This window comes from Pelagibius marinus (assembly GCF_014925385.1).
Taxonomy (GTDB): Bacteria; Pseudomonadota; Alphaproteobacteria; order Kiloniellales; family Kiloniellaceae; genus Pelagibius; species Pelagibius marinus.
On the sequence record NZ_JACSDK010000010.1, the window covers coordinates 336119 to 436608 of the forward strand.

A 100490-nucleotide genomic window follows, 5' to 3' on the forward strand; every position below is an offset into this window, starting at 1 on the left:
CCGCAGCCAGCCGGTCTGCACCTTTTCCCAGCCGTTGGCCCAGTCGTGCGACTTCAGCCAAAGGCCGCGGTCGAAGGTGTCCAGGGGATCGCGGAAGGCCGCCGGCGCCGCCGCGCCGCCGCTGCCCGCCAAGAACAGCGCGCAGGTGAAGAGAAGGGCGCGGCGCAGGCGGAGGGTAGAGATCATCTCGTAGGGCTCTCCGGGGCGGCTGTTGCAGTTGAGCGGCGAGTCTATCGCGGGCCCTGTGGGGAGCCTGTGTCATGCGTGTAGCGCTCTGCGCCGCGACCTTCCGGCGCCCCGAGGGGTTGGACCGCCTGCTGGACGCCATCGCCGGGCTGCAGGCGCCGCGCGACGAGTCAGGTCCGCTCGCCATAGAGATCGTCATCGTCGACAACAGCCCGGAGGCGGCGGCCCGGCAACAGGTCTGCGCCGCCGCTGCAGCGATGCCCTGGCCGCTCCACTATCTCTGCGAGCCGCAGCGCGGCATCACCTATGCCCGCAATGCCGCCTTGAACAAGGCTTTGGCGCTGAAGTGCGACTTCGTGGCCTTCATCGACGACGACGAGGTGCCGGCACCGCGCTGGCTGGCGGCCCTGCTGGCGGCCCAGCAGCGCAGCGGAGCCACGGCGGTTCTGGGCCCGGTGCAGCCGCTGCTGCCGCAGCAGACGCCCTCCTGGCTGGTCGCCGGCCGCTTTTTCGAGAGTCCGCCCTTTGCCGACGGCGCCGAGCTGCAGGACGCGCACACCGCCAACGTGCTCATTGACCTGAAGCGTCTGCGGTCGCTCGGGCTCGCCTTCGATCACCGCTTCGCGCTGACCGGCGGCGAAGACACCATGCTGTTTCGCGACCTGCTGGACGCCGGCGGGCGCATTGTCTTTGCCGCCGACGCGGTGGTCTACGAGACCGTGCCGCCCAGCCGCGCCCGCCTCGGTTGGCTGCTGCGGCGCTGGTATCGAACCGGCAACGTCGAGGCGGCGTTGTTCCTGCGCGGAAGGCGCCGGGGCGTCTGGCGGCGGCCGGTGAACGTGCTGCGCGGCCTGGCGCGGGTGGCGGTCGGCGGCGCATTGTTCGCGTGCAATCTTCTGGTGCTGGGCTTCGGGCGCAAGGACCGCATCGTCAGGCCGCTTTACACGCTGTGCCGCGGCTGCGGCATCCTCTCCAGCAGCTTCGGCCGGGACTACGTCGAGTATCGCGAGGTGCACGGCACATGAAGCAGGACCGGCTTTGTGACTTTTCGCAAGCATCTGCGGGCCGGTCGGCTCGACCCGGGATGTCTTTGCTAGGTTCGAAGAAATCCACCGAGCGCGACGGCCAAACAACCCGGGAGCGACCCCTTTGGAGCCTTCCTCTCCAATGACCATGCGACGACAAGCGGCGCCCGAGGCGCGCGGCGAAGCAGGATTGATGAGCCTGTCGCTGCTGCAGGTCCTGGGCGTGGTGTGGCGACGCAAGGCGATCATCCTCGCCTGTCTCGTCGTGGCGCTTTCGGCGGCGATCATTGCCAACGGCGTGATCGCGCCGCGCTATACGGCGACCGCCTCGATTATCGTCGAACCGCGCCAGCAGAAGGTGATCGAGATCGAGTCCGTGATCTCAAACCTGCCGATGAGCCTGGAGACCATGCAGAGCGAGGTGCAGGTCATCAAATCGCCGACGGTCGCGCGGCGGGTCGTCGACAAACTCGGCCTGGCGGCCCTGGCGGAGTTCAATCCCTCGCTCGCGGCGAATGATCCGAGCCTGCTGGACGAAGTGAAGGCGGCGGTCAAGGGCGCTTTCAAGCCGGTGATCGCCTGGCTCAAGGGCGAGAGCGGCAGCGCGCAGGCGCTGTCCCTGGCGCAGGCGCCGGGCGCAACCTGGGACCTGCCGCCGGAGGAGACGCGCCGCAACTGGGGCGAGACGCGCATCGTCGGACGCTTCCTCGCCAACCTCGACGTCGCCGTGCAGGGCGCTTCGCGGGTCATCAAGCTGTCCTACACCAGCAGCGACCCCTTGTTGTCGCAGCAGATCGCCAACGCGGTCGCCCGCGCCTACATTGACGACCAGGTCCAGTTGAAGGCCGAGGCCCTGGCCGGTGCCAACAGCTTTCTCGGCGGGCGTATCGACGAACTGCGCGCCGATGTCGAAGCGGCGGAGCGGGCGGTGGAGGAGTTCCGCGAGACCACGCCGATCATTTCCGAGAACGACAGCGAGCTGCTGGCCGAACAGATCTTCGCGGTCAACCGCAAGAAGATCGAGGCACAGCTCGAACTGGACACAGTGAACGAGCGGCTCTCGCGCCTGCGCGCAGCCATGAATGCGCGCGGTGATACCGCGGCCTTCGAGGGCGTTGCCTCGACCGTGATCGACGAACTGCGTCTCGAGGAGATGCGCCTGCGCCAGGAAGAGTCGGAGCTGCTGAGCACCCTGGGGCCGAAGCACCCCAAGGTCGTGACCCTGCGCTCCGAACTGGACAAGCGCCAGCAACAGATGCTGGAAGAGGCGCAGCGCCTGCTTTCCAGCCTGCAGAACGAAAAGGACATAGCCCAGCAGCGCCTCGCCTCGATCCGCGCGTCGCAGGCCGGCCTGCAGCAGGATTCCGACGCCCTCAATGCCGCACAGATCAGGCTGCGCGCCCTGCAGCGCGAGGCCGAAGCGACGCGGGAGGTCTTCCAGAGCTTCCTCAACCGCTACAAGGAGACCTCGCAGCTGACCTATGACCAGGCCCAGTCGCGAATCCTCTCGCTGGCCAGCATTCCGACCGCACCCTCCTTTCCCAAGACCAAGCTGAATTACGCAGTCGCCGTGGTGCTGGGCGGTGGTATCGGCGGCCTGATCGTGCTGCTGCTGGAGCTGGCGGTGCCGGGTTTCCGCAGCCCGGAGGAGCTGCAGCTCGCCGCCGGCCTGCCGGTCCTGGCGGTGATCCCCGGCGTGTCTCGGGCCAAGGTCCGGGGGCCTGCTCTGGAGCGCTTCCTGCGGGCGGAGCCGAATTCCGCCTTCGCCGAGGCGCACAAGGGCGTCTACGCAGCCCTGCGGGTCGACCGCCGCGCCTATGGCCTGGGCAACGTGCTGCTGGTGACTTCTTCGGCGCCCAACGAGGGGAAGTCGGTCTTCTCGGAAAGCCTCTGCACCTCACTGGCCGGTGGCGGCCTCAACGTGCTGCGTATCGACTGCGACCTGCGCGCCTCGAAGGCGCGCGAAGGATTGGGGCTGTCCGACTACATCCTTTCCGACTGTCCTCTGGAGCAGGTGGTGCAGAGCGATGACGATACTCCGCTCTCGGTAATCCGCCCGGGGACCAAGGTCGGCGATCCCCACATGGTGCTGGGGTCGCCCAAGCTGGCGAAGTTCATCGCCGCGGCGGCGCGGCAGTACGACCTGGTTTGCCTCGACGCGCCGCCGGTGCTGGCGGTCTCCGACGCCGCGACCCTGGCGGAGCTGGCCGACCAGACCGTAGTGGTGGTGCGCTGGCGGCGCACCCCGCGCCGCTTCGTGGCAACGACCCTGGAGCGACTGCGCCGCGGGCGCGCGCATCTCTCCGGCGTGGTCATGACCCAGGCAAAGCTGACCCGCAGCGCCAAATCGAACCCCTACATGGTGGGCTATGCAGACCGCAGCTTCCGCAAATACTACTGAGGGCGAGGGGGAGCGCCCTCGCGTCTCCGTCCTGCTGCCGGCCTACAACGCCGCCGGAACGCTGGGCGACGCCCTGGGCTCGGTCCTCAATCAGACGCTCAGCGAGGTGGAGGTCATCGTCGCCGACGATGCCTCGCGCGACGCCACCGGCGAACTTGCGCGGCGGGCGGCCGTCGCCGATCCGCGGGTGCGCGTGCTCAACATGGAAAAGAACGGAGGCGCCGCCGCGGCGCGCAACCGCGCCCTGGCTGCCGCGCGGGGCGACTGGGTGGCGCTGCTCGACGCCGACGACCGTTTTGCGCCGGACCGTCTGGACCGGCTGGTGGCGCTGGGCGAGCGGCGCCAGGCCGACATCGTTGCCGATAATCTGCGCCTGGTGAGCGCCGAGGGGCGGGACAAGGGCAGGGCGCTGGCGGCGGAAGACAAGCTCTTCGCCACGCCGCTGACGGCGGCGACCTTCGTGCAGCGCAACCACTTTCTCACGCCAGGATTCAAGCTCGGCTACCTGAAACCGCTCTTCCGGCGTGACTTCGTGGTGCGGCATGGGCTGCGCCAGAACGAAGACCTGCGCATCGCCGAGGATTTCCACTTCCTGCTCGACGCCCTGATGGCGGGTGGGCGCTTCGCCGCCGACCGGCAAGCGGGCTACGACTATCGGCTGACGCCAGGATCTCTGTCGCGCGGCCTCTCGCTGCTGGACCTGCAGCGTCTCAGCGCCGCCAACGGGGCGGTGCGTGCTCGCGCGGGCGCCGACGCGGCGTTGGACCGCGCGCTGGAGCGGCGCCAGCGTTCCGTCGATCTCCACATCCAATTCGCCCGCTTCGTCGACGCGGTGAAGGGGCGCCGGGCGCGCGATGCCGGCGCGATCTTCGCGCGTCATCCCGACCTGACGCCTTTTCTGGCCTTCTATGGCCTGCAGAGCCTGCGCAAGCGCCTGCCGGGAGGCCGCCACCTTGTCTGAACCAGTTTCGTCTGCTTTGGGGAGCAAGACTGCATGAAGATACTCTTCGCCACCGGCCACGGTTATCTGCCCCAGCGGGTCGGGGGATCGGAGTCGAGCAGCCACGAGCTGATTCTGGCGCTGCGCGAGCAGGGACACGACTGCGCGGTGCTGGCGCAGCTGCAGGGCAACGGCTGGCTGGCTCTGCGCAACCGGGTGCTGATGAAGCTGCGCCGCGAGCCGCTGCTGGGCGACCAGTTGCCCGGATATCCGGTGCAACGCGCCTGGTTTCCCGACCACCACGCGGAGGCGGCGCTGGCGCGAGAGCAGCCCGACGTGGTGCTGGTCCAGGCCGGTGAGCCGCTGCGCATGGCCAAGGCCTTCAGGACCTCCGGCGTGCCGACTGTGGTCTATCTGCGCGACGTGGAGTTCCACGAGCTGGGCGGTGATCCGGCGGACTTTCCGGATCTTACCTATATCGCCAACTCGCAGTTCGTGGCCGAACGCTTCCGCGCTGCCTTCGGCCCGACGCCGCGGGTTATCCGGCCATTGTTCCGTGCCGAGCGCTATGCCACGCCACGGGCGCCCAAATACGTCACCTTCGTCAATCCCCATCCGGTCAAGGGCGTCGACCTGGCCTTCGAGATCGCCGCGCTCTGCCCGGAGATCCCCTTCTGCTTCGTCGAGGGCTGGCCGATGGACCGGGAGGAGGCGCTCGCCCTGGAAAAGCGGGTGGCCGCGCAGGTCAACGTTCACCTGGAACCGCGCACCCACGACATGCGGCAGATCTATCAGGCCACCCACACCCTGCTGGTGCCGAGCCAGTGGGAGGAGGCCTGGGGGCGGGTGGTGACCGAGGCGCAGTTCAGCGGCATTCCGGTGCTGGCCAGCGACCGTGGCGGCCTCGCGGAGGCGGTGGGCCCCGGAGGCCGGGTGCTGGCGCACGATGCGCCGGCGTCGGCCTGGGCGGCGGTTCTGCGGGAATACTGGCGCGACCGTGCGGTCTACGGCGCGGCCTCGGCGGCGGCACAGGCCCACGCCGGCCGTGCCGAGATCGATCCACGGCGACAACTCGCCGAACTGGTGGCGATCCTCAGTGACAGCCTGCGCGGCGCCCCGCAGGACCCGATCAAGATGGCCGGCTGATGATGGAGAAGGCAGGAGGCACTCAAACCATGGCCGGCGCGCCCATCAAGCTCATCTTCGGGGTCGACGGCAGCTACAGCCAGCACCTGGCGGTGACCCTGGTGTCGTTGCTGGAGAACAACCCCGCCAACCGCTTCGACATCCTGGTGGTGACGATCAACATGGCCGAGGCCGACCGCTGGAAGATCGAGGCCCTGGCGGGGCGCTTCGACAACGTCACCCTGGCCTTCCAGCCTTTCGACATCACCCGCTACAGCCACTTCCGCACCGACAACCACATCTCTCACGCGTCCTATCTGCGCATCTTCATTCCGGAGATCCTGCCGGAGAGCGTCGAGAAGGTGCTCTACCTGGACTGCGATCTGGTGGTGCGTCACGACATCGCGGCGCTGTGGCAGTCGGAGCTCGGCAACACTGTGCTGGGTGCGGTGCGTAACCCCTTCTTCGTGCGCCATGGCGATCTGGAGATGCCGGCCGGCGCCGACTACTTCAACGCCGGCGTCCTGCTGATGAACCTGAAGCGCTGGCGGGAGCTGGACGGGACGGCGCGCCTGATCCGCTTCATCGAAGCGCACCACGACCATCTCTGGGCCCACGATCAGGACGCCCTCAACGCGGTTTTCTGTGGAGAGGTCCGGGAACTGGCGCCGTTCTGGAACTTTCAGACCTCCATGCTGTGGACCGAGCCCGACCAGTTGTCCCTCAGCTATCCCCAGTTCCGGGGCCTGTTGGAGGATCCGGGGATCGTGCACTACACGACCCCTTCGAAGCCCTGGCATTTCAGCAATTCCCACCCCTATAAAAATGCATATTTTCAGTATCTTGCGCGGACTCCTTACAGCGATTTCCAACCCAAAGACGTCTCTTTGGGCAGCCTGTTGACGCGCGCCCTACGGTGGCCGCAATCGGCCTTCCGCGACCGCCTGCCCGATGCCTATTACCCGACGCGGCGGCTGCTCCGGCAATTGAAGGCCATCAGCCTGGGGAGCAAAGCGTGAATTCTCTGAAAAGCCCGCAGCCGCTCGTCAGCGTCGTCATCCCCAACTACAACCGCGAGGCCGAACTGCGCCGCGCGGTGGATAGCGTGCTGGCCCAGGACTACCCGGCCGTGGAAATCGTCGTGGTCGACGATGCCTCGACCCGCCCGGTCTCGCTCGACCTGCCGCCGGCGGGGCGCGAGGTGCTGCGCTGGGTCGCCCTGGAGACCAACGGCGGCGGCGCCACGGCCCGCAACGCCGGCATCGACGCGGCCTCTGGCGAGGTCGTCGCTTTCCTTGATTCTGACGACGTCTGGACCTCCGACAAGCTGGCACGACAGATGGAGAGCTACGTCGCCGAGGGACGGCCACAGGATGCCGTCTACTACAGTCAGGTGGTGCTGGACCGCGGCTACGAGCATATGACCCTGCCGGAGCGCCCGCTGGGCGAGGGGGAGGCCGTCGGCGACTATCTCTTTCCCTGGCGGGGCAACCTCATCCACACCTCCACGCTGCTGATGAGCCGGGCGCTGGCGGCCAAGGTGCGTTTCACCGACGGCCTGCGTATCCACCAGGACGTGGACTTCTGCCTGCGCCTGCAACAGGCGGGGGCGCGCTTCCGCTTCCATCCGGAGCCGCTCAGCCGCTGGCACGCTGACGATCGCGCCGACCGCATGAGCCACCGGCCGAAGTTCCTGCTGTCTCTCGACTGGCTGGAGACGGTCGGCGACATCCTGCCCTGGGCGACGCGGCGCAAGTTCGCCGCCCAGCTTGCCTCCAAGGCGCCGCCCTACGTCTGGCACAGCCCCGGCGTGGTGCTGCGCACGCTGTGGCGCTGTTGGACCAGGGGCTACATCTCCACCGCCTATGCGCTGCGCCTCGTTACCCAGTTCGTCGTGCCCCGGCGCTGGAGCGACGGCGCGGTGCGGCTGCTGAAGCCGCGTGGCCTGCAGCCCGTCGGGAGCCGCGAATGACCTCCTCCCAAAAAATCACCGTGGTCATGGCCACCCACAACGGCGCGCCGACCCTGCCGCTGACCCTGGAGGCCCTGACGCGCGTAAAGGTGCCGGCGGCGGGCATGGAGATCATCGCCGTCGACAACGCCAGCAACGACGGTACGCGCGATCTGCTGGCGCGTGCCGCCACCGAACTGCCGCTGACCCTGCTGACCGAGCCGCGCCGGGGTAAGAGTTCCGCCCTCAACAAGGCACTGAACGCCGTCTCCGGCGACCTCGTCGTCTTCATTGATGACGATGTGCTGCCCGATGAGGGCTGGCTGCTGGCCTATGCCGAGGGCGCCACGCGGCAGCCGGAGGCCGATCTCTTCGCCGGGCAGGTGCGCCATTTCTGGCAGAAGCCGCCGCCGGCCTGGCTCGAACGCCTGGCGGCGGAAGGACGTTCTTATGCGGGAACGCCCAGCGGCCAGCCGGAGGGGCCGGTGCCGGCGATCTTCTTCAAGGGGCTGAACTTCATGGTCCGGCGCCGGGTCATCGAGGCAGTGCGGTTCTCGGAGCGCGCCGGCGTCAACTTCTCCGGCACGGTCTCTTCCGGGGGCGGAGAGGATACGGCCTTCGTGCGGGCAGCCTTGGCGAGAGGACACAAGGCCCACTACCTGCCGGCGGCGCGCCTGCGCCACATCGTGCGGCCGCAGCAGGTCGGCCTGCGCCCGGTCTTTCAACGCTACTACCGCATCGGCCGCTCTATGACACTCAACGATCCGGCGCAGTTCGATGCGGCGGGAGCGCGGCTCTTCGGCTATCCGCGTTATCTCTTCCGCACCCTCCCGCGTGACGGGCTGCGGGCGCTCGGTCACTGGGTGAGGGGCGACAGCTATGCGGCGGCCGACGAGATGATCGGCATCGCCATGACCTGCGGGCGGGCGCGGGAGTGGCGGGAAATGATGGCCGGCGCGCCGAAGGCGGCCGACGAACCCTACAGCGGGGCGGGGTGAAGGCCATGGCGATTCACTACTGGAAGCGCTTCTCCGAGCAGCTCGGCACCCGCAACTTCGGCGACGACGTGAACCCCTTCCTGCTGGAGAAGCTCTTCTCCCGGCGGATCATCGACAGTCCGCATGTCTGCATCATGGGCATCGGAAGCATCCTCAACGACCGCAACATCGCCGCCCTGGAGCGCTACGAGCGCAAGGTCATCTTCTCCTCCGGCGCCGGCTACGAAAAGCTGGAGAACCGCCTCGACGCCTCCTGGCGCGTGGCCTGCGTGCGCGGACCCAAGACGGCGGCCCTGATGGGAATCGACGCGGAGAAGGGGGTTTGCGACGGCGCGATCCTGCTGTCGGATTTCCACGATGCGGTGCCGGCCAGGCAGCGCCGGGGCGCCGCCTTCGTGCCGCACGTCCACACCGCCCGCGCCATCGGCCGCGGGCTGAGCGAGATTTGCGGCAACCTGGGGCTCGACTACGTGAGCCCGGATCTGCCGCACGATGACTTCGTCGGCGCGATCAGCCGCGCCCGCTACGTCCTGACCGAGGCCATGCACGGCGCGATCCTGGCCGACACCATGCGGACCCCCTGGCTGTGCTGTCACATCATGCACCACAACCGCTTCAAGTGGCAGGACTGGTGCGGCTCGGTCGGCGTGCCCTACGAACCGGTCTACCTGGGTGCGCGCTTTTCCGATGCCGGCCTGACCTCCGCGGCGCGCCTGCCGCGGGTCCTGGTCAGCGCCCTGCGGCGGCGGCGCATCGAGGGGCGCCTGAAGAAGCTGATGCGCGAGGGCGAGCCGCTGCTGAGCGAGGAAGAGGTGCTCGCCGGTCGGAAGCGGCAGCTCAGAGTCCTTGCCGAAGAGATCAACCAGGAGTTCGCCGCCTGAGGGTGGTGGCGCCGAGAAGGAAGGAACCCCTGCGCTGAATATCCGCCGATCGATAGCCTGGACTTTCAGCGAGCAGACGCTGCAGTACGGCCTGCAGTTCGTCGCCTCGATCTTCATCGCGCGCCTGTTGACGCCGGACGAGATGGGCGTCTTCGTGCTCTCCATGTCGGCGGCGGCGGTGCTGATCTCGTTGCGCACTTTCGGCATCGGCAACTACCTGATCCGCGAGCCCGAGCTAAACCTGGACAAGATCCGCTCCTCCTTCGGGGTCATGCTGCTGATCTCCTGGTCGCTCGGCCTGGGCCTCTATTTCGGGCGGCACCTGGTGGCCGACTTCTACGACCGCGCGAGTATCGCCGACGTCATGGCAGTGCTGGCGCTGAGCTTCATCGTCTCCCCCATCGGCGCGCCTGCCTTTTCCCTCATGTCCCGGGAGATGCGCTTCAAGGCCCTGCACAACATCGGTTTCGCGTCCTCCTTCGTGAATTCCGGCCTGGGCGTGTTGCTGGCCTACCTGGGCTACAGCTCCATGGCGCTCGCCTGGGGGCTGCTGGCCTCGACCACCCTGCACAGCCTGCTGTGCCTGCTGGCGGTGCGGGACCGCCGCTGGCTGCGCCCCTCGCTGACGTACTGGCGCCAGATCGTCTGCTTCGGCGGAACGCTGTCGTTGAGCACCCTGATCGCCACGGCCAACGCCGATGGCATCAAGTTCCTGCTCGGCGCCTTCATGAGTCCCGCGGGCGTAGCGCAATTCGGCCGAGCGACCCAGGTGCCGCGGATCTTCCGCCAGGGGATCTTCGCGCCGGTCTCCCGGGTGCTGACCCCGGCCTGGTCGGAGGATATCCGTAAGGGCCGTCCTATTGCCGCGGCGGCGGAGAAGCTGGTGGCGGCCAACACCGTGCTGGTCTGGCCTGCTTTCCTGGCCATGGGCCTGATTGCGGAACCCTTTATCATTCTGGTCTACGGCGAGAACTGGCGGCCGGCCGGCCAGATCTTTCCCTGGATTCTGCTGTCCCACGCGTTGCTGACCCTGCTGCCGCAGCCCGAACAGGTGCTGATCCCCTACGGCAGGGCCGGGGCGATCCTGCGCCTGCGCAGCCTGGCGGCCGCCTTCTCGCTCAGCACCGGCGCCTACGGCGCCAGCCTGGGGCTGGAGGCCTTCGCCATCTCTCGTGTCGCCGCCGCCTGTTTCCTGATGGTGCTGGTGTTCATCACCGTCAGGCCGCTGCTGGGCGTCGGGCTGCGCCGCTTCGCCGCTTGCTATCTGCGCGCCGGCTTCGTCGCTCTGCTGGCGGCGGTGCCGGCCCTGGCGTTCCACCTTAGCGGGCGCGGCAGCCTGACCTTGCCGGAGCTGCTGACCATTGTCGCCGCCAGCGCGGCGCTGTGGCTCCTGGGCATCGTGATCACGCGCCACTTCGTCTGGGGCGAGCTGCGGCTGGTTGCCCGTCGCGCCTTCGGACACTGACGCACGGCACGAGGAAAGAACTGCGTCATGCCGCTCGTCTCCGTCGTCATTCCCGCTTTCAAGGCCAAGGCCTATCTGGCCGGGACCGTCGCCTCGGCGCAAAGCCAGAGCCTTCGGGACATCGAGATCATCATCATCGACGACGCCTCGGGCGACGGCACCCTGGAGCTGGCGCAGGGCCTCGCCGCGGCCGATTCCCGGGTGACAGTGATCGCGGCATCGCGCAATGGCGGGCCGGCGGCGGCGCGGAACCTGGGCCTGGCGGCGGCGCGGGGCGACTGGATCGCGCTGCTGGACGCGGATGACGCCTTCGAGCCCGGACGCCTGGCCCGGCTTGTCGGCGCGGCGCGCGACCATGGCGCCGACCTGCTGGCCGATAACCTGCTGCTCGACGACGCCAGGGGCGCGCCGCAACCTATGCTGCCGCCCGGCGAGGGCGCCGACTGCGCGATGCTTTCCGCCGCCCAGTTCCTGCGCGGCAACCTTCCCGACCCGGCCCGGCCGCGCAAGAGCTACGGCTTTCTAAAGCCGCTGATCCGCCGCGCCTTCCTGGAGGAGAGGGGCCTGTGCTACGACGAGGAACTGCGCTTCGCCGAGGACTTCGCATTCTACCTCGACTGCCTTTCCGCCGGTGCGCGCTTCTATCTGCTGCAGGAACCGCTCTACCGCTACCGTCTGCGCGACGACTCTCTGACTGCGCGCCATTCGACCGAAGACCTGCGCCGCCTGCAGCAGGTCGATCAGCGCCTGCTGGAGAATTCGGAGGGGGCTTCGCCGACCTTCCGCGCGGCCCTGAAGGCGCACAAGCAGAGCATCGACCAGCGCCTGCAGTGGCGAGTGGTTATCGACGCGGTAAAGCGCGGGGCCTGGTTGGGCGCCTTGGGGGCCAGTCTGCGGGGCTGGCACGTCTTCAGCTATGTCTCCGGCCAGTTGGCGGGCGAGGCTTGGCGCCGCCTGGGATCCGGCAGGGCCAAGACGGCCGAGACGTAGAAGGCGCCGAGCAGGATCTGGATCAGCGCGTGCTGGCGGAAGAGGGCGTACTCGCTCAGCGAATAGACGGTGACGAAGGCCAGGTAGAAGGCCGGCAGGGCGGCGATGGCGCTGGACGACCGGTGTAGCAGCGCCAATGCCCGCCAGGCGAAGAAAAGCAGGAACAGCAAGGTAATCGCCAGGCCCAGGGCACCGAGCTGGACGGCGATATCCAAGTAGCTGTTGTGGAAGTTCATGATCTCCTGCTGCACGACATGCTGCAGGTAGCTGCCGGCGGAAAAAACGCCGCCGTGCCAGAAGGCGTCATAGCCTCCGCCCAGCAGAGGGCGCTCCTCGATCAGTTCGGCGGCGAAGGCCCAGAGCTCCGAGCGACCGGTCAGGGTCGGTTCCTTGCCCAGCGCCTGCAGCGCCAGGGCGACGGGGTCCAGGTCAAAAGCCAGAAAGACCCAGGCAAGGCACGCGAAGCTAAGGAGCGCGACCAGATAGGCGATGAGCCGCAGCGGTGCCGCCGCGTGGCGGGTCAGCAGCAATGGCGCCAGGGCGCAGAGGCCAAGCGCCATGACGATGGCGGTGCCGGACTGGCTTAAGGCGATGAGGAACGTCCCCAGGGCCGCCGCCAGGATCATGGTCAGGCGGCGCCAGCCCTCGGCGAAGAGCATCAGGCAGCACAGCAGCAGCAGGACCATGCGTCCGCCGAGCACGTTCTTGTGCGGAAAGATGCCGCGGGGGATGCCGTTGTGGTCGTAGGCGAAGCCGCTCTTGGCCAGGATCGCCGCGAGGGAGAGGAGGCCCGTCACCGCCAGTACGATGAAGAGCGCGCGGGCAAGGTCGGCAAGGCTGAAGCGGGCGCCGAGATAGAAGCTGATCAGCACGGTCATGGTCAGCTGCACGGCCGAGCGCAGGCTTTGCCCCGGCGCGTCCGACCAGGTGTAGGAGAGGCCCGCGGCCAGCGGCCAGATCAACAGCGGAACCGCGATCCAGGCACTTTCGAGGAAGGCGCCGTAGCGCAGCAGGAAGAGAGCGAGCGCGACCAGGTAGGCCAGGTACCAGGCAAGCGTCTGAACCTGCGGCTGCAGGGAAAGGGCGTAGGACGCGATGGTCAGCACGAAGATGAGGAAGAGCCGCTCCGCAGCGCGCGGCCAGTCGGCGCCGCGCTCGAGCGTGGTGCCGGCGTCGTCCTGAGCCAGGCGGGCAGGCGCCTGCGGCTCACGTTTGAGGCTGCCTGTAACGCCGTGAGCCGTCATTGGCAACGCGACCTTTGAATGCGCGGAGAGTGCAATTCAGCGAAGCTCGATAAAGCCTGATGAGGCAGAGGTATCACGTTATCCTTCGCACAAGCACAAATCCAGCTAGCTACCTACGACACCGCGCGATATCCGCAAAAAGCCACAACTTAGACTACGTGAAATCACAATCCGGCACCGCCAAGAGTGTTAGTTTTTTGCGGTGCAGTATTGAGGGGATGTCTCGGTCGCACAGGTGATCGAGGCGTTCGTTGGCGAATGAGCCGCGGATGAGAACGGCCGGCGCGCAGCGGAAATGACCTGAGGATCGCAGTGCCACTGACCTGAAGAGCCAGGCCCGTCGTCAGGCGGGCCGCGACCATGGACTGGACAGAGGAAGATTGCGATGGGAGCTGCGCTCGCGGCACTTGGCCTGAGAAGAAGCAGGCGTGACGTAAGGCCGATTTCGCGGGTCGTTCTGGAACTCACGTTCAGAATTTGCGACCTGATGATCCTGGGCCTGGCTGGCTTGATCGCTTTTTTCCTGCGCCAGACCGAGGGCCCCAGCTTGCAGTCCGGTCAATACCTCGGGGCCATTGTTCTGGCGATGCTGTTCGCCACCCTGATGCTGCATCGCTTCGAGGTCTACCGCGATGACTTCCTCTACACCCGGCGCATCCCCTTCGCCGGGCTGTGCACCGCCTGGACAGTGACCTTCTGTGTCCTGCTCGCCGCCGCTTTTCTCGTCAAGGTCTCCGACACCTACTCGCGTGTCTGGGCCCTGTCGTGGTTCGCAGGCGGCGGCGTGGGGCTGGTGGCCGGGAGGATCGTGCTGAGGCAGTGGGTGCGCGGCCTCTCGGTCGCCGACCGCTTCGCCAACCGCACGGTCATCGTCGGCGCCGGCGACCAGGGACGGCGTCTGGCGGGCTATCTGCAGCGCCATGGCGACGTCACCACCAAGGTCATCGGCTTCGCCGATGACCGCCTGACCCGGGTGCCGCGGGAAAGCGAGGGGCTGCCTGTCTTCGGCAGTGTCGATCACCTGGTGGATCTGATCCGCCGCGATCTCGTCGACCAGGTCATCGTCGCCTTGCCCTGGACGGCGGACACGCGGCTGCGCGAAGTGGTGAACAAACTGGAGCAGACGCCGGTGCCGATCCGCCTGGCGCCGGACCTGGCCGCCTTCAGCTTTCCCGACCGCCGCTTCACAACGGTGGGCCGGCTGCCGATGATGCAGCTCTTCGAACGGCCGATTTCCGGCTGGTCCTTCGTGGCCAAGAGCATGGAGGACCGAATCCTGGCCGGCGGCCTGCTGCTGTTCTTCGCGCCGCTGCTGGCGCTGGTGGCGCTGGCCATCAAGATTGATTCACCGGGCCCGGTGTTTTTCCGGCAGAAGCGCTACGGCTTCAACAACGACCTCTTCGAATGCTGGAAGTTCCGCACCATGCGCCAGGACCGGACCGACGTGAACGCCGAGGTGCTGACCCGGCGTGACGACGACCGGGTGACGCGGGTGGGGCGCTTCCTGCGAAAGACCAGCCTGGACGAGTTGCCCCAGCTCATCAACGTGTTGAAGGGCGACATGTCGCTGGTCGGGCCGCGCCCCCACGCCACCTCGGCCAAGGCCGCCGGGCGGCTCTACGAGGAAGCCGTTGATGTCTACGCAGCGCGCCACCGCGTAAAGCCGGGGATTACCGGCTGGGCCCAGGTGAACGGCTGGCGCGGGGAAACCGACACCCTGGAGAAGATCGAGCGTCGCGTCGAGTACGATCTCTTTTACATCGAGAACTGGTCGCTTGCCCTGGACCTCAAGATTCTGCTGCGCACCGCCCTGGTGATGCTGGGCGACCAGGAGGCCTATTGATGAGCACCGTCCTGCCGTCGGCGGCCGCGGCGCCCATGCCCCGCAAAGCAGTTATCGTTCTTGGTTTCGGAACGTCGCCGGGCCAGGCGAACCCGGTCACCTCCTTGCCCTACGGTGCCCTTGCCGAGCGGTTGCCCGCCGTTGAACGCCAGGGCATCCAGCAGGCAGTTGAGGAGGCGCTCTCCGCGGGGCTGATGGAACTGGTCTTTCTCACCCGTGACGGCGCCGCCCTGGCGCCGGTGGGCGGACTGCCGCAGCAGGTGGTGCTATCGCGCAGCCCCGGCGGCAACGGCCTGGGGGCGGCGCTCCGCGCGGCCCGGACGCTGATCGGGACCGAGCCCTTTGTGGTGCTGGCGCCGGAAAGCCTGGCCACCGCCGGGCGCGGCGCGGTGGCGCGTCTGCTCGCCGCCTACCGCCGCCATGGCGGCAATCTGGCGGTCATCGACAACGAGGAAACTTTGCTGCGGGAAGGTACCTTCACCGCCATCGCCCGCGCCGCCGCGGGGCTCTACCTGTTGCAGCCCGCGGTCCTTGACGCTCTGGATGGGGTGGCGGACCTCGGCGAAGCGTTGCTGCGGCTGGCGGAAGCCTGGCCCGTCACGGCTCTGCCGGCCGGCGCGGGGCCCGCTGCGCCGCCGCGCCAAGAGCTCGCGGGCGCCGCCGACTGACTGGGAGGAACTTCATGACAATTGCTGCCAATGCATCGCGCCTTGGCGCGCTCTTTGGGCTGGTTCTGCTGCTGGCCGGCTGCACCGGCGTCTCGTCCCTGCCGCCGCTGCCGGCGGCCGAGGAGGGGCCCTACCGCCTCGGCGCGGGGGACCGGGTACGCCTTCAGGTCTTCGGGCAGGAAGAACTGAGCCAGGAGTACCTTATCAGCGATTCCGGCACCATTACGATGCCCCTGGTCGGTTCCGTCGAAGCCGAGGGCCGGAGTCTGCCGGCCCTGGAAGGAGATATCGCCGCCCGGCTGAGTGACGGTATTCTGGTGTCGCCCAACGTCACCGCGGAGATTGTGAACTACCGGCCGTTCTACATTCTGGGGGAGACGAAGGCGCCGGGTCAGTATCCCTATGTGCCGCGGATGACCGTGTTGACCGCGGTTTCCATGAGTGGCGGTTATACTTTCCGCGCCGACCAGGACCAGGTCTCCATCACGCGCATGGTCGACGGCAGGATGTCGGAATTCCGCGCCGATCCGCTGGCCTATGTCGAACCCGGCGACGTCATCAACGTCTACGAGCGTTACTTTTAGGCGGCCGAGATCGTCACCTGGGGGACATATGGCGGGCCGCGCCCTGCGCCCGTTCTTGCCCTGGCCGTGCTGGCCGGGGCCTGCTTGGCGTCGGCCGCAGTGGCGCAGGAGGGCGAAGGGCCGGTGGCCGTCTTCGACCGGACGCGCCCGGGCTACGACGCCAAAGGTCTCGACCTAGGTGGCTTCCGCCTTTTCCCCCGGGCCGGGGTGTCGGAGACCTATGACGACAACATCTTTGCCGACGACAGCGACGAGGAGGCGGACCTCATCACCTCCATCGCCGCGGCGCTGACCGCGCGCAGCGAATGGTCGCGCCACGAGCTCTCTATCGAGGGACAGCTGCGCCATCAGAGCTTCCTCGACAACGACGAGCAGGACCGCACCGAGTTTCTGGTGAAGCCCGAGTTGCGCCTCGACCTGGCTGAACGCAGCACGGCGACCCTGACCTCCGAATACAGCCGCCGGGTGATCGGGCGTGATGATCCGGAAGACGCCGGCGACGAGGAGCCGACGGAGTTCGACCGCTATGCGACCCGCGCCGAGCTGATCGGCCGGGCCAACCGGGCTTTCTTTGGGGTGAACGGCGCGGTCAGGCGTGACGACTACATCTCCTCCGGCGACGACGACCGGGACCGCACCGAATTCCGCTTCGGGCTGCCGCTGGGCTACGAGGTTTCGGCCAAGACCGACGTGGTGTTGGAGCCTTTCCTGCGCTGGCGCGATTTCGATGAGCTCGATTCGACCGGCGCCGACCGCGATGCCTTCGCTGCCGGATCGACCATCGGCCTGAAGACCGAAGTGACCAGCCTCTTCCATCTGAACTTCAACGTTGGTTTCGTCGCCAACGACTACGACGATCCGCGCTTCGACGACGCCGTAGATCTGATCTTCGGCGGCGAAGCGGTGTGGTACGTGACGCCCATGACCACGGTGAAGGCGCGGGCGGCGCGGCGCGACATCGCCACCGGTGAACCCGGCGCGTCCTCGAAGACCCAGAGCAGCGCGGGTCTGGAATTGCAGCACGAGCTGCAGCGCAACGTGTTGCTGGGTGCGGAGGCGAGCTATATCAACGATGACTTTCGCGATCTCGACCGCAACGATGACCGCGCCATCTTCGCCGTCGGCGCCGAATACCTGCTGAACCCCTATGTATCTCTGTCGGCGGACTACCGCTACGAACAGAGGTGGTCCGATGTGGCGGAGGAGGATTTCAGCCGCAACCTCGTGACCCTGGGCCTGAAGACAAGATTCTAGCAGCCATCCTTATTTGGGCCAGCGCGGCGGGTGGCTGCCCAGCGGCATCGAGGGACGCTTCCAGCGGGCGGGAGTCTCCGAGAGCTGGGCGGCATGGCGGATGGCGCGCAGCCGCCCGAAGCCGGACTCGCTCTCTTCGAAAAGATCATCGCTTGGCGCTGGATCGCGGCAGTCGAGGCCGCCGGCGACGCGGCCCAGGCTCTGCAGCCAGCGGCCGCTGCGGGCCAGGGAGACGCGCACATGCCAGCTGCCGCCTTCCTCGGCGCGGCGCTTCAGGCCGGCGATGGCGCCCAGGGCCATGAGGTAGCCGGAAGCGTGGTCGAGAGCCTGGCAGGGCAGTTCCTTCGGGCCTTCGCTGCCGGCGGCCTCGGCTTCGGCGTGGTTGATGCCGCTGGCGGTCTGAACCAGGGAGTCGAAGCCGCGCCGCGCGGCCCAGGGACCTGCATGGCCGTAGGCGCAGAGCGAGACGTAGACGATGCCGGGACGCAGGGCCGCCAGGGCCTCCGGCGAGAAGCCGCGCGCGGCGATGGCGCCGGGACGATAAGCCTGGACGAAGACGTCGGCCTCTTTGGCCAGAGCAGTGAGGTCGGCGCGGCCGTCCTCCGTCTCCAGGTCGGCGTAGGCTGAGAGCTTGCCGCGACCATAGTCCTTCACCGCAGCCGAGATGAACGGCAGCTTCGGCGAGGCGATGCGCATGACCTCCGCGCCATGCGCTGCCAGGGCCTTGCAGCCGACCGGCCCCGCGACGATGCGCGTCAGGTCCAGCACCTTGAGGTCGCCCAGGGGCCGTTCTACCTGCCCGAGGGGCTGCGGAGGCGCGTCGCCGATGCGCTCCAGGCTGATCAACGGCTGATTTTCCAGGGCCGCGCCCTGCGGTGTCGCCAGCCATTCCTCCGGGCTGCGCATCATGGTGGCGACCAGCCCGCGGGTCGCCGCGGCGTCCTCGAAGGCCGCGGCCTCCCAGCGCTCCAGCGCGGCCTGCACGGACTCGCGGGCGTTGTCGCAGCCGAGCAGCTCCAGCACGCCGTCGCGGTGGTGCGGGAAGTTGGTGTGGATGCGCACCCAGCGGCCGTCGCTGCAGCGGTAGGTGCCGGCGATGGCGTCCCAGACGCGCCCCGGCGGGTTGCCGTCGGTGGTGAAATAGCGCTCACTGCGGTATTCCAGCGCGGCGTGCCGCATGTTCACGGCGATGTCCTGGCGCCGGCCGCCACGCAACAGCCAGAGGTCGGCGGCTGCCGCAGCAACGGCGGCGATGCTGACCTGGGCCACGGTGCCGACGGCGAAGCTGGAGGGCAGCACCGGCTCGCTGCCCGTCAGGTCGACGTCATCAGCCAGCTCCGCCGGCAGGCCGACGCCGGCCAGCAGGTCGCGCAGGACCTGCGCCGGGGCGGGTGGCGCCGTCTCGGGAAAGGGACCGCTCATGCGCCCGGCTTGGAACGGGCCAGGGCGATGGCTTCGTTCAGGACCACGGCGTCGCCGATATGGTTGGCCAGCAGCAGGATCAGCTTGGCGTTGACCTTGGCGCTCTCGGGATCATCCAGGTCGCGGTGCAGCTCGGTCAGCGCGGCGTAGAACTCGTCCGGCGCGTCGATGTTCGGATCTGTGACGAGGTGCGACGTCATGAAACGGGGCACTCCTACGACAAGGCCTCGGCGCGGCTGCGTGCCACGGCTTCGCAGTCTAGCACGGACCAGCTTTGCACCACATGCTGGTCGGGGCGAACCAGGGTGAAGCTGCCGGGGGTGGCGCCGTAGCGGGCCTCGAAGAGACCGTCGCAGTCCTGCCACAGCCCCGGGGTCCGGCAGCCCTGCCGGGCGATGACGAGGCTTTGCAGGTCCGGGTGGTCGCCAGTCAGGCGGGCGAGCTTGCCCCTCTCTTCCTCGGTCAGCGGCTGATTCGTGAAGTAGATGCCGAAGAAGCCGCCCTGCAGCTGCTGCAGCAGCCAGGAGCGCTGGTTGCCGCGCTGCAGGGGCGCGTCGGGGCAGGGGCTGCCCGGTACGAGGGAATTGGGGCCTAGTGGTCCCGGGCCGTCGTGCGGCGGACAGTAGGCCCGCGACAGGCGCCCGCTGTTTACCAGGGCGCGGGCAAAGGGTAGCTCGGCGGCCAGCTCCAGGGTCGCATCCCGGAAGGCGCGGCTGATTGCGTTCTTCGGGGTGATGAAGTCGGTGCTGCGCGTCGAATGCAGGATGTTCTCTTCGGTGGCGGGAATGCGCTCGACCTCGTAGCTGTCGAGCAGGCTTTCCCTGGCGCGGCCGTCCAGCACCGCGGCCAGCTTCCAGCAGAGATTGTCGGCGTCCTGCACGCCGGCGTTGCCGCCGCGCGCGCCGAAGGGCGACACCTGGTGCGCGGAATCGCCGATGAAGAAGACGCGGCCGTGGCGGAAGCGCTCGAGGCGGCGGCACTGGAAGGTGTAGACCGAGACCCATTCCAGCTCGAAGTCGACCTCCTCGCCCAGCATGGCCTTCAAGCGCGGGATGACGTTCTCCGGCTTCTTCTCCTCCTCCGGGTCGGTGTCCCAGCCGAGCTGCAGGTCGATGCGCCAGACGCCGTCGGGCTGCTTGTGCAGCAGGGCCGACTGGCCGGGGTGAAAGGGCGGGTCGAACCAGAACCAGCGCTCGGTCGGGAAATCGGCCTTCATCACCACGTCGGCGATGAGGAAGTGATCCTGGAAGACCTGGCCGTCGAAGGCGAGGCCGAAGCAGCGCCGCACCTGGCTGCGCGCGCCGTCGGCGGCCAGCAGGTAGTCGCAGGTGAGCTGGTAGGGGCCGTCCGGTGTCTCGACGCTGAGCGTTGCGGTGTCGCCGTCCTGGGAGACCCCGGTGACCCTGTTCTTCCAGCGCAGGTCGACCAGGCCGCTCTCCTCGGCGCGCTCGACCAGCCATTGCTCGGGGTAGTACTGCTGCAGATTGATGAAGGCGGGCCAGCGGTGGCCGCCTTCGGGCTGCAGGTCGAAGCTGTAGATCAGGCGGTCCTTGAAGAAGACCTTGCCGCGGTTCCAGGTGACGCCCTTGGCCTGCAGCCTGTCGCCCAGGCCGAGGCGGTCGTAGATCTCCAGCGTGCGCTGGGAAAAGCAGAGGGCGCGCGAGCCGAAGCTGACCGTATCGTCGTCGTCCAGGACCACCGTGGGCACCCCGCGTGTCGCCAGGTCGACGGCGGCGGTGAGGCCCACCAGCCCGGCGCCCACAATGATCACCGGGTGGTGGGCTCCCGCGCTGTCCTGATCGGCGGAGCGCCGGTAGGGATAGCGCGGGTTCTGGTAGGTCTTCGGCATGACGCCCCGCTTCAGTCCTGCTCGAGGGCCCGCCACATCTCCTGATCGCGCTCGGCCGTCCAGATGCGCGGGTCCTTGATGCCCGAGGCCTCGTCATAGGCGCGGGTGACGTCGAAGGGCATGCAGTGCTCGAAGATCACCCACTTGCCGAAGTCGGGCTCCAGCTTGGCGAAGGTCTCGCGGTAGATGTCCTTCAGTTCCTGGCCGTCGGCCACGCCTTGCGCCACAGACTGGTACATCTGGGTCAGGAAAGCCTGGGTGCCGGCGATGCCGTCTTCGCATTCCTTCGCGGTCTTCAGCGCCGCGCCGCGCCCGGGCACCAGTTTCTCCGGGCCGAGGGCGCGCAGATTGGCCAGGGTCTGCGGCCAGTCCTGCAGGTAGGCGTCACCGGTGTAGGGGGTGGCGCCGTATTCGACCAGGTCGCCGGCGAACATCACCTTTTCCTTGGGCAGCCACACCACGGTGTCGCCCTTGGTGTGGCCGCGGCCGAGCTGCAGGATCTGCACCTCGCGCTTGCCCATGAAGAGGGTGAGGGATTTTTCGAAGACCAGGGTCGGCCAAGTCAGGCCGGGCACCGTCTCCACCGACTGGAAGAGGCGGGGGAAACGCCCGACCTCGGAATCGTAGTCCTGCTGGCCGCGCTCGACGATCAGGTCGTAGGTGTCGCGGCTGGCGATGATGTGCTCGGCGCCGTAGGCCGACGCGCCGAGCACGCGCACGGCATGGTAATGGCTGAGCACCACGTACTTGATCGGCTTGTCGGTCACCTCGCGGATGCGGTCGATGACGCCCTGGGCCATGACCGGGGTGGCCTGGGTGTCGATCACCATGACGCCGTCGTCGCCGACGATGATGCCGGTATTGGGGTCGCCTTCGGCCGTGTAGGCGTAGAGGCCCTCGCCCAGTTCGTCGAAGGTGACCTGTTTTTCCTCGAGGTCCGCCTGGGAGGCGAAAGCCTTGCCGCTCATGTCTCTTCCTTTCCTTGGCCGCCTGCGGCGCCCGGGCCTCCAGGCCGGAGGCGGCGCCGCGCAGGGTATTGTTGCACTTTGCGCCATAAGGGGGCCGCGCGGATGTAACCGTCAAGGGATGCGGGGGCCTTTCGTCCTCCCGGCTGGCCTCCGCGCGCGCCGCGCTTTACCTTTTCATCCTTAGAATCGGGAGCCGATGGCCGTCAAGGAAGGGGAGTCCCAGAGTGAACGAGAACGTCGAGCAGTGGCAGGTCCGCAAGGCCGCCGTCACCTCGCAAGAAGGCGCCGTGGCGTCCCAGCACTGGCTGGCGGCCCGCGCCGGGGCCGCCCTGCTGGCCGAGGGCGGCAACGCGGTCGACGCCGCCGTGGCCTGCGCCATGGCTCTCAACGTGGTGGAGCCCTGGATGTGCGGCCTGGGCGGCAGCGGCTTCATGGTCATCTGGCAGGCGAAGGAGAAGCGGGCGCGGGTGGTCAATTTCCAGGGCGTGCTGGCCCAGGGCATCGACAGCGCCGACTACCCCCTGGACCCCGCCGAACCCCTTTCGCTGATGCTCTACCCCGGGGTGAAGGGCCGCGCCAACGAGCGCGGCTACGGCTCCATCACCGTCCCCGGCGCCGTCGCCGGGCTGGGGCTCGCGGTCGGGCACTACGGAAAGCTGCCCTGGGAACGGATCCTGGCGCCGGCCGTCCGCCTGGCCGAACGCGGCCTGCCCATCGACTGGCACGGCACTCTGCAGATCGGCCTCGCCATGGACCTGCTGCGCCGCGACCCGGCGGGCGCCGAGCTCTACCTGCCCGGCGCCGTGGCGGCTCCGCCGGGGAGCCTGCGCCCCCCGCCGGCTCTGGCGGCGACGCTTCGGACCCTGGCGGCGGAGGGGCCGCGCGCCTTCTACGAAGGTCCCCTGGCCGCGGCTATCGCCGGCGACCTGCAGGCCGGCGGCTCGAAGATCACCGTCGACGACCTGGCGGCCTACGAAGCCGAAGAACTGGAACCGCTGAGCGGCAGCCACCGGGGGGCCGAAGTGCACACGGCGGGGGAGGTTTCCGGCGGCCCGCGCCTGCTCGACATGCTGGGCTACGTCAAGGCCAACCTGAACCCCGGCGCGGCGGTCGGGCCGGAGACCTGGATCGCCTACGCGCGCGGCCTGGATGCGGCCTTCGAGACCCACAAGAAGAAAGTCGGCCTGGACCAGCCCGGCGGCGTGCAGGTGGGCGGCTGCACCTCGCACATGAGCGCGGTGGACGCCGAGGGCAACATGGTGGCGCTGACCTACACCCTGCTGAACCGCTTCGGCAGCGGCGTGGTGCTGCCGTCAACGGGCATGCTGATGAACAACGCCGTCGCCTACTTCGACCCGCGCCCCGGCAACCCGGTGTCGCTGGCCGGCGGCAAGCGCATCAACTCCTCCAACATGTGCCCGACGATTGCGACACGGGACGGCGAGGCGATCTTCGCCGTCGGCGCTTCCGGGGCCAACCACATCGTGCCCTGCACGGCGCAGCTCACGGCCCTGCTGCTCGATTACGGCATGAGCCTGGAAGACGCCTTCCACACACCGCGCATCGACGCCTCGGCGCGCGGCTCGGTGCGCGCCGACCCGGCCATGGGGGAGGCGGCGCTCGCCGAGTTGAAGAAGCACTTCGCCGTGGAGGTGGCCCAGCAGCTGGTCTTCCCCAAGCTCTATTCCTGCCCCTCCGGTGTCGCCCGCGACCCGGCGACGGGCCGCTGCTGGGGCATGGCCGACAAATCCCAGCCGGTCGCCGGCGCAGCGACGCCGGCGCCGTTCAATCTGGAGGAAGAGGGCGTGAAGGCCGAGACGCCGCGGGCGTGAGGGTGGTCAGTGCGCCTCCATCTGCAGGGTCTTCAGGTCGTTCAGCAGCAGGCGCGGGTCGAGGAAGTCGGCACTGTAAATGTTGCGGATGTAGCCCTCTCCGTCGACCAGGAAGGCGCGCAGCAGGTGCGCCAAGGGGCCGCTGGGGTCATCGGGATCGGCCTTGCGGCCCACAGGCTGGTTGTAGGCCTTCAGCACCGGCGCGATGGCAGCCTGGCTCTCCGCAGTGAGAAACAGCCAGTCCGGCGCGGCGGGGTCGGGCAGGCGCATGGCCCGGCCGTGCTCGGCCATGCGCGCCGGCGTGTCGTGGGCGGGATCGAAGCTGAGGGAGATGAGCTGCAGCTGCCTGGCCAGGGCCGGGTCCTCCGCCGCCAGCAGCTGCAGGTCGGCCATGCGCGTCGCCGCGATGGGGCAGACGTCGCCGCAGCGCAGGTACATGAAGGTGAGCAGGGTGAGGCGTCCCTTGAAGAGGTCGCCCAACTCGACCGTCTCGCCGTCTTCGTCCAGCAGCCTGGCATCGGCCGCCTTGCCGATGCGCGGCAGGTCGTAGCTGCCCGGCGGCGCCAGCTCGTAGACGTAGGCGTCTGCCGGGCCTTCGATCTTCAGGCTGGACTCGTGAGCCGCCGCCGCGAGAGGCGTCGCCATGGCCAGCAGCGCCGCGCCCAGGAAGCACAGGGTTCTCATTTGCATCTCGTGATGGTGTGGGAGGAGAGGCTCGAGACCTCTCCTCCCGGAGTCATCAGTAGGTATAGAGCGCCGAGGAACCGAAGCGCATCAGATGCGGCCGCCCGAGGCCCGCTGCCAGGAAGTCGATCTCGAAGCGCGGCGTCAGTTCCTTGCCGTCCCAGGTGTAGGCCTTGAGGAACTGCTCGTTGTCCTCGCCGCCCTTGTCCCAGTTGGCCAGCAGGGAGGAGGTGTAGTAGAGCCGCTTGCCGTCCCAGCTCTGGGAGACCATGTTTACCTGGCTGCCGATCTTCTTCTCGTAGATCAGCTTCGGGCTGTGCGGGTCGGTGACGTCGTAGACGCGCGTCATGCCGTCCATGAAGCTGTCGACGAAGAGCGTCGAGTCATCAGCCGAGAGGCTGATATCGACCGGCAGCGGCAGCTTCGCCGGATCGCCGATCTTGCCGACCGACTTGGCATGCCACTTTTGGTTCTCGTCCTCGTAGACCAGCCAGATCTCCGACGTCAGCGCCGTGGAGGTGAAGGCGTAGTTATGATCCACGCCCCAGGCCCAGCGCACTTCCAGCGGCACGCCCGGCACTTCGAAGACCTGGCGCGGCTTGCGGGCGTGGAAGTCCCAGAGAACCATGCTGCCGCCGAACTTCTTCATCGCTTCCGGGTCGTTCACCACTTCGCCCAACGGGCGCATGTAGTTTTCCCAGCCAGTGAAGGAGGAGGACAGCATGACGTTGCGCCGCGGCAGCACGCGCGCGTCGTAGCCGTAGCCGTCGGCCTTCTCGCCGTTGATGGCGCCCATCGGGTTATCGGCGGTCGGCATCCAGTGGGTGGCGATGTAGTCGCCGTCATTGGTGTATTCGACCAGTGCGGTCTGCCCGGTCTTCTTGGAGTTCGACAGGCCGGAAATCAGCATGCGGCCGGGCAGGGCGTAGGCGCCGTGCGGCCCGACCACGCCGCCGCTCTTGGCCTCGAAGTCGTTGATCGTCTTGACCAGCTTCGGGTTCGCCGGGTCGCTGGCGATGTCGAAGAGGAAGATCATGTTGCTGTCCAGGCCGGAGACCCAGTAGTGGCGGCGATCGTCGGTGAGGCCGCCGTGGTGCGCCTCGTGGCGGCCGCCGACGGAGTCCACATCGACCACCTTGCCGAAGGTCGGCGAACCGGAGCGCACGTCGACCGTGACGATCTTGTCGGAGCCGTCGCCGACACCCTCCATGCCCAGGGTCCAGACATAGACGTACTCTTCCTCGCCGGTGATCTTCGCCATGTAGGGCGACTGGCATGTCTCGTCCGCCAAGGCGGGCGCGGCGCTGAACAGAAGTCCTGCGCAGAGGATGACTGCCGCTCCGGCGGTATGAAGCGGGGTTTGATATCGGGAATGGGGGTCGTTCGCTTTCATGCAGTGCCTCCATCTGAAGCCCTCGGGCGTCAGGGGGCGCTTGATCATCAAGCGAGCCGGAATCGCCTCGAGGCACTTACGCGGCAACACCATTTAAACAAAGGCAAATGACGGGAGCCACCGCCGAATGCATGTAGACCAATGATTTCTTGATGATTTCCACTCTCGCGTGCGCGCCGGCTGAGCGAAGGACCGCCTCGCGTGAGTGAGCGCCGACGCAAAGATCACGTCGGGACGAACGGCGGCAGTGCCCTCCCGGAAAGGTGGTTGCCGGGCGGCCGCTCAAGACGGTTCGGCCGAGCTAGTCCGGCAGGGTCAGGTCGTTGGTTTCCAGGAAGGACTTCATCTTCATGTCGCCGCGCACCACGTCGTCGACCAGGAAGGTCATCATCTCCTCGCAGCATTCCTCGAAGGCTTCCTGGGATTCGATCTTGCCGCAGGCGCGGCGCACTTCCTTGGCCCGGTCGAGCAGGCGCTGGTGATAGGTCACGTGCATCTTCGCATCGGGATAGCCCCAGCGCAGCAGCAGGGTTTCCTCGCGCATGAAATGGTTCTGGGTCAGGGCGAAGAGGCGGTCCATGAAATGCTCGACCCTTTCCCGGTTGCCCGCCGCGGCGGCCGCGCGGATGGCTTTCATCAGGTCCAGCATGGCGCGGTGGTCGCCATCGATTTCGGGAACGCGCAGTTCGAAACTCTCAAGCCAGTCAAAACGTTTCACAGGAAATCCGGGGGGCAGTTGGAGTAGAATTGGTGAAAAACCATATAAACCATATGGAGATTGTCACAGGGCCCGAAATCACTTCAACAGGAATCCCCAATTTCTGTGTGAGAATGCGGAAATTGGGGTCCCTCAGGTAGTAACGTCTCACTCTGTGGGACTCGGCGGTGGTGGTAGCGGTCAGATTATCCTGCCCGGTGGCGGGGTGCCGGATTCTTCGGCGGCCATTGGGTGACGGGATGCGAAGAGGGGATGAAGCCATGGGGACGTACAGAGCTTTTGTCGTTGGGGTGTTCCTGCTCGCGCTGACCGCCGGCCTGTCCGGCGATGTCCGGGCGCAGGGGGGACAGAGTTGCCGCGCCGAAGCCTTGCCGATGGCGCGCGTCGAGCTCTTCTTCGGGCTGCAGCGCCAGGACGGCACGCTGATCGGGGAGGCCGAGTGGGCCGCCTTTCTGGATCAGGAAGTGACGCCGCGCTTTCCCGACGGCCTGTCGGTTTTCACCGCCCGCGGCCAGTGGCGCCACGACACCGGCCGCATCGCGCGCGAGACTTCGAAGATGCTGGTGATCCTCTATCAGCCCTCCGCCGAGAGCGAAGCGGCCATTGAGGAGATCCGCGCCGCCTATAAGGAAGGCTTCGACCAGGAAAGCGTCATGCGCCTGGACAGTTCTTCCTGTGTGTCGTTCTGAGGAAGCGCAAGAGCAATGGTACTGGTCTCCGTGGGGCTCTGGCTCTTTGTCGCGGTGCCGATAATGTATTTTCGGCTACTCCACATTGATTTCGGTTTCATGAGTATCGTGGCGTGGGTCGGTCTCCTCAGCCTGATTGGCGGTCTGGTCATGGGACTGCGCAGCAAACGCAAGGAACTGCTGTGGTTTTTCGTCCCGTTCTTCTTGGGGCACTTCTATTTGGTGTTCTATCTTGGGGCGGCATTCTTGCTTCAGGCGGTGTCGCCTTCGAAGTGGGTCGACTACGTCAGCCTGGTTTTCATTGTGTTTGAAATCTCAATCCTGTTGGCACTTCTCATCCGGCTCAAGGGCGCTCGGATCCCTGCCGCGGCGCTGTCCGTGTTTAACGGGGCCTATACCTTGGTCGCCGTCGGCATGGCGTACATGTAGCTCTAAGTGACTTGGGGAGAGCAGGCGCCTGGACGCGCCTCCTGCGTGTCGTTCTGAACCCCCAAGGGCGTCAGCCCCTGCCGCGATAGGGGGCCACGCCCTGGTCGGGCAGCCAGAGGTCCTTCGGCGGCGCGCCGGTCTGCCAGAAGACGTCGATCGGCATGCCGCCGCGCGGATACCAGTAGCCGCCGATGCGCAGCCAGCGCGGGGCCAGTTCCGTCACCAGGCGCCGCGCGATGGCGACGGTGCAGTCCTCGTGGAAGGCGCCGTGGTTGCGGAAGGAACCGAGGTAGAGTTTCAGCGACTTGGACTCCACCAGCCAGGCCTCGGGGACGTAATCGATCACCAGGTGGGCGAAGTCGGGCTGGCCGGTCATGGGGCAGAGCGAGGTGAACTCCGGCGCCGTGAAGCGCACCAGGTAATCGATGTCCTGCTGCGAATTCGGCACCCGCTCCAGCACCGCCTTGTCCGGGCTCTCGGGCAGGGTGGTGGCCTGGCCGAGTTGGGTCAGGCCGCTTGTGTCGGTCATGATCGCTCCTCCGTGATCTGCCTGATCACCTTGGCAGGATTGCCCGCCGCAACGCAATCGGCGGGAACGTCCTTCGTCACCACGCTGCCGGCGCCGATCACCGCGTTCTCGCCGAGGGTCACCCCGGGCAGCAGGATGGCGCCGCCGCCGATCCAGACGTTGCGCCCCAGGATCACCGGCCTGGCGGTTTCCGTGCCCGCGGCCCGCGCGGTGGGATCGAGCGGGTGCTCGGCGGTATAGATCTGCACCGCCGGGCCGATCAGCGTCTTGTCGCCGATCTCCACCCGCGCGCAGTCGAGGATCACGCAGCCCGCGTTGAGGAAGGTCTCCTCGCCCAGGTAGGTGTTCACGCCATAGGCACAGCGGAAGGGCGCTTCGACGAAGGCCCCGGCGCCGAAGCCGCCGAGCAGGCCCTTCAGGATTTCGCTCGGCGGGTCGGCCTCCATGGGCTCCGAACGGTTGTAGGCGTAAACCGCGCGCCTTGCCCTTTCGCGCAGCTCGATGAGTTCCGGGTCCATGATGTTGTAGGGCAGGCCGGCGAGCATCTTCTCGCGCGCGGTGGCCGGGGCGTCCGGGCGGTTCATGCTAGCGCCAGAGAGCTTGCGGGTTGTTCAGCAGCTTGGGCGGCACGGCGAGGCAGTAGACGCCGAGCTCCTGCAGGCGCCGGCAGGCGGAGCCGGCCTCCTGCCGGTCCAGGTCGACCAGCAGGGCGCTGTAGCGGTGGGTGGCTATACTGGTACGCGCGATGACCGCGCTCTGGCCGCCGCTGACCACGTCCTTGATCGCGGCCCGGTTCTCCGCGATGCGGGTGTCGGCTTCGTCCTTGCTGACGAAGGAGCCGAAGACCAGGCCCCAGCCGGGCAGCTCGCCGTCCATCAGGTCGGCGGTCTTGGCGTTCTGGGAGACCGGGCAGCGCGGACCCGGCAGCACATAGGGCGCGCTGCCTATGGCGCGGCGCGGCAGGTCGTCCAGGCTCGGCGCGGGACCGACCACCTTGCGCGCGAAGCCGTCGTTCATCAGCCGGGTCATGCGCGCGTTGCGCTGTCCGCCGGTGGCGCCGCCCAGGACCACGCCGATGAGGCGCCGGCCGCCGCGCGTCGCCGAGGCCAGCAGGTTGTAGCCGGAGCCGCAGGTGAAGCCGGTCTTGATGCCCTCGGCGCCGGGATATCCGCTCTTCCAGCCGTTGGTCGAGCCGCCGCCCAGGCCGCCGACCGAGACGAAGGACTTGCTGAACAGGCCGAAGTGTTGGGGATGGTCGCGGATCAGGGCGCGCGCCAGGATCACCAGGTCGCGCGCCGTGGTCACCTGCGCCGGGTCGGGCAGGCCGGTGGGGTTGGCGAAGACGGTCTGGCTCATGCCCAGGGCCTGGGCCCTGCGGGTCATGGCGGCGGCGAAAGCGGCCTCGCTGCCGCTGATCGCCTCGGCCAGGGCCACCGCCGCGTCGTTGGCCGAGCGCACGATCGTGGCCTGCAGCAGCTGGCGCACCGCCAGCTTCTGGCCGCGGCGCAGGCCCAGCCTGGTCGGCGGCTGCGCGGCCGCGTGCCCGGAGACGGTGATCTTCTGGTCCAGCGTCAGGCGGCCCTCGGCCAGGGCCTCGAAGACCATGTAGGCGGTCATCGCCTTGGTGACGGAGGCGGGATACCAGGGCCGGGTGGCCTGCTGCTGGGCCAGCACCGCGCCGGTCTCGGCGTCGACCAGCAGGTAGGCGGGTTCCGGGCGGCGATCATCGGCCGCCGCAGGGCCGATCCACAGCAGAAGCGCGGCGGTCAGGACCGCGATGCCGCAAGCCTTTCGCATGCTGTTCCCTGTTCCTTCCCCCGGACGAGAGCCCCCCGGACGACAGCAAAGCGCGCAGGATAGGCCGCGGCGGGCGGGATGAGAAGCCTCGGCGCCGGAAATAGCTCCAATGACCCGGCGGCTAATCCCCTTGCTTCAGGAAGACGGTGCCGGCCAGCCGAGGCAGAGGTAGAGGTAGAGCAGCGGGACGAAGGCGCTTCCAGGCACAGCACCTCTGCGGCGCCGGCCTCGATATAGATCCCGACTCAGTTCACCGCCAGAGGGTATGCGGATTGTTCAGCAGTTTGGGCGGTATGGCGAGGCAGTAGACGCCGAGCTCTTGCAGGTGACGGCAGGCTTGGCCTGCGTCGGCCTCTTGAAGGCCGACAAGGAGGGCGCTATAGCTCGGCGGCACATCGCGTCGTTTGGCAATGATTGCCGGACGGCCTTGGCTGATGACTTCCTTCAAAGCAGCTTGGTTGCCCTCGATGGTCGCCCGGGCCACTTCCCGGTCGGTGAAGGAGCCGAAGACCAGGCCCCAACCCGGCAAGGTTCCCTGCGCCAGGACTTCGCTGCCGGGGCTGGGTGCCACGGGGCAGCGGCCGTCGGCGAGCACGTAGGGAACGTCGCTGCGGGCCTGCCCGCGCAGTGCGGAGAGCCGAAAGGCGCCCGAAGCCTGCTCCGCCGACATGGCGAAACCCGAGTCCATGAGCTGCGTTGCCATTGCATTGCGCTCGCCGCCGGTCCGGCCGCCGAGCACGATAGCGATGAGGCGGCGACCGTTGCGCGTCGCCGCCGCCAGCAGGTTGTATCCGGAGCCGCAGGTGAAACCGGTCTTGATGCCCTCGGCACCAGGATAGGCCCTCATCCAGCCGTTGGTCGAACCACCGCCGAGGCCGCTGATGGAGACGTGCGACTTGCTGAACAGGTGAAAGTGTGCGGGGTAGTCGCGGATCAGGGCACGGGCCAGGATGGCCAGATCGCGGGCCGTGGTCACCTGACCCGCATGCGGCAGACCGGAGGCGTTCCGGAAAAAGCTCTGGGACATGCCGAGCTTGCGAGCCTGGCGGGTCATGGAGATCGCGAAGTGCTCTTCGCTGCCGCTGACTGCCTCGGCCAGGGTGACCGCTGCGTCATTAGCCGAGCGCACGATCATTGCCTCGAGCAGCAGGGCGACGCGGACTTCCTGGCCGGTGCGCAGGCCCAGCTTGGTCGGCGGCTGGGTCGCCGCCTTTGCCGAGACGGTCACTTTTTCGTCGAGTGTGAGCCAGCCCTTCTCAATGGCCAGAAAAACCATATAGGCCGTCATCACCTTGGTGAGGGAGGCGGGATACCAGGGGTGGGTGGCGTTTTCGGCCTCAAGTACCGTGCCACTCTCGGCGTCGACCAGCAGGTAGGCCGGTTCCGGGGGCTGGGCGTCGGCCGCCGTGGTGCTCATCCACAGCGCTGCGGCGGTCAAGATCGTGATGCCCCAACCTCTTGGCATGCCGTTCCCCTTCCCCGGGTCAGCAGCAAAGGGACACGATAGAGTGCCCGGACCCGATTGAGAAGTCCCAGCAGCTATTCCGCCTGGGTTGGCCAGCCGAGGCAGAGGTAGAGCAGCGGGGCGAAGGGCGCTTCCAGGCCCAGCACCTCTGCGGTGGCCTGGTCGTCGAAGCCGGCCACCAGCACCCCGCCCAGGCCGTCGGCCGCCACCTGCAGCAGCGCGTTTTGCGCCGCAGCACCGGCTTCGATGTAGACGTAGCGCGAACCGCGTTCGCCAAGCGGCGGCTGCTCCGCGAAGTGCTGTCTTACGGCCTCCATGTCGGCGCAGATGGCCAGGATCGCCGCCGCGCCGCCGACCCAGGGCTGCTCCTCCAGGGCCGCTTCCTGCAGGGCAGGGCGCAGGTCCCCGGCCTTCAGGAGCCTGGGCGCCTGTTCTGCCTCTACCTCGTAGAGCCCCGCTTCCAGCCCTTCGACCTCGCCCGCCACCAGCCGCAGACCGAGCGGGTAGAGGGCGTGGGCCGAGGGCGCCGTGCGCTGGCCCTCCGCGCCGGTCACGCCCTGCGCCGCCCCGACCAGCCGCTGCAGGCTTTCCAGCGGCACGGCCCGTCCCGTGAAATCGCGGTTGCTGCGGCGCGCGGCGAGGGCCTCCTGCAGCGACAGATCGCTTGTCATGCGGCTTAGTACCCCTGCTTCAGGTCGACCATGTCGGGGACCGGCTTGCCGGCCATGAAGAGCTTCAGGTTCTCGGCGATGACCTTGGCGCCGCTTTCCGGGTCGATGAGGCTGGCGATGTGCGGCGTCAGCAGGATCTTCGGGTGGATCCAGAAGGGATGGTCCTCCGCCGGCGGCTCGACGTGCAGCACGTCCAGGGTCGCGCCGCCCAGCTGCCCGGAATCCAGCGCCGGGATCAAGTCCTTTTCCACCAGATGCCGGCCGCGCCCCACGTTGATGATGCAGGCGCCCTTGGGCAGCTTGGCGAAGAGGCGGCGGTTCAGGATGCCCTCGGTGGCCGGGGTCAGCGGCAGCAGGCAGATGAGGATCTCGCTGCGCGCCAGGAAGTCGTCGAGCTGCTCTTCGCCGTGGAAGCACTTGATGCCGTGCAGGCGCTTGGGTCGCCGCGACCAGCCGCGCACCGTGAAGCCCAGATCGACCAGGGTGCGGGCCGCGTCGGCGCCCATGTTGCCGAGGCCCATGACGCCGACGGAACGCTGCGGGGCCGGCGGGGTGATGATCTGATCCCAGGCCTTGCGGCGCTGCGCCGCCTCGATGTCGGGAAGGCGCCGGTGGAAGCGCAGCACGTGCAGGGCCAGGTATTCGCGCATGCGCTGGCGCAGGTCGGAGCCCACGGTGCGGATCACCGGCAGGTGCAGGGGCAGCTCCGGGTCGGCCAGCAGGTGGTCGATGCCCGCGCCCATGGAGACGATGCACTTCAGGTTGGGAAAGGCCTTCAGGCCGCCGGCCGGCGGCTTCCAGACCACGGCGTATTCGACCTCGGCATTGTCGCCGGGATCGTCCCAGAGGCGCACCTCGACCTCCGGCAGCAGGTCCTGCAGGGCGTCGCGCCACCATTCGGCGCGCGCGGTCCCCAGGCGCACTACCACGGACATCTTGGGCGCGCTCCTCAGGCGGTGGGGGTGAAGGGGTGCTCGTCGACGACGATGCGCTTGCGGTCCTTCACGTGGGCCATGGAATCGGCCGCCACCGCCTTGCCGTGCTCTGTGCCGTAGGCGGCCAGCATGGCTTCCTCGCTGTCGAACCACAGCTCGCTGACGCCGTCGTAGTCGCTGCCGTCCTCGCGGGCGATGTTCACCTGGTAGCGCTTCAGGCCGTCGAGTTTCAGCGCCAGGGGCACGTGCTCCTTCAGCATCCAGTCGGAGAAGTCCTGAAGGGTCATGTCGTCCCTGCGCTTCAGCAGGATTACCGCCTTGATCATTTTTCGCTCTCTCTGTTCTCAGGACCCGATGCCGGGCTGGTAGGGCAGGCCACAGCCGCGCAGCACCAGGCGCACCACGGTCTCGGCCGCTTCGTCGTAGTCCTTGGCGGCGAGTTGGCGCCGGCCGACCAGGGCGCCGACCTGCACCTCGAAGTCGGCGTAGTGCTGGGTCGCCGCCCAGATGACGGAGAAGAGGTGGATGGGCTCGACCGGCTCGATCCTGCCGGCCTTGGCCCAAGCCTCCAGCACCTTGGCCTTTTCCTTCACCAGGTTGCGCAGCTCGTTCTTCAGGAAGTCGCGGGTGTGGCGCGCGCCGCGGATCATCTCGTTGGCGTAGACCTTGGAGGCGAGGGGGCGTTCGCGCGAGTGGCGGACCTTGGCGCGGATGTAGGCGGCCAGCGCCGTGGCCGGTTCGCTGTCCTCGGTGATGCGGTCCAGCTCGCCCAGCCAGAGGCCGAGGATGTCTTCCAGCACCGCATGGTAGAGCGCCTCCTTGGTGCCGAAGTAGTAATGCACGTTGGCCTTGGGCAGGCCGGCCTTCTGGGCGATGGCCGCGGTGGTGGCCCCGCGGTAGCCCTGGGTCGCGAAAACCTCCTCGGCGGCGGTCAGGATGAGGGCGCGATTCTTGATGCGGATGTGGCCCGGCGAGGAGTCGTCCTTGCCGCCGCTATCCTTGGCGCCGTTTTCCTTCGCGTCGGCGCCTTTGGCCACCGTCTCGGACATCTCCACTCCCGCTCTTGCGCCGGGCCGGCGGCCCTTGTTCGACTGCGTTCGACCCTTGAACTGCGCCGATTATTGCCCCTGCCCGCAAGTGAATCAAAACCTGACCACTTGGTCAAATTTAATTGACCGCTTGGTCAGGACAACGCTACAGTCAAGACCGACAAGGACGCAAGACGCCGCAAGAGCGTTTGCCGTCAAATGATCAGGGAGTTCTAGATGGGGAACCAACCGGACATCCGGGCTGGGCGTTTGCCGGAGTCCGCCTATGCGGAGAATTTCAGCGACGTTCATCCGCCGCTCGACCGCAAGGCGGCGCTGATCGAATCCAGCCGTTGCTACTTCTGCTACGACGCGCCCTGCGTCGAGGCCTGCCCGACGGGCATCGACATTCCGAGCTTCATCCGCAAGATCTCGACCGACAACGTCCGCGGCGCGGCGCAGGACATTCTGGACGAGAATATCCTGGGCGGCGCCTGCGCGCGGGTTTGCCCGACCGAGGTGCTGTGCCAGCAGGCCTGCGTGCGCAACGCGCAGGAGGCCAAGCCGGTGCAGATCGGGCTGCTGCAGCGCTACGCCACCGACGCCGTGATGGACGCCGGGGTGCATCCCTTCAGCCGCGCCGAGAAGAGCGGCAAGACCGTCGCCGTGATCGGCGCCGGCCCCGCGGGCCTGGCCTGCGCCCATCGCCTGGCCGTGCTGGGCCATGACGTGGTGATCCTGGAGGCGAAGCCGAAGTCCGGCGGGCTCAACGAATACGGCATCGCCGCCTACAAGCTGCCCGACGCCTTCGCCCAGAAGGAAGTGGACTTCGTGCTGCAGATCGGCGGCATCGAGATCCGCAACGATCAGGCTCTTGGCCGCGACTTCACGCTCACCGACCTGAGACGCGACTATGACGCCGTCTTCCTGGGCATGGGTCTGGGTGGGGTGCGTCAGCTGGGCCTGGAGGGCGAGGACCTGGAAGGCGTCTACAATGCCGTCGACTACATCGCCGAGCTGCGCCAGAGCGCGGACCTCAAAGCCCTGCCGGTGGGCCGCAAGGTGGTGGTCATCGGCGGCGGCAACACCGCCATCGACATTGCCGTGCAGACCAAGCGCCTGGGTGCCGAGGACGTGACCCTGGTCTACCGCCGCGGGGCTGAGGCCATGTCGGCGACCCACCACGAGCAGGAGTTCGCCCAGGTCAACGGCGTGAAGATCAAGCACTGGGCCCAGCCGCGCGAGATCCGCGGCATGAACGGCCACATCACCGACGTGATCTTCGAGTACACGCAGCTCGACGAAGGCGGGCGCCTGGCCGGCACCGGCGACGTCTTCAGCCTGCCCGTGGACATGCTGTTCAAGGCCATCGGCCAGACCATGCTGCCGCAGGCCAACGGCGGCAGCGAATTGCTGGAGATGGACGGCGCCAAGATTGCCGTGAACGTCGAGCGCCAGACCTCGCTGTCCGGCGTCTGGGCCGGCGGGGACTGCGTCGCCATCAGCGCGGACCTGACCGTCGCCGCGGTGCAGGACGGCAAGCTGGCCGCCGAGGCCATCAACAGCTTCCTGCGCGGGTAATGGGGAGCGAAATGGCGACGGATCAGCGCATGATTGACCCCGTACTTCGAGACGCTCGCTCGCGCTCGCTCCTCAGCATGAGGTCAATCAATCCAAAATCGAGCCTCACCCTGAGGAGCGCTGCGCAGCGGCGCGTCTCGAAGGGCGAGGCGGGCCGCGTCCCCTGCGGGACGACGAGCCGTTCCGGGGAGACGAGACATGGCTGACCTTCGTTGCGAAATCGGCGGCGTGAAGTCGCCCAATCCCTTCTGGCTAGCCTCGGCCCCGCCGACCGACAAGGAATACAACGTGGTGCGCGCCTTCAAGGCGGGCTGGGGCGGTGTCGTGTGGAAGACGCTGGGCGAGGACCCGCCGGTGGTGAACGTCTCCTCGCGCTATGGCGCGATGAGCTACAACGGCACCCGCATGGCCGGCTTCAACAACATCGAGCTGATCACCGACCGGCCGCTGGACGTGAACCTGCGCGAGATCAAGCAGGTGAAGCGCGACTGGCCGGACCGCGCCATGGTGGTTTCCCTCATGGTCCCCTGCGAGGAGGAGAACTGGCGCGCCATCCTGGCCCAGGTGGAGGACACCGGCGCCGACGGCGTGGAGCTGAACTTCGGCTGCCCGCACGGCATGTCGGAGCGCGGCATGGGCTCGGCCGTCGGCCAGGTGCCCGAGTACATCGAGATGGTGACGCGCTGGTGCAAGGCCCACACCCGCATGCCGGTGTTCGTGAAGCTGACGCCCAACGTGACCAACATTCTGGGCCCGGCCCGCGCCGCCAAGGCCGGCGGCGCCGACGCGGTGTCCCTGATCAACACCATCAACTCCATCGCCTCCGTCGACCTGGACGTCATGGCGCCGACTCCGACGGTGGACGGCAAGGGCACCCACGGCGGCTACTGCGGCCCGGCGGTCAAGCCCATCGCCATGCACATGGTGGCGGAGATCGCGCGCGACGCGGAGACCGCCGGCCTGCCGATTTCCGCTATCGGCGGCATTTCCAACTGGCGCGACGCGGCCGAGTTCATGACCCTGGGCGCCGGCTCGGTGCAGGTCTGCACCGCGGCCATGCACCACGGCTTCAAGATCGTCGAGGACATGATCGACGGCCTCGGTTACTGGATGGATGAGAAGGGCTACAGGACCCTGGACGACTTCCGCGGCGCCGCCGTGCCCAACGTCACCGACTGGCAGTATCTCAACATCAACTACGAGATCGTCGCCAAAATCGACCAGGACCTCTGCATCAAGTGCGGCCTTTGCCACATCGCCTGCGAGGACACCTCCCACCAGGCCATCGCGGCGCAGAAAGCGGACGGCCTGCGCCGCTACGAGGTGATCGACCAGGAATGCGTCGGCTGTAACCTCTGCATGCACGTCTGCCCGGTGGAGGGCTGCATCTCCATGGTCGAGGTGGACAACGGCAAGGGTTATCTGAACTGGAAGGAAGATCCGCGCAACCCGATGAACCAGAAGGCCGCGGAGTAAGAGAGATTATGGACGCGCAGAACCCCAAGAACCTGAAAGTGAACGGCGACCGCCTGTGGGACAGCCTCATGGAGATGGCGAAGATCGGCCCGGGCGTGGCCGGCGGCAACTGCCGCCTGGCGCTCAGCGACTTCGACAAGGAAGGCCGCGACCTCTTCGTGCGCTGGTGCCAGGAGGCCGGCTGCTCCATCGCCGTGGATAAGATGGGCAACATCTTCGCCCGGCGGCCTGGCAAGAATCCCGACCTGCCGCCGGTCACCACCGGCAGCCACCTGGACACCCAGCCCACCGGCGGCAAGTTTGACGGCGTCTTCGGCGTGCTGGCGGGCCTGGAAGTCCTCCGCACCCTCAACGACAACAACATCGAGACCGAGGCGCCGGTCGAGGTGGCGGTCTGGACCAACGAGGAAGGCTCGCGCTTCGCCCCCGCCATGGTCGCCTCCGGCGTCTTCGCCGGGGTCTTCGACCTGGACTACGGCCATTCCCGCGCCGATGTGGACGGCAAGACCATCGGTGAGGAGCTGCAGCGCATCGGCTACCTGGGCGACCAGACGCCGGGCGACCATCCGATCCGCGCCTTCTTTGAGGCCCATATCGAGCAGGGGCCGATCCTGGAGGCGGAGAAAAAGACCATCGGCGTGGTCACGGGCGCCCAGGGACAGCGCTGGTTCGAGGTGACGCTGACCGGCGCCGAGTCCCACGCCGGCACGACGCCGATGAACCGGCGCAGGGACGCCCTGGTCGCCGCCTCCAGGCTGGTGACGAAGGTGAATGAGATCGCGCTGGCCCATCCGCCCCACGCGGTCAGCACCGTCGGCATGATGCAGGTCAGCCCCAATTCGCGGAACACCATCCCCGGCAGCGTCTTCCTGACGGTGGACCTGCGCCACCCCGAGGACGAGACGCTGAGCGCCATGGAAGCCGAGTTGCGCGCGGCCTGCGACGAGATCTGCGGGCCGGCGGGGATCTCCGCCGATGTCGACATGATCTGGTATTCGCCGCCCATCGTCTTCGACAAGGACTGCGTCGGCGCGGTGAAGCAGGCGGCCGGCGATGCCGGCTACGAGAACATGGAGATCATCTCCGGGGCCGGGCACGACGCCTGCTATGTCAGCCGCGTGGCGCCCACGGCCATGATCTTTGTGCCCTGCGAGGACGGGGTCAGCCACAACGAGAGCGAAAGCGCGACGCCGGAGGACCTGGCGGCGGGCTGCAACGTGCTGCTTTATGCCATGCTGGAGCGGGCCAGTGCTTGACCTTTGGGTTCGAAAGGGTCGGAATGGCCGCACCCCCGCCAGAGGGGACTAAGGGATGGCGATAGAGGCGGTTATGCGGCAGGAGCAGGCGGCGGAAGGACCCGCGGGGCAGGCGGCGAAACCTGTCATCGAGGTTGAAGACCTTTCGCTAACCTTCCAGACTGCCGACGGTCCTGTCTATGCGCTCTCCGAGGTCAACCTGACGGTCAAGGCCGGGGATTTCGTCTCCTTCATCGGCCCCTCGGGCTGCGGCAAGACCACCCTGCTGCGCGTCATCGCCGACTTGGAGCGCCAGACAGCCGGCCGGATCTCCGTGAACGGCGTGACCCCGGAAGAGGCGCGCCTGGGCCGCGCCTACGGCTACGTCTTCCAGGCTCCGGCGCTCTATCCCTGGCGCACGGTGGAGCGCAACGTCATGCTGCCCCTGGAGATCATGGGCATGAACGCGGCGGAGCGCAAAGACCGGGCGGCGCGCTATCTGGACCTGGTGAACCTGAAGGGCTTCGAGAAGAAGTTCCCCTGGCAGCTTTCCGGCGGCATGCAGCAGCGGGTCTCCATCGCCCGCGCGCTCTCCTTCGAGCCGGAGCTGCTACTGATGGACGAGCCCTTCGGCGCTCTGGACGAGATCACCCGCGACCACCTGAACGAGCAGCTGCTGCGCCTCTGGGAGCGTACCGGTAAGACGGTGATCTTTGTCACCCACTCGATCCCCGAGGCGGTCTTCCTTTCTTCCAAGATCGTGGTGATGTCGCCGCGCCCGGGCCGCGTCACCGACATCATTGACTGCAACCTGCCGCCGGACCGCACCTTGGACGCCCGCGAAAGCAAGGAGTTCGCGGAGATCGCCCACCGGGTGCGCGAGGGGCTGCGCGCGGGGCACAGCTATGACGACTGAGGCGCTCAACTCGCCTCATGCTGCCGCGCCGGGATGGTTGTCCCGCGTCTTCGCCGGCCGCGGCGGCCCGCTCGCCGTCGTCGTCTTCTTTCTCTTCGTGCTCTGGTACCTCGGCACCGTCTGGCTGAATGCCCCGCTGCTGATCGACGGCTACGAGCGCCGTGACGTCGACTGGTCCTTCTCGCAGCTGGTCGAGGATTCCATGGCCATGGAGCGGCCGATCCTGCCGGCGCCGCACCAGGTCGCCGTGGAACTCGACAAGTCGATCCTGGGGCGCAAGGTCACCTCCAAGCGCAGCCTCGTCTACCACGCCTGGGTGACGCTCTCCTCGACACTGCTCGGCTTCGTCATGGGCACGGTGCTCGGCATCGTGCTGGCGGTGGGCATCGTCCACGTGAAGACCCTGGACCGCAGCCTCTTGCCCTGGGTCATCGCCTCGCAGACCATCCCGATTCTCGCCATCGCGCCGATGATCATCGTGGTGCTGGGCAACATCGGCTTCACCGGCCTGGTGCCCAAGGCGCTGATCTCCATGTACCTCTGCTTCTTCCCGGTGACCATCGGCATGGTGAAGGGCCTGCGCTCGCCCGACCCGCTGCAGCAGGACCTCATGCGCACCTACTCGGCCAACACCAACCAGGTGTTCTGGAAGCTGCGCTGGCCCTCCTCGGTGCCCTTCCTCTTCGCCAGCCTGAAGGTCGCCATCGCCATCTCCCTGGTCGGCGCCATCGTCGGCGAGCTGCCGACCGGCGCCCAGGCCGGGATTGGGGCTCGTTTGCTGGTCGGCTCCTACTACGGCCAGACCGTGCAGATCTGGGCGGCGCTGCTGACCGCCGCCGCCATGGCCGGCCTGCTGGTCGCCGCCATGGGCGGGCTAGAGAAGCTCGTGCTGAAGCGCATGGGGGTGCAGGGATGAAGATCGCCGCCCGGCTGCGGACTGACCTCTGCTGTCTGCTTTATGTGGGCTGCACCTTGGTGGCCTTTTTGCTACCCGTGGATATCTTTCAGCTCAGCAGTGAGCGGGGGCCACTCTCCCTAGGTTGGTTCGATGAATGGAGCGGCGGCGGTATTCTAGTAGTGCCTGTCATTGCGGCTTTCTTGTTGATTGCATCCTATCTTTGGATGCGTCCGAGCCCTTCCAAAGCCTCTGTTCTGCTGACCTTAGCCGCCGTTCTCGGAACCATTCCACCACTCCTGGTCATCGGGCGCGCGTTCTTCCCGTTTTTTGATGACTCTTCGGTTCTTGCTGCCCCCATCGGTCCTGGAGCACTCGGCATCTGGATATATGTCATCGGCCTCGGCTTTCTGGTTTGGCGGGCGTTGAGTCTGCTGTCGGAGGCGGCCTCGCAGCGGGAGGCGCCGCGCGCCCTCGGTCTGCTGGTGCCGGCGCTCTTCGGGGCCTGGCTGATTTACCTTTGGCAGGTACTGGTGACCGGCTTCGGCGTGCCCTCGGTGCTGCTGCCGGCGCCCTCGCTCATCGCGCAGGTTTTCGCTGCCTCCACCCATACGCTCTGGGCCGACTTCTACCAGACCTTCCTGAAGTCGGTACTCTCGGGGTTCGCGCTGGGCTGCGGCAGCGGCTTCCTGGTGGCCCTGCTGGTCGACCGCGTGCCCTTCCTGCAGCGCGGCCTGCTGCCGCTGGGCAACTTCGTCTCGGCGCTGCCCATCGTCGGCGTGGCGCCGATCATGGTCATGTGGTTCGGCTTCGACTGGCAGTCCAAGGCGGCGGTGGTGGTCATCATGACCTTCTTCCCCATGCTGGTGAACACCATCGCAGGGCTGCACGCCACCCAGGCCATGGAGCGCGACCTCATGCGCTCCTACGGCGCCAGCTACCTGCAGACCCTGATCCGGGTGCGGCTGCCCAACGCGTTGCCCTTTATTTTCAACGCTCTCAAGATCAACTCCACCCTTGCGCTGATCGGCGCGATCGTGGCCGAATTCTTCGGCACGCCCATCGTCGGCATGGGGTTCCGCATTTCCACGGAGATCGGCCGCATGAACGTCGAGATGGTCTGGGCGACCATCGCGGTGGCGGCGGTGGCCGGGTCCCTGTTCTACGGCCTGCTGGCGCTTGCCGAGCGGACCACGACTTTCTGGCATCCGTCCTATCGACAATAGGGGAATAACAAATAGGACGTGGCCGGCTATGAGGCGAGGAAGCCTTCTTTAGGACAAAAATGAACCTTCATGAGAAGAGGAGAGGCGAAATGAGTAAGTGGTATGTAAATGCCTTGGGCGCGGCGGCAGGGGCGGGGCTGCTGCTGGCCGCGGGCAGCGCCGCGGCGGCGGACGCCGTGACCATTCAGTTGAAATGGGTGACCCAGGCCCAGTTCGCCGGCTACTACGTGGCCCAGGACAAGGGCTTCTACGAGGAAGCCGACCTCGATGTCACCATCAAGCCGGGCGGTCCGGACATCGCCCCGCCGCAGGTCATCGCCGGCGGCGGCGCCGACGTCATCATCGACTGGATGCCCTCCGCGCTCGCATCGCGCGAGAAGGGCGTGCCCCTGGTCAACATCGCCCAGGTCTTCGAGAAGTCGGGCATGATGCTGACCTGCCGCAAGGACAGCGGCATCACCTCGCCGAAGGACTTCCCGGGCCACACCCTGGGTGTCTGGTTCTTCGGTAACGAGTATCCCTTCCTGTCGTGGATGGCCAAGCTCGGCATCCCGACCGAAGGCGGCGACAAGGGCGTCACGGTGCTGAAGCAGGGCTTCAACGTCGACCCGATCCTGCAGAAGCAGGCGGCCTGCGTCTCCACCATGACCTACAACGAGTACTGGCAGATCATCGACGCCGGCCTGACCGAGGACGACCTTATCGTCTACAAGTACGAGGACCAGGGCGTGGCGACGCTGGAGGACGGTCTCTACGTGCTGGAGGACAGCCTCAAGGACGCCGCCTTCGTCGACAAGATGTCGCGCTTCGTGAAGGCCTCCATGAAGGGCTGGGAATATGCCCGTGAGCATCCCGACGAGGCCGCGGAGATCGTGCTGGAGAACGACGCTACCGGTGCCCAGACCGAGAAGCACCAGAAGCGCATGATGGGTGAGATCGCCAAGCTGCTCGGCAGCGAGAAGCTGGGCTTCCTCGATCCGGCCGACTACGACCGCACGGTGGACACCCTGTTGTCCAACGAGTCGACCCCGGTCATCACCAAGAAGCCGGAAGGCGCCTGGACCCACGAGGTCTGGGAGAAGGCCATGGGGATGTAGGCGTCCTCGAAAGCCTGTTGGAAGACCCGGACCGAGGTTCGGGGGGAGGGGGAGCGCCGGGGCGCTCCCCCTTTTTCCGTGGCGGTGTCGCGGGAGTCCGAAGAGGCGCAGCCGCTCCCGCCACCCAACCGATACTTGATTGAGAAAGGCGCCGTTGACGCCCTTGGGGAAAGGCGCCGCCGCAGGGTTGGAGCGAGCTTGGCGGTTCAAACTGCGGTAGCGGAGAGGCGCGTCCGGCATCGCCTGACATTTCTTCGCCAAACAACTCCCGGCTGCTTCACGGCCTTAGCGGTCTGGGGTGATACTACACGGAGCCCGTAGCGCGGCAGACAAAGTCGCGCCAGCGGGGCAGGGGTCTGCCACCTTCGCCGGATCACGCTGTGATCGGGGGGTGTCTTATGCGGGCCCTTGCCTTCGTTCTGTGCTTGCTGCTGCCTGTCTCTGCCGCGGCGGATCCCTACTATCCATCGCCTCCCGCCCACAGCGAGCTGCTGGCCCGGCAGCCGGAGCTGGCATTCACCGGCTGGGACAGCTGGCCCGTCGATCTGGAGCTGCTGGACCGCGTCAATCGCGGGGTCAACGCCTCCATGAGCTATCGGCCGGAGGTGCGGGACGTCTGGGGCGCCGGGTCGGACTGTGAAGACTACGCCCTGGGTAAGCTCACCGCGCTTTTGAAGGCCGGCGTGCCGCGCGGGGCGCTGCGGCTCGCCATTGCCAGGGTCGGCGGGCACGGCCACGCCGTGCTGGTGGTGCGCGACCTTTGGGTGCTGGACAGCCGCCACGACGAGCCGCTCCGCCTCGACCGTTCGGGCCTGCGGCTCGCGGCCTGGGAGACGGCGAAGGGCAAGTGGAACCCGGCCGGCGGTTTCGCCAGCCTCGCCGATCATCTGCGTTGGGCCGGGCGGCAATCGGCGTCTTGGGGCAGCGTCGCGCGAAGTGAGCAGCTTTACCATCAACCTTCCGTTCGGAGGAAACAATGAGCGCTTTTGAAATGGCGGCGAGAGATGCTGCCAGCGTGAAGGTCGATTCGACTGCGATCGAGGCCCTGGAAGGGGATCTCCGGGGGTCGGTGCTGCTCCCCGCGTCGGCCGGCTACGATCAGGCACGGCTTATCTGGAACGGCATGATCGACCGCCACCCGGCGATGATCGTTCGCTGCGCCGGCGCCGCCGATGTCGCCGCCGCGGTGAACTTCGGCAGGGAGCACGATCTGCTGATCGCCGTGAAGGGCGGCGGCCACAACGTGGCCGGCAACGCGGTCTGCGACGGCGGCCTGATGATCGACCTCTCCGACATGCGCTATGTGCGCGCAGACCCGGGGACTCGCCGCGCCCGGGCCGGCGGCGGCGCCACCTGGGGCGACTTCGATGCCGAGACACAGATCTTCGGACTTGCGACCACCGGAGGCCTGATCAGCGGCACGGGGGTTGCGGGGCTGACCCTGGGCGGCGGTATCGGCTGGCTCAGCCGCTCCCACGGGCTGGCCTGCGACAATCTCGTTTCCGTCGACGTGGTCACGGCCGCGGGTGATCGGGTGAGGGCGAGCGAGGACGAGAACCCCGATCTCTTCTGGGGCCTCAAGGGCGGCAGCGGCAACTTCGGGATCGCCACCTCCTTCGAATTCCAGCTGCATCCGGTAGGACCGTCGGTTTTCGCGGGCATGACGCTCTATCCCCTGGACGAGGCGCAGGAAATGCTCCTCTGGTTCCGCGATTTCATGGCGCAGGCCCCCGATGCTCTGGGCGGCCTGGCGGGACTGGTCGCCACGCCCGACGGCGCGCAAGTGCTGGCCCTCATCGGCGTCTACAACGACGAACCATCGCAGGGCGAGGCCGTGCTCAAGCCCCTGCGGCAGGCGCGCCAGCCGCTGCTGGATACCTTCGCAGCGACCCCCTACCGCAGAATCCAGACGCTCTTCGATGCGGGTTCGCCGCCGGGGCTGCGCTACTACTGGAAGTCCAGCTTCCTGGACAGCCTGCCGGCAGAGGCCGCCGAGACCGTCGTTGCCCAGGCCCGCAAGAGCCCATCGCCGAGTTCCAAGGTCTTCGTGGAGTTCCTCGGCGGTGCCGTCTCCCGGATTCCACGGGAGAGCGCGGTCTTCGACCACCGCGGCTCGTCCTACAACCTGCTGATTATCGGTGGCTGGGAGAACCCGGCGCAGGACGAGGCCAATCGTACCTGGGTCCGGGAGACATGGCAGGCAATGAAGCCCTTTGAGTCGGAAGGGGTCTATGTGAACTACCTGGGGACCGAGAGCGACGAGGGCGGCAATCGGCTGGCGGAGGCCTACGGGCCCGGAAAATACGAAAGGCTGGTGGCGCTGAAGCGCAAATACGATCCGACGAACCTCTTCCGGATGAACCAGAACATCAGGCCCGACGCCTCCGGCTAGCGCCCTAGGGTTTTCGGCTCTTTTTCGCTGAAAATCCCTTTATCCGGGGTAGTTTATGTTGCCGCCGGTTCATGTATAGTCCCGGTCGCCGCCGGTTGCAGCGCCGGGCCGGCGACCAGGAGCCCCCCAGTACCGAAGCCAGATTATGCCCATCAAGATTCCCCATGACCTGCCGGCCCGCGAGTCGCTCGAGCGCGAAGGCGTGCTCATCATCCGCGATACCGACGCCATCCGGCAGGATATCCGCCCGATGCGGATCGCCCTGCTGAACCTCATGCCGAAGAAGATCGAGACCGAGACCCAGATCGCCCGGGTCCTCGCCGGCACGCCGCTGCAGGTGGAGATGACGCTCTTCGCGCCGGAGGGCTACGTGCCCAAGAACACCCCGCGCGAACACATGCTGGACTTCTACCGGCCCTGGCAGGACATCCGCGACGAGAAGTTCGACGGCCTGATCGTCACCGGCGCGCCCATCGAGCAGCTGCCTTTCGAGGAAGTGACCTACTGGGACGAATTGTGCCGCATCTTCGACTGGTCGCTGACTCACGTCCACGGGCTCTTCGCGCTGTGCTGGGGCGGGCAGGCGGCGCTCTACCATTTCCACGGCGTGCCCAAGCACCAGCTGCCGGAAAAGCGCTTCGGCGTCTTCACCCACCGGGTGCTGGACCACACCTCGCTGCTGATGCGCGGCCTCGACGACGAGATCCACATTCCGGTCTCCCGCCATACGGAGAACCGCCGCGAGGACCTGGAGGGCCATGAGGACCTGGAGGTGCTGATCGACTCAGACGAGGCCGGGCTCTGCCTGGTGCACGACAGGCGCCTGCGCCAAGTCTATATGTTCAATCACCTGGAATACGATTCAACGACGCTGGACGCCGAGTACCGCCGCGACCTGCAAAAGGGCGAGGCCATCGGCCTGCCGCAGCATTACTACCCGCACGACAATCCGTCGGAGCAGCCGGTCAACACCTGGCGCGGCAACGCCCACCTGCTCTATTCCAACTGGATCAACTACCTCTACCAGACCACGCCCTTCGATCTGGAGAAGATCGGAACCTGACGTGCCGGAGGGCTTGCCGAGCGGATTCAGGCGACGCTGCTCGCGGCGTCTTCCGCCTCGTAGTTCCAGATCCGGCCTCTTCGCCCTTTCACCCAGATGGGCAATTTATCCCCCCTGGCGCGTGCCAGGTTTGCAGAGGCGTAGGGCTGGGCCTCGGATTTCCTGAAATCGATGGGAAGCTGGCGATCCAGCGCTTCGACCGCCGTCCAGTGCACAGACTCGTTGACGCCGGTCTTCTTCTTTTCATCACCGATCTGCTTATCACCGATTTCCCGGTCATACGGTAGCACATTGAGCGCCCGAAGCGCCTTGTAGGCGAGGGAGTAAGAAGGTTCCACCTTGCCACTGGATATTTCCCTGGGTTCCAGAGTGTGAAGGTGCTCTTTGAACTCGAGCCCGCATTCCTCGGCCCGGTCAGCCATCCATTTCAAGGAGATGTCGGAAAGGGTCCTGTTACGGTAGCCGCCGCCGATGTTGGAGTGCACGCCCGCGAACCAGACCTGCTCGACCACATGGTCCTTGTCGCCCATGGAGGTCCATAGATCGGGTTTGAAGGGCCGTCGCCGCTCGTCGATGGCAAGGGCGTGGTAGGCGTGTTTCACGTCCTTTCCCAGACCCGTATCGTGGAAGCTGACCCACTTCCTGGACAGGCGCTGTAGCATTGGCGTGGGTACGCCAAGCGCGCCGACCGTGTCCCAAACGCCCAGGAAGTGAATCGGAATGCTCTTTACGCATTTGATGCCCAGGTCGTCGAGTACCCTCTGTTCTTCAGAGGTCTGCCGCTTGTTCTTTTCGGTGCGGTACAGACGGTAGGCCTCGGGCAGCCAGGCGAGGTGCTTCTTGTCCATCAGCCCTATCGAACCGATGAACCCGGCAAGCGAACGGGCGGAGAAGGCGCCCCGGCTGAAACCGAAAATGTAGAGTCGGTCTCCGGACTGATAGTTGTTGGCGATGAAGCGGTAGGCATCCTGGATATCGTTCGATATCCCTGCACCCACAGCGCCGCCGATAAACCTGTCGTAGAAGCCGGCGTCCGTTCCGACCCCCGTATGATAGTAGGTGATCTGTGCCGTGCCCCGGCTGTCCCGCTGTTTCACACCGCGGACGACCTTCAAGACATTGGTGGGCTCTTGCTTGAACTTGGAATTGCTGGACTCTTCCTCGGGCTCGTTCCAAGTCCCGTCCATGCAGATCACGATCTTCTTGTTGGGTGCCAGCAAGGGGCTCGATTCGAGGCCTGCGGCAGCAAAATCAGACATCTCACCAGCTTCCCCAGTAGTGAATGTCGACTTCTTTGTAGCTTAGACGATAACGGTCTGAAGCAGCAATAAGGGGCAACGGCCGGCGCATCGGGGGGATCAGGTACATGACAACGCGCGCCGGCCAACCGCAAGTTGCCGGAATCTGCGAAGGGAGGCGGCAAGCCGCCCCCGGTATCGGCTCTAGCTGGCCTTCTTCAGCGCGACGCCGGCGTCCTCCATCAGCATGGTCTTGTTGAGCAGTTTCACGCAGGCGTAGATGGCCTCGATGGCGGGCGAGGAGACCTCGACCAGCTTGCCCATTTCCAGGATCGCGCCGATCAGGGCCTCGGTCTCCAGCGAGCGGCCGGCCTCCACGTCCTGCAGCATGGAGGTCTTGTGCTTGCCGACCGACTGGGCGCCGTCGATGCGCTTTTCGATGGTGTGGCGGAAGTGGACGCCCAGCTTCTCGCCGATGACCTGGGCCTCGGCCATCATGGTGGCGGCAAGCTGGCGGGTCTCCGGGAAGGTGCAGATATCCTCCAGGGTCGCGTGGGTCAGCGCGCTGATCGGATTGAAGGAGAGGTTGCCCCAGGCCTTCAGCCAGATCTCCGAACGGATGTCGTCCAGCACCCGCGAGCGGAAGCCGGCCTCGACCAGCAGGTCGTGCAGCTTCTGGACGCGCGCGCTCTCGGAGCCGTCCAGCTCGCCGACAGGGAAGCGGTCGCCCTCCACGTGCTTGACCACGCCGGGCTCGGTCACCCCGGCGGCCGGGTAGACCACGCAGCCGACGATGCGGTTGCCGGGGATGTAGCGGTCCAGCACGCCCGAGGGGTCGAGGCTCTTCAGGCGCGTGCCGTTCAAGGGACCCTTGAAGTTGTGGAAGTACCACCAGGGCATGCCGTTCTGCACGGTCATGATCATGGTGTCGTTGTCCAGCAGGGCCTCGACGTCGCGCGCCACCTGGTCCAGGAAGTGCGCCTTCACGGCCAGGATCACCAGGTCCTGCGGCCCGGCTTCCTTGGCCGAGCCGACGGCCTTCAGCTTGGCGACGATCTCGCTGCCGTCTTCCCAGATCAGCTTCAGGCCGTTCTGTTGAATGGCGGTCAGGTGCGCACCCTGGTCGATGACGGTGACATCATTCCCCGCCTGGGACAGCTTGGCGGCCATCAGCCCGCCGATGGCGCCGGCGCCGACTACGCAGATTCTCATGGTCTTCTTTCCTCTGTCTTGCGCCGCTGTTGCCGCGGCTTGCTTTCCGAGCCTTCGAACGCCTGCCTTTGGCGGCAGGTTCTATTCGTTCAGGTAGGTATTGATCAGGGCGCCGATCCCGTCGATGACGATGCTCACTTCGTTCTTCGGCTGCTTCATGGAGCCGACCCCGATGGAGGTGCCGCAGGCGATAACGTCGCCGGGCAGCAGCGTCATGTCGTGGGACAGCAGGCTGACCAGCCGGTGGGGCGGGAAGATCATGTCCGCGACCGGGTAGTTCTGCCGCTCGTCCCCGTTCAGGACGGTGCGGATCGACAGCGTCATGGGGTCGAGATCGGTGGCAATCATCGGCCCGAAGGCGCCGAAGCCGTCATAGCTCTTGGCGCGCGCCCACTGGGCGAAGGTCGGGTCCTTCTGGATGATCTTGGCCGCGGTCACGTCGTTGACGCAGGTGTAGCCGAAGATGTGCTCGGCTGCCTGGTCCTCGGAGATTCCGCGACACTCCTTGCCGATGACGATGCCCAGCTCACCCTCGTAGACCACCGGGCCGTCGTAGCTGCCCGGCCGCCTGATGGTGGTACCGCCGGCGGTAAAGGCGCTGGGCGCCTTCAGGAACCACAGCGGCTCCGGCGGCTCGGCCACCTCCAGCTTGGCCGCCAGGGCATGGAAGTTGTTCCACAGGCAGATCATCTTGCTGGGGTCGCAGGGCGTCATCAGCTCGACCTCGGCCGCCTTCACGGTCTGGCCGGTGGGGGACGCCCCGTCGAAGATGTCGCCTGAATAGACCTTGAGACTGTCGCCCTCGAGCTGGCCATATCCCACATGGTCGCCGCGGCGGAACCGCGCCCAATGCATGCTTTCCTCCCTCAGGTGCCTTCGTTTTTTCTTTTCAGCTTAGCACTGAAGGGGACGATTGTTGACAATCGAAAGCGGCCCGGAAAGCAGACCGGTGGATCACAAATCGTGCCGGGCGGCCGCGCGGTACGATAAGCCCGCGGCGCCGGCTTCTCACCACGGTGAGCCGCCGTCAGGCGACGTCCCGAAGGGCGAGGCGAATAGCACTCGAATAAATCACCTGGCGCCCGAATAGTTTTCGCTATGTATAGCGGCAAAAAACAGGTGTTGTTTATATCTCAAAAATAGCCATGTATATTTTGGCTGAATATGATTTCAGCTAATTCGAAAGAAAAGCATATGGTTGAACAGAGAAATGGACCTGCCGGCGACAAGCCAGGCGTGGCATCCATGGCTCCGACGAGGCGCCGACAGCTCGACCACGGCGCTGCCGATCATCCTGAAAGAGGTGCGCCATGACCCTGCGCCCGGAATACTCGCTCGTTCATTCGGAATTCAACAACTTCCTCTTCGCCTATGTCGGCGAGGAGAAGAGCGGCCTGCAACTCACCGTGCTCTCGGCGCTGGCGCGGCTGGGACTCGATCCTTGGGCCGAGGCCGCCCGTCTGTCCGGCCTGACAAAGGAAGCGGCGACCTCCGCACTGACGGAGACGATTTCCGGTCTTCCCGGGGGCGACTGGGAGGCGGCGGACCAGCGCGCCATCGCCGTTCGTCTGGTGGGCTTCCTGCCGAGGCGCAGCGGGACTTCGGCGAAGTCCCCGCAAGGCGATGAATCCGGAGGCGCGAAGTCCAAGGCGGCCGCGCCGAGCTGGGTGCCCTGGGTCATGCTGGGCGCGGCGCTGCTCCTGTACTTTCTCTGGCAGCAGAACGGCTAAGCTGCCGGACTGAGCCAGAAGGTCCCGGTCTGCAAGGCGGCGGTTCCTGGGAGCCGCCGCAAGTTTTTCTGCGGCAGGCGGCCTGCTAGAGAGAGGCATCCAGGGCCTTGACCAGTTTGTCGATTTCCTCCGGCGCGGTGTAGTGCACGAAGGAGAGGCGCAGGACGCCGGTTTCCGGATCGATCCCCAGGGCCTGCACCAGGCGGTAGGCGTAGAAGTTGCTGACCCCGGCGGCGATGCCGCGCTTGGTCAGTTCCTCCAGCACGGCCTCGGCGGGCTTGTTCTTGGGGTGCAGCGCGACAGTCGGCGCCCGCTCGGCCGGATCGGTGGGGCCGAGCACTCGGAGGTCGTTGCGCTGCCGCAGGTAGTCGAGGAGCGGCCCGAGCAGGGCCTTCTCCTGCGCCGCCATCAGGCCGTGCACCCGCCGCCCGCGCTCGGCGGCGCCCACCTCGTCGCTGAAGTGATGGGCGTGCAGGGCGTCGAAGTAGTCGGCGATGCCGGCGGAAGCGGCGATCTGCGCGTGGTCCGGCCCGGCCGGAGTGAGACGCTTCAGTACACTGCCCGCATTGAAGAAGTGCGCCTGGTTGGGCAGGCGTTCGGCGAGCTCCTTCTTCACCACCATGAGGCCCTGGTGCGGGCCGTAGGTCTTGTAGAGCGAGAAGAGGTAGATGTCGGCGCCCAGTGCCTTTGCGTCGGGAAAGCCGTGTGGCGCGTAGGAGACGCCGTCGACCACCGCCACCGCCCCGGCGGCCTGCACCTTGGCGCAGATCTCCGCCACCGGGTTGATATGGCCAACGATGTTGGAGCAATGCGGGAAGGCGACCAGCTTTGTCTTGCGGGTCAGGACCTCATCGAGATCGGCGGGGTCCAGCTTGCCGCTTTCCGGATCGACCCGCCATTCGCTCACCACGACGCCGCTGTCGGCGAGCTTGCGCCAGGCCCCGGAGTTGGCCTCGTGGTCCTGGTTGGTGACCACGATCTCGTCGCCTTCCTCCAGCATCTCCCGGAAGGCCTGGGCTAGGACGTAGGTGTTCTGCGTGGTCGAGGGCCCGAAGTGCACCTCGTCGGTGGCGACATTCAGGTAGCCCGCCAGCCGCGCCCGCGCCGCATCCATCTCCTCGCCCGCGCGCCTGGAGGCCGGGAAGGGGCCGTAGGGCTGCACCTTGGTCTCGCGGTAGAAGCGGTTCAGCCGCTCGATCACCGGCCCGCAGGCGTAGGAGCCGCCGGCGTTCTCGAAGAAGGCCCAGTCCTGCAGGGAAGGCTCGGAAAAGGCGGGGAACTGGGAACGGACGAAGGAGAGGTCGAGGGAGGGCATGGGCTAGTGAAGGCCTTTATTCCGCTGCTCAAAATACCGATCGAAATTCTCCGCCAGATCCGCCAGGGGCGAGGCGTCGTCGGCTCTTTCGTCGGCTGCGGAAATGAACTCGATGAAACCGACCCTCGTTTCTACGTCATATTCGCCCAGTGCGTGATCGAGAAACAGCATTCCGATTTCCTGATGAAACTTGCGATCCTCTTCCGTCAGGCCTTTCATAAAGATCTCAAGCCCCACCTTCCCGTCATCCTCGTACATCTTGTATGTGACGTCGTTCGAGGAATACTCGCGGCCCTCGAGGACCATGTGGTCGCTCATGCCCAGCCTTGGCCGATACTTGATCCAGACCCAACGGGGCAGTTCCGGTGCCGCGTCATGCAGCGCTTCGACCGCCGGGAATGACCTTTTGATACCGTCGGCGCTGATGATGAACTCGCGCTTTCCATCATCTCTTACAGGTCCGAACAGAAAGGTCAGGTACGGATCAACTTTCGCCATCCGCCGTTGCAGGTCATTACATATCGTCTCTCCTGCCGTCACGACGTCGAACAGGCGATCCTCGTTCTTCTGAAACCAGTTCCAGAAGCGCTTTTCCTTCGAGCCACCGAACATCGAATTGTCCTACGCTACCGCTTCAGGAAATCGATAGCCTCGTTTCCCAGCACCTTCAACTGTGCCTTCACCGGCGGAGTCTCCGCGATCACTTTTCCGCGACGGATGATGGCGAGGCGGGCGGGCTTGAGGCGCAGAGCCTCCAGCACGTCCTGGGCCTGGAGGATCACCATGTCGGCGTGGCAGCCGGGCTTCAGGCCGTAGCCGTCGAGCTGCATGACCTTGGCGCCGTTCCCGGTGACGGCGGCGAAGCAGGCCTGCTGCTCGGCGACGCCCGTCATCTGGCCGACGTGGAGGCCCATGTGGGCTACCTCCAGCATGTCGTGGCTGCCCATCGGATACCAGGGGTCCATGACGCAGTCGTGGCCGAAGGCGACATTGATACCCTGCTGCAGCAGTTCCTTCACCCGGGTCATGCCACGGCGCTTGGGATAGGTGTCGTGGCGGCCCTGCAGGGTGATGTTGATGAGCGGGTTGGCGACGGCGTGGACGTCGGCTTCCTTCATCAGCGCCATGAGCTTGGTGACGTAGTAGTTGTCCATGGAGTGCATGGAGGTGAGGTGGGAGCCGGTGACGCGGCCCTGCAGCCCCAGGCGTTGGGTCTCGAAGGTCAGGGTCTCGATGTGGCGCGACAGGGGGTCGTCGGACTCGTCGCAGTGCATGTCGACCAGCAGGCCGCGTTCGGCGGCGACTTCGCAGAGCAGGCGCACGGAAAAGGCGCCGTCGGACATGGTGCGCTCGAAGTGTGGGATGCCGCCCACCACGTCGACGCCCTTGTCGAGGGCGCGCTTCAGGTTCGCCGGCGACTTGCCGTAACGCAGGTAGCCGTCCTGGGGGAAGGCGACGAGCTGCAGGTCGATCCAGTCCTTCACTTCCTCGCGCACGTCCAGCAGCGCATCCACCGCCAGCAAGCGGTCGTCGCAGATGTCGACGTGGCTGCGGATCGCGAGCGTCCCCCGGGCGATGGACCAGCGGCAGAGGGCGAGGGCGCGCTGCTTGATGGCTTCGACGGTCAGCTCGGGCTTCAGCTCGCCCCACAGCGCGATACCCTCCAGCAGGGTGCCGCTCTGGTTCAGACGCGGCAGGCCGAGGCTCAAGGTCGCGTCCATGTGGAAGTGGCTGTCCACGAAGGGCGGACTGACCAGGTGGCCGGCGGCGTCGATGGTTTCCGCCGCCTCGGCCTCGATCTGCGGGCGCACCTCGGCGATGCGGCCGTCCTGCACCGCAATGTCCTGGCCGGTCTCGCCGGAGGGCAGGGTGGCGTTGCGAACGATGAGATCGAGCATGGTCTCCTCCTCCTAGCGTTCGCCCTTGCGGAAGGGCACCAGCAGCGCCTTCGGGTAGGCCGCGCGCCGCGACATTACGATCATGGCGAGGATCGACAGGATGTAGGGCATCATCAGGAAGAACTGGTAGGGGATGACGGCGGAGGAGGCCTGCTGCACGCGAATCTGCAGGGCCTCGAAGGCGGCGAAGAGCAGGGCGCCGGCCAGCGCCTTGCCGGGCCGCCAGGAGGCGAAGATCACCAGGGCGATGCAGATCCAGCCGCGTCCGTTGATCATGCCGATGTAGAAGGCATCGAAGACCGAGATGGTGAGGAAGGCCCCGCCCACGGCCATGAAGGCGCTGCCCAGCATGACGGCGCAGGTGCGCAGGCGGTGCACGTCGATGCCCTGGGCCTCCACCGCCATGGGGTTCTCGCCGACCATCCGCACCGCCAGCCCCAAGGGGGTGCGGTAGAGGCCATAGCCGACGATGGGCACCAGGATGAAGGCCAGGTAGGTCAGCGGGCTCTGGGTGAAGAGCACCTCGCCGATGTAGGGGATCTCCGAAAGGCCGGGAATGGCGAAGGGCTTGAAGGGCTCGATCTTCGGCGGCGTGGTGACGTCGGGCAGCAGCATGCGGAAGACGAAATAGCTGAGCGAGGCGGCCAGCAGGGTGATGCCGATGCCGGTGACGTGCTGGGAGAGGCCCAGGTAGACGCTGAAGACCGCGTGCAGCAGGCCGAAGAGGGCGCCGCAGGCGGCGGCCACCAGCACCGCGGTCCAGAGGTCGCCGCCCTGGTAGACCCACATCCAGGCAACCATGGCGCCCATGGTCATGATGCCCTCGATGCCGAGGTTGAGGACGCCCGCGCGCTCGCAGATCAGCTCGCCCAGGGTGCCGAAGATGAGCGGCGTGGCCATGCGCACCAGCGCGCCCCAGAAGCCCAGCGTGATGAAGATGTCGAGCAGTTCCATCGCGTTGGTCCCCTAACGCAGGCGCGGCCGGAAGCGCACGAAGAGCACGCTCGCCAGCACCAGCAGCAGGGCGGTGGCGGTCAGCACGTCGGCCAGGTAGTTGGAGATCGACATGGCCCGGCTCATGGCGTCGGCGCCGTTGTAGATGGCGGCGATGAAGATGGCCGAGGCGATGACCCCCAGGGGATGCAGGCCCGCCAGCATGGCCACGGCGATGCCGGTGTAGCCGAAGCCCGGCGAGATATCGAGGGTGAGATAACCCTTGAGGCCGGCCAGCTCGCAGACCCCGGCCATGCCGGCGAGGCCGCCGGAGAGCAGGGCGGTGCGCAGCACCGTGGCGCCGATCGGCATGCCGGCGAAGGCCGCCGCTTCGGGATTATAGCCGACGGCGCGGATCTGGAAGCCCCACTTGGTGAAGCGGATGAAGGCCCAGGCGAAGACCGCGAAGGCGATGGCCCAGATGAAGCCCTGGTGCAGGCGCATGCGCGGCACCAGGGGGCTGAGCACGCCCTCGTCGATGATCGGCGCGGCCTGGGGCCAGCCCATGGCGAGCGGGTCCTTCCAGGGACCGAACAGCAGGTAGTTGGCGAAGAGCAGGACCACGAAGTTCAGCAGCAGCGTGGTCACCACCTCGTCGACGCGCAATTTGAGCTTGAGAATCACCGGGACCAGCAGCAGCAGGCCCCCGGCGACGGCGCCCACCAGGAAGAGCAAGGGGATCATCAGGTAGGGCGGCAGGGTGACGAGGCCGGTGCCGAAGTAGGTGGCGGCCAGGGCGCCGGCATAGAGCTGCCCCTCGCCGCCGATGTTCCACAGCTTGGCGCGGAAGGCCACGGCGGCGGCCAGGCCGGTGAAGATCAGCGGCGCCGCGCGGGTCAGGGTCTCGGTGAGGGCGAAGGTCGAGCCGAAGGCCCCCTTCACCAGTGCCGTGTAGGCGGGAATGATCGGCGCCCCGGCCCAGAGGATCAGCAGGGCGCAGAAGGCGAAGGCCAGAACGACGGCGCCCAGCGGCGCGGTGATGTTCAGCCAGAAGGGGACATGGGCCCGGGGCTCAAGCCGCATGGCCGTGTGCTCCTTTCTGCCGCTGGAACTCGCCGTGGCCGGACATCAGCAGTCCCAGGGTTTTGAGGTCGGCTTCCTCCACCGCCACCGGCGTGGAGAGGCGGCCCTGGTAGAGCACGGCGATGCGGTCGGAGACCTGCAGCAGTTCCTCCAGGTCCTCGGAGATGAGCAGGATCCCGGCGCCCTCAGCGCGCGCCTCGAACAGCAGCTCCTGCACCTTGGCGGCGGCGCCGACGTCCAGGCCGCGGGTCGGCTGGTTGGCCAGGATGACCTTGGGCTGCTCGCTCAGCACGCGGGCCAGGATGACCTTCTGCATGTTGCCGCCCGACAGCGCCCGGGTGGTGGTGGTGGGATCGGCGCCGCGGATGTCGAAGCGCTCGATCTTCTCGCGGGCGTTGCGGCGGATCACGCCGCCTTTCAGGAAGCCCAGGTTGCAGAAGCGCGGGCTGCCGGCGGCCTCCAGGATCAGGTTCTCCTCGACGCTGAGGTCGCCGATGACGCCGGTGGCGTGGCGGTCTTCCGGGATGCGTCCGACGCCGTGCTCCTGCATGGCCAGCGGCGAGGTCTCCTTGACCGGCTGGCCCAAGATCTCGAAGGCGCCCTCGTCGGGCAGGGCGAGGCCGGAGATGAGCGCGGCCAGCGCCCCCTGGCCGTTGCCGGAAACCCCGGCGATGCCCAGGATCTCGCGCCCGCAGAGCAGCAGGTGCAGCTCGTCCAGCAGCGCCTTGCCCTGCTCGTTGCGCAGCGTCACGCCGGCCAGCTGCAGCACCACGGGCCCCAGGGGCTGCGGTTTGCGCTCCGGCATCTCAATGGCGTGGCCCACCATGGCCTCGGCCAGGGCCTCCTTGCTGGTCTCGGCGATGGGGAAGTCGCCCACCAGCTTGCCCAGGCGCAGCACCGCTACCCGGTCGGCCACGGCCATCACTTCGTTCAGCTTGTGGGAAATGAAGATGATGGAGAGCCCCTCGGCCACCATGGTCTTCAAGGTGGTGAAGAGGGTCTCGACCTCCTGAGGGGCCAGCACGGCGGTCGGCTCGTCGAGGATGAGGACACGGGCGCCGCGGTAGAGCGCCTTCAGGATCTCCACCCGCTGGCGCTCGCCCACCGAGAGGTCGCGCACCAGGCGCTTGGGGTCGACGCTGAGGCCAAAGTGCTCGGCCAGCTCTGCGATGCGCCGGCGCGCCTTGGCGGTATTCCGGCGCGGCGCGAGGAGGGGCTCGGTGCCGAGGACAATGTTGTCCAGCACGGTCAGGTTCTCGCCCAGGGTGAAGTGCTGGTGGACCATGCCGATGCCGGCGGCGATCGCGGCCTTGGGCGAGCCGGCGGACAAGCGCTTGCCGAAGGCCTCGATATGGCCTTCGTCGGCGACGTAGTGGCCGAAGAGGATGGACATCAGGGTGGTTTTGCCGGCGCCGTTCTCACCCAGCAGGGCCAGGATCTCGCCGGACTTCAGGTCCAGCGAGATGGCGTCGTTGGCGGTCAGCCCGCCAAAGCGCTTGGTAATGCCGCTCAGGCGCAATACCGGCTGGGCGCCGGCGCCTTGCGGCGCGGTGTCTTTGACCTCTGGCATTGCCAGTTCCCCCTGGCCCCGGGGCTCCGGGGCGATTGCCGCCCGATCATAGCGCAAGCGGCACGGGGCGGTGACGATTTCTCGCCGCCGCCCCGTTTTTGATTTGTCCGCCCTCTGAACCTCAACCTAGAAAGTCGACTTGGGCTCCTCGTCGTTGATCTCGACGACCATGTCGCCCGCTTTGATCTTGGCGGCCAGGGCGTCGATCTTGGCCTTGGTTTCCGCCGGGACCTTGCCCTCGAACTCGTAGAAGGGCGAGAGGGAGGCGCCGCCGGCCTTCATCATCGTCCATTCCTTGTAGTTCTCGGCCTTGAAGGTGCCCGCCTTGACCTGCTCGATGGCGTAGTTGATGGCCGGCTCCATGTGCCACAGGGCGGAGGCGACCACCACGTCGGTTCCGTTCTCCAGCTTGTTCATGTCGTTGACGTTGCCGAAGGCGATGATGCCCTTCTCGCGGGCCGCGTCGACCACGCCCGCGCGCTCGGCATAGAGCACGTCGACGCCGGATTCCACCTGGGCGAAGGCGAATTCCTTGGCCTTCGGCGGGTCGTACCAGGAGCCGATGAAGGAGATCTTGAACTCCACATCGGGGTTTACCGACTTGGCGCCGGCCATGAAGGCGTGGAACAGGCGGTTGACCTCGCCGATGGGGAAACCGCCGACCATGCCGATCTTGTTGGTCTTGGTCATGGTGCCGGCCACCACGCCCATCAGGTAGCAGGGCTCGTGGATCCAGTTGTCGAAGACCGAAAAGTTGCTGCCGTGCTCGACGCCCGGATCGCCCATCAGGAAGGCGATCTTGGGGTAATCGTCGGCCACCTTGCGCGCCTCGCGGCTGATGCCGAAGGCCTCGCCGACGATCAGGTCGACGCCGCCTTCCGCGTACTCGCGCATCACGCGGACGTAGTCGGTGTTCGGCACCTTCTCGGAAAAACTGTACTCGATCTCGCCGCGCTTCTCGGCGGCGGCCAGCGCGCGGTGCAAGGTGCCGACCCACTTCTGCTGGATCGGCACGGTGTAGATGCCCGCGACCTTGATCTTCTCCTGCGCCAGCGCGCTTTCGCCGCTGAGGCCGAAGGCGGCCACGGCCGCGAAGGCCAGGCCGATAGCCTTCACGGCGCTACGCCGCCCGAACGCGCTCTTGAGCAACGCGCAACCGTTTCCCTGTTTCAGAGATGTCATGCCCCCTGTCTCCCGTTAATTTATTGGAGTTGTCGTACGTTACATGCGGTCCACCGCCACCGGTGTCTTGGCCTCGCGCTGGCGCTTCACGGCCTCGTAGTAGGGTGCGAAGGTCGGACGGTCGACGTAGCGCCCGGCACCGCGTTCGGTGCGGATGTCGCCATCCTGATAGACCACCTTGCCCTGGCTGATCGTAACGGTGTTGATGCCCTTGACGGTCATTCCCTCGAAGATGTTGTAATCCACGTTCTGATGGTGCGTGTCCTTGGAGATCGTGCGCTCTTTCTCCGGGTCCCAGATCGCGATGTCGGCGTCGGCGCCGATGGAGATCGAGCCCTTGCGCGGGTAGATATTGAAGATCTTGGCCGCGTTGGTGGAGGTGATGGCGACGAACTCGTTCATCGTCAGTCGCCCGGAGTTGACGCCGTGGTGCCAGAGGACGTGCATGCGGTCCTCGACCCCGCCGGTGCCGTTGGGAATCTGCGTGAAGTTGTTGTGGCCCATGCGCTTCTGCGGGGCGCAGAAGCAGCAGTGGTCGGTGGCCGTGGTCTGCAGCATGCCGGCCTGCAGCCCGCGCCACAGCGCCTCCTGGTGCTCCTTGGGGCGGAAGGGCGGGCTCATGACGTGGGCCGCCGCGGTGTCCCAGTCCGGGTCGCGGTAGACCTCGTCGTTGACCAGCAGGTGGCCGGCCAGCACTTCGCCGTAGACCCGCTGCCCCTCGTTGCGGGCCCGGGTGATGGCCTGCAGGGACTCCTTGCAGGAGTTGTGAACGATGTAGAGCGGCACGTCGAGCACCTGGGCGACGCGGATGGCGCGGTTGGCGGCCTCGCCCTCGACCTCCGGCGGGCGGGAGAGGGGATGCCCCTCCGGCCCGGTGATGCCGAGCTTCAGGATCTCGTTCTGCAGGTGGAAGACCAGCTCGCCGTTCTCGGCGTGGACAGTGCAGATGGCGCCCAGCTCGCGCGCGCGGCTGAAGGAGTTCACCAGCACCTCGTCGTCGGCCATGATGGCGCCCTTGTAGGCCATGAAGTGCTTGAAGGAGTTCACGCCGTGTTCGGTCGTGAGGGTCTTCATGGCCTCCTTCACGGTCTCGTCCCACCATGTGATGGCGACGTGGAAGGAATAGTCGCCGGCGGCCTTCTCCGCCCAGCCGCGCCAGGTGTGGTAGGCCTCCATGACGTCCTGCTTGGGGCTGGGGATCACGAAGTCGATGATCATGGTGGTGCCGCCGACCATGCCCGCGGTGGTGCCGGAGAAGAAATCCTCCGAGGCCACGGTGCCCATGAAGGGCAACTCCATATGGGTGTGCGGGTCGATGCCGCCGGGCAGCACGTAGGCGCCGCCGGCGTCGATCACCTCCGCGTCGCCGGGGGCTTCCAGGGACTCGCCGATGGCCACGATCTTGTCGTCCTGCGTCAGCACGTCGGCCCGATAGGAATGGTCGGCGGTGACGACCGTGCCGCCCCGGATCAAGATGGCCATGGTGGATGTCCCTCCTAAGTCCCTGTTTCTTTTCGCCACGAGCGGCGCCCCAGGTGCACGTTGTGCGCGGCGCCGCCTTTGTCCCTGCCGGCAAGCCCGGGCCGTTCGACGGCCTCTCAGAAACTTGTCCGTTTGGTCAATTTTGCACGAAGTCGCGGGGCGATGCGAGTCCGCTTTTCAGCGGCGAAGCCCTTTTCCGCCATTGGTTACACGCGAACGAACGACCTCGACCGCAAGAAGCCCTTGCCAGAGAACCTGACCAAATGGTCAAATCTTCCGGCGATGCGACGCGGACAGCGCCGCCAGGAGATCAGGGACGCGACAGGCGCCGAAAGCAATAGGGGAGACCAGGAGATGGCGACGGTGAGGGCGGGCCTCATTCAGATGGCCTTGAAGGCGGATACCAGCGACACGCCGGAAGCGATCCGCGACAAGATGAACGAGGCGCACCTGCCGCTGATCGACGAGGCCGGCAAGAAGGGCGTGCAGGTGCTGTGCCTGCAGGAGGTCTTCAACCAGCCCTACTTCTGCCCCAGCCAGGACGCAAAGTGGTACGGCGCGGCGGAGAAGATCCCCGACGGCCCGACGGTGAAGCTGATGCAGGAGTACGCCAAGAAGCACTCCATGGTCATCGTGGTGCCGATCTACGAGGAGGACATCACCGGCGTCTACTACAACACCTGCGCGGTGATCGACGCCGACGGCAGCTACCTGGGCAAGTACCGCAAGACCCACATTCCCCAGGTCGCCGGCTTCTACGAGAAATTCTTCTTCAAGCCCGGCAACTCCGGTTGGCCGATGTTCCAGACCGCCTACTGCAAGCTGGGCGTCTACATCTGCTACGACCGCCACTTCCCGGAGGGCTGGCGCGCGCTTGCGCTGGCGGGGGCCGAATACATCGTCAATCCCTCGGCCACCGTGGCGGGCCTCAGCCAGTATCTCTGGAAGCTGGAGCAGCCGGCCTCGGCCGTCGCCAACGGCTGCTACATCGGCGCGGTAAATCGCGTCGGCACCGAGGCGCCCTGGAACATCGGCAAATTCTACGGCTCCAGCTACGTGGTCGACCCGCGCGGCGAGTTCCTGGTTGAGGCCAGCGAGGACCAGGACGAGCTGGTCACCGCCGATATGGACATGGACAAGGTGCGCGAGGTGCGCAATCTCTGGCAGTTCTTCCGCGACCGCCGGCCGGAGGCCTACGGGCCGCTGACGGAGATTTAGGGACAGGGCGGGGAAGTACCCATTTCCGCACTTCCTTTCAGTCCGCCCGCTATGCATTGCTTGCCCTTCGTAGCTGCCGTGCTAGGTCGGGCAGCAGTGCAATTTACCACATGGGAGTACGTGAAGAATGCGCAGCATGATCCTGGCGGCCGCGCTGGCCCTGTTTGCCGGACCGGCCCTGGCCGGCGAGACCCCGGCGCCGGCGGGCGCCGCGCTTTATTTCATCTCGCCACAGGACGGTGCCACGGTCAGCTCGCCGGTCACAATGCGCTTCGGTCTGAAGGGCATGGGCGTCGCCCCGGCCGGCACCGAGAAGGATAAGACCGGGCACCATCACCTGCTGATCGATACCGCGACGCCCAGCGGGGATGCCCTGAACGAGCCGATCCCGGCTGACGACCACCACAAGCACTTCGGCGGCGGCCAGACGGAAGCCAGCATCGAACTGGCGCCGGGCAGCCATACCCTGCAGCTGGTGCTGGGGGACTGGAGCCACATCCCGCATAATCCGCCGGTGATGTCGAAGCAGATCACCGTCACCGTCAAATAGACCCCGGGAGCGGCCCTCTACCGCCTCCAGAGGGCCGCTTTCCGGCAATTTTCGTCGGCAAGGGCGCTGCAGCCCCGATTCGGCATCGATTCGCTCAGCCGGGGCGGCCGTTTGACCCTTATCCCTAGGTTTGCTAAGCGAATTGCGTTAGTTTTCGTAATTGTTGCCTGGCTTGGGGGGCCTAATGACTACCGACGGCCGGAAGAAGCAATTTGTCATCGAGCTGATCAAGCCGTCGCACTATGACGACGACGGCTACGTCATCCAGTGGGCCAAGGCCTGGGTTCCGTCCAACACCCTGTCCAGCCTTTACGGCATCACGCTGGACGTGATCGACCGCAAGCTGCTGGGCGACGACGTCGAAGTGGTCCTCAACGGCTACGACGAGACCAACACCATCATTCCGATCCAGGAGATCACCGAGCGCCTGAAGGCGCCGGACACGACGGGCGTGGTCTGCCTCGTCGGTGTCCAGTCGAACCAGTTCCCCCGCGCCCTCGACATCGCGCGCCAGTTCCGCGCCGAAGGCCTGCAGGTCGCCATCGGCGGCTTCCACGCCAGCGGCTGCATCGCCATGCTGCCCGAGTTGCCGCCGGACCTGCAGGAAGCCCTCGACCTGGGCATCACGCTCTATGCCGGCGAGGGCGAGGGGCGGCTGCACGAGTTCTATCTCGATGCCCTGAAGGGCGAGTTGAAGCCGATTTACAACTACATGAACGATCTGCCGGGCATGGACGGCCAGCCGACGCCCTATCTGCCGGAGAGCATGGTGCGGCGCTACGGCGGCTCGGTGGCCTGCTTCGACGCCGGACGCGGCTGCCCCTTTCAGTGCTCCTTCTGCACCATCATCAACGTGCAGGGCCGCAAGTCGCGCTTCCGCGAGGCCGACGACGTGGAGCGCCTGGTGCGCGCCAACATCAAGCAGGGCATCTGCCGCTTCTTCATCACCGACGACAACTTTGCCCGCAACAAGAACTGGGAAGCGATCTTTGACCGCCTGGGCGACCTGCGCGAGGAGACCGGCCTGCCGTTCTCCATCATCATCCAGGTCGATACCCTCTGCCACAAGATCAAGAACTTCATCCCCAAGGCCAAGCGGGCCGGGGTGGCGCGGGTCTTCATCGGCCTGGAGAACATCAACCCCGACAACCTGATGGCGGCCAAGAAGCGCCAGAACCGCATCACCGAATACCGGGCGATGCTGCAGGCCTGGCGCGAGCAGCAGATCCTGACCTACGCCGGCTACATCCTGGGCTTCCCGGCCGACACGCCGGAGAAGATCGTCCACGACATCGAGGTGATTAAGAAGGAACTGCCCATCGATATCCTGGAGTTCTTCTGCCTGACGCCGCTGCCGGGCTCCGAGGACCATAAGAACCTCTACCTGAAGGGCGTCCCCATGGACCCCGACATGAACATCTATGACCTGGAGCACGTCTGCACGGGGCACTCGCTGATGTCGAAGGAGGAGTGGCAGGGCATCTACAACAAAGCCTGGGAGCTCTATTACTCGGAGGAGCACCTGGACACGCTGATGCGGCGTATGGTGGTCAGCGGCAACAAGCCGGAACGCATCTGGGCGCATGCCCTGCAGTTTGCCGGCTGCATCCGCTACGAGAAGGTCCACCCGCTGCAGGGCGGCTACTTCCGCCGCAAGGTGCGCGGCCAGCGCCGTGCCGGCCTGCCGTTGGAATCGCCCTTCGTCTTCTATCCGCGCCGGTTGTGGGAGATGGTCACGACCTACGGCCCCTTCGCCTGGTTCGCCCTCCGGCTCTGGCTCAGGTGCCAGCAGATCAAGCGCGATCCGGCGACTCGGAGCTATAGCGATCTGGCCCTGACGCCGGTCACCGACCACGGCGAGGACGAGGAGTTGGAGATGTTCGCCCACACCGAGGCGGCCCAGGCCGCGGTCGCCAAGGCCCACAAGGAGACCGAGGCGCGCGAGAAGCACACCAAGCAGGCGGTCGACGCGGCGGAGTAGCTTTCTTTTCCAGCCCCTCCCCGATGCATTGCCGCGCCGCGGCAAAACGGATAAGAACCCTCTGAGCAACAGCTAAGGGGGGCGGCGTGGCGCTGTCGATCTTCGAGCTTATCGCGATCCTCTTCGGGCTGGTCGCGCTCTTCGGCTACATCAACCACAAGCTCCTGGGCCTGCCGCACAGCATCGGCCTGATGGTGATCGCCCTGGGCGCGGCCCTGGCCCTGGTGGCCTTCGAGCTGGCCTTCCCGGCGACCGACGTCGACGGGCCGGTGACCGCCGCCCTGCGCCAGGTCGACTTCGACGACACCCTGCTGAAGGGCATGCTGAGCTTCCTGCTCTTCGCCGGGGCGCTCCACGTCGACCTCACGGCCCTGCGCAGCCGGCTCGCGGCCATCAGCGCCATGGCGACCCTGGGGGTGCTGATCTCCACCTTCGTCGTGGGAACCCTCTCCTGGCTGGTCTTCGGCCTGCTGGGCCTGGATATCCCCTTCATCTGGGCCCTGGCCTTCGGGGCGCTGATCAGCCCGACCGACCCGGTCGCGGTGCTGGGCGTCCTCAAGACCATCAAGGTGCCGGCCTCGGTGGAGGCCAAGATCGCCGGGGAATCGCTCTTCAACGACGGCGTCGGCGTGGTGGTCTTCCTCATTGTCGTCGCCATCGCCGCCGGCGGGGCGCACGCCGAGGTCGGCCCCCTGGAGGTGGCGCGCCTCTTCGCCCAGGAGGCCGGGGGCGGGGCCCTGCTGGGTGCGATCGCCGGCTACATCGCCTACCGCGCCCTGGCCAGCCTGGACGAGCATAACCTGGAGATCATGATCACCCTGGCCCTGGTGACCGTGACCTATGCTCTGGCCCAGGTTATTCACGTCAGCGGACCTATCGCGGTCGTGGTGGCGGGCATCTTCATCGGCAACCACGGCGTCGCCTACGCCATGAGCGAGAAGACCAGGGAGCACCTGCTGAATTTCTGGGAGTTGCTGGACGAGATCCTGAACTCGATGCTGTTCCTGTTGATCGGCCTGGAGGTTCTGGTGGTGCGGGTCGATCTGATCTCCGCCGAGGCGGCGCTGCTGGCGATTCCCATCGTCCTGCTGGCGCGCTTCTTCGGCGTGTCGATCCCGCTCAGCCTGCTGTCGCTGCGTCAGACCTTCACCAAGGGCGCCATCCCCGTGCTGGTCTGGGGCGGCCTGCGCGGGGGCATCTCCGTCGCCCTGGCGCTCTCCCTGCCGGAAGGCCCGGAAAAGGCGCCGATCCTCGCCATCACCTACGCGGTGGTGATCTTCTCGATCATCGTTCAGGGCCTGACCTTCAAGGCCGTGGTGAAGCGGTCATTGCGGGGACAGGAGGAGAGCTAGGGGAGCCTAGCTCTCGTGATACAGTTCCTCGACCTTCACCCAGTCGCCGTCGCCGGCGCGGCAGGCGATGGCGCGGGTCTTCTGCTCTATGTCGTTGGCCACCTTGGAAGCCAGGTATTCCCGGCACCAGTGATCCGACTTGCTGCGGTAGGTGCGCACCGGGATCACCTGCCCATAGCTGCCGCTGTCGGGGTTTTGCCAGGCCACCGGCTCGCCGGAGGCCGTGTGCTCCAGGGCCCGTTCGATCGCGGCGGCGAGAATACGCTGGTCTTCCGCCTGGCGGGCGGCGATCACCTCCAGCTCGCTGCGCAGCCGGTATTCCCCGGCCAGGTAGCCGGCCAGCGTACCGACCACGGCCAGCGCGATGGCGGCGGCCAGGGCGAAGCGCGGGGAGGGACCGGCCCTGCGGCTGCGCTGTGCCCGTTCGGCGAAGCCGCGGTCGATGGCGGCGAGCAGTTCCGGCGGCGGCGGCGCCTCGGCAGCCTCCTGGTAGGCGGCGCGGAGCAGGGCGCAGTCGCCGTGCAGGGCGCGGACCCGGGCCAGGGCCTCGGGGTCCTGCATCAGGTGTTCCGCAATTCCAGCCATGGCTTCTGGCTCCAACTGACCGTCGACATAGGCGGCGATGCTTTCAGGGTCGAGACGCTTGGTCATCCCACGCCTCCTTCCAATCGAGTGTCCGGTTGCGGCGCCTCCTCCCCGGCAGCGGGGGGACCTTCGGACAGATGTTCACGCAAGGCCGCTCTCGCCCGGCCCAGGCGGCTGGTCACGGTGCCGACGGGCAGGCCGGTGATCGCGGCGACGTCCTTGTAGGAGCGGCCTTCCACGCAGACCAGCAGCATGATCGTCCGCTGGTCCTCGGGCAGGCGCTCGACGAAGTGGCGGACGGCCTGCAGGGTGGCGCGGTTTTCCTGGTCGCGCCGGCCGTCGCTGCTGTGTTCCAACTCGTCGCCCAGGGCCTGCAGCTTGCGAGCGCGTGAGGCGCTGTCCCGCAGGGCGTTGCGGTGCAGGTTCTGGGCGATCCGGTACATCCAGCTGTCCAGCCGGGTGCCGATCTCCCACTTGTCGAGATTGGCGATCGCCCGCTCACAGGTCGCCTGAACCAGATCGTCCCCATCGGGGATCGATCCGGTCAACCCATAGGCGAAACGTCGCAGCTGCGGTAAGACGGCGATCATTTCCTTACGGATGCCCTCGTCCAAGCGTTGTTCCCTCCGCCAGCAGTGCGCGACGAACGCGCGATGCTGCTCCCCAACGCTCTGACAACACCTGGGCGGGCGGTTCCATCCGGCCGAATCGGGTAGAATTGCGTTGTGGAACGTATTTTCTTTCGATGATGGACGGAATCCGGATGAAAAGACAATCTTGAGGGTTGTTAAAGTATTCCGGGCTTTCCAATGGAGGCCCGGCCCACTGTCGATCGAGGGACCTATTGCGATGAAACGCCGGAACAGGGTCATTTTGACCCGCCTAATGGCCACCACCAGCATCGTTGCCCTGACGCTGACCGCCGCACCGATCGTGCTGGACCCGGAGATCGGCGGCGCGTCCCTGAGCTTTGCGGAATCGGGGAGTTCCTGCTTCGTTGCCGGCACCAAGGTGCTGATGGCCGACGGCAGCGAACGCCCGATCGAGGCGGTGCGGCCCGGTGACCTGGTGCGCGGTGGGCGCGGCGGCGTCAATCGGGTGGTGACCGTCGAGGCACCAAGGCTGGGCACCCGGCGGCTTTACGCCTTCAACGGTGGCCGCGCCTTCGTCACCGCCGAACACCCCTTCCTGACCATGGCCGGCTGGAAGGCCGTCGACCCGGCGGCGACGGCGCGCGAGAACGCCGCGCTCCAGGTGGCGGCCCTGATGACCGGCGACCTGCTGACCATGGCGCGGCCGGCGGTGCCGCAGGGCGGCGGCGACAACCTGGCGCGGGATCGCGAGATCGAGTTCTGGCTGATGCCCCTCAAGTCCATGAGCGCCTGTGCCGCCGATCCCGAGACCACGGTCTATAACCTGCTGCTCGACGGTGATCACAGCTACATCGCCGACGGCTTTGTCGTCCACAACAAGGGGGGCGACGATGGCGGTGGCGATGATGGCGGCGGCGGCGAAGGTGGTGGTGGAGAAAGCGGCGGCAACAGCGGAAGCGGCGGCGGTGGCGGTGAGTCCGGCGAGAGCGGCGAGAGCGGCGAGTCCGGGGAAAGCGGCGAAGGCGGCGAGTCCGGCGATGATGATGACGACGATGACGACGACGCCGGCGAAAGCGGCGAGCGCGGCGACGACGACTTCTTCCCTGGCGATCCAGGACGCGCGGATCGGGACCTCTCTCCCGCCGAAGAAGCGGATTTGATCGGTCGGGGGTGGAAGTGATGGCTGCGCGCGGCAAGCTGAACCTGGCGCTGCCTTCCACGGCGGGCAGTGTCATGTTTCTCCTGCTGGGCGCCTGCGCCCAGTCTCCGGCGCCGGAGCGTGGCGACCCGGTCTACAACGCCCTGGCGCCGCGGGCCGAGGTGCTGGCCCGCAACACGGTCCAGGAGGCGCTGGAGACGGTACGCAGCCGGACCACCTTGTCATGGAGCTATGTCGAGGACGGCAGCCGCGGCGAGATCACGCCGCTGCGCACCTATCGCAGCTCCGCCGGCTTCTATTGCCGGGAATACGTGGAAGTGGTAGATGCGGGCCCTGACGGACGGGCCCGCCGGCAACGCACGGCCTGCAGGGACGATGACGGCTTGTGGAAGCCGATAAGGTCATAAGGTAGGGTGCATGCTTGCGACAATCGACGGGGTACTGGACTGGCCTGCCCTGAAGAAGATCAGAAAGGCCGTGGCGGAAGGCGAGTTCGTCGATGGTCAGAAAACCGCCGGCTTCCGCGCCAAGCGGGTCAAGCATAACGAGCAGCTGAGCCACACTGACGCCAGCCGCAAGGTCATCGACAAGATGGTGGTCGATGCCCTGATGGCAAATGCGGAATTCCAGCGGGTCGCTCTGCCCAAATCCCTTCACCGTCCGCTGTTCAGCCGCTACCTCCCGGGGATGGACTACGGTCTGCACGTCGATGACGCGCTCATGGGCCGCGGCGAGAAGGTGCGCAGCGATCTCTCGGTCACCGTCTTTCTCAGCAGTCCCGATGACTACGATGGCGGGGAGCTGGAGATGGCCAGCCCCTATGGACCGCAGGAAGTGAAGCTCCCGGCGGGCTCGGCGGTGGTCTATCCCTCCAGCACGTTGCACAGGGTAAAGCCGGTGACCAGGGGCGAGCGGCTGGCGGCGGTCACCTGGGTGCAGAGCTATATCGCCGATCCCGCGCGGCGCGAGGTTCTTTACGACGTCGACAAGGTGCGCCGGCGCCTCATGAACGCCGAGCCGGATGCCGAGGAGACGGATATCGCGTTCAAGATCTATGCGAACCTGCTTCGCATGTGGTCCGATCTGTAATTTGAACTAAATCCAAAATAAAAAAATCTCCTGGCGCGGGATCGTTTTCCCGGCATGAAGTGTTGTCCAAGTATCAGCACTCTTATGGATGGGAGATACCAAATGTCTGCGAAGAAAAGCACCGGGCATTTTCGGCTTCTGGCCAGCACCAGTATCCTCGGCCTCGCCCTCGCGGCGGCGCCTCTGACCGTCTCGGTCGATTGGCAGGGACCGGACGTGGCCCTGCAGACGGCCGAGGCGAAGAGCTGCTTCACGGCAGAGACTCTCGTGCTCATGGCCGACGGCAGTGAGAAGCGCATCTGCGATATCAAGGCCGGCGACCGTGTCATGAGCGGTCGCGGGCAGGTGAACCGCGTGGTGGCGGTGGAACGGCCACGGCTGGCCGGGCGCAAGCTCTATGCCTTCAACGGCGGTGCGGCCTTCGTGACGGCGGAACATCCCTTCCTGACGCCGGCGGGCTGGAAGTCCCTCGACCCGGCCGCGACGGCGGAGGAGAACCCGGCGCTGAGAGTGGCGAGCCTGAGCCGTGGTGACCTCGTGACCGTGGCGATGCCGCAGCGCGGCGGCGCGTTCGGCAACCTCGCTCTGGCGCTCGAACTGGAGACCAGCCTGTTGCCCCTGGAACGGATCGACAGCGTCGATGCCGACCCGCAGCTTCGCGTCTATAACCTGCTGCTCGACGGCGATCACACCTATATCGCCGGCGGCTATGTCGTTCACAACAAGGGCGGCGAGTCCGGCGGTGGTGGCGGTGGTGGTGGTGGCGATCGCGGCGGCGACGACCGTGGTGGTCACGACCGGGGCGGCGACCGGGGCGGCGAGCGGGGCGACGACGACCACGGCGAGGGCGGTGAATCAGCCGAGAGCGACGACGACGATCATCACGGCCGGGGCCGTGGCCGCGGGCGTGGCCGGGGCCGTGGTGGCGACGACCTTGCTGGCGAGCATGGCGAGCACGGCGAAGAAGGCGAGTTGGGTGAGCTCGAAGAGGAAGGCGACGACCATCGGGGCCGTGGGCGTGGCCGCGGGGCCGACGACTTCTTCAACGAAGAGGAGATCGAAGGCGAGGGCGATTCCCTGCCGGCGGATCAGGAAGCCTCGGCCATCGATAACGGTTGGCAATAGGCACCGTCGTAGCGAAGAGCCGTGGGGGCTGCCCCACGGCTCTTTTCGCTTGCCGGCGGTTCAGTTCTGCGGGACGGCAATGACCGCCAGGGTGTCGCCGCTCTGGACCAGGCCGGGGTAGTGCCGCCCGGCCACAACACCATCGCGATAGGCCGTATATTCGACCGGGCGCCAGCCGCTGCGGTCCAGGTCGTAGACCCGTGCGATGATGTCGCCCTCGCGGACGCTTGCCCCCAATTCCACCATGAATTCCAGCATGCCCGCATGCTCGGAGGTGACGAAGCAGCGCTCGTCGGGCATGTCGAGCTGAAAGCTCTCTTTCATCGCCACCTTGCCCGGCAGGATGCCGACGTGCTGCAGGATGTTGCGCAGGCCCCGTTTGGCCACGGCCACGGTCTGGGGCGTGGTGCTTCCGCCGCCGCCCAACTCGGTGGTGACGAAGATCTTGCCGCGGGCCTCGGCTTCCGTGTCCAGCATTCCGACCGCGTCCAGTTCCAGCATGATCATCGAGTAGGGCGCATTGAAGGCCTGCATGGCCGCCGTGCAGCGCGCTTCCAGTGCCGGGTCCTGCGGCAGGCGGTGGCTGGCCGCGTAGGGAACGAACTCCAGCGTCTTACCGCCGGAGTGGAGGTCGGCGATGACATCGGCCAGAGGCAGCAGGGTCGTGGTGACGTAGTCGGCGATCTTTTGGGTGATGGTGCCGTCGGGCTTGCCGGGGAACAGACGGTTGAGGTTGCCGCCGTCGATCGGCGAGGTGCGCCGGCCACCGCGCACCGCCGGGTAGTTCATCATCGGCAGCAGGATCACCCGGCCGGAGATTTCCGATGGTTCCAGATTCAACGCCATGTCCAGCAGCGCAACGGGACCTTCGTACTCGTCACCGTGATTGCCGCCGGTGAAGAGCGCCGTCGGGCCGTCGCCGTTCTTGATGACGGTGATGGGGATGAGAATGGCGCCCCAGGCGGAATCGTCGCGCGAGTAGGGCAGCTTCAGATGCCCGTGCTGGACGCCGTCTTGGTCGAAGTCGAGGGAACAGGAAATCGGATTGATGGCCATGAAGAACCCTGGTTTCTAAAGAACGCTAGTCTTTGACGAAGAGCTTGCGCGGCACCTTGGCCAGGCAGCGCGCGCCTTCCTCGGTGACGACGATACTCTCAGTGGTTTCGAAGCCCCAGTCGTCGAGCCACAGCCCGGTCATGAAGTGGAACGCCATGCCCGGCTGCAGTTCCGTGCGGTCGCCGGCGCGCAGACTCATGGTGCGTTCGCCCCAGTCGGGCGGATAGCTGAGCCCGATGGAATAGCCGGTGCGGTTGTCCTTTTCGATGCCGTAGCGCGCCAACACGGCGAAGAAGGCCTTGGCGACGTCTTCACAGGCCCGCCCCGGCCGCGCCTCGGCTAGTCCCGCCTCCATTCCCTCCAGCACCGCTTTCTCGGCCTCGACGAACTGCGGCGTCGGCTTGCCCAGAAAGACCGTGCGCGACAGGGGGCAGTGGTAGCGCCGGTAGCAGCCGGCGATCTCGAAGAAGGTGCCCTCGCCGGACTTCAGGGGGCGGTCGTCCCAGGTGAGGTGCGGGGCGGCGGCGTCGGGCCCGGACGGCAGCAGCGGCACGATCGCCGCATAGTCGCCGCCGGTCTCTTCTGTGCCCTTTGCGCCGGCGTGCAGGATCTCGGCCACCAGGTCGTTCTTGCGCATCCCTGGCTCGATCACGTCGAAGATTCTCTCGTGCATGCGCTCGACTATGCGCGCGGCGTGCTCCATGTAGGCCAGTTCCTGCGCCGACTTCACGGCGCGCTGCCAGTTCACTAGGTAAGTCGCGTCCCGAAAAGTCGCGTCGGGCAGGCCCTGCTGCAGGTTGGCGTAGGCGGCGGCGCTGAAATAGTAATTGTCCATCTCGACGCCGATCCGGCGCTTGCCCCAGCCGCGGCGCTCGATGACTTGCGCCAGCACCTGCATGGGATGGCGCTCGGTCGATTGAACGTAATGGTCGGCGTAGCTCTCGAGACGGTCCGGCGCCAGCCAGGTCGTGCGCCGGGCGCCGTTGACGTCCTGGGAGCGGCCGAACCAGATGGGGTCGTCGTCGACCGGCAGCACAACGGCTTGGTGCACGTAGAACGACCAGCCGTCATAGCCGGTCAGCCAGGCCATGTTGGAGGGGTCGCTGATAATGAGGGCGTCGATGCCCTCGCGCTCCATCGCCTGCTGGGTTCTCTCGATTCGGGCCGCAAACTCCGCGCGGCTGAAGTGCAACGTCGGTACCATACTTGCTCCTGCGAAGGCGTCAGCCGCCAGAAAGGGGCGGGGCCGCCGGAAGGGCGGAAGTCTAGGGGAGGGCGGCTTGGCGTTGGAAGCCCCTAAGTTGGGCGCCGCTCAGACTTCGCTTGTCGTTCCATTCAGCCGGTGAGGGCCGGCTGGGCCTGTCCGTTCGCGGCATGCTTTCGCTCGAGGGCGACGGCTGGGGCCGGAATGCGGGCGGATGCACGCAATGGTAGTGCTCGGAGTATTGCTTGCGGAAGGCGCGAGGCAGCGGCCATACTTTTCGCGGATACCGCGAGGCAATACGCCGGAATGAGGAGCGGATGAATTTAAGGCCAGGCGGACCATCGGATTCGGGCGAGACCAGGCTCGTCTTCGAGAAATTCATAGACTCTGCGGCAGGTGGCTTGCTGATGCGGCGCCTGCGCCCGAATTGCGATCCGCAACTTCTGGGAGAATTGGCGCCCTTTTACCAGATCTGGCGCGCTTTCTATCGCTTGCCGCAGGACGAATGACGGGGCAGTTCGGCAAAGGGGGAAGACCCCTGCCTTTCGGCGTCGGCTATGAGAGGACGAACGCCAAGGCCTGGCTGGAAAAGGACGCCCCGATCCTGCCCTTGGGGCGCGAGTTTCTGGCCTATTGGCTTTCGAAATGCCCGTCTTCGGAAACCGGACAAGCCTTTCCCCGGCGCGAGGACATCCACCCGGAAGATATCCCGCACCTGCTGCCTTACATTTTCATCGTCGATGTGCTGCGCGGGGGCGGGGAGCTGGACTTCCGGTTCCGTCTGGTCGGTACCAAGATCGTGACAATCGAAGGAGAGCACACCGGCCAGCGGATCAGCGACATGTTTCCCGATCGCGAGGGCTACAGTGTGCTGTGGCAGCAATACCGGGACGCGGCCGCCGGCGCGGTCTGGGTCCGGCACGAGATTCTGCGCTGGCCGGAGCAGGACCAGGTCGCTTACGAAGTCGTGCTCGCGCCGCTGCAGGACGACCGCGGCCAGGTGACAATGCTGCTCGGCCTGGCCCACCCGCCAGAACACTGACACCGACCCGCCGTGCTACGTCCGGAAAGGCGAAGTAACCTCTGTCAGCGCTTGAGCAGCGGCCCCAGGCGCGGCTCCACCTCCACGGCCAGGTCGAGACGGTCGGCGAAGGCCGGGCGGTCCTGCACGATCGCCGAAGCGCGGTCGGCGGAGGCCTGTGCCTGCGGCGTGTCGTTCAGGGCCAGGCCGATGCGCGCCAGGGCGAGTTGCAGCTGCAGGGCAGAGAAGGGCTGTAGCGGCGCCCGGCCCAGCCGCGACAGCAGCGCGCGGCTGCGCTGATAGTCGGGCGGGCGCACCTTGCCGATGGAATAGTCCCGAAAGCCGCGGCTGAGGCTCAGTCCCAGGGCGAGGCGGGCGTAGTCCGCTTGGATCTGCTCGGGATAGCGCTCGATCAGGGTCTCCAGATGGGCGATCCCGCGGCGCAGGTGGTCACCGCCTTCCCACAGCATGAAGAGCCCGGCTTCGTCGCCGGCCTTGCTGTCCTCGGTCAGCAGGTCGCCGGCCGGCCCGCCGGCGGCGACGTTCAGGGTGACCGGCTCGGAGCGGAGCTCCCGGTCTTCCCCGAGGCTGGGATGCCGATAGTGGCCGGTCAACTGGTAGCTGCCGGGCGCCGGGAAGGTCCAGCCGCCGGCGCCGTAGAATATGGCGAAGGTGGCGCTGATCGACTGCCCGGGCGCGAGTTCGCTGACCTGGGTTTCCACGTCATCCACGCCGATGGGGACAAAAAGGGCGCTGCGACCCTGGTAGCTGATCGCCACGGCGCCGACGCCCACTTCCGGATAGAGGTCGGGGAAGACCGGCTGGCTTTGCTTGCTGGTGTTGGTGAGGGTCAGCGTGGCGTAGACCGGCTCGCCCACCACGACCTGCGGCTTGCCGATGTCGAGCGTCAGGCGAAGCGCACCCCCGGGGGCCTGGGCGGCAGCCGGCAGGGCCGTGGCGAGCAACCAGACGGCGGCGAGCACGACGGGCAGGCAGAGAAGGCCGCGGGACGAGGGGCGGTTCAGGCGTCGTGTGGCGGTGGTGTTCATGGTCGCCTCCCTCTTCTCACATGCAGCTCGGGTCGGACGAGCCATGGGCGCCCGTCCAGCCGGCATGGGTGGCGTTTACTTCGCCGAAGCCGCCGGTGCCGGCATTGGCGCAAACGTCCCGGTGGTCGTCCAGGTGCGTCTGGCTTTGCGTCGAGAACTCGAAGGTGAACGAGTTCCCGACCACGCTGGTCTGGTTCATGATGGTCTGGCTGCCGTCGCCGTCGTCGTGATGCAGGTTCAGCGCGTGGCCGATTTCATGGGCGGCGCTGCGCAGGTACTTCATGCCGTTGGTCTGCACCGTGTTGTTCTTGTAGAAGATGGCGAAGGCGCTGCGGTCGCCGGTGCGCCACATGCGTCCGATGAGCGTCGTCGAACAGGCTCCGCTGCCGCCGGAGCGTCCGAAGTGATCCACGACGATGCCATAGACCTGGTACCGGGTGCAGGTAGCGGCGTTGTTGAGGCCGCAGGGGTAGGTCACGACGCCGATCTGGCTGCTGCGGTTGGCGGACATCAGGGAATCGAGCTCGGCGTTCGAGATGCAGTTCTGCGGCGTGCCGGTCGCGCCGGTGAGCGGCGCTATGTTGATGTCGTCCTCCTGGACGATCAGCAGGCGGCCGGCATCCAGGTAGATACTCTCCAGGTTCACCGTGTCGCCGCTGACGGTCTGGTCCTGCGGGAAGGCCGTGCCGGTCATCCTGTCGAACTCCAGGTTCGTCGCCGTGCAGGCGGAAGCCAGCAGGGCGGCGGCGAGGACGGTTATCTTGGCGATGGACTTGATCATGAAGAGGCTCCTTTCCCAAGCCGGCCGCTGTGCATAGCGGGCCGTCGCTTCTTCCCCTCGGGGCAAAGGGCTGTTCCGAAATCCGAGCGTTTTGATTAAACCGCGTTTGGGCAACCGCCGCTGGCACGAAATTGGAGAGAAGGCCTCACCAAATAGTGGTGCTGCCGTTATATGTTGTCGTTAAGAACAACATACTAGAGAACTTTGCCGCAATTTCAGTTCCGCAGCGGCCTCACAGTTGTCACACGTTCACCTTTGGCTCCGCTCTCGCTGCTGTGGGTCCATCGCCGCCTGATCGCCATGCTCTAGCCAGGCCCTCTCCAGACGATCCGGCACAAGCTCAGCGAGCCGCGCCTCGTAAAGCAGGAGTTCCTGTTGAGAAAGGTGCCCTTCCCATTTCCGCGAAGTCGCTGAATCAAAGAATGCAGCATCTGATTTCCAGAACCCGGTCCCCCCGACAGGCGCATAGTCCGCCGCGCGGGACTTCATCGATTCAAATTTTGTCGCTTCGGTGACGCTTTCTATCAGCGAGTTGTCCGCCTCGATCCCTGCGGCATGGGCAAGGCGCTCGACGGTCCGCCGTCCATCGCGGACCATATCCGCATAGTGAAAAAGCTGAAGCTCGGGCAGCCGCCCGGACAGGGCAGTTTCGACGTAGTGCCGCGTCAGCGTGCTCAGGAAGTCGTTGTCGAAGTCGTCGAGATCGACCTCGCCATTCAGATAATGCCTGATCGATGCCGGCACCGGCAGGCGCATCGGGTGGCTTTCTTCGGCGCTCACCCTGTTGACGATGTGCTTGCGCAGCGAGAAAAAGACGTCGAGCGGATGGCGGTAGACCGCAATCACCGTGACGCCATCCCAGACGGGAAATCCGTCGGCGGGCGTGTGTGTTTTGACGACCCGCCTCTCTCCTTGCATTGCCAACGCGGCCGCGACCTCGCTTGCGGGAACGCCGAGATCGGCATCGATCCAGGGCGACAGATCCGGGAGCCTGCCCGGCAAATCCGGCCCGCCACTGACAAGCATGGAGAGGATCGTTTGCGCCCACGTCGTCCCGCATTTCGGCGGCGTAGAAACCAGGATATCGCCCCTTCGAGGCTCCCACGCAGCCCAGCGTGCCGGATCGGTGAGGTCGCCGCGATAGGCGCGCCGTGCGGGGTGGAGCATTCGGGCCTGGGTCATTCTGGTGGCGTCCTCGCTGAGGGGCCCACAGTGAGTGGTCCATGGTGATTGTTGATGTTAGCTACTCCGGCCAACGATTCACCATCAGACTTGCGAAGTTGCCGGACTTCGGACAGCTGCCGCAACCCTGCGAGAGAAGATACACGGAGGATCTCAGCCCGATCGGGGCGCGCGATGAGGGAGGCTCGTCCTGGCTGAGACATTCGGCAACGGAGTTCTGGTCGAGGATGCCTGAGCGCGCGAGCCCTCTCGCACAAAAGGGCTAAGCCTCCCAGGAATTCCTCAGGCAGCCGCCTCGAACCGCGGCGGTAAGTCGCCCAGCCGCTTGGCCTCGTCGATCATCCCGGCGATATCACCGTCAAGCGCCGCCACCATCTGCTCGAAGGTGTCGATGACGAAATAGGCGGGCTGTAGGATGTCGATCCGGTAGGGCGTGCGGAAGATCGTCATCAGGTCGAAATCCAGCATCTCGGCCCGGCCGCTTGCCGCATGCGCCGCCTCCGCCGGAGAGGATACGATGGCGGCACCGAAGGCCCCCAGCCCCTCCGGCGTCCGGATCATGCCTAATTCCACCGTGAACCAGAAGAGGCGGAACAGCCGCCAGCTGTAGGGCTTGCCAAGGGCCACGGCGAGTCGGCCGAATTTCTCGATGAAGGCGGCATAGGCGGGATTGGTCAGAAGCGGGCAATGCCCGAACACCTCATGGAAGATATCCGGCTCTTCGCAGAACTCCATCTCTTCTCGCCGTCTGAGGAAGGTCGCCACCGGAAACTTCCGCGCCGACAGGAGCGCGAAGAACTGCGACGGCTGGATGATCCCCGGCACCCCTTCGACACCGGCCCCCGTCAGCGCCGCCAGCCGCGCGTCGATCTCCTTGATCTGCGGCACATGTGCCGCTGTCAGCCCGAGCGCCTCGACCCCGGTGAGATAATCCGGCGCAACCCGTCCCGGCAGATAGGCCATCTGCTGCGCGAAAAGCTGGCCCCAGAGCGCGTCTTCCTCCGGCGTGTATGCATAATGCCCAGCCGCATCCGGCTCCTTGAAGCGGTAGTCCGGCCTGCCTGCCTGCATCTCCCCTGTCATTCCCACGTCCTCCTCCGGACTATCCAACGCGATACCTCGCTCTCGCTCACCGGGCTCGGCCGGCAATGCGGCATTCCCCCGGCCTCGTTCGCTACCTCGCGTGCCCTGTACCAGCTGCGGATCTCCTGGTCTGACAGTTCGCTGACGACACCGAGCTGGGCACGATAAAGGCCGATATCGCGCAAAGTGTGATCGTTGATCATCGACATGGCGGCGATGACCTCTAGGGCGCGCTTCTTGCGTTTGGACGGATGCAGCTTGCCGGCCACGGCTTTGCCGAGCCGCGACGGCGCTATAACTAAGCCCTCCATAAGCAGATCAACCATTTGCATGGCCTCCTTGGAAATGCTCTCACACAGAATGTCATTCCGAGTTCGATAACGCCGTCACCAGTCGCCGCTCGAAAACCGGCACGGTGGCAGAGGTAGAGTTACGCTCCTGTCTGCCGACCGCATGAGAGGAGAGATCGTTGCGACTGGCAAAGTACTCTCCTGCGCTCTGTCGTAGGCCGGGTCCTACGGCGGAATCGACCATGGTGATGGAAGTTGAGCTGATCATCGTTTCCAGGTCCGAGCCGGCCGTTGCGTCAATCAAGCAATGCCGCTTCGAACGGAAACCTCGACAGGAGGTCGCAGCCCGTCTCGGTGATCAGCACCTGTTGCTCCAACTTCACGCCTTCGGCGCCGCCGTTCTCGCCAATGTAGCTTTCGACACAGATTGTCATGCCGGGTTTGAGGACGCCGTCGTAACCCGCTGACGGAAAATCGGCGCGGTGGTAGAGGTAGGGATACTCGCCCGTCATGCCGACCCCATGAGCGGAGATGTAGTAGCGGTTGGCAAAGTACTTGTCGGGGATATCCCAGGATTTCTCGGCGTAATCGCGAAAGGTCATCCCTGGGCGGAGAATGCCGATGTTGTGATGGAGCTGTTCGTAGGCGACGCTGTATAGCGTCCGCTGCGCCTGTGTCGGTTCTCCCGGCCCCGAATGGAAGGTCCTGGAGAAATCCGAATAGTAGCCGTGGCAACCGACCACATCCGTATCAAGGGCGATCAGTTCGTTTTCCCCGATGACCTTGGTCCCCGCTTCCTGAAACCACGGGTTCGTCCGTGTGCCCGAGTTCAGAAGCCGGGTCTCGCAGTAGTCACCGTTCTGCTCGATTACAGACTGGTGGAGCAGCGACCACAGCGCATTCTCCGTAATGCCAGGCCGGATTGCTTCGCGCAGCTTGCCGACGGCGGCCTCCGTCGCCCGGAGCGAGGCTTCCACACATTTGATCTCCTCAGTCGATTTGATGGCGCGGGCCATTTCGACTGGCTCCTGCGCATCGACGACCACGTAACCGAGTTCCTGCAACGCAAAGGCGGCGCCGGCGTTCATCCTCTCCATGCCGACCCGCACGCCCCGGCCAACAAGACGGCGCAGTGGGCGCGCGATATCTTCTGCCCAGGCCCGTTCCCTTTCCGCCACCATCGGCCCGGCGGCGACAAAACTTGCGGTCAAGGCGGGGCGAACCTCATCGACGGTTTCGAAGCCGGCGGCAAGGTGCAGGCATCCGGTGAACTCATAGAGAACTGTGCGCTGCGGGGTCACCAGCAGATAGCGCGAGGGCGCGTTGCGCTGTGAGAACACCTGCATGTTCCGCGTGCCGGTGGCGTAGCGGATATTGATCGGGTCCGACAAGATGACGGCGGCTATGTCGCGCTGCGCCATCTCTTGGCGCAGCCTGCCGAGGCGGTATCTTCGAACGGCGCCGTGGTCGATGTCCGCGTTTACCGACGACATGTTCAAGGGCAACAAGCCGGATAAGCTGCTGCTTTTTGCGTGCCAATCCAGCATGTTCATTTAGCCATCTTTTCCTGCACTGGAAGTTACGATGTTCCGGCCAGGAATCTGGTTTGCTGCGGCAATTTTGCCCACTGTACAAATATTCGACCTTTTGCAATACTTTAAGTTATGAAACGCTACCGTTCGTCGCTCCCCCCGCTGGATGCCTTGATATTTTTCGAGGCAGCGGCGCGTATGAACTCTTTCACCCATTCGGCGGCGGAACTGAACGTCACCCAGGCTGCGGTCAGCAAACGCATTCGCGAGCTCGAAACGCACCTGGGAACGGCCCTGTTCGAGCGGGAGGGTCGGAAGCTCGCGCTTACCGACGCGGGCGCCGCGCTCTACGATAAAACGGTCATGGCGTTGGAATTTTTAGACAGCGCCTGCAAAAACTTCGGCGACGACCGCGTGGAGATCATAAAGATCGCGGCCAATAATTCTGTTTCCCACTTTTGGCTCAGTCCGCGCCTGAAGAAGTACAGTCTGACCAACCCTGCGCAAGCCGTGGAAACGCGCACGTCGGACCGTTTGAGTGACATCATCGACACCGGAAACGATCTTGCCATCATATACGGCTATGGCGACACACCCGGGTGGGACTGCAAACTGCTTTTCTCCGAGCGCTTGGTTCCGGTGGCTTCGCCGGGCTATCTGAGGTCCCTGGGATTAATCGACGATGATTCTCTCGGTGGCCTCGATGCCGAAACGGCGTCACGTTTGGTGCTGTTGAATTTCGACCGCCTTGCGCCCGACTGGGTCAATTGGTCAGTCTGGATCGCGGAAAGCGGCTTAACTGTCTTGCGGCACGCCCAATTACACCGTTGCCAGAACTACGCGCAGACGGTCGGCCTCGCCACCGAGGGGCGAGGCCTGGCGCTCGGAAGTCACGGCATAATCGACGCGGAGCTTTCCGCCGGCGGTCTCCAGGTTCTCGGCAGTACGGTGGTTGAAACCGGGCGCGGGTATTTCTTGGGAGCAAATGCGACGCGCCGGCAATCCGATGGCGTGCGCGCGCTTTTCCATTTCCTGGAAGAAGATTAGAACTTTTCACGCCCTTGACGGCCTAGCCAGGTTTTCGCCGAACTTGATCATGAAGGGCTCCTTTCCCACCCCCGAAGCTGTTCGCGCCGGGCCGCCGCTTCTTCCCCTCGGGGCAAAGGGCTGTTTCGAGATCCGAGCGTTCTGCTTAAACCGCGTTTGGGCAACGGCCGCAGGCACGGAGTAGGAGAGAAGGCCCCACAAAATAGTGGTGCTGTCATTACATGTTTTCATTAAGAACAGTGGCCTAGGGGACTTTGTAGCTATTTTGGGTCTGCTGCGGCCCCAGAGTTGTCACATGGCATGGTCAGTAGAGCTCACCGGAGGCATTCAATAACTCTTCAGGCCAGCCGCTTTCCGGTTGCATGGCTGAGGGGACGTCAGTTCCGGCAAGGCTTTGCGAAGAGCCGCGTGGCAACAGTCGGAAAAGGAGAAAGTTTTGTCGCTGGCAGCTTAGATTGCGGGCCTCGGATTCTGAGCAATTGCCTGTCTCGCGGCGAACGCCGCCTCAACCAGCCGCCGGGCAAACCGGCTGACAGCCGCTTGGGAGTCCGGAATTGAGTACAAGCCTGAAAGACACGATTTTGAGCCACCGGATGCTTGACGGTCGGGCCGTGCAGCAGAGGATTTTGAAGGAAGTAGCGAGCGAAGTCGAAAAATTCGGTGCGGAGGGCCGCCCGGTCGGCAAACTCGTCTCCATCAGCATCGGTGCCACGCCCGAGGTGGATATCTATATTCGCAACCAGGCGCTGGCTGCCGCCGGTTGCGGGATTGAATTTGAGAAGCGCGCCTGGCCCGAAAGCATAACGCAGGCGGAATGCAAGGCCGCCCTGACGGAAATGAACGACGATGCCGGCGTTGTTGGTGTCATCCTGCAAAGGCCGGTACCGGCGCACATCAATCTGAGATCATTGCAGGGGGCGATCCATCCGCTGAAGGATGTCGAGGGCATGAACCCCGCTTCCATCGGCAACATCATCTACAACGATATCGCGCTGGCTCCCTGCACCGCTGCCGCTGCCATACAGCTCATCCGCGAAACCGGCCTCAACATGCAGGGCTTGGAAGTGGTGATGATCGGCCATTCCGAGATCGTCGGAAAGCCTGTGGCCATGATGTTGATGGCGGAAGGCGCTACGGTCACGGTCTGCCATCACCTGACGCGCTCCGTTGCCTCACATTCGCGCAGAGCCGATGTGGTGATCGTTGCCGTGGGCAAGCCGCATCTTATCGGGCCGGACCTGGTGCGGCCCGGCGCGGCCGTCATCGATATCGGGATCAACCAGGTCGCCGATGAGGACGGAAAGACGCGCATCGTCGGCGATGTCGACACTGCCGCGGTGAAGGAGGTGGCGAGCTGGATCACACCGGTTCCGGGTGGCGTCGGCCCCGTCACGACCGCGATCCTGATGCGCAACGCCCTGACCGCACATTCACGGCAAATGGAAGCCGGCTGGATCTGATGGCGGGGACTTAGGCACGAATCTGGGTCCGTCACCTCATCCGTATCCCCAACGCCAAAGGACACCCAGCGCCGCCGGGGGTCTTTAGGTGTGGCGGAGGGGGTGGGATTACCTCTTTCCAGAAGAATCAATAACTTACATTGGCTAACCTGCTAAATTCCAGCTATTGATCTCAATTGGCTTTTCGGAGATTTGGCTAACCGATCTTCGATGACAGTTCACCCGGTCTTGGCATGGCCAGAGCGGCGTAGGCGTCGAGCTCGGCAGTGATGCTGGTGGTAGCTTCATCGTAGATGTTGCGATGAGCCTTCATGTAGGGGCTTTCATTGATGGCAGCGACAGCGCATGTGTAGACCGTTTGGCCCGAATGCCTGAACCGTAATTTGCCCTGCTTTTCATAATCCGGTCGGCAAAGCAGGTGCTCCCTAGAAAAGCCTCCACCGCGCCTTGCAGCGGGGCCGATCTGAATGACGCCCTCTCAGATTTCGCTCCCGGGCCCGCTACAGCTCTGTACAGTTCCGTGGAAGCGACAATTGCGAGTTGATGCACCGAGTGCCAAGCAATCGACGCGCCCGCTACCCATTCAATTGCAAAAATCTGCTGCGAAACGGGTACCCTCAAATGACGCCACGGCAGACGGGGTTAACCGGCCGCTCACGATGAACTGACCAAGGCCGAGGATTTACAGGGCGCTTGGGCGGTCTCTATGGCGACGTTCGAAAGCATCGGCGTTCGTGGCGCCGAGTGCATTAAGCTGCAAGAGTATTGCCGCTGGCAACGGAACTAGGCGCCCGGGGTACGGCTTGGGTTCTACTGTCTATTAGGGGGAAAAGATGAGTACCGGAGAATGGCTGGGGTGGAGCCCAGCCTTGACGAGCTCTAGGCTTACGCGTCATCAGCGACAGGAAAGATTACGACATCTCCATACGTCGACTCGATAGCCGCCCGGCACTTCTCTTTGAATGCTTCATCCTTGGGATTATCTAGAGCATGCACGATCACGTCGTACAGATCTCTGGACCTTACCAATGCAGTACCGAGCCGCTGGGCGTTGACTAGACATTTTTTTGTGAATTCGTTTTCGCGTTTCCCTGGCTCAACCAGCCGGTATCCGTTGCCGAATAGGACCCCTTTTGCAGGAGTATCTACGTCTTCTCGGGCGAAGTCCTCATTGATATTGGATTCGAGCTGGCGAAACTTGGTGATATCAATTGCCGAATTGTCCTTACCCTCCGATTCGCCGATCATTCTAATGCCGCTCGGCCCAACAATAACGTGATCTATCTCGATATCCCCATTCCTATAATTTTCGACTTTGTAACCGAGCAGCTCCAGGCTTCTTTCGATCGCGTCTTCCAAGGTTTTCCCATTCTCGTACAGCAATGCCTCATACTTTCGAAGCCTAGCCTTTTCGGATATTTTCTCTTCTTTGGTTTCCTCTAGGGCCGATATCTCTCTTTCGATTTTGGCTATTGCGCGATCGATCTTTGCGACACCTGCGGGCTGTCGTATCGACTCAATCCATCCCGGCGTTGGGGTTCCCCCAAGCTCCGCCCTTAGAGCTTTGTCAATTGCAACGAGCTGTCCGATGAACCGCTTTGATATCTGGATGGCTTCGGCGGTCCACACTTCACCTTCTTCGCCTTCTTCAGTCATCTCGGATAAATCGAAATGGGGTAGGAGTACTAAGTGCCCAGAAAGACCTTTGATGCGCACGACCCCACCAAGAACTCCGCTTCCATCGTTAGTCGAAAACAACGTCTGGGTCAGCGCTGAATTGATGATGACCTTATACTCCGCAATATCCTTGATTGCTGCGTGGAGCTCACGGTAGTGAGCCTGCGTGACCTTGAATCGGCGACCTTTGGCATTCCTTAGGTCGAGGCGAATGGGTAGTGCATCATAATTGTTCACCTCCTGCGTACTATAATCGCGGTAACCTTTCCTTAGCGTCGTGGAGCTGACTGCGATGCTATCGCTCTCTGAACTGCTCATGAGCACAAAGACAGTCTTCCCAGACTGCAAGGCGTCCCTGATTTCGTTCCGCCAATGCGCCATAGCCTTGGCGAGCAGGGAACCGCCCTCGATCGATACACATGATCCTCCGCCACTAAAATCAATCCTCGATAGGTAAGGAAACTCGGGATTAAAAACTGCGATATCGTAGTCACGCAGCGACGAATCAGAGAGATACTCGATGTAGTTATCGATACTAGGTAGCTCGAAATTGACAGTGCTGATAATTTTCATTTGCCGTACCTTGTCAGAAAACACTTAAGACGAGGATGTGTGACCGTCCGGCGGAGGTTCATTGGCGCGCAGTCGCTGGTCCCGGTTGCGCTGCGGTCGCAGCTTAATGCCACGGCATGAGTTCGTCGAGACGGGTGATTTTGTGGCCGGCGGGAGCGCCCGCTTTCCGGGTGACAAGCTCTGTCGCGAATTCCGTGCAGGGTACTCGCCCGGGAAAGGTTCCCGATATCGATATATGGCGATCAGCGCGTGTGATGATGAAGCGCTTTGGCAATAAGGCCGCCAAGGAACCCGACGAGCGGGCGAACTGCCTCTTTGAGAAGGGCGAGCCGGACGGCGCGGTGGTGTGGTGTCGGATCCGCGATGTGATCATCCAGTCGGACGCGACCGGCCAACTGAACGGGGAGGAGCAACGCTGAAGGGCGCAAAAGGATGGAACAGTTTCTGGGATGTCGCGACACCAGAGCAGGCGGCGCGCGGACTGGTAGCAAGTTATGGCGTGAGTGCCGCCGACGCAGCGGCTTCCTGTGCTGAAGTAGCTCACCTAGATGATGGGGACGAGGATTTCCGCTTCTGGGCGGCAGGGGTAAGTCTGCCGGGCTCTTCGGGCAATAGGGGGGCGGAGTTGGCAACAGCCCGCCTCGAGGCGCCGGACGTTGCTCTCTGTATATTCACCCAAAAAAGTTCTCTTGTGACATGGCCGCCGCAAAAGAATGCGGGTCGCGTCAGCGGTCGATGTTAGCTCCTCGGCCGCGGCGACGTCCACGCGGCTGAGGACGCCGCTTCCGGGCCTCCTCGATGGGTTTCTGAATCTGCGCGGCCTTGGTCCGGTCGTGAGCCCCGCCGCGCGCAAGAATGCGGATCTCCTCAGCAAGGGCTTTTTTCGCCGGGTCCCGCTCGATCTGGCCGGCAAAGTCGTTCAGGTGGCGAGCTGCCGCCTCGGCGTCTCGCCTGGCGGTCTCCTGGTTTCGTGCCTGGAGCCGCCGCCGGCGCAGCTCGTCGGCTTGCCCGGCGCTGCGGGCCAGTTCGGCCGAATTCACCCGGTCGGCCGGTGGTAAAGCCTGCAGGGCGGCGTTCATGACCCGGCCGGAAAAGGGAGCCCCCGGATTTCCAGTCGACTGCCCGAAGGCCTCCGGGTGATGGTTGATGGCCCAGGTCGCCAGGCGGGGCGCTTCGCGGTACATGGCCGCGAAAGAGTCGCGGGCTGCCTTGGGATCGGCGTGGGTGAGGCTGAACCGCTCATCGAGGCGCCGCAGAGCGGGATTCTCAAAAAGGGCAGGGGACCTGGAAGGAGCCGCGGTCGATTTCGAGCCTCTGAGAGCCCTTGTCATGCGCGAGAAAAGCCCCGGGCGTCCGCTTGGTCGCGCTTCTCTCAGGGCTTGTGTGGGCCGCAGGCGGCGGGCTTCGTAGTCCAGGCCGTGACGGGCGTACCAGTTCGGTGCCTTGGCCTCGAAGATCGAGCCCTGGCGGGTCTGGGCCCGCCAGAGCTTCCCTCTGGTCTGGTTCTCCCGTAGCGGCGCCCGGCCCTTGGCAATCTCCTTGCGGGTGCGCGCGCGATCGAGACGGCGGGTCGCGATCACATCGAGGCCTTGGGATCGTGCTTCGGCAGTGAGGACCTGGCGCAGGACATCCAGATCGGCCGGGTTCAGGCGGAGCTGGCGCCGGCTTTTCCCCCGGCCGCCAAACCCCTCATCTCGGGCCTTCACGAGGATATGGGCGTGAGGCCGGCTGGAGTGGTCGCTGTGGATCGCAAAGACGTAGCGATGCCCCTTCGCACCTAAGGTAGCGGCCAGGCCGGCCCTGACGGCGTCTTGGAGCTTCCGGGCATCGGCCTTGCGGTCGGCCGGGACGGAAAAGATCAGGTGTACCGACTGGCGGCGCTTTAGCGCCTGGTCGGCCCGCATTTCGGCGCGGTCCTCGGGGGAGGCCTGCTCCCAGGCCTTCGAGCGGTTCGCCGCCGCCGGCTCCAACTCCCAGCTCGCCAGCTCGGCCGCGATGGCCTCCTTGCCCTCGATACGCTCGCCGTTCTCGTTCTCGATCGACAGCATTTGAGATGGATTGTCGGCATCCCGAGTCCTGGTGACATAGAACGCCTGGTTCCTGGCGCTGTGCTGGGACTTGCTCCAGCCGATCACTTTCAGGACGCTCTCGCGGCTCCTGGAGGCTCTTGGGCTCGTCGTGCCGCCGGCGCCCTGAGGGCTCCTGGAGCGCCCTGGGGCGATCACACGGCTACCGGAAGCCGCCCGGGTCTCCAGGGACAGCAGGCGGGCTGTACGGGCCTCTACGGCCTTGGCGTGCTGGGCCTCGTTGACGGCGCGGCCGCGCTTTTCGAAGTCGAAGTCTTCATCACGCTCGGAGAAAGACGGCATTTGTCTAAATCTTCGTTTGGAGCCAGGCGCGGATCTGGCCCAGTGCGCCATCCAGGTCAGTCTTGACCTCGCCGAAATGCTCATCGAAAGGCGGGCGCCGGCTGGATCCTCCGTTGAAGGCCTGCAGCTCACGGAGGAGGGTGTTGAGGTTAATACCGGCGCGGCGCAGCTGTTCGCGGAGCTGGTCGAGCGCGTCGATCTCCTCGCGCGTCAAAAAAGGCTGCCTGGTCATCGCGGCATTGGTCGCCGCCACGACGAATCCGGAAATGGTCAGTCGCTCCCGGTCGGCGGCCTCCTTTAAGCGGGCCTTCTGCTCGGGCGACAAGCGGACTTCGATTTTCGATCTCGGCACGCGCGCCTCCTTCCTGGTTCGCCTCAGCACCGGCCCTGCAGGGGCCGGTAAGCTACCCGCCTGGCGCCGCTTCCTGCGTCGATCTTGGCGGGTCTGGCCGGCCGCTTCAGCGGGCAGCCGGCCTGGCGTTTTGTCATGACAAAATGCGTATCCTGCCCCACATGTTGATTGTTGTTGGTCATGGAATAACAAGGACTTAACGGGGGCCATCTCGGGAAATTCGATGGCACTTGCCTTATCACGGTCCGAAATTCGATGGCACCCCCTCCGAAACTCGATGGCACCCCCCTGAAAACCCGATGGCACTACGGATTTACTCGATGGCACCGCCCGGAAACCCGATGGCACGTCCAAGAGGGGAGGTCGGCGCCAGAGTCAGAAAAAATGGAATGCGGACGCCCTTCGGGCCCACCCTGTCTCTAGCGGGCTGCCCTTCGTTGGTCCGTCTCGAAGCTGGCCGGCGGGAAGATCGAATGCCAGGCAAGGCGGAGGCGCGTCCGACACACAGGATGTGATGGGCGTGCCTTTGCCGTAGAATACCTTTGCATGCTCCGAGTCTCGGGCTCGGCCTGACGGCCAGGCGCGCTTGCTGTCTTTGACCTCTTCCCCCATCTCCACCGGCTGTATACAATCGAAGGTCGAAATTGGCTCCTCCCGATAACCCGGCCCCCCTCCCGAAGATGAAGTTCAGCCTGGATCACCTGCCGCCGAAGAAGCAGCGCGAACTGGAGCGGGTGCTGGAGATCCTCCATGAGGAGTTCGAGGACGCCCTCAAGGGCTCCAGCGCCGACTGGAAGAAGCGCGGGCGCATCCTCAAGGTCATTCTCTTCGGGTCCTATGCCCGGGGCTCCTGGGTGGACGAGCCGCACACCACCAAGGGCTACCGCTCAGACTTCGATCTGCTGATCATCGTCAACAACAAGAAGCTGGCCGAGTTCGAGCCCTACTGGAACAAGGCCAGCGACCGCTTCATGCACGACCGGGGCATCAAGACGCCGGTCAGCTTCATCGTGCACAGCCGGCGGGAAGTGAATGAGGCCATCCGCAGGGGCCAGTATTTCTTCACGGACATCCGCAAGGAGGGCATCGTCCTCTACGAGCTGGATGACGAGCCGCTTGCCGAGCCTCGGCCCCGTTCGCCGAAGGAGGCGTACGAGGCGGCCAAGGAGCACTGCGAGGAGCGCTTTCTTCTCGCTGAAGAGTTCCTTGTTGGCGTCGAGACATACCTAGAAAGAGGGAGCAATAAGCTCGCCGCTTTCATGATGCACCAAGCGGTCGAGAATGCTTATTCGTGCTTACTACTGACGCTGACCAACTACACGCCGCCAGCGCACAACATCAAATTCCTGCGCTCTCTGGCGGAGGACCAGGATCGGAGCCTGGTCGAGGCCTGGCCGCGCGAGCAGGCGACCCACCGCGCGTGGTTCAACACTCTGGTCGAAGCCTACGTCAAAGCGCGCTATTCCAAGCACTATCAGATCGATCGAGAGGCGCTGCTCTGGCTTGGTGAGTGCACCCAGCGCCTCCACAAGCTGGTCAAGGTCGCCTGCGAGAAGCACCTCGCTAAGCTCGCCGGAAATGCGGGCAAGGACTAGGGGATCCAAAGACAATGGAAAACCGAAGGAGGGTATTTGCAATGCCTAGGCTACCAAAGTTCACACTTTCTCGGGACAAGAACAACAATGACTGGGTTTTGAAGGCAGATGGCTCCGGCAGATCCGTGCGCCGCTTCGAAACCAAGGCTGAAGCAACCGCAGGCGGTGTCCTTCAAAACGCGGTTGGCGGCGCCGGCGGCTCTGTGAAAATCAAGAAGTCAAACGGTCGAATTCAGGAAGAGAGAACCTATCCGCGGAGCAAAGATCCTAAAAGATCGCCCGGCTAATTGAGTGTCCTGATGCCGGGTCGAATCCCTGCTCCAACTTCGCCACGATTTGTGCGGTGATCCGCATAGCTGCCGTTCTACTTCCATGGCCATTAGAGCTTTTGCTGCTAGAGGAATTCGGAAGATGTCGGCAGGAAAACGATCGCCTGGATAATAAACTCGCCATCCGTGTCGCGCTGCCAGTAATCGACCTCAGAAACAACGCGTACACGCAAAGCAGGCGTAGATCGATGGCCGGTCATGCTCCAGAATAGCGGGCGGCCAGCGCCGCTGACAGTAACGATGAGCGCTATGATATCGTCAATGCAGGCAAGCATGCCCGTAAAAAAATGCAATTGGTATGAGAATGAGCAATTCAAAGCGAAAAGGGGACTTTCTCGAAAAGCTGGTTCGAGATCTGCATCAGATAGTTGGCGACCAGGTTGAACACGATGTGCGCCTGCCTGTTACTGACGGCTCGGGCCGGACAAGGCAAATCGATGTGCTGCTTACCGTGGCGGGTGAGGAGTTCGGCGATTGCCCGGTCCAGTTCCCCATCGAATGTAAGAACTATGGCGAAAGGGTCGGTATCAAGGACATCGATTCCTTTATAGGCGTACTGCACGATGTCGGCATACCGGTGCAATTCGGAATTTACGTCGCAGCGTCGGGTTATACGGCCGACGCGCTGCTTCGGGCAAAGACAGCTGGCATCAAGTTGCTGACTGCCGAAGGTCTATCCGAGGACCGGCTGGCGGTGGAAATTCAGCAGGTGCTTCACGGAGTAGTGTTCTGGGTGGCAACCTGGATGGCGACGAGCATGTTTTCGGACCTCCCGATTGGCTCGGCGCCTGATGGGGCGATCTGCGTAAAAGCCCCGCGCGGTGCAAAAGACCCAATTACCGCAACATGGCATGTGATCTGGTGTCTTTGGCTGGCCGGCAAAATTCCCTGCGAGTTTGGCGAGCATACGGTTTTCGTCACGCTGGAGTCGGGCGAATGCGCCATCGGGGATGTGCAAGTTAGTGCCTATGTAGCGAACCTGCCCGGGCAAGTCGGCACGGCCGGTTTGGCGCGGGCAGAGACCGGCAAGAAAGAGAGGCTGCACATTCAGGCCCAGGCAGAAATTCCATCAGAAGGCATAGCCCTGCGCCAGTACGCCGACCGGGAAGAAATGGATAAAGGACTTTCCGGGATAGGTCTCCGTTTGGATATCCGCACGCCGCGCATCGTCACGGAAAGAATGTACTGGCCGCCGACCCATGAAACGGCAAAACGGGTTCGGGCTATTTTACAAACGGGTGGGGCCGCAACCTTTGACGACATTGAGGGACGGAATCTGCTGCGGTCGTGGGCCTTTAGCCTATCGGGAACGGCCGAAACCTGACCTTTCTGAATTGGTATCCTCTCATAGAATCTTCTAAGGCTACTCGGAGCTGCCTAAGCTCCAGGGCGTGCCCGTCCTTGCGCTGTGGGGATTCCGCAATAGCGCCGCCCCAATCTAGTGGAGCCATCGGGGGAAATCCAAATGGCCAATTCCTCTCGTTTTGTCCTCCCTTATGGCTATGCAATCCCATACACTCAGGAAGGTGAAGAGGAGAGAAGTCGGTGAGCAAAGCGAGTATTGGAGAGGGCGCGCGCAAGCGTTGCTACCTGATTGCTCCCGCAAAATCGGGGGCGGGGCAAGTTGCCACGTTTCTGGCCGAACTCGGGCTAGAGGTAACCCGCGCAGTAGAGGGCCCCACCAACAAAACAATCTCGGACGAGTTGCTGCGTCACCTCGCCGAGGTGGACTTTGTGATTGCAATTATGCCGCCCGTCCAATCGGCAGGCGTTCTGTTCGAGCTTGGTATGGCATATGCCCTCCGAAAGCCGGCACTTGTCCTCGGCATCGGCGAGCAGGAACCAAACTTGTCGGGGGTTCTGCGTTTCCGAGGCGTTGAGTTTATCCGGTTGCCCGATCTCCGACACCTTGATGAGGTAAAAGGGGACGTTGACCGATTCGCCCGCATATCCACCTCTCTTAGGCCAACGGAGAGCGGTCAACCGGGCAAACCAACAGCTCCGCCAGTCGGAGACTTTGGATGGGCGAGGAAGAGGCTTCAGGCGTTGCGGTCCACTACGGGCCCTAGGCGAGGGTTCAGGTTTGAAGAGCTAGTGGCGGAGATTTTTCGCCGCGCGGACGGTGACGTCGAGTTTGCGGGCGAGAAGGCGGCCGCTGTCAAAGAGTATGAATCCGACCTTATCGTTTGGCTAAACGATCTCGCTTTTGAGGTGGGCGGGCCGATCATTGTCGAGTGCAAGGTCTATCGCGGCGGAACTGGAAGCGTCGTGAAGAATCTTGAACATGCGATACAACGACTCGATCGCTTGGTCGGGCGCACCAATTCTGGAATTGCGCTCGTCGTGTATGATCACGATCGACGGCGCACACCGCCCTCACTGAACGAAACGCCGCGAGTTCTTGCCTATGCGGCAGAATCGCTTATCGACAATCTCGAGAAGGGCACATTGGTTGCGGATGTCGCCAAACGGCGACGCCTCGCTGCTTTTAGGACTGGGGCAAGCGATGACAGCACTTGACCCATCTCACATTGCCGCTGAAATTGAAGCTATACGGGCGGAGACCAACAATTCCAGCGGCAAGGGTAAGCGGTTGGAAGCACTGATTGCTACTATCTTCCGCGCCGTGCCTGGACTGTCCCTTGAAGATCAGGACATCACAAGCAACTATCGCACACAAGAAATCGATCTCTATTTCATGAATGAGCGTCCGCTCGATGGTCTGCACTTCCTTGACTGTCCCCTGATCGTCGAGTGTAAAGGTTGGTCGTGTGCGGTGGATGGTCGCGAACTGCGCTATTTCGCCACCACCTTGAAAGATAAAGGACGTCGAAGCGGGGTTTTCGTTGCACTTGAGGGAATCACGGGCAACGCCGATGACCGGACGGCAGGCTTTTTTCACGTTACGACCGCGATGGCGGAGGGTCAGACCGTGCTCATCGTGACAGGGGAAGATCTTCTCGGTATTGCCTCGGGCGACGACCTTGTGAAGCTACTTAAGCGCCGCTTGATGGATCAGGTAAAATCGCAGGTTTCGGCAGGTGTCGGTGGTACGAGCGTCAAGCAGCGTAAAGCGGAACGGGCTGCAGAAAGGAAGAACGTCGGCGGTTCCTAATTGGGATACAAATACCGAGAAATATGGCTCAGTCAAAAAAGAAGTCGCGGCGTTGCGTTCTTGAGAAGTTATCGTGCTCAGCCTCACGCTTCCAAGCATTAAGCTCGACAAACCATCCAAGTTGCATGCCACTTCTGTTCAAGGTCTCTGCAAGCTCCCTCTCTCGCAGCTCGGTAAGCATTCCACATCGGGTGCCTCCGCTACTTGCGTAAAGCGGCGTCCAGCGGTCGTGCCATACACGCCAGTGCCCAATCACACGGTCATCGGTCCTTATCTGGATTGAGCCATCTACCACTGCGATTTGTTGTTGATCGAAGTACGGCGCCGGGAACGATACTCCTATCTGAAAATAGTCATTGTGCCAGAACCCGCTCGGTAGCGGATAGATATCTAGGCAAAGCGGTGCCGCTGCCCCAGCGATGCCCCGCGAAGTATATGTGGCGATGTCCTCCCTGGCGACCTTGCCAGAGAACGTGACACGATCTGCGAGTTCCCAGGGAAGAGCTCTGAGCAGGGTGGTGTGCTGCCCGGTAAGGTCGGGGATGAAATCGGGGCTAGCGAGGATTGCCGATATCGTTAATTCGCCAAACTCTGTGATGTCCGCGGAGATTGGAATCTTCAAGTTAATCGGACGCATGCTCGGACAATTGATCGCAGTAGCGACCATTCTCCGGACGAGTGGCTCCAACGGCACGCCAGGCACGCAGCATTTCTCAGGCAGATCATTAAGCCAGGTCGGTCGATCGATAGGATCCACATTGAGAAGTCCGCGGTTGGCGGGAAGTGTGTACATTGAAGTAAAGGCAGCCTTTGAGGCTGGCATGTCCCAGCAATCAACCGCACAGGCGAGTGTCCTTAGGAAGGCCGAGCTAAAGACGTCGGCTTGGGCTTGGCTAAATTGCCCGTGAATTCCTGATTGACTAAGAATCGCGTCCACAAAATAGTAGGGATAGCCCGATTTCGGTGTACCGGTCTTCTCTGTTAGCTGTTGCCATTCAAAAGCCCATTGCCGCTCGAATGGGAATCCACTCGTCTTCTCAAGCATAGCAAGTTGATTGCTAAGGATAGGAGGGACATGCGCAGATTTATGATCGTGAAAATACTGAGTTGCTTCAAATGAGGGAGGGGCTTCGCCCGAGTGACATCTTTCCCACCCGCCCATCGCATTTCCCCAGCCGTATACAAACTGCAGAAGCAACTCTGAAAGGAGAGAAGGCCGCGAGATATGGCCTCCAATCTCTCGAAATGTGGGTAGGCCGCGTTCTGGCGTACATAGCAAGACGCTCAGAGCGGAGGTGACCTGGCTTTCGAGCTGGCGGCTCGAAAGCCAATCCAGGAAGATGCCGCGCGCCTTCTTCGAGTGAGTATTTGATGCAAGCAGAGCCCCATACTCACGGGCAGCGCGCCACCGAACCAAGCGAACCGGCCAGTTGAGACGCTCGATCAACATCCTTAGCGTGGATTCGGAGGAATCTACTGAAACCATGGGCACGCCGGAATCGGTTGGTCCGAGACCTCTTCGACAACGATTCGGACGCAGCGGTCGGTAAATTTGACTGCTAATTCATTCTGACCCGCTAAGAGGAGGAAGTGCACCAGATATTTCGTTCCAATGGCGAAATCGTACTTTCGGTCTTCCCAGTACTTTGTCCGCTTTGAGGTATCCTGGATAAAGTCGGCCCACTTATCGATGTAGTGAGTGGCCGCCCAACCAAGGCGACGCAGATTGTCCTCGCTAGAAGACCAATAGCTTTGCCAGCCCCGGTGATGAATTTGAGCCATTACAAGCCATCGATAAGCGGCCTGCTTGCCCTCGACTTCAAGGCTCACCTGGAAAACTGTATCTAGGAGGTCCTCTGCGGAGTATGGGTTCTCTTCAGAGTCGAAATAGCTACAAAGTGTCCCCAGCGCATCAGCTGCTTTTCCTTTCTCCTTCCAATAGAGCAGCCAATCTCGCAATGCTTTTCGCCGCAGCTCATACCCGAGTGTGTGATCGGATACGCTCTCTAGCAAAGTGGCGAACTCTGTCGGCCCATATCGAGTAATGTCAGGAGCGGTGCCTCCCCAAAGGAAATCGTCGTTGCTTCCATCCGACCGTGTGTCCCGGTCAGGTGGGACGCCTCCTAGGAAGCGAATCTGATCGCTTTCGAGGCGGCCAGCCACAGCATCCCCTTCCTTACGAAGTCTCGCTAGCGTGAGGATATCCACGGGCTCCACGAATGTGTGCGCCAGGGCAGCGCTTGCCGGATCGGAGAAATCCAAAAGCTTGCTAAAGGCGGATAGAGTCTCCTCTGCGTAGCGATGTTCGTCTTGCGAAATGTGATGTGCGTAGAAGTCCGGAAGCCTGGTAGGAGCAACAACAGCGAGAGTGTTGATCAATTCAGACCTTATATGATCTGTCTCGTCGCCGTCGGTGAAGTTGGTAATCTGCTCGACTATCGGGGTCAACAATTTCAGCCAACCTAGGCCGTTGGCTGCCCCCTTTCTGTGAACATCGGCGATTGCCTCCAGGACGTCATTGAGCCACAGATCTTTTCTCCACCCGTAACCCACCATGCAATTTGCGGCCCTGAACACCAGCTCATCGGTGCGCGCCAAACCGTAAAGCAGTGCAAACTTAGACAGTTCGGTCCAGTTGTCGGCTCGCTCATTAAACTCAGTAACGGTGTCGTTCTCAGACGCCATTGCGGCGAGAAGCGTTTGTTCTGCTGACTCGGTATCCAGGAGTGTCAACCTCTCCTGGACTTGTTCTGAGATCCATACTCTCTCATTCCAATGTTCAGAACGGCGGGCGATCTCCATCTCCTCCTTGCCGATCCGTGGCGTCCGACCGGCTGGGCTCTTTAGGCAATGAAGATCAATCGCAATATGCCGGAGCGCCTGCGTGAAGGCGTGATACTGTGTCGCTTTCGTGCTAGATGGCCGTTCGCCGATTACAGGGGGCATCTCCTCCGTCGCAAAGTACGGCGCTGAGAATGAAAGTTGTGCCCCGCCCGCGGCAACGTTTCTTGCACACTGCTCAAGAGTGTCAACCGCAGCGTCGATCCATCGTGGCTCTCCCGACGAATTAACCGGTAGTAGGGATGAAGCGGCTGTCCCGGTGAGCGCTTTAGCCAACGCGGTGAAAAACGCGTCGTGGAAGAATTTTTCTAGCGCGATGTTGCGTCCATATGAATAGTTTTCCTTGAGAAGGCTATCGGGGGCCTGCGGAATAGCCAAAGGAGGTTGTACTCCTGCCTTATGATAGTGCAGCCAGCACAACATTAATGGCGTGACCGGCGAGCGCCGCGGTCGAAAATGAGCTGCGATATTGATGCCCTCAAGTGCTGCTATTCGAACCAAGCCGTCCTGGATGCTTAATCGCCAAGGTTCTCTTGCTTTTGACCTAATGCGTCGGTGAATTTCCATTAGCTCGACGAAACGCCTTTCTCGAATTAGACAGCTTGAGAGCCTCCGAAAAAGCACATTGGGGTCGCGAAAGCCGGAAACGAACCGCAGCACCGATTCTACTTTGATTTCTGGGGCAACGGCCAATACTTCGAAGAAATAGCCAACCAAGGCATCAAAGTCGCGACCAGGGCGATGCCGCAGGCTGATCCAGAGGTTGACCCGGCGTGCAAGTTCGTTGAGACACTCACGCCGTATCTCGAGCGCGTCGCCTGATGCGGATCTTGCAAGCGACACAATTTCTTTTTCTGTCAACGTCGGAAGGCTATCAACCATATTGACGATCTGTTGGTCGTTGCCTGCCAAGCGGATCGCTGCTTCCTGGAATTCATCGTATCGGCTCATCTGGTATTCAGGGCCATTCATCACTCGCGTTTTCAGTGAGCGAATTTCTATTGTCCGCGAATAGTCTCTATCCGCAAATGCCTTCCGTTCTGCTTCAGCTAGAATTGCTATGATCTGTTTTGGAGGCCAGCCTCTGGACAACGAGCCGACCACCCAGGCTCTGACCGTCCCTTTCACCAGTGGTGCGTAGTCTCCATTCTTTGCCTGCATCAGCCACAGCCAACCCCATCGCCAATACTCGGGCGCCTCCGCTCTCAACCATTCTACAATTCCAGGCAAGAGCGATTGGAACGACGCTGTGTGATCCAGCTGCTCTCTTGCAAATGCCAAGATGCTTCCGTGAAACGGGATTACGCCACTCCGTCGATATTCCAGAAGGTGATCAACTTCGTCGGGAGGGCCCGCGCAGCGACGAATGCCGAGGGGTGGCCAGTGAAAATCAGAACCAGCTATCAAATGTATGATCAGCTTTGCTGTTGGGGATAGGCGTCCCCACAGACCTTGGTAGTACCTGCGGATGTCTCCGTCTGGACAGGTAGGCAGAAGACGAATCTCGTCTGGACTGAACAAAGTCCCACGGCGAACTAAGGCCTCGAACGAGTAGATCAGGTGCAGCGGATGTCCCTGGGATATCTCAAAGAATGCCTCTCCGATCTCTCCCAATTGCTCCTCTGTGTTGGTTGCATGGGTGTACTCGCGTAAACGGATTCTGCCGGCAACGTTTTGCCCGCGTATCCAGGTTTGGACGGCTCCCAAGCTCATTGGCGGGATTTCGATCCAGCTGTCCTCAATTGCGTTCTGAATCAGTCGGAAGGGCAGCTGGTTGTCTGGAACACGCTGTGTTCCAACCACCAGGGTTACGTTTGCAGGACAAGGAAGAAGATAAGCAAACAACTGTTCCATTTGCGCGATGTTGCCTTGTTCTCGCCAAACGTGATCCAAACCATCGACCACGACAACGAACCGTTTGCCTTTCTTAGCGAAATGCGCGCCACATGCCTCAATCCATTTGCGAAGATTATTGTGTTCTTCCTCCAAGCCCGTCACCGCTTCCGGATAACGCACGATCATCTGGTCCATCAGGGAAGTGGCAATATCCGGAAATGAGAGGCGGTCGTTCGTAGTATCGTCAAGGGAAAGGAAATAGTGATGTCGGATAACTGGAATGTCGCTCTTCTGAAGCGCGTCAACCGCGTAGCTTAGGTAGGTGCTCTTCCCGCGACCAGGTGTTCCCCAAAGAATAATGGGGCGCCCGCGTTTTCTGAGAACTTGTTCGTTGAAGTTGGCGTGAAACTCGTTGCTTGGCGGGCTATAGCCGTCAGGTACAAGAAAATCCTGAGAAATCGGCTGCGCACGCCGCTTCGTAATAATCTGGACAAGATGTTGATGAGTAATCTTCCCATCGGGTTGTGGCTCTCGTTTTCGCGTTGCCCAACGCCGTGCTTGTTCTCTGAGTGTTAGCCAGCCTTCGCTGGTTGTGTCAGTGGGAACGAGTGCGCTTCGTAGCGTATTCTCTAGATGATCGATCAGGGGTTCCGAATGGGAGAACTGGAAGTGGCGAAAGAAAGCTCTTGCGCGGTGTTCGCCGCCTAGCTCTACCTCGACCAACGGCCGGTCCGCTTCATCGATGGAATCAAAATTGATAAAGCCATCCATCAGACAGGCTTCGAAGCGTTGTGTCGGGATCCGATTGGTTCTTAAACGTGCAGAGTGAACCGGCCCAAGTTTAGAGACAGCATCAAGCGATCGAGCCCATTTCTCCAGGAGCGAAGTGCCATTCGGACGCTTTGCCAACAGCCATTGCCAGTCGAGACGGTGTTCTGTGGGATTAACTGTGAACTTAACCTGGATAAACTCGAAACTTCCGTCGGAGCGCGCGGCGACGATGTCATCAAGATACTCTGCACTTTCGTCTTCCGATTCCAGCTCTACCCACAGATAGCGGTCTGGCTCGCGGTAGAATTTTATCAATAGGTCGATGCCGATCAGGTCCTGGTATTCGAATCCTGTTCGTATGATTCCTGCTGCTTTGAAGATACGGCTCGCCATGATGCACCCCTGCTATTGTGCTCTTCCACACAATTGCATTGCAACCATCAGTTTGGTTGGCGCGTGTCCGGCATCGCCTGACCAGACTCTTGTAAACGGAGCGCGGCGTCTCGCTACTCAGCTTCGACCCCTCGCATTTGGCATGCGCACATTGCTGGTGACCCAGCCCCCAGATCCGGGCCGTTGGTCGGTAGAGTCTGTTCGCATTACCTTCTGCTGGGGGACAGGGGCTCAAGGTCCGGCGAGTCGTTTACTCAACGCTAATCATGGGGGAGGCACTCTTCGGCGGCGATCACAGCGCAGAGGTGTTCTGGCAGCTCCGCGGGTGCTGCCGGTAAGGACTTTGAGGTACAGAGATGGGGCGCGATGGCGGCTAGGCAGGGTGAAGTAGCCCACTTCCAGATGCCGCACCTGCACACGATGGAATGAGAGGGGCACGCTCCAAGCGGCGATCCGCCTGTAAATGACGCAGATCGAAAGAAGCAAGATTGCTGGCCTGATTTCGCGCCTCCTCGGTGAGGAAGCCCGTGGCCTTTGCCTGAACGAAGCGGGGCTTCAGGTTCTGGGACCTTCTTTGCAGGAGGTCTCCTTTCGCGATTTCGCTGGTCCGGTGGCCGTGACGAGGCGGCTATGGTTCCGCGGGCTTCTGCTGCCGCTCACCGACGGATCGAGTCTCCAGCTCCTCGGCGTTAGGCGGGAAGCCGCCGAGAGCTTCGCTGAAGCGGCGAACGCGGCGTGGCGCCAGCACGTCGTAGAGCTCTTTGACGAGATCGATCCGGAGCTGCGTACGCTTTCGCAGGTCGTCGAACGTCTGTCGGCGCCCCGGCGCTATCCGGCGGCCTGCCTCTTGGTCCCCTATCTGGAGAGAGCGGCTGCCCTGCTTTCCAGGATCCCGACGCAGGTTCCCGGCGACTTCATCAGCCCCGAGCAACAACAGAGGTTGGCGGCCATTGCAGCGTTCGCGAAAGATCCCGCCGGACTGCGCGACGCCGCGATCGAAACCTTCATAGGGACCGAACTGCGGGAAACCGCGGTCTTCCTGGACAGTATCGAATCTAACCCCTTGACCCCCGAGCAGCGTTTGGCCGTGGTGAGCGATGAGGATGCGACGCTGGTGCTCGCCGGGGCGGGCTCGGGCAAGACCAGCGTCATCGTCGCCAAGGCCGCCTACCTCATGCGCCAGGGGATCCGCCAGTCGGACGAGATCCTCCTGGTGGCGTTTGGCGCCAAGGCGGCCGAGGAGATGGCGAGCCGGATCGAGACGCGCAGTGGCGCGGCGGTCGATGCCAGGACATTTCATGCGCTGGGTTTGAGCATCATCAAGGAGGCCGAGGGCCAGGCGCCGGCGCTGGCGCCTCATGCCAGCGACGATGTGCAGTTCCGGGCATTGTTGCGCGATATTCTCAAGCAGGAGATTGTTCGAAGCGAGGCAACGGCCCGTCTCGTGCTTCGCTGGTTTTCCGAGTTCTTCTGGCCCTACCGCAGCGAATGGGACTTTAAGACCCGCGACGCCTACTACCAATACATAGAGTCCCACGAGCTGCGCACGCTCCAGGGCGAGGTGGTGCGGAGTTTCGAAGAGTGCGAGATCGCCAACTGGCTCTATCTCAATGGGATCGCCTACGTCTACGAGCCGGCCTACAAGCATGACCTCCCTGGCAACAATCGGCGCGCCTATACGCCAGACTTCCGCCTGTCAGAAAGTGGTGTCTACATTGAGCATTTCGGTGTCCGCAAGGAGCGTGGGCCAGACGGCAAGGAGCGTCTGACGACGGCGCCCTTTGTCGACCGTGAACGCTACTTGGAAGACATGATCTGGAAGCGTCAGGTTCACCAGGAGCACGGTACCACCCTCATCGAAACCTACAGCTACGAACGCATGGAAGGGCGTCTCACTGAGGCGCTCGCCGAAAAGCTGGCGCCTTTTGCCACGCCGGCGCCGATCCCGCCCGAGCAAATCTTTGAGAAGCTGAATGAGCTCGGTCGGGTGGACGCCTTCACGCAAACCCTGGGTACCTTCCTCAGGCACTTCAAGGGCGCGGGTCTGTCGCTGGAGGCCTGCCGCCGCCGCAGTGAAACAGGCGCAGAGGCACGACGGAACAAGGCATTTCTCGACATTTTCGACCCGGTGCTATTGGTGTATCAGCGTCGCCTGGCGGATCGGATCGACTTCGAGGACATGATTGCCCGCGCCACGGATCATGTGGCAGCCGGCCGCTACAAGAGCCCCTATCGGCACCTGTTGGTCGACGAGTTTCAAGATATCTCGGAAGGCCGGGCGAAACTCCTGCGGGCGCTGAAAGCACAACACGAGGACGCCAGGATCTTCGCGGTGGGGGACGATTGGCAGTCGATCTATCGCTTTTCCGGCTCCGACATCCACCTGATGCGTGATTTCGGAGATGAGTTCGGCGGCGCCTTTGCTGGCGCCACTGGAATCCACCGGTTGGTGGATCTCGGGCGCACGTTCCGCAGCGTCGACAAGATCGCACTGCCGGCACGCAGCTTTGTGCTCAAAAACCCCTCGCAGATCGAAAAGCAGGTGATCTCGGCAGGGACGGCCGATGCCGCGGCCATCAAGGTAGCCTACTACGGCCGGGGCCAGGAAGAGGCGGCGCTCAGGGCCACCCTCGAGGACATTCGGGGGAGAATATCCAGCGGCCGTACACAGGCAGTGCCATCGGTGCTGCTGTTGGGCCGCTATCACCATGTCTGCCCGAAGAATCTCTCCAAGCTGGAGGCGGACTATCCGGAGCTATCAATCCGCTTCTTAACCGTGCACGCTTCCAAAGGGCTTGAAGCCGACCATGTCATTATCTTGAAGGTCGAGGCCGATCGCTTTGGGTTTCCCTCGGCGATCGTCGATGACCCGCTGCTCGACATGGTCCTGCCGGCGCCGGAGGCCTTCGAGCATGCCGAAGAGCGCCGGTTGTTCTACGTCGCTCTTACCCGGGCACGGCAGTCGGTGAGTATTCTGGCCGCTCAGGACAGGCCTTCTGTCTTTGTGCGGGAGCTGGTCGAGGGCGCCGAGTACGGTGTCGTACTGCTTGGCGAGGCGGGGCTCGCTGAGCACAAGTGTGCGGCCTGTGGGGGCAGAATGGTTCCGAAAGAGGCCGGCAATGGCAGGCGTCGCTTTGTCTGTGAGCATGGGTACCTCTGTGGTGCTTCGCTCCCGACCTGCGGTGTCTGTGGCCGCGATATTCCAGCCAGAGGCGGCCCGAGTGGAGAAGAGATGATCTGCAGCTGCGGTGCCAGGTATCCGTCCTGCCCGTCGTGCTCTGATGGTTGGCTGGTGGAGCGGAACGGGCAATATGGCGCCTTTCTTGGGTGTACCAGATACCCCGCCTGCAAAGGTAAGGGGCAACTGAAGGCGTCAACGGGCTGAAGCCGCCTCAACGGCGTCCTCAGACCAACTCTGCGCAGCTCTCTTCGGCGAGAGGCCAGGGATTTCCGAGTCTGGACTGACGCTCTTTGCTGAACGTCTGCCCGGAACAGCCAGCAAACATTCTCCCCGGGTTTTCCCCGGGTTTTTCGTGCATGTTCGCGCCGCGTTCCGCATTTCTGTGCAGAACCCCGATTTCGAGCGGCGTCGATTTTCATAGTGATTTCAGTGGGATAAATGGTGCCGCCGGGGTGAATTGAACACCCGACCCCACCCTTACCCTGGGTGTTGTTGGGGGCAGTCTTGGGGCAGACCGAACACGAAAGGCCCCGCCCGGCTGGGCCGGGCGGGGCCCTGCACCGGGCTCACTCGCCGCCGCGGCGGCTCCGGCGGGGGCAGGTGGGGGGGGAGG

At 64.5% G+C, this 100490-nt stretch carries 90 protein-coding genes and 1 tRNA gene (1 of these 91 cut by a window edge); 47 read left to right on the plus strand and 44 right to left on the minus strand.

The window, feature by feature from the left end:
• Positions 1-186: the beginning of a glycoside hydrolase family 16 protein gene (locus tag H7X47_RS13790; RefSeq protein ID WP_193369251.1), read on the minus strand. Its footprint begins 591 nt before the window's first position; only the first 186 of its 777 coding nucleotides appear in the window; the start codon lies at positions 184-186; its stop codon lies off the left edge, out of view.
• 74 nt (positions 187-260) lie between these two features.
• Between H7X47_RS13790 and H7X47_RS13795 the strand changes: the two genes are divergently transcribed.
• The 10 genes from H7X47_RS13795 (at position 261) to H7X47_RS13840 (ending at position 11962) form a co-directional block, all read left to right on the plus strand.
• Positions 261-1211 carry a glycosyltransferase family 2 protein gene (locus H7X47_RS13795; protein WP_193369252.1) on the plus strand — a complete coding sequence of 317 codons (951 nt, stop codon included), beginning with the start codon at positions 261-263 and terminating at the stop codon, positions 1209-1211.
• Between the two features lie 142 nt (positions 1212-1353).
• Entirely contained in the window at positions 1354-3612 is a 2259-nt protein-coding gene (locus H7X47_RS13800; protein WP_193369253.1) for a GumC family protein, read from the plus strand.
• Positions 3581-4573, plus strand: a complete 993-nt coding sequence (locus H7X47_RS13805) for a glycosyltransferase family 2 protein (protein ID WP_193369254.1) — start codon at positions 3581-3583, stop codon at positions 4571-4573. Before H7X47_RS13800 ends, H7X47_RS13805 begins: the two co-directional genes overlap by 32 nt.
• A 33-nt stretch (positions 4574-4606) precedes the next feature.
• Complete coding sequence (locus tag H7X47_RS13810) at positions 4607-5698, plus strand: glycosyltransferase (RefSeq protein ID WP_193369255.1); 1092 nt, start codon at positions 4607-4609, stop codon at positions 5696-5698.
• A 29-nt stretch (positions 5699-5727) separates the two neighbouring features.
• Entirely contained in the window at positions 5728-6696 is a 969-nt protein-coding gene (locus tag H7X47_RS13815) for a glycosyltransferase family 8 protein (RefSeq protein WP_193369256.1), read from the plus strand.
• A complete protein-coding gene (locus tag H7X47_RS13820) occupies positions 6693-7649 on the plus strand; it encodes a glycosyltransferase family 2 protein (RefSeq protein WP_193369257.1) in 957 nt (318 codons plus the stop codon). The genes H7X47_RS13815 and H7X47_RS13820 overlap by 4 nt, the downstream gene beginning before the upstream one ends.
• Positions 7646-8626 carry a glycosyltransferase family 2 protein gene (locus tag H7X47_RS13825; protein WP_193369258.1) on the plus strand — a complete coding sequence of 327 codons (981 nt, stop codon included), beginning with the start codon at positions 7646-7648 and terminating at the stop codon, positions 8624-8626. Before H7X47_RS13820 ends, H7X47_RS13825 begins: the two co-directional genes overlap by 4 nt.
• Positions 8627-8631: 5 nt before the next feature.
• Positions 8632-9507: a polysaccharide pyruvyl transferase family protein gene (locus H7X47_RS13830; protein ID WP_193369259.1), complete on the plus strand. Its 876-nt coding sequence runs from the start codon at positions 8632-8634 to the stop codon at positions 9505-9507.
• A complete protein-coding gene (locus tag H7X47_RS13835) occupies positions 9473-10972 on the plus strand; it encodes an oligosaccharide flippase family protein (RefSeq protein ID WP_193369260.1) in 1500 nt (499 codons plus the stop codon). The genes H7X47_RS13830 and H7X47_RS13835 overlap by 35 nt, the downstream gene beginning before the upstream one ends.
• 27 nt (positions 10973-10999) lie before the next feature.
• Positions 11000-11962: a glycosyltransferase family 2 protein gene (locus H7X47_RS13840; RefSeq protein WP_193369261.1), complete on the plus strand. Its 963-nt coding sequence runs from the start codon at positions 11000-11002 to the stop codon at positions 11960-11962.
• Here H7X47_RS13840 and H7X47_RS13845 read toward each other — a convergent pair.
• Complete coding sequence (locus H7X47_RS13845; RefSeq protein WP_193369262.1) at positions 11887-13206, minus strand: O-antigen ligase family protein; 1320 nt, start codon at positions 13204-13206, stop codon at positions 11887-11889. The genes H7X47_RS13840 and H7X47_RS13845 overlap by 76 nt on opposite strands.
• Before the next feature lie 487 nt (positions 13207-13693).
• Here H7X47_RS13845 and H7X47_RS13850 point away from each other — a divergent pair, with 487 nt between their 5' ends.
• The 4 genes from H7X47_RS13850 to H7X47_RS13865 all read left to right on the plus strand — a co-directional run bounded on the left by H7X47_RS13850 (position 13694) and on the right by H7X47_RS13865 (position 17555).
• Positions 13694-15049 carry an undecaprenyl-phosphate glucose phosphotransferase gene (locus H7X47_RS13850; RefSeq protein ID WP_193369263.1) on the plus strand — a complete coding sequence of 452 codons (1356 nt, stop codon included), beginning with the start codon at positions 13694-13696 and terminating at the stop codon, positions 15047-15049.
• Positions 15049-15717, plus strand: coding sequence for a hypothetical protein (locus tag H7X47_RS13855; RefSeq protein ID WP_193369264.1), 669 nt, complete (start codon positions 15049-15051; stop codon positions 15715-15717). Before H7X47_RS13850 ends, H7X47_RS13855 begins: the two co-directional genes overlap by 1 nt.
• A gap of 14 nt (positions 15718-15731) precedes the next feature.
• Positions 15732-16301 carry a polysaccharide biosynthesis/export family protein gene (locus H7X47_RS13860; protein WP_193369265.1) on the plus strand — a complete coding sequence of 190 codons (570 nt, stop codon included), beginning with the start codon at positions 15732-15734 and terminating at the stop codon, positions 16299-16301.
• A gap of 84 nt (positions 16302-16385) precedes the next feature.
• Complete coding sequence (locus H7X47_RS13865) at positions 16386-17555, plus strand: outer membrane beta-barrel protein (RefSeq protein ID WP_193369266.1); 1170 nt, start codon at positions 16386-16388, stop codon at positions 17553-17555.
• A gap of 9 nt (positions 17556-17564) precedes the next feature.
• On the opposite strand, the gene H7X47_RS13870 is transcribed toward H7X47_RS13865, so the two are convergent.
• From H7X47_RS13870 to H7X47_RS13885, 4 genes are read right to left on the minus strand one after another with little or no spacing between them, the layout of a single operon-like run.
• Complete coding sequence (locus tag H7X47_RS13870) at positions 17565-18977, minus strand: CoA transferase (protein ID WP_193369267.1); 1413 nt, start codon at positions 18975-18977, stop codon at positions 17565-17567.
• Positions 18974-19177, minus strand: a complete 204-nt coding sequence (locus tag H7X47_RS13875) for a DUF2783 domain-containing protein (protein WP_193369268.1) — start codon at positions 19175-19177, stop codon at positions 18974-18976. Before H7X47_RS13875 ends, H7X47_RS13870 begins: the two co-directional genes overlap by 4 nt.
• Positions 19178-19191: 14 nt before the next feature.
• Positions 19192-20826 carry an FAD-dependent oxidoreductase gene (locus tag H7X47_RS13880; RefSeq protein ID WP_193369269.1) on the minus strand — a complete coding sequence of 545 codons (1635 nt, stop codon included), beginning with the start codon at positions 20824-20826 and terminating at the stop codon, positions 19192-19194.
• A gap of 11 nt (positions 20827-20837) precedes the next feature.
• Positions 20838-21794, minus strand: a complete 957-nt coding sequence (locus tag H7X47_RS13885) for an MBL fold metallo-hydrolase (RefSeq protein ID WP_193369270.1) — start codon at positions 21792-21794, stop codon at positions 20838-20840.
• Positions 21795-22018: 224 nt separating this feature from the next.
• Between H7X47_RS13885 and H7X47_RS13890 the strand changes: the two genes are divergently transcribed.
• Positions 22019-23626 (plus strand): gamma-glutamyltransferase family protein, encoded by a 1608-nt coding sequence (locus H7X47_RS13890; RefSeq protein ID WP_193369271.1) that lies wholly within the window; start codon positions 22019-22021, stop codon positions 23624-23626.
• Positions 23627-23632: 6 nt separating this feature from the next.
• Here the strand turns inward: H7X47_RS13890 and H7X47_RS13895 are convergent, their stop codons facing one another.
• From H7X47_RS13895 to H7X47_RS13905, 3 genes are all read right to left on the minus strand, one after another.
• Positions 23633-24310, minus strand: coding sequence for an SCO family protein (locus tag H7X47_RS13895; protein WP_227010461.1), 678 nt, complete (start codon positions 24308-24310; stop codon positions 23633-23635).
• A gap of 55 nt (positions 24311-24365) precedes the next feature.
• A complete protein-coding gene (gene mtoX / locus H7X47_RS13900) occupies positions 24366-25601 on the minus strand; it encodes a methanethiol oxidase (protein ID WP_319633608.1) in 1236 nt (411 codons plus the stop codon).
• Between the two features lie 403 nt (positions 25602-26004).
• Positions 26005-26421 carry a bacteriohemerythrin gene (locus H7X47_RS13905; RefSeq protein WP_193369274.1) on the minus strand — a complete coding sequence of 139 codons (417 nt, stop codon included), beginning with the start codon at positions 26419-26421 and terminating at the stop codon, positions 26005-26007.
• Positions 26422-26681: 260 nt separating this feature from the next.
• On the opposite strand from H7X47_RS13905, the gene H7X47_RS13910 reads away from it, so the two are divergent.
• Both H7X47_RS13910 and H7X47_RS13915 read left to right on the plus strand, forming a co-directional pair.
• Positions 26682-27110 carry a DUF3574 domain-containing protein gene (locus tag H7X47_RS13910; RefSeq protein ID WP_193369275.1) on the plus strand — a complete coding sequence of 143 codons (429 nt, stop codon included), beginning with the start codon at positions 26682-26684 and terminating at the stop codon, positions 27108-27110.
• A 15-nt stretch (positions 27111-27125) separates the two neighbouring features.
• Positions 27126-27539: a hypothetical protein gene (locus H7X47_RS13915; protein ID WP_193369276.1), complete on the plus strand. Its 414-nt coding sequence runs from the start codon at positions 27126-27128 to the stop codon at positions 27537-27539.
• A gap of 70 nt (positions 27540-27609) precedes the next feature.
• Here the strand turns inward: H7X47_RS13915 and queF are convergent, their stop codons facing one another.
• From queF to H7X47_RS13955, 8 genes are all read right to left on the minus strand, one after another.
• Positions 27610-28068: a preQ(1) synthase gene (queF, locus tag H7X47_RS13920; protein ID WP_193369277.1), complete on the minus strand. Its 459-nt coding sequence runs from the start codon at positions 28066-28068 to the stop codon at positions 27610-27612.
• A complete protein-coding gene (locus H7X47_RS13925) occupies positions 28065-28652 on the minus strand; it encodes a sugar O-acetyltransferase (RefSeq protein ID WP_193369278.1) in 588 nt (195 codons plus the stop codon). Before H7X47_RS13925 ends, queF begins: the two co-directional genes overlap by 4 nt.
• A 1-nt stretch (position 28653) precedes the next feature.
• On the minus strand, positions 28654-29865 hold the full coding sequence (locus H7X47_RS13930; protein ID WP_193369279.1) for a D-alanyl-D-alanine carboxypeptidase family protein: 1212 nt from the start codon (positions 29863-29865) through the stop codon (positions 28654-28656).
• 250 nt (positions 29866-30115) lie between these two features.
• Entirely contained in the window at positions 30116-31330 is a 1215-nt protein-coding gene (locus H7X47_RS13935) for a D-alanyl-D-alanine carboxypeptidase family protein (protein WP_193369280.1), read from the minus strand.
• 74 nt (positions 31331-31404) lie between these two features.
• A complete protein-coding gene (locus H7X47_RS13940; RefSeq protein WP_193369281.1) occupies positions 31405-32001 on the minus strand; it encodes a SagB/ThcOx family dehydrogenase in 597 nt (198 codons plus the stop codon).
• A gap of 5 nt (positions 32002-32006) precedes the next feature.
• The gene (locus tag H7X47_RS13945) at positions 32007-32936 is read right to left on the minus strand and encodes a 2-hydroxyacid dehydrogenase (RefSeq protein WP_193369282.1); all 930 of its coding nucleotides are present in this window, start codon (positions 32934-32936) and stop codon (positions 32007-32009) included.
• Between the two features lie 14 nt (positions 32937-32950).
• Positions 32951-33262, minus strand: coding sequence for an EthD family reductase (locus H7X47_RS13950; RefSeq protein WP_193369283.1), 312 nt, complete (start codon positions 33260-33262; stop codon positions 32951-32953).
• Between the two features lie 18 nt (positions 33263-33280).
• Complete coding sequence (locus tag H7X47_RS13955; RefSeq protein WP_193369284.1) at positions 33281-33985, minus strand: TetR/AcrR family transcriptional regulator; 705 nt, start codon at positions 33983-33985, stop codon at positions 33281-33283.
• Positions 33986-34201: 216 nt separating this feature from the next.
• Here H7X47_RS13955 and H7X47_RS13960 point away from each other — a divergent pair, with 216 nt between their 5' ends.
• The 10 genes from H7X47_RS13960 (at position 34202) to H7X47_RS14005 (ending at position 45845) form a co-directional block, all read left to right on the plus strand.
• On the plus strand, positions 34202-35545 hold the full coding sequence (locus H7X47_RS13960) for an NAD(P)-dependent oxidoreductase (protein ID WP_193369285.1): 1344 nt from the start codon (positions 34202-34204) through the stop codon (positions 35543-35545).
• A 198-nt stretch (positions 35546-35743) separates the two neighbouring features.
• Positions 35744-37021 carry an NAD-dependent dihydropyrimidine dehydrogenase subunit PreA gene (gene preA, locus H7X47_RS13965; RefSeq protein WP_193369286.1) on the plus strand — a complete coding sequence of 426 codons (1278 nt, stop codon included), beginning with the start codon at positions 35744-35746 and terminating at the stop codon, positions 37019-37021.
• An 8-nt stretch (positions 37022-37029) separates the two neighbouring features.
• Entirely contained in the window at positions 37030-38277 is a 1248-nt protein-coding gene (locus H7X47_RS13970; RefSeq protein ID WP_193369287.1) for a Zn-dependent hydrolase, read from the plus strand.
• Positions 38278-38332: 55 nt separating this feature from the next.
• Positions 38333-39172 (plus strand): ABC transporter ATP-binding protein, encoded by an 840-nt coding sequence (locus tag H7X47_RS13975; protein WP_437126581.1) that lies wholly within the window; start codon positions 38333-38335, stop codon positions 39170-39172.
• Positions 39162-40088, plus strand: a complete 927-nt coding sequence (locus tag H7X47_RS13980; protein WP_193369288.1) for an ABC transporter permease — start codon at positions 39162-39164, stop codon at positions 40086-40088. Before H7X47_RS13975 ends, H7X47_RS13980 begins: the two co-directional genes overlap by 11 nt.
• A 404-nt stretch (positions 40089-40492) precedes the next feature.
• Positions 40493-41293 carry an ABC transporter permease gene (locus H7X47_RS13985; protein WP_227010462.1) on the plus strand — a complete coding sequence of 267 codons (801 nt, stop codon included), beginning with the start codon at positions 40493-40495 and terminating at the stop codon, positions 41291-41293.
• Positions 41294-41382: 89 nt separating this feature from the next.
• Entirely contained in the window at positions 41383-42390 is a 1008-nt protein-coding gene (locus H7X47_RS13990; RefSeq protein ID WP_193369290.1) for an ABC transporter substrate-binding protein, read from the plus strand.
• 398 nt (positions 42391-42788) lie between these two features.
• Positions 42789-43370 (plus strand): transglutaminase-like cysteine peptidase, encoded by a 582-nt coding sequence (locus tag H7X47_RS13995; protein WP_193369291.1) that lies wholly within the window; start codon positions 42789-42791, stop codon positions 43368-43370.
• Positions 43367-44782 (plus strand): FAD-binding oxidoreductase, encoded by a 1416-nt coding sequence (locus H7X47_RS14000; protein WP_227010463.1) that lies wholly within the window; start codon positions 43367-43369, stop codon positions 44780-44782. Before H7X47_RS13995 ends, H7X47_RS14000 begins: the two co-directional genes overlap by 4 nt.
• A gap of 145 nt (positions 44783-44927) precedes the next feature.
• A complete protein-coding gene (locus H7X47_RS14005; protein WP_193369292.1) occupies positions 44928-45845 on the plus strand; it encodes a homoserine O-succinyltransferase in 918 nt (305 codons plus the stop codon).
• 26 nt (positions 45846-45871) lie between these two features.
• Here H7X47_RS14005 and H7X47_RS14010 read toward each other — a convergent pair whose 3' ends face one another.
• From H7X47_RS14010 to H7X47_RS14020, 3 genes are all read right to left on the minus strand, one after another.
• On the minus strand, positions 45872-47104 hold the full coding sequence (locus H7X47_RS14010) for a T6SS phospholipase effector Tle1-like catalytic domain-containing protein (protein ID WP_193369293.1): 1233 nt from the start codon (positions 47102-47104) through the stop codon (positions 45872-45874).
• 183 nt (positions 47105-47287) lie between these two features.
• A complete protein-coding gene (locus H7X47_RS14015; protein ID WP_193369294.1) occupies positions 47288-48295 on the minus strand; it encodes a 2-dehydropantoate 2-reductase in 1008 nt (335 codons plus the stop codon).
• A gap of 81 nt (positions 48296-48376) precedes the next feature.
• Positions 48377-49150, minus strand: a complete 774-nt coding sequence (locus H7X47_RS14020) for a fumarylacetoacetate hydrolase family protein (protein ID WP_193369295.1) — start codon at positions 49148-49150, stop codon at positions 48377-48379.
• Between the two features lie 455 nt (positions 49151-49605).
• On the opposite strand from H7X47_RS14020, the gene H7X47_RS14025 reads away from it, so the two are divergent.
• Positions 49606-50025 carry a hypothetical protein gene (locus H7X47_RS14025; RefSeq protein ID WP_193369296.1) on the plus strand — a complete coding sequence of 140 codons (420 nt, stop codon included), beginning with the start codon at positions 49606-49608 and terminating at the stop codon, positions 50023-50025.
• Positions 50026-50110: 85 nt separating this feature from the next.
• Here the strand turns inward: H7X47_RS14025 and H7X47_RS14030 are convergent, their stop codons facing one another.
• From H7X47_RS14030 to hydA, 8 genes are all read right to left on the minus strand, one after another.
• Entirely contained in the window at positions 50111-51340 is a 1230-nt protein-coding gene (locus H7X47_RS14030; protein WP_193369297.1) for an aminotransferase class V-fold PLP-dependent enzyme, read from the minus strand.
• A 3-nt stretch (positions 51341-51343) separates the two neighbouring features.
• Positions 51344-51952 (minus strand): hypothetical protein, encoded by a 609-nt coding sequence (locus H7X47_RS14035; RefSeq protein ID WP_193369298.1) that lies wholly within the window; start codon positions 51950-51952, stop codon positions 51344-51346.
• Between the two features lie 14 nt (positions 51953-51966).
• On the minus strand, positions 51967-53238 hold the full coding sequence (locus H7X47_RS14040) for an amidohydrolase family protein (protein ID WP_193369299.1): 1272 nt from the start codon (positions 53236-53238) through the stop codon (positions 51967-51969).
• A gap of 12 nt (positions 53239-53250) precedes the next feature.
• Positions 53251-54192, minus strand: coding sequence for an ABC transporter permease (locus tag H7X47_RS14045; protein ID WP_193369300.1), 942 nt, complete (start codon positions 54190-54192; stop codon positions 53251-53253).
• 12 nt (positions 54193-54204) lie between these two features.
• Positions 54205-55254: an ABC transporter permease gene (locus H7X47_RS14050; protein WP_193369301.1), complete on the minus strand. Its 1050-nt coding sequence runs from the start codon at positions 55252-55254 to the stop codon at positions 54205-54207.
• Positions 55244-56824, minus strand: coding sequence for an ABC transporter ATP-binding protein (locus H7X47_RS14055; RefSeq protein ID WP_193369302.1), 1581 nt, complete (start codon positions 56822-56824; stop codon positions 55244-55246). Before H7X47_RS14055 ends, H7X47_RS14050 begins: the two co-directional genes overlap by 11 nt.
• A 126-nt stretch (positions 56825-56950) precedes the next feature.
• Positions 56951-58006 (minus strand): BMP family protein, encoded by a 1056-nt coding sequence (locus tag H7X47_RS14060; protein ID WP_193369303.1) that lies wholly within the window; start codon positions 58004-58006, stop codon positions 56951-56953.
• A 39-nt stretch (positions 58007-58045) separates the two neighbouring features.
• Complete coding sequence (hydA, locus tag H7X47_RS14065) at positions 58046-59488, minus strand: dihydropyrimidinase (protein ID WP_193369304.1); 1443 nt, start codon at positions 59486-59488, stop codon at positions 58046-58048.
• A 354-nt stretch (positions 59489-59842) separates the two neighbouring features.
• On the opposite strand from hydA, the gene H7X47_RS14070 reads away from it, so the two are divergent.
• The 4 genes from H7X47_RS14070 (at position 59843) to H7X47_RS14085 (ending at position 64589) form a co-directional block, all read left to right on the plus strand.
• Positions 59843-60706 (plus strand): nitrilase-related carbon-nitrogen hydrolase, encoded by an 864-nt coding sequence (locus tag H7X47_RS14070; RefSeq protein WP_193369305.1) that lies wholly within the window; start codon positions 59843-59845, stop codon positions 60704-60706.
• 127 nt (positions 60707-60833) lie between these two features.
• The gene (locus H7X47_RS14075) at positions 60834-61256 is read left to right on the plus strand and encodes a DUF4399 domain-containing protein (protein WP_193369306.1); all 423 of its coding nucleotides are present in this window, start codon (positions 60834-60836) and stop codon (positions 61254-61256) included.
• A gap of 184 nt (positions 61257-61440) precedes the next feature.
• On the plus strand, positions 61441-63237 hold the full coding sequence (locus H7X47_RS14080; RefSeq protein WP_193369307.1) for a B12-binding domain-containing radical SAM protein: 1797 nt from the start codon (positions 61441-61443) through the stop codon (positions 63235-63237).
• An 86-nt stretch (positions 63238-63323) separates the two neighbouring features.
• Complete coding sequence (locus H7X47_RS14085; RefSeq protein WP_319633609.1) at positions 63324-64589, plus strand: cation:proton antiporter; 1266 nt, start codon at positions 63324-63326, stop codon at positions 64587-64589.
• A 6-nt stretch (positions 64590-64595) separates the two neighbouring features.
• On the opposite strand, the gene H7X47_RS14090 is transcribed toward H7X47_RS14085, so the two are convergent.
• Both H7X47_RS14090 and H7X47_RS14095 read right to left on the minus strand, forming a co-directional pair.
• Positions 64596-65240, minus strand: coding sequence for an RT0821/Lpp0805 family surface protein (locus H7X47_RS14090; RefSeq protein WP_193369308.1), 645 nt, complete (start codon positions 65238-65240; stop codon positions 64596-64598).
• Positions 65237-65764 (minus strand): RNA polymerase sigma factor, encoded by a 528-nt coding sequence (locus tag H7X47_RS14095; protein ID WP_193369309.1) that lies wholly within the window; start codon positions 65762-65764, stop codon positions 65237-65239. The genes H7X47_RS14090 and H7X47_RS14095 overlap by 4 nt, the downstream gene beginning before the upstream one ends.
• Positions 65765-66059: 295 nt before the next feature.
• On the opposite strand from H7X47_RS14095, the gene H7X47_RS14100 reads away from it, so the two are divergent.
• The 4 genes from H7X47_RS14100 (at position 66060) to H7X47_RS14115 (ending at position 69140) form a co-directional block, all read left to right on the plus strand.
• Positions 66060-66947 (plus strand): Hint domain-containing protein, encoded by an 888-nt coding sequence (locus tag H7X47_RS14100; protein WP_193369310.1) that lies wholly within the window; start codon positions 66060-66062, stop codon positions 66945-66947.
• Positions 66947-67333, plus strand: a complete 387-nt coding sequence (locus H7X47_RS14105) for an RT0821/Lpp0805 family surface protein (protein WP_193369311.1) — start codon at positions 66947-66949, stop codon at positions 67331-67333. The genes H7X47_RS14100 and H7X47_RS14105 overlap by 1 nt, the downstream gene beginning before the upstream one ends.
• Before the next feature lie 10 nt (positions 67334-67343).
• Complete coding sequence (locus tag H7X47_RS14110) at positions 67344-68015, plus strand: Fe2+-dependent dioxygenase (RefSeq protein WP_193369312.1); 672 nt, start codon at positions 67344-67346, stop codon at positions 68013-68015.
• A gap of 102 nt (positions 68016-68117) precedes the next feature.
• Positions 68118-69140 (plus strand): Hint domain-containing protein, encoded by a 1023-nt coding sequence (locus H7X47_RS14115; protein ID WP_193369313.1) that lies wholly within the window; start codon positions 68118-68120, stop codon positions 69138-69140.
• Positions 69141-69200: 60 nt separating this feature from the next.
• Here H7X47_RS14115 and doeB read toward each other — a convergent pair whose 3' ends face one another.
• Together doeB and doeA are read right to left on the minus strand one after the other, a co-directional pair.
• Complete coding sequence (gene doeB / locus H7X47_RS14120; RefSeq protein WP_193369314.1) at positions 69201-70196, minus strand: N(2)-acetyl-L-2,4-diaminobutanoate deacetylase DoeB; 996 nt, start codon at positions 70194-70196, stop codon at positions 69201-69203.
• Positions 70197-70221: 25 nt separating this feature from the next.
• The gene (gene doeA / locus H7X47_RS14125; RefSeq protein ID WP_193369315.1) at positions 70222-71400 is read right to left on the minus strand and encodes an ectoine hydrolase DoeA; all 1179 of its coding nucleotides are present in this window, start codon (positions 71398-71400) and stop codon (positions 70222-70224) included.
• 505 nt (positions 71401-71905) lie between these two features.
• Between doeA and H7X47_RS14130 the strand changes: the two genes are divergently transcribed.
• Positions 71906-72442 (plus strand): PAS domain-containing protein, encoded by a 537-nt coding sequence (locus H7X47_RS14130; RefSeq protein WP_193369316.1) that lies wholly within the window; start codon positions 71906-71908, stop codon positions 72440-72442.
• A gap of 44 nt (positions 72443-72486) precedes the next feature.
• On the opposite strand, the gene H7X47_RS14135 is transcribed toward H7X47_RS14130, so the two are convergent.
• The 6 genes from H7X47_RS14135 to H7X47_RS14160 form a co-directional block, all read right to left on the minus strand.
• Complete coding sequence (locus H7X47_RS14135) at positions 72487-73470, minus strand: COG1361 family protein (protein ID WP_193369317.1); 984 nt, start codon at positions 73468-73470, stop codon at positions 72487-72489.
• 16 nt (positions 73471-73486) lie between these two features.
• Positions 73487-74251 carry a zinc metalloprotease gene (locus H7X47_RS14140; RefSeq protein ID WP_193369318.1) on the minus strand — a complete coding sequence of 255 codons (765 nt, stop codon included), beginning with the start codon at positions 74249-74251 and terminating at the stop codon, positions 73487-73489.
• A gap of 249 nt (positions 74252-74500) precedes the next feature.
• Positions 74501-75433, minus strand: a complete 933-nt coding sequence (locus tag H7X47_RS14145; protein WP_193369319.1) for a sulfotransferase domain-containing protein — start codon at positions 75431-75433, stop codon at positions 74501-74503.
• 282 nt (positions 75434-75715) lie between these two features.
• Positions 75716-76516: a phenylalanine 4-monooxygenase gene (locus H7X47_RS14150; RefSeq protein ID WP_227010464.1), complete on the minus strand. Its 801-nt coding sequence runs from the start codon at positions 76514-76516 to the stop codon at positions 75716-75718.
• A complete protein-coding gene (locus tag H7X47_RS14155; protein WP_193369320.1) occupies positions 76513-76842 on the minus strand; it encodes a hypothetical protein in 330 nt (109 codons plus the stop codon). Before H7X47_RS14155 ends, H7X47_RS14150 begins: the two co-directional genes overlap by 4 nt.
• 260 nt (positions 76843-77102) lie before the next feature.
• Positions 77103-78359, minus strand: coding sequence for a M24 family metallopeptidase (locus H7X47_RS14160; protein WP_193369321.1), 1257 nt, complete (start codon positions 78357-78359; stop codon positions 77103-77105).
• Between the two features lie 111 nt (positions 78360-78470).
• On the opposite strand from H7X47_RS14160, the gene H7X47_RS14165 reads away from it, so the two are divergent.
• Both H7X47_RS14165 and H7X47_RS14170 read left to right on the plus strand, forming a co-directional pair.
• Complete coding sequence (locus H7X47_RS14165; protein ID WP_193369322.1) at positions 78471-79385, plus strand: LysR family transcriptional regulator; 915 nt, start codon at positions 78471-78473, stop codon at positions 79383-79385.
• A gap of 554 nt (positions 79386-79939) precedes the next feature.
• Positions 79940-80845 carry a bifunctional 5,10-methylenetetrahydrofolate dehydrogenase/5,10-methenyltetrahydrofolate cyclohydrolase gene (locus tag H7X47_RS14170; protein ID WP_227010465.1) on the plus strand — a complete coding sequence of 302 codons (906 nt, stop codon included), beginning with the start codon at positions 79940-79942 and terminating at the stop codon, positions 80843-80845.
• A gap of 885 nt (positions 80846-81730) precedes the next feature.
• On the opposite strand, the gene H7X47_RS14175 is transcribed toward H7X47_RS14170, so the two are convergent.
• Entirely contained in the window at positions 81731-83095 is a 1365-nt protein-coding gene (locus H7X47_RS14175) for a hypothetical protein (RefSeq protein ID WP_193369323.1), read from the minus strand.
• Between the two features lie 251 nt (positions 83096-83346).
• Between H7X47_RS14175 and H7X47_RS14180 the strand changes: the two genes are divergently transcribed.
• On the plus strand, positions 83347-83514 hold the full coding sequence (locus tag H7X47_RS14180; RefSeq protein ID WP_193369324.1) for a hypothetical protein: 168 nt from the start codon (positions 83347-83349) through the stop codon (positions 83512-83514).
• Positions 83445-83837 carry a Y4oE-related protein gene (locus H7X47_RS26625; protein ID WP_496196153.1) on the plus strand — a complete coding sequence of 131 codons (393 nt, stop codon included), beginning with the start codon at positions 83445-83447 and terminating at the stop codon, positions 83835-83837. Before H7X47_RS14180 ends, H7X47_RS26625 begins: the two co-directional genes overlap by 70 nt.
• Here H7X47_RS26625 and H7X47_RS14185 read toward each other — a convergent pair.
• Positions 83821-85230 (minus strand): relaxase/mobilization nuclease domain-containing protein, encoded by a 1410-nt coding sequence (locus H7X47_RS14185; protein WP_193369325.1) that lies wholly within the window; start codon positions 85228-85230, stop codon positions 83821-83823. The two genes, H7X47_RS26625 and H7X47_RS14185, sit on opposite strands and share 17 nt — an antisense overlap.
• Before the next feature lie 238 nt (positions 85231-85468).
• Positions 85469-85816, minus strand: coding sequence for a plasmid mobilization protein (locus H7X47_RS26335; RefSeq protein WP_193369326.1), 348 nt, complete (start codon positions 85814-85816; stop codon positions 85469-85471).
• 680 nt (positions 85817-86496) lie between these two features.
• Here H7X47_RS26335 and H7X47_RS14195 point away from each other — a divergent pair.
• The 5 genes from H7X47_RS14195 (at position 86497) to H7X47_RS14215 (ending at position 90855) form a co-directional block, all read left to right on the plus strand.
• On the plus strand, positions 86497-87411 hold the full coding sequence (locus H7X47_RS14195; protein ID WP_193369327.1) for a nucleotidyltransferase and HEPN domain-containing protein: 915 nt from the start codon (positions 86497-86499) through the stop codon (positions 87409-87411).
• Between the two features lie 41 nt (positions 87412-87452).
• The gene (locus tag H7X47_RS26535; protein ID WP_193369328.1) at positions 87453-87698 is read left to right on the plus strand and encodes a DUF2188 domain-containing protein; all 246 of its coding nucleotides are present in this window, start codon (positions 87453-87455) and stop codon (positions 87696-87698) included.
• 346 nt (positions 87699-88044) lie between these two features.
• Entirely contained in the window at positions 88045-89064 is a 1020-nt protein-coding gene (locus H7X47_RS14205) for a restriction endonuclease (protein ID WP_193369329.1), read from the plus strand.
• A gap of 221 nt (positions 89065-89285) precedes the next feature.
• Positions 89286-90260, plus strand: a complete 975-nt coding sequence (locus tag H7X47_RS14210; protein ID WP_193369330.1) for a hypothetical protein — start codon at positions 89286-89288, stop codon at positions 90258-90260.
• Positions 90247-90855 carry a restriction endonuclease gene (locus H7X47_RS14215; RefSeq protein ID WP_193369331.1) on the plus strand — a complete coding sequence of 203 codons (609 nt, stop codon included), beginning with the start codon at positions 90247-90249 and terminating at the stop codon, positions 90853-90855. The genes H7X47_RS14210 and H7X47_RS14215 overlap by 14 nt, the downstream gene beginning before the upstream one ends.
• A gap of 28 nt (positions 90856-90883) precedes the next feature.
• On the opposite strand, the gene H7X47_RS14220 is transcribed toward H7X47_RS14215, so the two are convergent.
• Together H7X47_RS14220 and H7X47_RS14225 are read right to left on the minus strand one after the other, a co-directional pair.
• A complete protein-coding gene (locus H7X47_RS14220) occupies positions 90884-92305 on the minus strand; it encodes a hypothetical protein (RefSeq protein ID WP_193369332.1) in 1422 nt (473 codons plus the stop codon).
• Positions 92306-92328: 23 nt separating this feature from the next.
• On the minus strand, positions 92329-96696 hold the full coding sequence (locus tag H7X47_RS14225; protein WP_193369333.1) for a P-loop domain-containing protein: 4368 nt from the start codon (positions 96694-96696) through the stop codon (positions 92329-92331).
• A 463-nt stretch (positions 96697-97159) separates the two neighbouring features.
• On the opposite strand from H7X47_RS14225, the gene H7X47_RS14230 reads away from it, so the two are divergent.
• On the plus strand, positions 97160-100081 hold the full coding sequence (locus tag H7X47_RS14230) for a UvrD-helicase domain-containing protein (protein ID WP_193369334.1): 2922 nt from the start codon (positions 97160-97162) through the stop codon (positions 100079-100081).
• 235 nt (positions 100082-100316) lie between these two features.
• On the opposite strand, the gene H7X47_RS14235 is transcribed toward H7X47_RS14230, so the two are convergent.
• Positions 100317-100426, minus strand: a tRNA-OTHER gene (locus tag H7X47_RS14235).
• Between the last annotated feature and the right edge of the window lie 64 nt (positions 100427-100490).

Coding starts and splice junctions, on each gene's coding strand:
- H7X47_RS13975 (WP_437126581.1), top strand. CDS start 38,333: ATGGCGATAGAGGCGGTTATGCGGCAGGAGCAGGCGGCGGAAGGACCC.
- H7X47_RS14115 (WP_193369313.1), top strand. CDS start 68,118: ATGTCTGCGAAGAAAAGCACCGGGCATTTTCGGCTTCTGGCCAGCACC.
- H7X47_RS13925 (WP_193369278.1), bottom strand. CDS start 28,652: ATGAACCGCCCGGACGCCCCGGCCACCGCGCGCGAGAAGATGCTCGCC.
- H7X47_RS14110 (WP_193369312.1), top strand. CDS start 67,344: ATGCTTGCGACAATCGACGGGGTACTGGACTGGCCTGCCCTGAAGAAG.
- H7X47_RS14230 (WP_193369334.1), top strand. CDS start 97,160: ATGACGCAGATCGAAAGAAGCAAGATTGCTGGCCTGATTTCGCGCCTC.
- H7X47_RS13910 (WP_193369275.1), top strand. CDS start 26,682: ATGGGGACGTACAGAGCTTTTGTCGTTGGGGTGTTCCTGCTCGCGCTG.
- H7X47_RS14015 (WP_193369294.1), bottom strand. CDS start 48,295: ATGAGAATCTGCGTAGTCGGCGCCGGCGCCATCGGCGGGCTGATGGCC.
- H7X47_RS14080 (WP_193369307.1), top strand. CDS start 61,441: ATGACTACCGACGGCCGGAAGAAGCAATTTGTCATCGAGCTGATCAAG.
- H7X47_RS13805 (WP_193369254.1), top strand. CDS start 3,581: ATGCAGACCGCAGCTTCCGCAAATACTACTGAGGGCGAGGGGGAGCGC.
- H7X47_RS14205 (WP_193369329.1), top strand. CDS start 88,045: ATGAGCAATTCAAAGCGAAAAGGGGACTTTCTCGAAAAGCTGGTTCGA.
- H7X47_RS14140 (WP_193369318.1), bottom strand. CDS start 74,251: ATGATCAAGTCCATCGCCAAGATAACCGTCCTCGCCGCCGCCCTGCTG.
- H7X47_RS14090 (WP_193369308.1), bottom strand. CDS start 65,240: ATGACCAAGCGTCTCGACCCTGAAAGCATCGCCGCCTATGTCGACGGT.
- H7X47_RS14130 (WP_193369316.1), top strand. CDS start 71,906: ATGACGGGGCAGTTCGGCAAAGGGGGAAGACCCCTGCCTTTCGGCGTC.
- H7X47_RS14225 (WP_193369333.1), bottom strand. CDS start 96,696: ATGGCGAGCCGTATCTTCAAAGCAGCAGGAATCATACGAACAGGATTC.
- H7X47_RS13885 (WP_193369270.1), bottom strand. CDS start 21,794: ATGAGCGGCAAGGCTTTCGCCTCCCAGGCGGACCTCGAGGAAAAACAG.
- H7X47_RS14025 (WP_193369296.1), top strand. CDS start 49,606: ATGACCCTGCGCCCGGAATACTCGCTCGTTCATTCGGAATTCAACAAC.
- H7X47_RS26535 (WP_193369328.1), top strand. CDS start 87,453: ATGCCTAGGCTACCAAAGTTCACACTTTCTCGGGACAAGAACAACAAT.
- H7X47_RS14040 (WP_193369299.1), bottom strand. CDS start 53,238: ATGCTCGATCTCATCGTTCGCAACGCCACCCTGCCCTCCGGCGAGACC.
- H7X47_RS14215 (WP_193369331.1), top strand. CDS start 90,247: ATGACAGCACTTGACCCATCTCACATTGCCGCTGAAATTGAAGCTATA.
- H7X47_RS13895 (WP_227010461.1), bottom strand. CDS start 24,310: ATGAGAACCCTGTGCTTCCTGGGCGCGGCGCTGCTGGCCATGGCGACG.
- H7X47_RS14165 (WP_193369322.1), top strand. CDS start 78,471: ATGAAACGCTACCGTTCGTCGCTCCCCCCGCTGGATGCCTTGATATTT.
- H7X47_RS14100 (WP_193369310.1), top strand. CDS start 66,060: ATGGCCACCACCAGCATCGTTGCCCTGACGCTGACCGCCGCACCGATC.
- H7X47_RS13840 (WP_193369261.1), top strand. CDS start 11,000: ATGCCGCTCGTCTCCGTCGTCATTCCCGCTTTCAAGGCCAAGGCCTAT.
- doeA (WP_193369315.1), bottom strand. CDS start 71,400: ATGGTACCGACGTTGCACTTCAGCCGCGCGGAGTTTGCGGCCCGAATC.
- H7X47_RS14220 (WP_193369332.1), bottom strand. CDS start 92,305: ATGTTGATCGAGCGTCTCAACTGGCCGGTTCGCTTGGTTCGGTGGCGC.
- queF (WP_193369277.1), bottom strand. CDS start 28,068: ATGACCGACACAAGCGGCCTGACCCAACTCGGCCAGGCCACCACCCTG.
- H7X47_RS14135 (WP_193369317.1), bottom strand. CDS start 73,470: ATGAACACCACCGCCACACGACGCCTGAACCGCCCCTCGTCCCGCGGC.
- H7X47_RS14005 (WP_193369292.1), top strand. CDS start 44,928: ATGCCCATCAAGATTCCCCATGACCTGCCGGCCCGCGAGTCGCTCGAG.
- H7X47_RS14030 (WP_193369297.1), bottom strand. CDS start 51,340: ATGCCCTCCCTCGACCTCTCCTTCGTCCGTTCCCAGTTCCCCGCCTTT.
- H7X47_RS13880 (WP_193369269.1), bottom strand. CDS start 20,826: ATGCCGAAGACCTACCAGAACCCGCGCTATCCCTACCGGCGCTCCGCC.
- H7X47_RS13950 (WP_193369283.1), bottom strand. CDS start 33,262: ATGATCAAGGCGGTAATCCTGCTGAAGCGCAGGGACGACATGACCCTT.
- H7X47_RS14155 (WP_193369320.1), bottom strand. CDS start 76,842: ATGGTTGATCTGCTTATGGAGGGCTTAGTTATAGCGCCGTCGCGGCTC.
- H7X47_RS13845 (WP_193369262.1), bottom strand. CDS start 13,206: ATGACGGCTCACGGCGTTACAGGCAGCCTCAAACGTGAGCCGCAGGCG.
- H7X47_RS14000 (WP_227010463.1), top strand. CDS start 43,367: ATGAGCGCTTTTGAAATGGCGGCGAGAGATGCTGCCAGCGTGAAGGTC.
- H7X47_RS14020 (WP_193369295.1), bottom strand. CDS start 49,150: ATGCATTGGGCGCGGTTCCGCCGCGGCGACCATGTGGGATATGGCCAG.
- H7X47_RS14070 (WP_193369305.1), top strand. CDS start 59,843: ATGGCGACGGTGAGGGCGGGCCTCATTCAGATGGCCTTGAAGGCGGAT.
- H7X47_RS14035 (WP_193369298.1), bottom strand. CDS start 51,952: ATGTTCGGTGGCTCGAAGGAAAAGCGCTTCTGGAACTGGTTTCAGAAG.
- H7X47_RS13860 (WP_193369265.1), top strand. CDS start 15,732: ATGACAATTGCTGCCAATGCATCGCGCCTTGGCGCGCTCTTTGGGCTG.
- H7X47_RS13915 (WP_193369276.1), top strand. CDS start 27,126: ATGGTACTGGTCTCCGTGGGGCTCTGGCTCTTTGTCGCGGTGCCGATA.
- H7X47_RS13850 (WP_193369263.1), top strand. CDS start 13,694: ATGATCCTGGGCCTGGCTGGCTTGATCGCTTTTTTCCTGCGCCAGACC.
- H7X47_RS14160 (WP_193369321.1), bottom strand. CDS start 78,359: ATGAACATGCTGGATTGGCACGCAAAAAGCAGCAGCTTATCCGGCTTG.
- H7X47_RS14075 (WP_193369306.1), top strand. CDS start 60,834: ATGCGCAGCATGATCCTGGCGGCCGCGCTGGCCCTGTTTGCCGGACCG.
- H7X47_RS14150 (WP_227010464.1), bottom strand. CDS start 76,516: ATGACAGGGGAGATGCAGGCAGGCAGGCCGGACTACCGCTTCAAGGAG.
- H7X47_RS13825 (WP_193369258.1), top strand. CDS start 7,646: ATGACCTCCTCCCAAAAAATCACCGTGGTCATGGCCACCCACAACGGC.
- H7X47_RS13810 (WP_193369255.1), top strand. CDS start 4,607: ATGAAGATACTCTTCGCCACCGGCCACGGTTATCTGCCCCAGCGGGTC.
- H7X47_RS14055 (WP_193369302.1), bottom strand. CDS start 56,824: ATGCCAGAGGTCAAAGACACCGCGCCGCAAGGCGCCGGCGCCCAGCCG.
- H7X47_RS14175 (WP_193369323.1), bottom strand. CDS start 83,095: ATGAAAATTATCAGCACTGTCAATTTCGAGCTACCTAGTATCGATAAC.
- H7X47_RS14095 (WP_193369309.1), bottom strand. CDS start 65,764: ATGATCGCCGTCTTACCGCAGCTGCGACGTTTCGCCTATGGGTTGACC.
- H7X47_RS13945 (WP_193369282.1), bottom strand. CDS start 32,936: ATGTCCGTGGTAGTGCGCCTGGGGACCGCGCGCGCCGAATGGTGGCGC.
- H7X47_RS13930 (WP_193369279.1), bottom strand. CDS start 29,865: ATGCGAAAGGCTTGCGGCATCGCGGTCCTGACCGCCGCGCTTCTGCTG.
- preA (WP_193369286.1), top strand. CDS start 35,744: ATGGCTGACCTTCGTTGCGAAATCGGCGGCGTGAAGTCGCCCAATCCC.
- hydA (WP_193369304.1), bottom strand. CDS start 59,488: ATGGCCATCTTGATCCGGGGCGGCACGGTCGTCACCGCCGACCATTCC.
- H7X47_RS13980 (WP_193369288.1), top strand. CDS start 39,162: ATGACGACTGAGGCGCTCAACTCGCCTCATGCTGCCGCGCCGGGATGG.
- H7X47_RS14195 (WP_193369327.1), top strand. CDS start 86,497: ATGAAGTTCAGCCTGGATCACCTGCCGCCGAAGAAGCAGCGCGAACTG.
- H7X47_RS13815 (WP_193369256.1), top strand. CDS start 5,728: ATGGCCGGCGCGCCCATCAAGCTCATCTTCGGGGTCGACGGCAGCTAC.
- H7X47_RS13990 (WP_193369290.1), top strand. CDS start 41,383: ATGAGTAAGTGGTATGTAAATGCCTTGGGCGCGGCGGCAGGGGCGGGG.
- H7X47_RS13795 (WP_193369252.1), top strand. CDS start 261: ATGCGTGTAGCGCTCTGCGCCGCGACCTTCCGGCGCCCCGAGGGGTTG.
- H7X47_RS13955 (WP_193369284.1), bottom strand. CDS start 33,985: ATGTCCGAGACGGTGGCCAAAGGCGCCGACGCGAAGGAAAACGGCGCC.
- H7X47_RS13960 (WP_193369285.1), top strand. CDS start 34,202: ATGGGGAACCAACCGGACATCCGGGCTGGGCGTTTGCCGGAGTCCGCC.
- H7X47_RS13970 (WP_193369287.1), top strand. CDS start 37,030: ATGGACGCGCAGAACCCCAAGAACCTGAAAGTGAACGGCGACCGCCTG.
- H7X47_RS13875 (WP_193369268.1), bottom strand. CDS start 19,177: ATGACGTCGCACCTCGTCACAGATCCGAACATCGACGCGCCGGACGAG.
- H7X47_RS14045 (WP_193369300.1), bottom strand. CDS start 54,192: ATGGAACTGCTCGACATCTTCATCACGCTGGGCTTCTGGGGCGCGCTG.
- H7X47_RS14010 (WP_193369293.1), bottom strand. CDS start 47,104: ATGTCTGATTTTGCTGCCGCAGGCCTCGAATCGAGCCCCTTGCTGGCA.
- H7X47_RS13940 (WP_193369281.1), bottom strand. CDS start 32,001: ATGACAAGCGATCTGTCGCTGCAGGAGGCCCTCGCCGCGCGCCGCAGC.
- H7X47_RS14050 (WP_193369301.1), bottom strand. CDS start 55,254: ATGCGGCTTGAGCCCCGGGCCCATGTCCCCTTCTGGCTGAACATCACC.
- H7X47_RS13995 (WP_193369291.1), top strand. CDS start 42,789: ATGCGGGCCCTTGCCTTCGTTCTGTGCTTGCTGCTGCCTGTCTCTGCC.
- H7X47_RS13870 (WP_193369267.1), bottom strand. CDS start 18,977: ATGAGCGGTCCCTTTCCCGAGACGGCGCCACCCGCCCCGGCGCAGGTC.
- H7X47_RS13800 (WP_193369253.1), top strand. CDS start 1,354: ATGACCATGCGACGACAAGCGGCGCCCGAGGCGCGCGGCGAAGCAGGA.
- H7X47_RS13855 (WP_193369264.1), top strand. CDS start 15,049: ATGAGCACCGTCCTGCCGTCGGCGGCCGCGGCGCCCATGCCCCGCAAA.
- H7X47_RS14105 (WP_193369311.1), top strand. CDS start 66,947: ATGGCTGCGCGCGGCAAGCTGAACCTGGCGCTGCCTTCCACGGCGGGC.
- H7X47_RS14060 (WP_193369303.1), bottom strand. CDS start 58,006: ATGACATCTCTGAAACAGGGAAACGGTTGCGCGTTGCTCAAGAGCGCG.
- H7X47_RS13935 (WP_193369280.1), bottom strand. CDS start 31,330: ATGCCAAGAGGTTGGGGCATCACGATCTTGACCGCCGCAGCGCTGTGG.
- doeB (WP_193369314.1), bottom strand. CDS start 70,196: ATGGCCATCAATCCGATTTCCTGTTCCCTCGACTTCGACCAAGACGGC.
- H7X47_RS13830 (WP_193369259.1), top strand. CDS start 8,632: ATGGCGATTCACTACTGGAAGCGCTTCTCCGAGCAGCTCGGCACCCGC.
- H7X47_RS14145 (WP_193369319.1), bottom strand. CDS start 75,433: ATGACCCAGGCCCGAATGCTCCACCCCGCACGGCGCGCCTATCGCGGC.